The organism is Coprothermobacter sp. (assembly GCA_013824685.1).
Taxonomy (GTDB): domain Bacteria; phylum Caldisericota; class Caldisericia; order Cryosericales; family Cryosericaceae; genus Cryosericum.
The window spans coordinates 1-105,730 of the sequence record PNOG01000010.1 but is presented as its reverse complement, the minus strand read 5'-3'; the positions used below and the strand labels follow the sequence as shown (position 1 = coordinate 105,730).

Here is a 105,730-nt window from a genome sequence, read left to right as displayed (position 1 = left end):
GTACGATAGAGGAGATACTTTGATGATGCAATGACTCACACGTTCACGATGATTTGTAGATGATGCAATACGAACTTGCCGTTTGCTCGCAGGCGATGCTCATTCTGCAACCAGAAGAGGTCGCAGTTGATCCGGCGTCAGACGTATGTCTACCTTTCCCTGAATCACTCTTCCTGCGCCACCCGACCTGGCGCCAAAAGCTTCCTTCATCCGTGCACCGAAGGTCGCCAGCAAGGCCTCGCTTCCGGTCGGCACCGAGCAGACGAATTGCCCGTCAGTTCCGCTGCCGGGGTAGATGAGGACGCATAGTGGACCTGGAGCCGACGTCAACCTGGCTGCCACCATACGGGCGAGCTCGGTGGGGACCAAGTCGAGAACCATCACAGCAACACCGTGTGAGGCGATTTCGTCCAGTGCCTGGTGAGCAAGCTCATCCGCGGCCATCGCCAGCAGACCCTTGACCTGCCTGGCAGCATCATGGTCGCGCTGCTGCAACTTCACAATCGAAGCAGAGATATCGCCAAGTCCGCACGTCAGCCGCTGTTCGATGTCCCGAAGCACGACGTCGTTTCGCCTGTGGTACGCCGTCGCCGTCCGTCCCGCAACGAAATAGAGACGTGTGTTGCCACGCACCTTGTCCGTTCGTACGATGGCGAACGCACCGATCTCGCCGGTCGACGCAACATGGGTCCCGCCACATGGATTCGTGTCCAGATCCCCGATGCGAACAAGACGAAGCGGTCCACCCGCAAATTCGGGTACCTTGCGCACATCGTAGGCTGCGACGTCGGCCGCGTCCACAAACAACGTTTCGACGGGTAGACATCGCCAGATGGCTCGTTCTACGGCGTCTTCGATCTCCATTGAGACCTTGTCACTGACCGTTGTGGCCTCGATCTCGATGCTGGCCTCCTCTTCGGTCATGTGAAATGACAGCGTCCGAATACCCCTCTCATCCAGCAACCTGCTCAGAATGTGCTGAGCCGAATGCAGTTGCGTGTGACGTCCCCGTCTCTCGGCGTCGACGACGCAGAACAGATGCTGACCAACGTCGGCAGAGAATCCCGGAGGTAGGAGGACATACGGACCCGCGTCATCCTGCTGGGCGTCAAGGATGGTCGTCCCACCGACCGTTCCTCCGTCAGCGAGCTGTCCGCCACACTCCGGATAGAAGTATGTTTTCTCGAATCGGACGACAAGGCCGCGCTCCGTCTCCGCAGCTGCAGTCACGACTCCATCGAATTGAAGCTTGCTGCCATCCTCCCAGTACCCTGTCTGCATGTCGGACTCCCCAGTGCCTATTCCGGCTTTTTCGCACGAAGCGATTTCAAGTACCCAATGATCACGTGCTCGTACCCGGCTCCAGTGGGCAGATAAATGGCCCGGTCATGCACCTCGTCAGGAAAGTACTCCTGAGCCACCCAGTTGCCAGGAAAACTGTGCGGGTATTTGTACAATGCCTGCCCGGTGCGACTGTTCTTGAGCTGAACCGGCGTATCGACGCTCTTCGTCTGCTGGGCCAGGTCCCGCGCACGACGCATGGCACCTAGCACCGAATTGTTCTTGCGGGTCCCCGCAAGATAGATGACAGCCTCTGTCAGATTGAGCATTGCTTCAGGCAACCCCACCGCGTGCACCGCATCGTACGCCGCCGCCGCCATCACAACAGCAAAGGGGTTCGCCAGGCCGATGTCCTCTGCCGCGAAGATAATCATGCGCCGAGCCACGAAGAGCGGGTCGTCTCCCGCTTCGATCATGCGCGCCATGTAGTACAGCGCAGCATCCGGATCCGAGCCACGCATCGACTTGATGAATGCTGAGGCAAGGTCATAGTGTTCCTGCTCAAAGTTCTTGGCGACTGGAACCTCTTTGAGCAGCTCATTCAGATCTGCTCCCTCGACGAGGCTTCCTGACTGGTACAACCATACCAGAGCATTGATGGCGACCCGCGCGTCTCCTGAACTGAACGCCGCGACGCGATTCAACACTGTTCCACCTATCTGCATGCCTGCTTTCTCGCAGCCGTGTGTGAGGACACGGGTGATCTCGGCCGTGGTCAGCGGCCCAAATCGCAGCATGAAGATCCTCGAGCGCAAAGCAGGCGACAATGCAGCGTAGGGACTCTCCGTCGTCAGGCCGACAAATGTCATCAGCCGGTTTTCCAGCATGGGTAGAAGGAAGTCCTGCTGAACCCGATTGAACCGGTGAACTTCGTCTACGACCAGAACGAAGGGACGCCCTGCATAGCGAGCCACAATCTGACGCAACTCAGGCAGGCCCGCTGAGACGGCAGTCACGTATTCCATCTCCTCGCCCAACTGTGCAGCTACCAGCCGCGCGAACGTCGTCTTCCCACACCCCGGAGGGCCCCAGATGATCGCACTGAACGGTACACGATCACTGACGAACTTCCGAAGCGGTGTACCGGGCCCTGCAACCGCAACCTGACCCACGAACTCGTCCAAGCTCGACGGTTCAAACCCCTGGAACATGCGCTGCGTATCTTCCATATTTGAGGTTATAGCACCGCAGAGCGGTCAACGCAACGCGCAGGTTCGAGCCTGTGCCACATGCTCCCTCTCCAATCGCGCATTGCATCATCAGGAATCGAAGCGGCCTGGGTTGGCAGCTCAGGCGATTGGCACTATAATTTCAATGTTGCAAGCTCGCAAACCAACAAAGGAGAAACCGATGCACCCTATAGCTCTTGTCATTGGAAACCTCACTGTTCGCTGGTATGGTGTCATGATCGCTGTCTCGATCGCCATCAGCATCACCGTCGTGTACATCGAGTCACGACGCCAGGGCATCAACACTGATGATGTGCTGGACCTGGCCATCGTTGCCGTTATCGGCGGCATTCTGGGCGCTCGCATCGGCTGGATTCTGACATCTCCCGACGTCCTGTGGTATCTCGCTCACCCCCTCCGCATCCTTGCGATCTGGGAAGGGGGCCTCTCGTATTTTGGAGGCATCCTTGGCGGTGTCATCGCTGCACACTTCATGGTTCGGCGTCGGCGGATGGGATTCTGGCGGATGGCCGATATCGTCGCTCCCCTGCTTGCCCTCTCCTTTGGAATCGGCAAGGTCGGCTGCTGGCTCAATGGCTGCTGCAACGGAACAGCGACGACATCATGGCTTGGAGTCATCTTCACCAACCCCTTGTCCGAGTGCGATCTGCTCGGTCAGAGTATCTGGCCGGCTCAGCTCTTCAACTCCGCGTCCGGCTTTCTCGTCTTTGCCGTTCTGTTCTGGGTCGTCCGAAAGCGTAGACGCTATGATGGCCAAGTCTTCATCTGGTATCTGTACCTTTACGGCGCCACCGGCTTCGTCGTAGAGTTCTTCCGCTACATTCCCGTCCACGTGCTCCGCTTGACCCCAAACCAGTGGACGGACATCACGATCATCCTCGTGGGAATCATCGCCTCACTGATCCTCAGACGCCGGCCGCCATTCCATCCCGTGCCCCCTGAACAGCCGGAAGCACTCGATGCGACGGCACCGGATGGCACAGGGTCTGACGGTTGACACGACTCTCCACAATGCATTGCTTTTCAACGCTAACAAAGTGGGTACACTATGACCATGACTAAAACACAATCGCAACACACGCAACACACCACCCTACACCACGACATCATCCGCATTACTCCCCTTGGAGGTCTCGGGGAGATTGGCAAGAACATGACCGTCTATGAGGTCAACGACGATGCAGTAATTGTCGATGCGGGGTTCAAGTTCCCCGAATACGATATGCAGGGCATCGACTATGTCATTCCAAACATGGACTACCTTGACCAGATCAAGGACAAGATCCGTGGCATTCTCATCACACATTCGCACATGGACCACATCGGAGCTCTCGGCTACACGCTGGAGCACGTCCGCGCACCCATCTATGCCAGCAAGTTCGCCCTCGGCATTATCGAGGACGTCATCCCCGGCCGGATGAAGCCCTACGAAACCAAAGCAGTCCAAGCGGGCGACCGCATCAAGATAGGCAACATGGACGTCGAGTTCGTTCGCGTTACCCATTCGGTCCCCGAGAGCATGGCCATTGCCATACGCACGAGCGAGGGAATCATTCTTCACACCGGCGATTACAAGATCGATCAGACTCCCGTCGACGACAAGCCCATTGATCTTCAAAAATTCAGCGCCCTGGGGCGCGAGGGAATACTCCTGCTTCTGTCCGACTCGACGAACGCCGAAGAATCGGGCTTCGCAGGTTCGGAACGCGACCTGCGGTCCACATTCGACGGCATTGTGCGCGAATCGAAGGGCCGCATCATCTTCAGCACGTTCTCCAGCAACATCCACCGGATTCAGCAGATCATGGACGCAGTTGTCCCTCAGGGTCGCAAGGTCTTTGTGGACGGTCGGAGCATTATCAGCTCTGTCAAGGTGGCCCGCAAGGTCAAGATCATGGATATGCCTGAGAACATGTTCGTCCAGCAGGATGAGATGGGGAACGTCCCCAAGGACAAGATGCTCATTGTCACGACCGGAACTCAGGGCGAGCCCATGAGCGGCCTGTCACGTCTTGCTCGCGGCGAACACGATTTCGTGAAGATCACGAAAGGCGACACCGTCGTGCTGTCTGCAGATCCGATTCCGGGCAATGAGGAGATGGTAGCTCGCACGGTCGACAACCTGTTCCGCCGAGGTGCCAACGTATTCTACCGCCGAGAGGATAAGGTCCACGTGTCGGGTCATGGCGCTCAGGGAGACCTCAAGCTCATGCTCTCGCTGACACGCCCCAAGTTCTTCGTGCCGATTCACGGCGAGTATCGCCATCTTCTGTGGAACAAGCGACTTGCCGAGAGCGTCGGTATCCCGGGCACGCACATCTTCATCCTCGAAAACGGCCAGTGCTTCACAGTAGACAGCGAACACCTGACTGCGCTCAAACGCATACCCGCCGAAGGACTCCTGATCGATGGTCTCGCCTTGGGACTACCCGATAGCCCTATTCTCACTGACCGTGCCCGCCTGGCCAAAGATGGCATTCTGGTCTTAGTCGTAAGCATTGACACGATGACAGGAAAGATCCTTGCTGGTCCGGAAATCGTGACGAAGGGCGTCGTGACTGACGACGACGCAATCCTGACGGACCTGACTCGCGAGATGAAGGCCTTCATGGTGACCCATCGCAACAAGGATATACGCGCGACGCCTGATTTGCAGCTTGACTTACGCAAATTCTCGGCTAAATATATATACGACAAGACGCGCCGGCGGCCCATCGTCATCCCGGTCATTCTGGAGCGTTAGTCTCAAGCCTTCAGGCGGGGGTGGCGAAATGGCAGACGCGCTAGGTTCAGGTCCTAGTGATCGCAAGGTCGTGAGGGTTCAACTCCCTCTCCCCGCACCATTCGGCGAGAAGACATACTGTCTCTTGTGATGTTGAAACACTTCTTGGACATAATGGGCCCCGAAAGGGGCCCTTCTGATTTGCCGCTCGTTCCGGCTTCGTTGCTATCAGGGCAGTGCTGTCTATAATGGGAGTCACTATGAAAAATGACCGTCGCTCGCGTTTCTTCTACGTTGTAGCCCTCGCCGTGGCTCTTGCCGTCGTGGCCATGCCGTCGGCCCGAGGCGCCACAGTCACTGAGGTTGTCGTCGACAAATCATTCCACATCACGGTCCTCAGAACTACAGGTGGCACTCTCGCGTTCCCGGATGCGACCGGAACCACTGGCGAAAGTGCCACGCCCGTCGGCAGGTACAAGGTGACTGAGAAGCAAGCCGACCCTAACTGGTACTGGGAAGGCAAGGTGTACGCCCCATACCTTCGTGATAAGACGAACGGCCTGGGGGTTCGCTGGATCGGCATTTCGCTCCCTACCTATGGGCTGCACGGAACGAACGACCCGTTCAGCATCGGCAAGGACGTATCGCACGGATGCGTACGCCATCAGAACGCCGATGTGACGAAGGCCTTCTCAATGATCCCGACAGGGACTCCTGTCAGGATCATTGAAACTCCAATCCCTCAGCGGACCGAGGGGATGGTCACCGACTTTCTGGAACTGTACGATCTTCTCACAGTCATGGGGGGCTCCCGCTAAGAGCTGAAATCATTCGACGTCAATGAAGGAGGCGGGAGGCTGCACGCTCGACAACGAGCGAGTCTCCACTGCAATGGAAAAACTGTCGAAGCATCAGATAATCGTCCTGATCATCGCTGTTCTCGCCCTGGGAATGGGCGCCGGGCTGTTCGTCGGCTCGCGCCTCATCAAACCGACGCCCAACCCGCTCCCGCAGATTGTCGAAGACTCTTCGAGCGCGGAAATTACGCCCACGACCCCGGTTTCCATCAAGGTGTATGTGACTGGTGCTGTCCTCCATCCAGATGTCTATACCCTGCCGGAGGGATCCATCGTCCGCGACGCGCTGGCAGCCGCCGGAGGAGCTGCGAACGACGCAGATCTCATTGCGGTCAACCTGGCAGCCCGCCTCGAGGACGGTGAACAAGTCACTGTCCCTGTCAAGTCACCGGACGGCTCCGTCACCGTTGTGTCTCCCACGTCACCACCATCGAACACTCATGCACGCATTAGTATCAACCACGGAACACTGGCCGATCTCGATACGCTTCCCGGTATTGGACCAGCGAAAGCGCAGGCGATCCTGGACTACCGGGCACAGCACGGCCCGTTCAAGCGACTTGAAGACCTTCAGAACGTCACGGGCATCGGCACCAAGACCTACGAAGACCTGAAATTCCTCATCACCCTCTAGCCGCCGTGATACGACTGCGACTCGTCACGCTCGTAGCCCTGACGGTCGTAGCCGGAGCTTTGTCGGCCGGAACGACACGAGTTGCGGCAATACTCACCTTTGCTGTGTTGGCTGGTCTGGGCGCAGGTTATCTCGCACAGACTCGGCACCTGCGAGTCAATCTCATCCGCGTCATGCTCGCACTCTCTCTCTTCTGGCCATCATTTGCCCTGGCAAGTCGAGTTGTTCAGTCTTCTGCCTCGGGGCAACTCCCCCTGGATACCTCAATTGTCACAGGCATAGCTCGTACGCCTTCTGTAGCGCGAAGCACCGGAGGCGCAATGTTTGAGCTGTCGGCAGTGACGGCCAACGGCATTCCCATCGGCCACCCGGTGACCGTCCAGGTACAGATGCCTGATCGTCGCACTGGGCCGACATTTGGTCAACAGGTACGTGTCTTGGGGAAGATGGGCACGGCCAGTCCCGCTCTCAACCCGGGAGAGGATCGTCCCGGTCCGCCACCCGCCGGACTGTTTCTCGCACGAGACATCCAGACTCTCCCCAGCCACTCTCTTGCGTCATGGTGGGGTCGGTTGACGGGACACGCACGAGACCTCGTCGAACTCCGCGCCCGCCCGCTGTTGAGCTACAAGGCGTTCGGATTCCTCGAAGAACTCCTTCTTCATCGCAGACTCTTTGGAACAGTCGACCGCCATCTCTTCTCCATCACTGGTACCAGCCATCTGCTCGCCATTTCCGGACTTCACCTCTCACTCGTTTTCGCCGTGATGTCGATGCTCCTTGGTCTGATGTTCTCCGAGAGAAGTACCGGCAGGACGCTGGCTCCTCTCGTTGCCACCTTCGTCTACCTGGCATTCATCGACTTCCCCCTCAGTGCCGACCGAGCGTTCGTGATGCTGTACGTTCTCGCAGTAACTCGCATGTCCGGCGGACACGTGGGCAGACTCGCATCGCTCTCCTGGGCCGCACTCATTCTCACAGCAGTCGATCCTGCCTCCGTTTTCGACATCGGACTGCAGCTGTCGTTTGCCTCGATCGCCGGCCTGTGCTTCATCGGCGAACCTCTGTCCCATCTCGTTCGAGTCAGTGGTCGCCTCGCCCGGGGACTCCTGTCATCTCTCTGTTCGACGACCGGAGCGTCTCTGCCCGCAGCAGCGCTTGCCGTGTCGACATTCCATGTCCTTGCTCCGATTGCTCTTCTGGCAAACGTTGTGGCCATTCCCGCGGTCTCACTGCTTCTGATAGGCCTCCTGGCTTGGTCGGTGCTCCTCCTCACGATTCCGTCGCTCGCGGCACTGCTGGCACCCATCCTCAACGGCGCCTCGAGTATCCTGTTTGGCTGTCTTGAACTGCTCGGGCGCCTCCCCGGGTCACACCGGAACGTCCCTGCACCTTCACCGTTCCTGCTCCTTTCCCTGGGGATTCTGTTCGGGGTCGTCATCCTCTCGGTAGACAACCGGCCGAGACTCGGTCAGCGGCGCCATGCGGGAGTCCCCGTGGCTGCAGCAGCCATCCTGGTCTCACTCGTATGGGCGTTCGGTGCCGTCCCATTCGACACGCGCGTGACCCTTCCTGTCGTCGAACAGGGCACCGTCATCCTCGTCCGCACCCAGGGCATCGGCACGTGGCTCTGTCTGTTCGACACCGACGGCAAAGCCGCCAACCGGGCAGCCCGTGCACTCGCAGCACTCGGCGTTAACACACTGGACGTCGTCGTGGTCGCAGGGTCCCCTGCAGACCTCCCAGACCAGCTGGATGCACTGTTCGGACTACTGGCACCGAGCCACGTGTACCTTCCCTCTGAATACGTCCAAACCCCCATTCCTGGACTCGACACTCGCTTCCAATCGACTATCGCCTCACTCGACACCAGCGAGATGGTCACTGTCGAGACGCGTAGCGCGACCATCCGGGCAGGAAACGCCAGTCAGTCTGGCCCCTCGTTGGCACTCGTCACAGCCGCTCTCGTCGGAACGGTAGGCCCCGCGGCATCGCTTCCTGCCAACTCTCCCGGATTCGCGTATGATACTGTTACCGGGATGATTCAGATTCTCACGACAGATGCGGCATCGAGCCTTTCTCTCAAACAGACGGGCTGCATCTCCGTGTTTACGCGCGGCTCACGCTGCTGGGTTGCGCAGGACCCCAGACGTTGATACAATGAGCACATGACGAACCGCGTAGTGCTTGTCGATGGGAGTTCGATTCTGTACCGAGCATTTTTCGCCATGCCCCACCTCAGTACCGCCACCGGCATCCCTACCGGAGCGATTCTGGGGACCACGACGATGCTGCTCTCCATCATCGAAGAGCTTCAACCACAGTACATGGGCGTCTTCTTCGATCGAAAGGCAGCGACCTATCGCCACGAGATGTTCGAAGAGTACAAGGCCAACCGGGAGACCATGCCCGACGAACTCGTCAGCCAGCTCGTCAACCTCAAGCAACTCATCCGTTCGCTGGGCATCGTGACGCGCGAAAAGGACGGATTCGAAGCGGACGATTTCATCGGCATCTACAGCAAGGTCGCTGACCAGGCAGAGATCCCCTGCATCATCTATTCCGGGGACAACGACCTGCTCCAGTTGACAGACGACAACACGTCAGTACGCATTACGGTCAAGGGAGTCAAGGAGATCAGAGAGTATACTCCTGCGGCAATCCTCGAGGAGTTCGGCCTCACAGCCCCCCAACTGATCGATGTCAAAGCCCTCAAGGGAGATTCGTCCGACAACATCCCCGGCGTACAGGGCATCGGCGAGAAGACCGCACTGAAACTGGTCCAGGAGTTCGGTTCAGTGGAGGCATTGCTCGAGAACGGCGGCCCCGAACGCTACAGGACCCTGCTCGCCGAGAACCGGGATATCATCCTGCGCAACCGCTCGCTGGTCACGATCCAGATGAGTCTGGACGAACCGACCAGCCTCGCTGACCTGGTCCGTAACGCCCCAGATACTGAGCAGACTGCCCAGCTGTTCCAGACGCTGTCGTTTGTGGCACTGAGCCGGCGCGCATCGAAGATTCTCGGCATGCCATCACTCGCTGTGGCGCCGATACCTGTCCATCGCGACGACCTTTTCGACGCCGGCGCTCGCCCCGCAGCGCTCGCTCCGGTTCCCCTACAGGCGACGAACGTAGTCTTCGATGCCCGAACGGCCCTAGCCGTCGTGCCTGATCTCGAAGGGCAGGGGTTCACGGTGGCCCGCCGAACAAAGGACAACGTTTCGTCGACCCACATCGACGCCATGTTCGGCTCGCCTCCCCAGGCCCTCCATTCAGACAGTACGTCCATGACGTATGTCTACGACTACAAGAGACTCTGTCACACCCTCGCACCGTTCGGCCTGGGCGCTCCTGCCCCCATCCGTGACATCATGCTTGCGCAGTACCTGCTGGATCCTGACCAGAAAGCCTGGGGCCTTGACCGCATCGGCGACGCATGGGGACTGACTGGAGACACCTCCACTGCCGAGGGATTGGCCGACCTTGTCTATCGTGTCTCCTACCCCATCGACACGGCTCTCGAGGAATCACAGCTCACAGGCACCCTGAACGACATGGAGATTCCGTTTGCAGCGGTGCTCGCGGACATGGAGATGGCAGGTATACGCACAGATACTGCCTACCTGCGAACCTTCGGAGCGAAGCTCGGCCTTCGTATTGCTGAACTGGAACGCCGGACGTACGAGCTCGTCGGCACGCACGATTACAGCCTTCAGTCTCCCAAACAGCTGGGCGTGCTCCTCTTCGATGTGCTGGGACTTGCACCGACCAAGAGAACCAAGACAGGTCTAAGCACCGACGTCGAATCCCTGGAGGCAATCCAGAACGAACATCCAGCGATTCCGCTTATCCTGGAGCTCCGTCAGTTGACCAAGATCAAGGGAACCTATACGGATTCGCTGGTCCGATATGTCGCGCCGGACGGGAAGATTCACCCTACGTTCCTCCAGACCGGCACGTCGACGGGACGCATCAGCTGCATCGACCCCAACCTGCAGAACATCCCTGCCAGAACCGAGGTTGGGCGCGAAATCAGACAGGCGTTCATACCCAGCCACGACGGTTGGGTGCTCGTCTCGGCAGACTACTCCCAGATCGATCTGAGGATGCTTGCGCATCTTTCGGCGGACGCAAACCTCTGCCATGCATTTGCTCAGGGAGAGGACATTCACCTGCACACGGCTTCGCAGGTCTTCGACGTTCCAGAATCATCTGTGACTCCCGAGATGCGGAAACGCGCCAAGACTATCAATTTCGGCATCATCTACGGCATCTCGCCATATGGTCTCTCACGGCAGCTCGGCATCACTGGCGAAGAGGCTCGCCAGTACATCGAACGCTACCTGGAGCGGTTTCCCGGCATCCGGGACTACCGTGACCGGGTGGTCGAGGCGGCCCAGCACGATGGCTACGTGAAGACGATTCTTGGACATTTGCGGAGAGTCCCGCACATCAACAGTCGCAACAACGTGGAGCGGCAGGAAGCTATTCGGCAGGGATTCAATGCCATTGTACAAGGGAGCTCCGCCGACGTCATCAAAATGGCCATGATATCTCTGAACAAGGACCTTCAGCCGCTCAAGGCGCGCATGGTACTTCAGGTACATGACGAAATCGTCGTCGACACACCGTCCGACGAACTTGAGCTTGTCCGCGGGATGATGCAGGAGTCCATGGAATCGGCGATCCACCTTTCGATCCCCCTGGTGACTCACCTTTCTGCCGGCCCGAATCTGCGCGACCTCGAATGAGTATCAACATTGGGCTCACCGGCAACATTGCCTCCGGCAAGAGCATGATCTCCGGCATGTTGCGGGAGCACGGTGCAGCGGTGCTCGACGCGGACCTGGTAGGAAAGAGCGTCCTTGCCGAAAACGTCGAAGGAGCGCTTGAGCAGGTGCGAGCTGCCTTTGGGGATTGCATCTTCGATGGAAACCAGCTCAACCGTCACCTCCTCGGCAATCTGGTCTTCGGACACCCCGATCTCCTCACAACGCTCAACGATATCATGATGCCCATCATGACGAGACTGGTCGCCAACGAGATCATGGTGCTTCACCGAACGTCAACCGTCGTGGTCCTTGACGCAGCAATTCTGATCGAAGCCGGCTGGCAGAACCTGGTCGACGAGATCTGGGTTGTGAAAACATCGAAGGGCGAACAACTGGAGCGCCTCATGACGCGCGACCATCTTTCGCGCGACGAAGCCGTCAGCCGAATTGAGGCACAGATGCCTCTGGCTCAGAAACTGGCGTATGCCGACGTTGTCATCGACAACACGATGGATGTCGAGCAGACCCGAAAACAGGTGGAGATGCTTTGGAAAACGCGCATACAGAACCGCTGAGCTACTCGAGAATATCGACGTACAACGAATGTCCCAGGAAATTCGAGCTCAGGTACATTCAGAAGATCGAGGAACCATCTCACTGGTATTTCAGCTATGGCAAGAGTATCCACACGGTCCTCGAGAGATTGCTGTCATGTCACCTGGGAGAAGACGGGCAGCTGTACAGAGATGATGCAGCCCTCTTCCCCACCTCTCTCTCCCAGCTTCTGAACGAGAACTGGCTGACGGAGGGATATGCCGACCCCGGTGATGAAGACAGTAAACACCGTCAGGCCCTGCGCGTACTTACGGCATTCTTCCCGGTTTTCCAGTCCACGTGGCAACAGATGCTGTACGTGGAACACCTCATCAACACGGAGATTGATGGTATTCCGTTTACAGGTATCGTCGACCGAATCGACCAAGTCAATGACCATGTGCTGCGGATCGTCGACTACAAGTCGGCGAGACCGAGAGTAGCGTCGGCATTGACATCTCATCGGTTCCAGGTGGCGCTGTACGCTGCGGCACTAGGTCAGCTGAAAGAGTTTCGGGGCAAGCGGTTCATCCTTCAGACGTACTACCTCCGCGAGAACGTCAAGGCAGAGATGGACGAAGGGGCAGAAAACTGTATTGCCAAGTCTCGAGAGGTTCTGGCAACAACCGCTCGCAGGATTCTTCAGGGCGATTTTCGCGGAAAACGCGGCAGCAAGTGCTTCTCCTGTGACTACAGAGACATCTGCTCCGTGTTCCGCAGCATCTAGTCCCCACCCGTTTGCAGAACCGCAACGACCCCTGCCCCGCAAAACGCGGACAGGGGTCGTTGCACGTCTGTCTCAACCAGCCGTTAGATCTTCGACTTCAGCAAGTCTCCCAGGCGATGGACCCCTTCAGTGATATGCTCTGGATCCACGGCCGAGAAGTTCAACCGCATATGGCAAGTGTCGTCCCGATGAGGGTAGAAGGCAATGCCCACAACATACGCAACCTTGGCATTGATCGCCTCCCGGAACATCGCCGCGGTGTCGATACTGTCCGGTGCCTTCACCCATACGAACAGACCGCCTTGAGGGTCAGTCCAGCTGCTGCCGACCGGGAAATACTGTTCAAGAGCGGAGATCATTGCATTCTTCTTCCTGGGATACTCGCGCCGAACAACGTCAACGTAGTCGTCCAGCCACCCGCGGCTGACAAACTCATACGCTATGTATTGAGTCATGGCCGGAGAGCAAAGGTCAGCTGCCTGTTTTCCAACGATGATCTTGCTCATGATGTCTTCGCGGGCGACGATCCACCCCAGACGAAGCCCGGGGAAACTGATCTTCGAGAACGTGCGCAGCCCTACGACACGATCCTTGCCATCCAACGCCAGCAGTGAGGGAATTGGCTCACCCTCAAAGCGTATTTCCCCGTATGGATCGTCTTCGATAATCAGCAGATCATACGCGTGGGCCAGCTCGATCAACTTCGTGCGGCGCTTCAGCGTCATGGTGACGCCGGCAGGGTTGTGGAAGTTGGGCACCGTATAGACGAACTTTGGGCGGATGTTCGCCTTCTGCAGCTCCTTGAGCCTGTCCTCAAGAATGCCCATCTGCATGCCATCCTTGTCCAGCGGAACCGTGCAGAACTTGGCCTGCATGCTTCCAAAAGCCTGGATTGCTCCGAGATAAGATGGCTCTTCCACAATGATGGTGTCGCCAGGATTCACGAAGACCTGTGCCATCAGACTGAGACCCTGCTGTGAGGCGGTGGAGATGATGACGTTGTCCAGATCGATGCCTTGGACACCCTCGTTCTCCATGCGATCCATGAGCAAAACACGCAACTTCTTGATGCCCTCCGTAGACCCATACTGGAGAGCCTTCTTGCCGTATTCCCTGAGCGCAAACGTGCTTGCCTCGATCACTCGATCGATGGGAAAGAACCGATCGTCTGGCATGCCTCCAGCCAATGAGATGATTTCCGGACTGTCGACGAGTTTGAGGAGCTCCCGAATCTCGGTTGGTCTAAAACCCAGCGCCCGTTCTGAGAACAACTCTTCTGCGTTCAACGACATCGATTTGCCTCCGCATTGTGGTGACATTTTTTGGCAAGTGTCCGTTGCACAGAACATACGAGACTACTTACCAATGAAGTATACCCCTATTGGGCATAACAAGAAGCCCGCCGTGAAGGCGGGCGTCGGTCATCAATTGGAATGGTGAAACTGATCTAGAGGCCGATTTCTGCGGCGATCCCCTTCATGGAACTCAGGCCGATGGCAACGAACTTGTACAGATCGAGTCCCATGTCCTGACAGGCAAGCATCTGATCGCGGTTTGCTCCAGCGGCAAAACGCTTCTCCTTGAAGCGAACCATGACAAAGTCCGTATCAATGGGCGCAAGCTTCTTCTCTGGTCGAATGAGAGCACACGCGACAATGAAGCCGGATAATGGGTCCGCCGCGTACAACGCCTTGTCCATCATGCTCTTGCGCGGCAGGCCATGCAGCGAGTTGTGGACGCGCACCGCATAGCAAATGTCCTCAGACACTCCCATCAGATGCAGCTGCTCTGATCCAACAATGCTGTGCAGGTTTGGCTTGTCCTTGGTCTCGCCATAGTCGATGTCATGCACGAGGCCGGCCAGGCCCCATTTCTCGACGTCCTCATGGAGATGCGCTGCAAGGCCACGCATAATGGCCTCGACAGCGAGCATATGGTTGATCAGGTTTTGCGACGGCGTCCTCTCAACGATGACCTGATACAGTTCCTCACGGTCCATGGACTATGCTTCGGGCCCAGGAACGGACGGCTCGTCTGGAGCCGCATTGTCGCCGGTCGTCCCGGACTGCTCAACATCCAAAGGCAATCCGGTGGTCAGCTCCTCAGGACTCGTCTCCTCGGGACCCAGAGTAAGTACCATTCTCTCTGCACGAGTCTTCCTGACTGCAAACCAGGCGGTCAGCCCCAGCGTCAGGACAAACGCGTAGTTCAGAGCAGTGAACAGGATGACGAGAGCCATGTTCAGCCATGTAGGTATCTGGAACTCGGGGTGCGATGCCGCGTAGTTACTGACATAGAAGGAAATGAAGCTGCTCAACAGCCACTGCATGGTATAATATGCAGCCACCAGAGCCGTTGTAAGCAGGAGGAACAGACTCACCTTCCCTTCCTGAGAGCGCCTGTAGGAGACTGCCAGCATAAGCCCTCCTATCGACAGAACCACGTATCCGAGGCTGAAGAAGAAGTCGACAGTGAAAATCGCGCTGAATGGAATCATGATGCACCGCCTTTGTTGTTGGATGTCTTCGAGGCTGCCTTTCTTGTGGGAGCCTTTGCTTTGTCGGTCTTCTTCGTGGCGGTCCCCTTCTTCTCTGTCTTTGTTATGGAGGACACTGCCTTGGTTGTCTTCGTTGTGGAGGCTCCTGCCTTTGTTGCGTGACCGGGTGTCCGCCTCCCCGTCCGCGGTCCCTTGTTCAGGAACTCGAACTCCACTCTGCCCTTGTCCCCGAGTTTCAGATAGGCTGAGAACGGCTTGTTGTACTTTGATACAAAGTCCTCGATCAGATCTGTCTTGCCTTTCTCGAGCAGATTACGGGCCATGTCACGGTCAATGGTCTTGCCCGCGTAGACTCGCTTCATTTGAAAGCGGCAGTCAGTTGCAGCACACCGGTAGTGCTCAGTGGTCTCTACCACTGAACCCTGACACACAGGGCAGCGACCCAATGGCTCCTCATTCACGACAGGTTCGGTCGCCGCAGAACTGCCACCCGATCCCTCAGCAAACTCCCACTCCAGCTTGTTGTCGGGCCTGAGTAGGAGTCGCGCACTGAACTTGAACCCGCGCCTGCTCACGAATCCGTCGAGCATGTCCGTCCTCTTGTCGGTCATAAGCTGCAAGGCCTCTTCGCGACTGATAGAACGTCTGAGAATCATCTTCGGAATGCTGAACTTGCAGTCCGTCTTCTTGCGGCCGTGGTGTTCGCAGACATACGATGCCGGACGCTCAAGCACGTTGCCGCCGCAGATGGGGCACACACCCAGTGGTTCCGCCGACTCGATGCCGATCTGCGTGGGAGCTTCGTACCCCTTGATCTTCTCGATCATCTGCCGTGTGAATCCCTCGATACGCTCCAGGAATTCCACGTTGTCCAATGACCCCTTCTCTATCTTGCGCAGACTCATTTCCCAGTCACCGGTAAGGTCTGGGGCCACAAGATCCGACAACTGGATCGCCTCAAGGAGGTCGATCAGGTCAACACCACGCCTTGTGGCGACCAGGCTCCGCGCTTTCCGCTCGACAACGCCGGTCCGGATAAGCTTCTCAATGATCTCCGCACGTGTGGCAGGAGTCCCCAGGCCACGCTCTTTCATTGCCTCAGCCAGTTCCTCGTCATCGACCAGCTTGCCCGCCGTCTCCATGGCAGCGATAATCGACGCGTCCGTGAACCGTGGCGGAGCCTTGGTCAGCTTGCGTTCGCTCTCAACCCTGAACGCCTGGACGCTCAGCTTCTCCTTGAGGTCCGGCAAGTCCTTGCTGTCAGCCTCACGTGGGGCGACCTCCAGCCATCCAGAGGTCTTGACGACTCTTCCGTCACTGCCGAATGTTTCGCCTTCAACGACAGTCTCGACGCGAGTGAGCATCAGAACAGCTTCAGGGTAGAACTGTTCGAGGAACCGTCGTACAACCAGGTCATAGACCACGCTCTCGTCATGAGAGAGACTGCTTCGGTCCAGCCGCGTGCCAGTCGGAATGATGGCGTAGTGATCGCTGACTTTCTCGTCGTTGAACACGAAGGACCGCATCTTCCAGCCCTCGCGCTGCACGTGTTGCACGTACGGCGCGTATTCCCCAATCCCCAGGTCGCCAAGTACCGTGACAACTTCCTTGCGAAGCGCTTTGGGCAGATACTTGCTGTCGGTTCTCGGGTACGTGATGGCGCGCTTCGCTTCGTAAAGAGACTGTGCTGCCTTCAGTGTACGGCTCGCACTCAAGCCGTTCAGGCCATTTGCCTCGCGCTGCAGCAGTCCAAGATCATACAGATAGGGTACCTGCATCCGGTTTTCTTTCTGGGCAACCGACGCGACCACCCCTCTGTGCCCTGAGCACTTCGTGGCAATGGCTTCAGCGGCTGCCTGGTCGGCGAGTCTGCTCTCGGATCCCCGATGCCATAGTCCTGCATAGGTCGGCTCACCATGCGGCACGACCTTGAACTGGGCATCGACCTCGAAATAGGGCACGGGAATGAATGCCTGGACTTCCTTCTCACGCTTCGCGATGAGTGCCAGAACTGGTGTCTGCACACGCCCCACCGTAACAAGCGAGCCGTTGCGCCTCGTCAGCCCCCGGGTAGCGTTGATGCCAACCAGCCAGTCTGCCTCAGAACGCGCCAGTGCCGCCCTCCCCAGGTCATCATATGCAGATTCGGGACGGATGTGCTTGAATCCATCACGGATACTCTCGTCAGTGTAGGAGGACAGCCACAGGCGTGACGAAGGCTTTGTTCCTCCCGCCTGCACATAGATGTTGCGGAAAATCAACTCACCCTCGCGACCTGCATCGCAGGCGTTGATGACTTCGTCCACTTCTTTGGAGGCGATGAGCTTCTTGAGTGCGTTGAAACGCTCCTCGGCTCCCTCAAGAACGGAGAACTTGAACGCCTCAGGGATGATCGGCAGGTAGGACAACAACCATTGTTTGTACTTCTTGTCGTAGTCTTCGGGCTCTGCCAATCCAACAAGGTGGCCCACCGCCCACGATACTATGTAGTGTTCGCCTTCGTAATACTCACGGCTCTTCTTGCAGTGGTCGATGACAGCTGCAAGTTGCTCCGCCACACTCGGCTTCTCTGCTATGACGAGCTTCTTCACGACTACTCCTTGGATGCCACGACAGTAACGGCCCTCATTATACACGCAAAAGACCCCGGGCAAGTGTCCGGGGCTTCTCAGTCCACAAGGTCCAGTCGACAGCTACGTCGATCCCGGGTCGACAACTCCAGAAGCGATAGATTTGCTGTCAACAACAGAGCTTCGTGAGAGCAGATGAACGGCGTGAGATTGCCGCGAGGGGTTGAAAAGACATCAAGTCTGGTGCGCCCGACAGGATTTGAACCTGTAATCTACGGCTCCGGAGGCCATCGCCTTATCCAGTTGGGCCACGGGCGCGCACGTCGGCAAGTATAGCAGAAAGGCCGACCCTGTACAAGGTCGGCCTTTGGCTCAGCGCCTCACAAAACGGGTCTCAGAGCTCAGCTATTCCACTGTCACGCTTTTTGCCAGATTCCGTGGCTGGTCCACGTCCAGACCCTTGCCATCTGCCGTGTAGTACGCCAGAAGCTGGAGCGGCAATGAATAGACGACCGGGGAGAACAACTCTTCGACCGACGGCATCGGGATGAAGTCCGTGGCGATGTCCTGTGCTCTCTTGTCCTTCTTGTCGGCCAAGACCACGAGGGGTGAATCGCGCGCGATGGACTCCTGCAGATTCGAGTAGATCTTCTCGTACAGCGCCCCCTGGGGAAGGATGCCCACCACGGGAACATCCTGGTCCAGCAAGGCGATCGGGCCATGCTTGAGTTCTCCTGCGGCGTATCCCTCAGCGTGGATGTAGCTGATCTCCTTCATCTTGAGCGCGCCCTCCAATGCAATGGGGTAGTTGACGCCGCGCCCAACATAGATCATGTCGTGGACTTTGTAGAACTTGCGAGCGATCGTCTCCATGATGCCAGCATAGTCGAGGACCTGCTCACACTTCTGGCTGAGACTGGACAACTGCGACGCATAGTGTGCCGATGTCTCCGGATCGAGCGTACCGTTGCGCTGTCCGAAATTGAGAGCTATGAGATAGAAAGCGATGAGCTGGGCCATGAACGACTTCGTGGCTGCAACGCCGATCTCGAGACCCGCCTGAGTAACGAACGTCACATCTGACTCGCGCGAAACGGTGCTCTCCGGTCGATTTGTAATGGCCACAACCCTGGCACCAAGGTTCCGTTGAAGCCGAAGCGCAGCGAGCGTGTCAATCGTTTCTCCTGACTGCGTGACAGCAATCCCCATCGTCCCTGGACGAACAATGGGTCGCTGGTAGCGATATTCACTACTAAAGCTCACCTCGGTGGGGATGCGTGCCAATTCTTCCAGAAGGTACTTGCCTACGCGCGCGGCATGGTACGACGTCCCCGCCGCCACAATCGAGATACGGTCGGGAACGGGCTGGCTTTGGAACTCCTCGAGCTCGACGTGTCCACTGTCGATATCGATGCGGCCGTACAGTGTATCTCTGATGACGACCGGCTGTTCATTGATTTCCTTCAACATGAAATGCTTGTAGCCTTGCTTCTCTGCGGCGGAGGCACTCCACTGAACGGTCATGGGCGTCCGATCGAGAGGGCGCCCGTCATCAAGCGAGAAGAAGGCATATCCCCTGTCATTGATTTCGACGACATCCCCATCGTGCAACGGGATGATCCGGTGCGTGTATTCCAGGAGTGCCGGGGTATCTGAACCGAGAATCATCTCCCCATCGCCAACCCCGAGTACCAGGGGAGACAACTTGCGGATTGCCACGATACGACCAGGGAACACTTTGGCCAGAACGAGGAACGCGAAGGCTCCATCAAGCTGCAACGCAGTCTTCCGCGCTGCCTCGAGCAGGTCTGCGCCCGCGTCGATCTGCTCCTCGATAAGATGAGAGATAACCTCGGTGTCGGTCTCGGACACGAAGATGTGCCCCTTCCGGATCAGATCATCTCGGAGTACCTGGTAATTCTCGATGATACCGTTGTGGATGACAGCGATCGCGCCCTTGCAGTCCACGTGCGGATGAGCATTCCTGTCCTCAACCTTGCCGTGGGTCGCCCATCGTGTGTGTCCCATTCCGGTGGTGGCTGTATACTCGTTCCCCTTGATGGCCTCCTCGAGAGCCTTGAGCTTGCCACGCTTCTTGACGACGACCAGCTCCCCCTGCTCCAGAATGGCCATCCCCGCCGAGTCGTACCCTCGATACTCGAGCTTGCGTAGGCCCTCAATGATGACGGGAACTACCTTACGCGGTCCAACGTATCCGATGATCCCACACATGTCACTCCTCTCCTTGCTGACCAGCTGACAACAGGACACGCTTCAGCCGGTCTGCCAGCGCCATCAGACGCTCAGTATCCTTACCCTCCAGAAAAATGCGCACCAGGGGTTCTGTCCCAGAAGGCCGCACGACAAGTCTGGCAGCATTGCCCAGCTCGATGCGCGCCGCTTCGACCGCAGCCATGAACTCTGGGCGTGAAGCAATGGACGTGTCTTTCACCCTGACATTCTCGGCAATCTGAGGATAGAGCTCGACCTCGTCGACAATTGCGGACAGGTCGCGCCCGGTCCTGGCAAGATATCCCAGCACTGCCAGGGTGGTCGCCAGGCCATCGCCCGTCACGTTCTGGTACATGTTGATGATGTGTCCCGACTCCTCGCCGCCTAGCACGAACCCACCCTCGTTCAGGCGGTCCAGAATGTAGCGGTCTCCAACGCTTGTCCGTTCGAGCCTGACCCCATGAGATTCCAGTGCCTTCTCCAGACCAAGGTTGGTCAGAACTGTTCCGACGACCGTGTTTCCGGTGAGCCGGCCCTCTCCAGCCAATCCCAGAGCCAGAATGTACAGCATGACGTCCCCGGAAACGCGGCGCCCGTTGTGGTCGACCATGATGACCCGGTCGCCGTCGCCGTCGTGGGCAACGCCCAGATCCGCCTTCTCGGCCACCACCCTCGCGCCCACGGCGCCAGGATGTGTGGACCCACAGTCCTTGTTGATAAGCTTGCCGTCCTGGTCCGTATTCATCTCGATCACCTGCGCACCGAGCTGTCGCAGCAACGTCGGTGTCGTATAGCTTGTTGCCCCGTGAGCACCGTCCACCACGATCGTGATCCCCTTGAGTGAGAGCCCTGGATTATTCTGCCGCACCAAGGCCATGTATTCCTCGCGCGCATTCTCGACTCTATGGGCGCCACCCACTTCGTCGCCATGCACTCTTGAAGGATTGCCGAGTTCGACGAGACCAAGGTTCCCTTCGATCGCCTCCTCGTCCGCGTCTGCCAACTTATGACCGCCAGGGCCGAAGAACTTGATCCCGTTGTACTCCGGAGGATTGTGTGACGCAGAGATCATGGCACCCGCCATGTACCTTGTCTCGCGAGCCAGAATGAGCGCGAGTCCCGGTGTCGGCAGTACGCCCAGGTAGTCTACGGACACCCCCGCCTCCATGAAGCCGGCACCAAGCGCCGCGGCAAGCATCTCCGACGAGACACGTGGGTCCCATGCGATAGCAATGGTGCGTTTTGTCTGCTGGGCAGAGTGTCCGTCGAAGTAGATCGATGCAGCCGCTCCCAGAGATAAGGCAAGCTTGGACGTGATTTGGGTGTTCACGACACCCCGCACGCCGTCCGTTCCGAAGAGATTCCTCTTAGCCATGCTTTAACTATAGGTCGCTTGAGTCTGCACGCAAGATTCATACTTCTGGTTCGACGTAAGGCCTCTCCTGGAGACGCTCTCTCACGGGTGCGGAGAGGGCATGCAGAGAGCCGAGGCCCTGGAGCCTCGGCCCATCGTACGGTGGTCTGTCGTTTCCGTCAGTTCTGCGGTGGCAGACTCTTGCGCGAATGGCGCTTCACGAGTCTGAGGACAATCCATGCCAGTGCCCAGATGAGAAGCCCATAGAAAGCAATGAAGACAGCTGAGCCGCCGAACCACGTCCAGAAGGCAGCCAGTCCGTGTCCAAACCGGGCGAGGGATTGGGCAAACGCCGATCCAAAACCTCGAGGCGCAACGAACGCTTCGGTCGTCTGTACGAGCTGAGCGGTGACCGTGGCAAGCGACGTCGCATTGTCCATGTAGCGCTGCTGCCCCTCGTACTGCTCGATCTGCGTGCGAACCGAACGCAGCTGTTCCTGAACTGCAAGCATGTCCTTGATGTTCGTGGCTTTCTTCAGGAACCCTACCAGCTGCTCTTCTTCTGCTCGAAGGACCTTGAGTCGCGCCTCGATGTCGATGTACTGTGATGTGACATCGTCCGAACCACTGCTGCGGCTCGTAACGGTGCCGAGTCCCACAAGCCCGTTCATGAGCTCAGTAACTCTGGCCGCAGGCACACGCAGCACCGCGGTCGCGAGCACCCGGGTGTCCGACTTCTGAAGCGATGACTGTGCCACGAAGCCGCCGTACTTGGCAACGAGGATCTCACAGTCGCTCAAGGCCTTCTCCGCGTCGACGACGTCAAGGCTGAGGCTGGCGTTGAAAATGATCTTGCGGTCTGTCGCCAGCTGATCGACTGACGTGGTTGAGGGTGGGGCCGAAGAATCCGTGCCAGTGGCACCTTCGGAGTTGCCCTTGCCCATGACACCATCCGACGTCGCCAAGTCGCGCTCCGGCGAGACACTGGTGCGCTTCGCGCATCCGCTCACCCCTATGGCCACCATAGCGACGACGAGAATCAGCACAAGAAACCGACGTACTCGCACAGACTGAATCATAGGTGCCTCCCTATTGCCGAATGGGCGCATGAGCGCCAAGTGTTCATGGAATGATGCAGATGAACAACGATGGGGCGCCCAGGCTGGTTGTCCAGAACTCGGGTGAGAATCCCGCGACCGTACGAAGACCTGAGGGCTCCTGTCCGCTGAACCCATGAAGCGCCATTAGAGCGACGAATCCCCGGACCTCATCGGGCTCCAGCGTCAAGGCGACCTCGCGTCCTTGGACAGCAGCGTCGAGTTCAAGAGCAATGTCAGCATGCCTGGCTCTCAGCCACGTTGCCAGGAGCTGTCTGCGCGCGACATTGCCCTCAAGGACGACGCGAAAGGACGGCACCCGGCACGCAGTGGCAAGAGTCTTGATGTTGTCAGAGCCGACAAGCTCATTGGGTGGGGTGTCCTGAGCACGAATCTCCGTGTTCGGAGGCATGAATGCTCCCTTGGATGTCGCAAGCGGCAGCCTGCGCGGCAAGACGGCACCACCAACGTACAGCACAACTACGATGGCGACCGCCATGACGGGTGAGAATCCGAGCCACAGGCCCTGAAGCAAGCGGCGGCGCGAGCGGCGCGAGCCGATGACGGCAGTCACGGAACTTGCCAGTGAGCGATCCATCGGCGCAAACAGCACCGATACTTCGCCGCGCAATTCCGCCGACAGCTCAAGAGGCTGTTCGTTGTCGCCCATGATCTCGTTGTCCTTTCTCATGTCATGTGTCATCACTTGTCACCATTCATAAGACGCGCTCAACGTCCCAAGGTTCCCGAAAGGAGTTTACGCAGTTCACCGCGGGCACGAAAGATTCTGCTCTTGACAGTCCCTACGGGTACTCCGAGCCGGACAGCGGCTTCTTCATAGCTCAGGCCGTCCAGGTCGACGAGGGCAAAAGCCGCTCTGAACACAGGATCGACCTTCTGCAGGGCGGCTCGAAGAGCGGACTTGACCTCTTCCACATCTGGACCATCGCTGGCAGTCTGCGGCGCCTCGACCGTCAGCAGGTCGGCTTGAGCGTTGCCGGAACTCACAGGGTGCTGGGACCGCTTGCGCGCAGCGTCGATGCCGGCATTGGTGGCAATGCGATAAAGGTACGACGACAGCCGGGACTGTCCCCGGAACTTGGAGAGACTTCCATACAACTTCAGGAAGGCCTCCTGCGTCACGTCATAGGCCAGATCGCGGTCGAAGGTCACCCGAACGGCCACCGAGAATACGAATCCCTCGTAGTAGCGCACGATGGTCTCGTACAGCTCGGTCCGCCCAGCCACGACCTCGTCGATAGTCTGTGCGAGCTTCGGCATGTCATCCATGCAGCCATTATACAAATCTGGGCCACTCTGCATAGGAGCCGATGCCAGCCTGCCGACGTGTGAGCGCCAGTTTGACAGCTCTCGGCCCGCACGTATAATAGGCACGTGCCGAAGTGGCGGAACTGGCAGACGCAGCAGACTCAAAATCTGCCGGGGTAACACCCGTGTGGGTTCAATTCCCTCCTTCGGCACCATCTCGGTGGCACCTTCCCTGCACATCCCCCTTGACAACAATTGCGTGATTCACTATACTCATATTATTAGTAGTTCTAACTTTTGGAGGCAGGCAGTGACGGAAGACAGACACGAATCACAGGGTTCATCGTATGACCTCAACAGGTTGCGCATCTACAATATCCTCATGGCTCTTCTGCACCTCGGCCAGGCAGTTCTCATCATCATCTTTGGCTGGGGAAAAGGTCTGACAGTCCCCATCACGACGAACTACCTCAAGGCGGGCGGGCCAGGAGGAATGCCCGTCCCTACTCCGGCAACCCTTGGCACCTTCCGTCTTGGTCCGGCAATTGCGGTGTTCTTGCTGCTGTCGGCAATCGCCCACTTCGTGACCATCCTGCCCGGCGTGTTTGAATGGTACAAGGCAAACCTGCGGCGTGGCATCAACTACATCCGATGGTACGAATATGCGTTGAGCTCGTCCGTCATGATCGTCATCATCGCCGAGCTGTCCGGCATGTATGACCTTTCCAGCGCCATCATGCTGTTCAGTCTGAACGCTGCAATGAACCTGTTCGGGCTCATGATGGAACTACATAATCAAACGACCGCCCGGACTAACTGGACATCGTTCATCTTCGGTTCCATCATCGGCCTCGTTCCCTGGGTCGTCATCTGTATGTACTTCTTCAGTGCTGCCGCCAGCGCGACGGGGACAATCCCGACCTTCGTCTACTACATCCTTGGAACCATCTTCGTCTTCTTCAACTGCTTCGCCATCAACATGGTCCTGCAGTACCGGAAGGTCGGGAAGTGGCGTGACTACATCTTCGGCGAGAGGGTGTACGTCCTGCTCTCGCTAGTCGCCAAGTCCGCTCTCGCCTGGCAGATCTTCTTCGGTGCCGTAGCGCGCAACTGAGTCAGCCAAGCGCACCTGCAACGCAGAAAACGCCCAGGCATCAGCTTGGGCGTTCCTGCTTCCAGCCTCACATGAGGTCTCAATCCGGTATACGTCCTCGCTTCACCAAGTCGTCTGCGACATAGCTCAGACCAATCTCACGCAGCCTCTGGGCTGTCGGCAGTCCGTTCTGGTCCCAGTGATACGCCTGGTAGTACCCGTCAAGGAGCTGGTCCACCATCTCCTGCGTCACTTTGGTACCAGCGGTCGGCCCATCGGGCATCTCCTCATACATTTTGGCCGGCGGTTGGTCATAGGCACGTCCAAACCCATCCACCTCTCGGGTCCAGAACGCTCGCGTCAGGTTCCACACCTTCTCGCTGAAGGCGAACAGCCCCTCCGTCGTGTAGTGCTGTCCGGTGACCAGGTTCAGGGCCGTGACGTAGTCTTCCCAGTCGACCTTTATCTCGAGCCACGGGAAGCGGCAGACGCCCAGCACTTCCATGAGAGGACGCAGGTGCTGCAAATCATAAACCACCTGCCCCTTCCCTTCAGTGGTGCCGCGCCCCATGGTGATGTCCTGCACAATGGCCCACGCACGCGTGTGCTGCGCTCCGATATCTGAGGTCATGTATGCGAGCATCATGGCCGGCGCAGCATGCGTATCGTAGGCGGAATAGTCCAGTCCCTTTACCTGCACAACATATTTCTCGGTATCCTTGCCGATGATGCGCGCAGCAGCAAGAGCTCCTTCTGCAAACGTCGCTCCGATCCCCTGTCGAGAAGCGATAAGCCTCAGGAATGAGCGTGCCGCATGCACGTTTCCCCAGGTCATCTCCAAGCCACCGAAATCTTCCTTTGTCAGGATTCCCCGTTGATACAGTTCCATGGCAAAAGCTACCGCCGATCCAGAAGAGATAGAGTCCATGCCAAGATTGTCGACATCGGCGTTCAGCACGGCGATTTCCTCAATGCTGTCCATGCCGAGGTTGGAGCCCATCAGGCCGATCGTTTCGTACTCGGGGCCTTCGACGTAGACATCGTACTTCTTCGAATATGTGTAGGTGGAACAGCCCAGAGGACACGCATAGCAGCCCTTGTCGCGCACATATATCTGCTCTCGCATGTACTTGCCATTGATGCGGTCCTTCTTGGGATACTGCGCATGTTGGAAGTTGTTGACAGGGATGACGCCGACGCTGTCACACCAGTCCGTGACATCCGTCGTGCCATATTTGGAGAAGGTCGGGAAGTACGCCTTGTTCTTCATGTAGTCGATGACAGAGGTCGTGTGCTTCTGCAGACCCTCGATGTTGGCGACCGGGATTGGTGTTGTTCCACGCACGGCGATCGCCTTGAGCTTCTTCGACCCCAGGACCGCCGCGGTTCCCCCTCGGCCTGCCTGACGTCCCACGTCATGTGTGATGCATGCGAACTTCACCAGATTCTCGCCGGCAGTGCCAATGGTCGCAATCTGGAAGTCCTCCCCGAGATCGTGCTTCAGAGCGTACTCGGTGTCGACGGAGCCCTTTCCCCAATAGCCGGAGGCGTCACGTATCTCGACCTTTTCGTCGTCGATCCAGAGGTACACCGGGGTCTCTGAGGCACCCTCGACAATGATCATGTCCAAGCCTGCGTACTTGAGCTCCGCCATGATCAGGCCGCCCATATTGCTGTCGATGTAGCCTCCCGTCAGCGGAGACTTGGTGCCCCAGACGATCTTGGCACTGGAAGGCCACAACGTGCCCGAGAGAGGCCCCGTCGCCACAAACACTTTGTTTGCAGGACTGAGCGGATCCACACCTGCAGGAAGCTCATCGTACATATACTTGGCGATCCATGCACGACCGCCGAGCCAATCGTGAGCCAATTCGGGCGTCACGGGCTCTCGCCTGACCGACCTGGTGGTCAGGTCGACACGCAGAATTGAGCCACCATAGCCATTGATCATTGGTCTTCCTCCCAGATCAGAGCTTGCGCTGCACAGTTTGCCACACAGGCTCCGCAAAGATTGCACATGTAGGGATGCAGACTTGCGGGTGACCTGAAGATCGCTTGCTGTGGGCAGCTGTCCACGCATGCCCCGCAGTCGATGCACGTGGACTCGTCGATCACATAGGCCCCGTTTGCATCGACAGAAATTGCCTCAACTGGACACACAGGCTGACAGACGCCACACTGGTTGCAGAGATGAACCTCAAAATAGCCCTCCGGGAAACGAGGCACGATCCCAATGCGAGCAGACTTGTGCGTGTTGAGCTTGAAGTTTTGAGCCGAGCACGTGAGCTGACACAAACGGCATCCTGTGCACCTCTCGGGCCTTACGACGATGTGCTTCATGCGACCTCCTATTCTGTCATGGCAACGTGATCCGCCTCGATTATAGCAAGATGCTGTAGCAATGAAAGCAAGCGGGCTACGCGTTGATTACGGCCTCAATGGCGGTACAATGGGAAGGAACGAGCGGAGGTTGCTCATGCGAACACTTATTGCAGACATCGCTTTCCTGATGACAGGCAATGTACTTCGGCAGGAACTCAGGGATGCATATGTTGTTGTCGACGACAACGTCATCACGGCCATTGGCACTGGGGCACCAGTCCTCAATAGCCCTGCGGACCGCGTCATCTCGGGTACACACATGCTGATGATGCCGGGTTTCGTCAACACCCACCATCACCTCTACCAGACGTTATTTCGGAACGTTCCCCAAGTCGAACATGCCAAGCTGTTCGACTGGCTGACGTTCCTCTATGAACACTGGAAGTACATCGACGAGGAGGCCGTCTACACAAGTGCTCAGGTTGGCATCTGTGAGATGCTGAAGACTGGTGTAACGACGACTACCGACCATCTCTATCTGTATCCATACGGCAACAATGCGATCATCGACGCTGAGATACGCGCAGCTCGCGACGTCGGCGTGCGGTTTCATCCCACGCGCGGCAGTATGTCGCTGAGCAAGAAGGATGGGGGACTCCCTCCGGACAGTATGGTACAGACGGATGAGGAGATTCTGGTGGAGTCCGAACGCGTCATCCACCAGTACCACGACCGCGGTCGGTATGCGATGACCCGCATAGCTCTTGCCCCGTGCTCCCCGTTCTCGGTCACCACGAACCTGATGAAGCAGACGGCGGCTCTGGCAGAGAGAGAGGATGTGCTCATCCATACTCATCTAGCCGAAACGCAGGATGAAGAAGAATTCTGTCTGCAGACGTTTGGTTTCCGTCCAATCGACTACATGGAGGAGGTCAACTGGCTCACGCCTCGCTCCTGGTTTGCCCATATCGTCTGGGCGTCCGATGCCGACATCCGCAAGCTGTCCGAGCACGAGTGCGGCATGGCCCATTGCCCGGCCAGCAACATGCGCCTCGGCTCCGGCATCGCTCCCGTGACTGTCATGAAGCAGACAAACATGCGCATCGGCATCGGCGTTGACGGCAGTGCCAGCAACGACACCAATTCGTTCATCGGTGAGGTGCGCCTGGCGACACTGCTCCAGCGCGTGAAATACGGAGCCGACGCACTGACATCGCGCGAGGCTCTGGCCATGGCCAGCATGGGCGGCGCCCACGTCTTGCGCATGGACTCGGACATCGGCAGCATCGAGGTCGGGAAAGCGGCCGATCTGATCATGTGGGATCTCGACACGCTCGAGTTCGCCGGCGGCCTGCACGACCCCTTCACAGCACCGGTCATGTGTGACGCCAAGCAGGTCAGTCTCAACATGGTCAACGGCAAGGTTCTCATCGAGAACGGCCAGTTCACGAGCATTGACGTCCGGGCTCTGGTGGCCAGACAGAATACGATAGCAGCGCACCTCATGGCGCGGTAGTACGACGCCGCAGACGAAGTCCAGCCGGCAGTTCATCTGGAGGTAGGGGCATGAAGACTCTTCAGGAGTTTCTGAACTATGCGAGAGAACGCGAGATTGCCCAGGTCGACCTGAAATTCACGGACCTGTTCGGCGGCCTGCATCATGTGACGGTTCCCCTGTCCCGTGTTGACGAGGGGTTCCTGACTCAGGGGGTGGCATTCGACGGTTCCAGTATTCCCGGATTCGCGTCGGTTGAGCGTAGCGACATGCTCCTGCGTCTGGACCTGTCGACGGCGTTCGTGGACCCATTTGCCAAAGTCCCTACTGTCGCGGTCTTCTGTGACATCCTTGAGCCCCACACCCATCGACGCTTTGCTCTCGACCCTCGGTTTATCGCGGAACAGGCTGAGGCCTTGCTGAAGTCTAAAGGATATGCCGATGCGGCCTGGTTTGCCCCCGAGTTCGAGTTCTACGTCTTCCAGACTGTGGATTTCAAGTCCTCCGAAGCCACCTCGTTCTTCTCGATCGAGAGCGCAGAGACTGGGAGTACCGTATCGCTCGACAACTCACAGCTCCAGGGCTACGCGATCCGCCACGGGCGAGGATACCATGCAGAGCAACCACTTGACCGGCTCTTCGACTATCGAAGCACGCTCGTTCAGATGCTGGAAAACGTCGGGGTAACCATCCGCTATCACCATCATGAGGCTGGGGAGACCGGCCAGATCGAGCTTGAGGTCATGCCTTGTACGCCGCGCGCTATGGGCGACGCGTCGCAGAAGATCAAGTACTTCGCCAAGAACCTTGCCCGCCAGATGGGAATGACCGCAACTTTCATGCCCAAACCAATTGCCGGCCAGGCCGGAACAGGAATGCACTTCCATCAGTATCTGACCAAGAAGGGGCAACCCACCTTCTACGAGAAGGGTGGAGAACCCTATGACCTCTCGCCCCTCGCCGTTCACTACATTGGCGGCATTCTCAGCAATGCGTCGGCCCTTCTCGGCATCACAAACCCATCTACGATAAGCTACAAGAGGCTCGTTCCAGGCTTCGAGGCCCCCATCCGGGCGTTCTTCTCGCTGGGCAACCGCACCGCGGCGGTTCGCATCCCCATCTATGCGGATACGGCGGCAGAAAAGCGCATCGAGTTCCGTCCCCCGGATGCCACAACCAACGTCTACCTCGCCATTAGCGCAATGCTTCTTGCCGGACTCGACGGCATCGAGAACAAAACAGACCCGACAGTACTTCACCTCGGTCCATACACCGGGGACATTGAAAAACTGCCCGAGAAGACTGTCCGCAGGATTCCGGTGCTTCCGACCTCGCTTTCCGAGGCGTTCGCAGCCCTGAGACGTGGCAGCGACTTCCTGACACGAGACGGCGTTTTCCCTCCTACATTTGTAGAAGCGTTCTGCTCCTACAAGGAGAAGAACGAAGCAGAAGCACTCCGCCGCCTGCCTCATCCCAAGGAATTCGAGCTCTATTACGACTGCTGAGGGAGCTGGATGCATATAAGGCTGAAACTGCATGCCATTGTCGCCGATCAGGTCGGAGACCTGCACGATGTGCAGGTGCCGACCGGAACAGATGTTGCCGGCCTGCTTGCAGCATTGGGCATCGACCGCGACCGTGCAGGCTTCGTGCTTGTCAACGGACAGCGGATGCCCTACGACACCGAACTGCACGAGGAAGATACGGTCTTCATCATCCCGTTCCTGGGAGGCGGCTGACCGCCCTCGTCCTTTCCATCAATTGCGATGCCCCCGGAGTTGATCTTCGGGGGCATCTGTTCGTATGTGGACGTCAGGGCCGCTACATGTCCTTAATGATGATGTTGCCCATGATGTCCGCGGCGTCCGCAATCCTGTCGGCAGCATTGCTGATATGCCTCAGCACCTCCCGCATCTTGAACATATACTTGAAATCCTGTCCGGAGAACAGTGATGCCAGCGCCTCGTGATACGTCTCTTCAATCTCGTTCTCCACGGACTTGGCCGTCACAATACTGTTGTTCGATACCTGCTTGTTGCGGAAAAGCTCCTCTACTGCTCCTTTGAGATAGCTGACGCCACGCATCAGCTTCTCGACCATCTTCGTCAGGTAGAAGTCGGGATAGACCTGATAGATGATCATCTCGTCCACCGTATTGAGAGCATAGTCCAGGATGTTGTCCAGGACATTGCTCAAGTTGAACAGGTCCTGTCGTTCGAGTGGTGTGACCAGACTACTATTGATAGCGCTGATAAGCTCCCGGCGAGCCTTGTCGCCCGATTCTTCGGTCTTCTTCAGCCTAAGGCGCATGTTGTGTCTCTTCTCCCCCGCATCCTGGACGTCGGACGCGATCCCAAGGAACTCATAGAGGACTTTCATGCCCTCATGCGCCAGTGTCGCCTGTTCCACCAGGAGTGTCTGGAACTCGTTGCCCTTCTTGAACATCTGATCCCATATACGCATGACAGAAACTCCTTTCAGCTCAGCGGAACAAACGCAGTAGAGCTGCAGTAATAACCCATGACAGACCGATGGAAGCAGGTATGGTTACGACCCAGCCAAGCACGAGATGTGTCACGACGTTCCACCGCACACACCCAGGACGCTCACCAGCACCGGTTCCGACCAGCGCCATGTTCAATGACTCAGTGCTGCTGACGGGTATGCCAAGTCGAGCGAAAACGAGAGTAAGAGCTGCGGTCACTCCCTGCGCAAGGAAAACTGTCTTCGGGCTCGATTTCATGAGTCGAAACCCGCTGGTCTGAGCGAACCCGCCGCCCAGGAAGAGCGTGCCCACGATGAACACGATGCCAAGCAGCGTCGTATGTGCGATAGTCGCCTGCCTCGACACCCGGCCGAGAACTACGGAGGCCATGTACAGGAGACTCAGGGTCTTGGCGGCATCATTGGCTCCATACCCCAACACAAGCCCGACCGAGGAGAACACCTGGAGCAACTTGAACAGACGATTGGCCCGCGGCGTCGCCCGGGAGCCGACGACGTTGACCACCTTGACGAGCACATAGCCGAGCACAAAACCTGCCAGGATAGCCAAGATCATCCCGCCGAGGATCTGGATGACGTATTGCCGATGAAGGCTGCCACTCAAGTCGGCCGCCAGCGCAGAGCCCACCAGCGCGCCAACGAACGTGTACGAGATGCTGACGGGAGACCGCAACCGTTGTGCAAGCCACACCCACAGCACCGTTGCAGCGACCGTCCCGTAGAGCATCTCCATCCGGATCGAAGAGAGGGGCACGATACGATTGCCGAGCGTCGTGACAACAGCCGTTCCAATGACAAGAGGCGCGACGACAATAGAGACGAACAGGAGAAGGATTGCCCACGCTGGACGTATAATGTTGGTCGCCACGATCGACCCAAGTAGCGTTCCTCCGTCGTTGGCACCCATGAGCAGCTGCAGAGAAAGCGCAGCCAGGACGAAGCCATAGTAAGCGAGGGTCACGTCACTTCTGTCCCTTCATCGTGGAGTTCAACGTCATTTCCTTGTCTGCGACGCTGCAAAGCACCGGGACGTCGGGCGCGCTGGCATCAGACGTTCGCATCCTTGTGAGCCGTGCCTGGGAGCGTCAGGTCTGGCCCTGTCGCAAGACCTTCGGCGTCCGCGACCGGCAGCACGAATAGAACTCCCGTATTCGGACGGGCAAAATCCCCGAAGACCTGTCGCGCAAGTCTGCGCACGCTCGTCAGGACTTCTCCGCCCTGGACAAGAGAGAGGATGACGACGTTGTCCGTGAGGTCGATGCTTGCACTGAGAATCTGTTCGATCGACGTAAAAATGGTCTCGCGGTCACGCAGGATCCTGCCCATTCCTCGACCCTCGATAACCGTCGCTCCGCGCACACCGACTGTCGGGAGCAACTTCAGGAAATCGTAGGTCTTGTCCTCCTGTCTTGTGATGATCACCAGAAGATACATGGGCGTACTCTCCACAACAATAAACTACTGCATACATCATAGCGACTCGGGAGATACGAGGCAAGTGTTCCAACGTCGAAACGGGCCCCGGCTGATGCCGGGGCCCGCGGTTCTCGCACAAAAATGTCACTCAGCGACTTGCGGCACGGTCCTGTTCGATCAGCAGCTTGATGGCCTCGACCCCGGTTGATATGAGTCTGTCCAGCATCAGATGATGGGGCTCGTTTCCACCCTCTGCAAACTGGCTGTCGACGATGAGCATGACGCCTCCGGCACGCTTGTGAAGAATGCTCGATACCACAAACACCGTGGCTGCCTCCATCTCCGAGCACACTGCCCCGCCAGCGATCCACGCCTTGCGACGTGCGTTCAACTGCTCTGCAAGTGGCTGGCGATCAGGCTCAACCTCGCCGTAGAACGAGTCTTTCGACTGAGACACACCCAGGTGGAAGGTAAGATGCAGTTGTTCCGCAGCCGCTCTGAGTGCCAGAGTCACGTCGATGTTGGCCACTGCCGGGAATTCGATGGGCATGTACTGTCTGGTCGTCCCTTCGTCGCGGATCGCGGCCGTAACGATCGCCAGATCTCCGATGCCGATACCGGGCTGCATTGCTCCCGACGTTCCGACCCGTATGAAGGTCTCCGCACCAATCATCGCGAGTTCTTCGACTGCAATCGCGGTCGAAGGGCCTCCGATTCCGGTCGACGTCACAGAGACTTTCTCGCCCAGGAGCGTTCCCGTGTATGTGACATACTCCCTGTTCTGCGCAACCTTCACCGGATTGTCGAACCACTTGGCGATGACTTCACAGCGACCGGGATCGCCGGGCAACAGGACATACCTGCCAACATCGCCCTGCTTCAACCGGATGTGATACTTGACCTCATCATTGAACAACGTGTGTGCCATGTGCAAGCCTCCGTTACCTCCGCAGCAGTCCGCCCTAGTGCAATCCCTGCAGCAATATCTTGATCCCAATGCCAATAAGGACAAGGCCCCCCAGAATCTCAGCCTTGTCCTTGACCAGCTTTCCGATGCCGCCACCCAGGAGAGTTCCTGCCAGCGAGAACGTGAATGTCACAAGCCCGATAAGCAGGGCCGGCCACCAGATCGACACTCGCAGGACCGACAGACTCAGCCCAACCGCCAACGCATCGATACTTGTGGCTATCGCAAGGACAAGCATGTCGCGCGTGCTGCGCCTCTCTTCCCGGCACTCGTCCTCATGTTCTCTACCACGCACGGCTTCGACAAGCATCTTGCCGCCAACGAAAACGAGGAGACCGAACGCAACCCAGTGGCTGAAGTCCTGGATAAGGTCTCTGAGCGCGAGGCCCCCAAACCAGCCCAGCACGGGCATGAGCACCTGAAACCCACCAAACCACCAGCCTGGCCGCAACGCATCGCGCAGAGTCAACCGCTTTATGCGGCACCCGTTCGCCACGGAAACAGCGAACGCGTCCATCGAAAGCCCCACCGCTATAGCAAAAACAGTCCAGAAACCCATACAACCTCCACGACAACTGTGGCATCACAGGCAACACCAGAAACAACGATGATCACCGCTGGACAAGCGCAGAGCATCGTGCAGAAGAGTATACCGGCAAGAGCCTGCTTTACAAGCCGGAACATTGATTTAGACTGAGGCTGCGAGTGCGAGCGGATCGCTGACAACGGATTCAGACGTCGAGGTACGGTCGGGAGGATCCTGATGAACATCTGGCTCAAGTACGGGGCTTTGGTCGTGGCATCGTACCTGTGGGGCTCTGTCTGCTGGGGCCTCGTCCTCAGCTTCCTGGTCAAGCACGAGGATATTCGACTAAAGGACAACCCCGGCCTTTCGGGAAGCGTCCGTCAGTACGGTTGGGGCTACGGCCTCACTGTCGGCCTGCTCGACGTCATGAAGGGCTATGTGCTCAGCCTCTTTCTACGTTCCATGTCACTCCCCTCATGGGTCCCCATTGTCTCGTTCATGGCCGTCATCGTCGGGCACAACTGGCCAGTCTTCTTCCAGTTCAGAGGTGGAGGCGGTGTCGCAACAACTCTGGGAATTCTGCTGCAGGGGTATCTGGTAGCGGTCCTGTGGGCACTCCCCTTTGCGGCCGTCGCCGGCGTCATCTGGAAGCTTGTCCCCCGTATCAAGGCCAAGGTGCACTTCGCTCCGTTCATTGCGGCAGTCGGGGCCGTCCCTGCCGCCATCTGGATTGTTCTCCACAAACCATGGTACCCAGACTACGTCATCGTCGTCGCCCTTGCAGCCTCAGTCCTCATCAAGGGCAATCAGTTCCACGTCCAGGCGCAACGAATCCGCAACTATGCGTATGGCATGCGCGACCGCATCATGGACCACTATCGAGACGACCATCTTCCGCCAACGACCTAGTGTCGGCAGCAGATCCTCGAGAGAAGTCAGGGCCCCGGAAGGGGCACTCATCAGCAGCACCTCCTTCGGTCTTTTCTTCGGTAAGCGAATTATAGTTGCACAACGGAAAACTGCAAGGATGCATCATCCTCACGTGGAGTGACGAGCAAAAACGCATATACTGGGCGCATGGTTGCAGCCCGCCGAGGAGGAACCAGTGAACACTACTGATGTGGCACTACTTGTCATCGATATGCAGCAGGACTTCCTGTCTCCGGCATCGCCACTGTTTGTCGCGGGAGGGCCCGCCATGATACCGGGTCTGCAGCGAGCACTGAAAGCAGCTCGGTCCGCCAACGAGTCGATCATCCATGTGATCCGCCGGCATCGGGCCACGGGCATAGACGTCGACCAAAGCCGGCGAGTACTCTTCGCAGAGATGGGAGGGTTTCTGGTTGCCGGAACGCCTGGCGCAGAGGAATTGCCTCAGCTTGCGCCCGCCCCCTGGGATTTCACCGTCGTCAAGACCCGATGGTCAGCATTCTTCGCGACCGACCTTGACGCGCTCCTGCGCCGGCTTGGCACCCATAGATTGATCCTCACTGGTGTGCAGACCCCCAACTGCATACGAGCGACAGCAAACGACGCTCTCTCGCTGGACTATGCAACAACCGTACTCTCGGATGCCACGGCGTCCCAGACGGACGAGATCCAGTTGTCCAATCTCAGAGACATGGCCGCCATGGGAGTGGAGGTCATGACTGTCTCACAATACGAGCAATCGCTTGGCCTCTAGGGACAGTGCTCGCTGGGGTTGCTGACCCGTGCCGGCTGGGCCACCGAGGACAACAATCACGTCGTATTCAGTCCCTGTGTGATCGTTCCTCTCGCTACCGCAGGTAGTCGATCGGATGGGAAGTGCCATCCAGGAGAACGGTGGTTTCGGCCGGCGTCGTTCGTGCGACGACCTTTCCCTTGCTCAGGACGAATCGAGCCACGGACTGCCGCCGCAAGGCATCCAGCTCGTCAAGAGCATCCAGGATGACCAGGTCTGCCGGCTTTCCGGCTTCGATGCTGTAGGAATCCTGAACGTGCAGCGTACGAGCTCCAGCATCCGTTACCATGTGAAACACGGACCGCATCTCTTCCCGCCCGGTCATCTGGGCGACATGCACTGCCATATGCGCCACGTCCAGCATGCTCCCAGTCCCCATGGGATACCAGGGGTCGAGGATGTCGTCATGACCAAGGCTGACATTGATGCCCATGGCCGCCATTTCCTTGACCCGCGTCAGACCGCGTCGCTTGGGATACGTGTCGAAACGTCCCTGCAGGTGGATGTTCACCAAGGGGTTGGCGACGAAGTTGATGCCGCTCCTTACGCAGAATCTCAGGAGTTTCGATGCATACGCCCCGTTGTAGCTGTGCATGGCGGTTGTGTGGCTTGCGGTAACCCGGTCACGCATCCCCGTACGCAGAGCCAAAGCCGACATGCCCTCGACGAAGCGAGATTGCTCATCGTCGATCTCGTCACAGTGCACATCGATCAGCTTGCCATACTTCTCAGCCAGCGCAAAGATGATCTTCAGAGACTCGACACCATCCTCACGTGTCAGTTCATAGTGAGGGATCCCTCCGACAGCATCTGCACCAAGGCGGAGGGCCTCTTCGAGCAGCGCTGCTCCGCCCTCGAACCCAAGAATGCCGTCCTGCGGGAACGCCACCAGCTGAATGTCGACGAATGGCGCCATGACGCGCCTGACCTCGATCAGCGCCCGGAGAGCAGTCAGCTTCGGATCACAGATGTCCACATGCGATCGGATGTGCAGGATGCCATGCGAAACCTGCCACTCGATCGCCTTCGTGGCACGACGCATGACGTCCTCCTCGGTCAGCAGCACCTTCCGTTCGGACCAGCGTTCGATCCCCTCGAACAGCGTACCGCTCTCGTTCCATCTGGGCTCGCCCGCCGTGAGCGTCGTATCGAGGTGGACGTGCGACTCGACAAATGGAGGCGTCACGAAGCATCCGGCAGCATCGATGGTTTCACGGGCATCCGCACGCAACCCGGGCTGAACGCCCTCAAACAGACCGTCTTGGACGCCGATGTCGATCAGCGGCCCACCTGCACACAACCTCGCGTTGCGAACAATCAGATCAAGCATCATTTCCTCCCTCCGGCCGTAGCCGCCGCCATGCGCGGGTCATTGCTGATGATGGTCTCGACCCCTGAGGCCGCAAAATGACGCACGAGCACGCCCAGGTCAACAGGCCATGGCGCAAGCGCCAGACCAGCCTCATGTACTTCACGGATGAGCCCGGCAAGGGTGTTGAGAGCGTACGGATGGATCGCGTTGGCGCCTTGCTCACGAGCAGCTGCGACCACATCTGGAGCCTTGATCAGCCACGGTGCGTACAGCAGTCCAGTCCGCGCGTTGGCATCCAGCTTCCGGATGATCCCCATGCTCTGAACATTGAACGAAGAGTAGACGACCTGCAACGAGTACTGGCGTGCCAGTTCCAGCAGGCGTTCCTCCATCCCCTCGTATGCGATCTCCGAATTCTTGAGTTCGATGTTGAGCGTCGCCCGCGTCCCGTCGAAGACCTCGAAGACCTCCCGCATTGTAGGAATCGGCTCATGGTGCGGTGGTCCGGAAAACCGAACGCCAGCGTCGAGTTTGCGGAGCTCCTGCAGGGTAAGATCCTTCACCCAGCCACGGCCGTCTGTGGTCCGGTCGACCTTCTCGTCATGGATGACGACCAATTCTCCGTCCTTTGTCATCTGAACATCGCATTCGGCACCGTCGACACCATGGTCCAGATCGTCGCGTACAAGCGCGAACGAAGCCACCGTGTTCTCGGGAGCCAGTCGAGGCTCCCCCCTGTGTCCGAGTACCAGCATGACCAGGCCTCCTCATTCATGATCCAGAACAGCTCGACCGGCATACAATGCACGCCGGAGGCTACCCAATGATAGTCCGAAACAGGAGACAGACAACGCCCGCGCACTGCAAGGAGAGGGTCGAAAAGCTCAGAAACGGCCCCGAGACCGGACTTCGGTACGGACTTCGTTGACAACGGTCGCCATCTCCATATGCTGAGAGTACCCGAGAACACGAGGCATGAAGCCGTTTTCGTCGAGAGAGAAAGGGAGGTTATCATGGGAACGTTCATATCACTCAAGACGGCAATCCCTGGACCGAAATCCATCGAGCTTGCCAAGAGGGAGGCCAAGGTCGTCGCTGCACCGATGTGCGACGCTCTGTCGCCTGCCTGGATCGCTGAGGGACATGGGGCACTGGTAACCGACGTCGACGGCAACACCTTCATCGACCTTACCGGCGGCTGGGGCTGCATGGCGGTCGGCCACTCGCATCCTCGCGTTACCGCGGCCATCAAGGACCAGGTGGAGCACTTCCTGCACACGGACTTCACGTCAGTCCCGTACGAACCGTACCTCACCGTTTGTGAGAAGCTTGCCAAGCTCACCCCTGGTGACTTCGAGAAATCGGTAGCTCTGTTCAACAACGGCGCCGAGGCTATCGAGAACGCTGTCAAGATTGCGCGTCACGTCACGGGCCGCACCGGCGTCGTCGTGTTCGACCGTGCCTTCCACGGACGCACGCTCCTCACGATGACCATGACCCATAAGGCGAAGCCCTATAAGGGCGGCTTTGGCCCCTTCGCGTCAGACGTCTATCGCATGCCGTTTGTCACGCCCTACCATCCCTCCATCCGTGTTGACGAGTGGGAGAAGCTGCTGATGACCTACGTCGACCCTTCAACGGTCGCCTGCTTTGTCGTCGAACCCGTTCAGGGTGAGGGTGGATTCCGCGTCCCGACTGATGGTTTCCTCGAGATGCTGCGCGAGGTCTCAAAGAAGTACGGCATCCTTCTCGTCGCCGACGAAATCCAGGCCGGCGTCGGCCGTACCGGCAAGTTCTTTTCCATCGAGAACTGGAACGTCATCCCCGACATCATCTGCACAGCCAAATCCTTGGCAGCCGGCATGCCGCTGTCAGCAGTCATCGCCCGGAAAGACATCATGGACAAGCTGCCCGGCAGCAGCCTCGGTGGCACCTACATCGGCAATCCTGTTGCATGCCGCGCGGCCAGCGAAGTCATCGACATCATCGAGGACGAGCACCTGCTCGACCGCGCTGTCACTCTTGGAAAGCTCATTCGCAGCCACTGGGATGCGTGGAAGGAAAAGTATGAGATCATCGGTGATGTCCGTGGCATAGGTGCCATGCAGGCCCTCGAGTTTGTCAAGGACCGCACCACCCGGGAACCCGCGACGCATCTGAACGGCCAGATCATCAAGGAATGTCTCCACCACGGCGTATTCGTGGCCGGTTCGGGCATCTATGGCAACTGCATCCGTATGCTGGTCTCGCTCGAGATCAGCGACGAGCAGCTGACAGAAGCCTTCGGCGTCATGGAAACAGCTGTCGCTCACGCCAACGAATCGCGCTAATCCACCAGATCTAGTTGTATCAGCATTGAAGGAAGCCGGGGCAACCGCCCCGGCTTCTCACGTGCAGAGCTGTCACGCTTCCTGAGCTCACTTCTTGCGGCTGTCCGTCTCGATGATGATAGTGACTGGGCCGTCGCCCACCAGGCTGACCTCCATGTGCGCCCCGAAAACCCCGTTCTGAACGTCGAATCCCCGGCTTCGCAGTCCCGTGGATACGTCCCGATAGACCTCATCGGCATACGCCCCCGCCGCCGCACCGGTGAAACTGGGCCTGTTGCCGCGAGCCACGTCTCCGTAGAGCGTGAACTGACTGACGACGAGAAAAGACCCGTTGATATCTGCCACCGAGCGGTTCATCAGACCGTCTGCGTCTGCGAAGATGCGCAGGCCGCTTAACTTGCGCACCATGAACGCAGTGTCATCGGGGCCGTCGTCGGGAGCTACCCCCAACAGCACCAGCAACCCTGCTCCAATATGCCCAACCTGCTTGCCATCCACGGCGACCGACGCACTGCTCACCCGTTGTACCACTGCCCGCATGTCTCACCTCTCAGACGTCTTCAGTCAGGCACTCATACTAGCACGACCAGCCTGCAACGCGAATCATGCCGTCTCCGGTTGACACTCAGGGCCTTCCCGCTATACTTTCACTGTTCGTTTCCAAGACGTGGGGATATAGCTCAGCTGGGAGAGCGCCTGCATGGCATGCAGGAGGTCGGGGGTTCGAGCCCCCCTATCTCCACCACCGCATCAATGCTCCATTTCCAACAATGCCTTAGGACTCCACCGACTCCCCTCGGTACGCGGATCAAGTCGAATACGTTGTTCTTGGTCTGGATGAACAGAATCCGACGAGTGCCAAAAGATGTACATGCCGTGCCAGCGTTTTCGGTAATGACGATGATCTCTTTCTGACTGGACAAGTGGCAAGCATTCGTCCAAAACAGGGGCATAACACTAACTCGGATCTGCACCGAGACGCTAGGTACCTATGGTGAATTCTTTGCTTCTGGCTCCTGCGCCACGGTCTGAATCGTATACGCTCGCACATCTGTTATCCATGCGACCATGACGGGATCTACGAGGTGCCATTCCTTGCCATACTCAATCAGTTCCAGAACCTTGAGTGCCTCCATGGCATTCTCCACGCCAGAAGCCGACAAATGATATCGTTGCAGGTATTCATGAGCGTGGGGTTGTGCGGTTGGCTCAAGAGCGATGCTGGTCAACAGGCGCCGCCGTACAGGAGGGAGTTGTGTCCACGTTGCCTCGAACGAATCCTTGCTCTCATCCAGGAGCAAGTTCCACGCCCTCTCAACAGTCTCCTCACCACAGATAGTATCTGTCATACTCCATGCAAGTGATGCGAGCCGCTGGACGTAGATGGGATACCCGGCAGTACGATCGTAGATGACAGAGGCCAGGGCAGAGGAGCACGTCTTGCCTGTCTCGGAGAACTTCCGAACGATATAAGGAACGAAATCGGCGCTGCTGATCTTGTCGAGCGTCATGGAGACAGAGCTGCCATAGAAGGGCCGGTTCTTGCCAAACATGTCAAGCAACAGTTGCCGGCGGCTGCCTACGTAGACGAACGAGACGTTCTTCTGCATCTGAATATGCTCACGCAGTGTTCCCTCGATCCTTTTGGATTCCGGAAGCGTGCTGATCTCCTGAAATTCGTCGAACACGCAGCAGGCCTTCCGGTTGTTCTTCTGAACGTAGCTGAAGAGGCTCTCCATGACATCATCAAGTCCCGCTGCGGGCGATGTCCCTGGCGTCATGGTGGCGGAGATGCTCATCTCATTCTGATGTACAGTGAACGTCACTGTGAAACTCTTGAACAAGTTTGCAAGACGTTTCTGAAAGTTGCCTGAGGATGCTGCTCCGCGACCAATGCCGGCGATGACCGCTTTTGCCAATTTCGTAACAAAGTCCTGCTCAGAGAGAACTGAGAAGAAGTCGGCATAGACCGTCAAGAAGTCCTGCTCATGAAGGAACTCAAGAGCGTGACAGACAAGAGACGTCTTCCCGTAGCGACGAGGAGAGCTGAGAACGACGCTCTGTCCACCCTGAGTGAGACGCTCTAGTTCTGCAAGCTCCCGAGTCCTATCACAAAAGTCGGGGCCGTCGGCAACGGTGGTGATGAACGGGTTCCTAGTCTTTGAGCTTCTCTGCATGGCCAATTCCTCCACTACGCTGTAGGCGTTACCATGTTACCGTTACGGTGTTACCGTTACGGTGTTACCGTTACGGTGTTACCGTTACGGTGTTACCGTTACGGTGTTACCGTCATGCCACAAGTCTAGCAACAACGACGGTTTGTGCAAACAACGGCGGGCGCATGTACTTGTGCAAACACGAATACTCCAATCTCATCCAGCAGATCGCGCTCCGGATGTGAGGCGACCGATCCTCGCTGTCAGGTACTCAAGTACGCTGACTGGCTCGACGAGCTTCACGGCGCTTGGGGTCGTTTCCGACTCATGGTGTTCGAGTCTTGTGTCTTCGAGCAGTCTGGATGCACCCGGACGCCGTTTTGCGATGTCGCCACAACGGTTCAAGCCCCTATCTCTACCACACGACCACCATGACCCCTCTTTCTGGCTTCGGGACTGACTTCAGACCGAGGCACCTCACACTCGAGGACGAGACATGGCAGCTGCTCCTGCAGATGAGCCCTCCCACCATCGGGAGACTCCTTGCTGGAGAGCGGACGAGGTACCGTCTCCATGGGATCTGTCATACCCGGAGTACTCCCTTGGGTGGCAGGATCCCCATACAGACCTGCATGGACCCTCCCCTGAGCATCCCCGGGGTCTTGGCCGTGGACCTGGTGGGACATGACGGAGGACAGGCGGTGGGAGACTTCGGCTGGACCCTGACCGTCACCGACTGCACCACCTGGTGAACACGGACAGCACTACCCGTCGCCGTCATCATTGCTGGAATGATCATCAGGACCATTGCGATATCACAGTGAATCCCACATACTATGGACACACCGTTTCAAGAAGAATGCCGGATACCTCCTATCGGCAAAGGAAGTGTGTATGCATATCGCGCGCATCTGGGCTGATGAATCAGGTGAGTCCCATTATCAGGATATCGAGATGAGCCTTGCCCCATCCGGTCCTTTGGGATGGATGTCCACACCCCTTCCCGTGACGTCAATGATTCTTCGTGAGAACGGTCCAGCCTACGATTTCGATTGGCATGTCGCTCCTCGAAGACAGTACATCGTCCTGCTGGCGGGCTTTGTAGAAATCCAAGCATCTGACGGAGAATCCAGGACATTCGGACCTGGGGATATCGTTCTGGTAGAGGATATCACCGGCAAGGGACACAAGTCCCGGTCCCCCGACGGTAAGCCTAGGAGATCGATTTTTCTCCCGTTGCCTTAGCGACCGAATCCCGTTACTCCTTTCGGCATCATGGCGCAATGGTGGCATCTGGTTCATGCCGACGTGCTGCCGGGTCGGACCGGCAGAAACCCACAGGCCTTTTGGTTATCCAGTTGTCGATGGGTTTCTTGTTTCGCATGGCCCACCATACATCCTCGAACCTCATGGGCATGTGCGTCAGATCCGCTCCGACAGCGGCCTGAATGGCGTTTCCCAACGCAGGTGCCACAGAAATCATGGAATGCTCCCCAATCCCTCTCGCGCCATAGGGTCCGTCCAACTGAGGAGTCTCGACCACAATGGTTTCAATCTCCTCGGGCAAGTCCTTTGCGGTGGGGATCTTGTTGTCCGTGAAAGAGGTGTTCAGGAGATGACCCTGTTTGTCATAGATGTACCCTTCGCACATAGCCGTGCCCAATCCCTGGATCATTCCTCCTATGGCCTGGCCTCGGACCATCCCGGGGTTGATCGCCTTGCCCACGTCAAAAGCGGAGGCAACCTTCAGCACCTTGTACTCCCCGGTCACACCGTCGACCTCAACAATGATGCCGTGTGCTCCGTAGGTCCAGTTTAAGGCGGGATTCCCCTGTCCGGTCTCCTTGTCGAGGTTGGACAATCCCTGGGCGATATACTGCCCCACTCCGATCAAGGGTCCGCCGATACCCCTCCCCTCCGGGTAGGAATACCCTACGGAGAGTTTGGCCCACGTAACCATCTCGGAAGAGTCGTGCGAGACGTAGATCCTGTCGGCATCATGGGACAAGTCCTCCGGGCAGGCACACAACACCTGAGCAGCCAGCTCGTATGCCTTCTTCAGGAGGTCCTCGCAGGCCAGGATGCAGGCATTGCCGGTCATGAAGAGACCCTTGGATGCCACTGTCTGCCAGTCGTAGGGATCCCGGTCCGTGTCCTTCTCCACAGTCACCTTGACTTGATCCAGCCGGAAGCCCAATCGTTCGGCCACGACTTGAGCGATGGCCGTGGTCGATCCCTGTCCGATCTCCATCAATCCGACGTTGACGATGACGGTTCCGTCGGAGTTCATCTTGATGACCGCCGCAGTCGCAGTGTATGGAGGCATGGCTGGAGCCTTGTGCAACGCTGCGACACCCTTGCCTATCCTGCGGCCGGTCCTGCGTTCCCGCTCCTTCTCCTCCTCCGTCAGTTTTCCGTAATTGATGGCCTTTGCGACCTCACTGATGCACGTGAGTGCATCGCCGGTATGGTCCGTGATCTTCTCGCCGGTCAGGCTGACGGATCCAGGGCGCAGAGCGTTCTTCAGCCTGAACTCCAGAGGATCCATACCGATGGCCCGGGCAACGAGATCCATATGACGCTCCACTCCCCAATGAAATTCAACATGACCGAATCCGCGATACGCGGTGCCGTAGGGTTTGTTGGTATACACCGTGTACGCATCGACCCATGCATTGGGGATTTCGTATGGACCTGCGGCTGAATACCCCGATGCCCGGGTCACATTGACCGCATAATCTGCGTAGGCACCGGCATCCCAATACATCCACATCCGTTGGGCCAGGATCTTGCCTTCAGCCGAAACGCCTGTCTTGATCCTATAGGTAAGCGCGCTCCGGCATGGCAGAAGGGTGAACTCCTCTTCCCGGCTTGCCTGCAGCTTGACCGGCCGTCCTCCGGCTTTCCTGGAGAGGCACGCCACCAGGGGCTCAAGGTGGATTCCTGCCTTCCCGCCGAACCCACCTCCCACATGGGGAACCAGCACACGCACCTTGTTCAAGGGAAGCTTGAAGGCATAGCAGAAAAGGCTCCGCACGGTGAAAGGAGACTGCGCGCTGGACCAGACGGTGACGTTGTCGTTCTTCCCCCATTGGGCGATGGCCACATGAGTCTCCATGGGCACATGCTGGACCGAGGGATTGTCATATTCCCGTTCGATGATCCACGCGGATTCGTCAAATCCCTTTTCCACGTCTCCCTTTCGCGTTTTTGAAAGGTTGGCTATGTTGGTTCCGGGCACAGGAGTAAACACTGCCTTGACACAATCGTATGTTCCCAGATCCGGATGAACGAGCGGAGCTCCTTCCTTCAACGCATCCATGTGGCTGAGCACCGGATCCAGGACCTCGTATTCGACATCGATGAGGTCCACGGCTTTCCGTGCGATCTCCAATGTATCCGCCGCTACAGCTGCGACAGCCTCACCGTAGTGTCGCACCTCGCCTTTCGCCAGAATGTTTTTGTCCACGATGTACAGACCGAGTCGGTAGTTCAGTTCTGCCCCCGTGAGTACTGCCTGCACTCCTGTCAGGGCTGCAGCCTTGGAGATATCGATATGCTTGATTCTCGCTCGTGCGTGAGGACTCCTCTTCACCTGTGCATACAGCATTCCAGGCAACAACACGTCGCTGACATACATCGCCGAACCCGTGAGCTTCTCAATCGCCTCGGAACGCAGAGTCGATTTCCCGATATGGGTGAACCGAGTTGAATCGCTAGTTCCCTGCATGTTCCAGCCCCTCCTTTCTCGTGAGCTGGCCGGTGGCATCCAGCACCGCCTCGATGATCTGCTGATATCCTGTGCAACGGCATAAATTGCCCTCCAGGCCTTCCTTGATCTGTTCCACCGTGGGTTTCGGATGATTGTGGATAAGCTCCTTGGCGGACATGAGCATACCGGGGGTGCAAAAACCGCATTGCACCGCATGGTTCCGATCAAAGGCTTCCTGTAGTTCGGACAGCATGCCGTCCGCAGCTTCTCCTTCGATGGTCTCGATGACCGCACCATCGGCCTCCACTGCGAGAACCATGCATGAATTGACGGTCTTGCCGTTCATGTACACGGTACAAGCGCCGCATTCACCCGCGCCGCACCCCTCTTTGGTGCCGGTCAGGCCAAGGTCTTCACGTATGAACCGCAGCAACGTGCGGTTTTCCTCAACGTCCCGCTCATACGCCTGACTATTGACTGTCAGCTTGACGTTCATCCACGCACCTCCGCCAACAAGCGCCGTACGAACATGCCGACCATGAACTCCCGGTATTCCTTCGTGCATCTGATGTCGCTGATAGGGTGGATCATGTTCATCGTGATCTTCACCGCTTCATCGACATGGATGTCCGGCGGCAATCCCTCCGTCACCACAGGGGTGGGTGCGGCCGAGCTGACAGCGATCCGCACATGTCCGTCCACGATAGCCACCGCTACGCCGACGATTCCCAAATCGTGCCCGTTGACCCGCTTCAGCTTCCTGTACTTGCCCACAGCTCCTTTGCTTTGCACCGGAACGATGATTCGTTCGACGAGCTCATCCGGCGCGAGAGCTGTTTCTTTGACACCGATGAAGAATTCCTCAAGAGGAACAGCCCTGGTCCCACGGCTGGAGGCAATCATCACCTGCGCGCCCAGACACAAGAGTCCCGGTGCCATGTCGGAACAGGGCGAGGCGTTCACGACATTCCCTATCACGGTCGCTCGATTGCGGATCTGGTAGGATGCCAGATCGTGTCCGCATTCCTGGAGAAGCGGAAAATGGTCCCGGACCGACGCATCACAGAGCACATCGTTGATGGTCACCGCCGGTCGCAAGACCAGACCTTCACTGTCGCTCCAGGTTATGCCGGAGTACTCCGCGATCTTCTTGATGTCGATAACCATGTCGGGCGTCGCCACACCGCTGCGGATATTGACCAGCAGGTCGGTGCCTCCAGCAAGAATCTTCGCATGCGCGTGATCCGTCGTGAGAAGATCCAACAGTTCCTTCTGGCTCCCCGGCGCGACGTACGAGAATCGATGCAGCATATACCCCCCTTTCACACCACCGATGGCGCGTTTGGCTCAAGGCCAAACAGAAAACCAGTAGCGGCATCGTAACCAGAGCTATGGCCCAGGCGGCCAAGAACTATGAGCGCTTCCATGCATCGATTCATGCGAACCGGTTCTTCGCTGGTGAAGGCTCTGGCCAAACCGACAAGAGCGCGGGAGAAAAGCCGACGTTGGGCCATGAGTAGAAACGAGAGAGAAACCGCCCCGGTTCGTGGAACATCCCCTCCCGCCTGCTCAAGCAGTTGTTTCAGCCATTCCTCTACAAAACTCAAGGGAACATGACGTGGTGTATCCTTTGGCACGTTCGTTCGGACATACGCCGCCAGGGAGAATCCACAGAGGAAATCGTCTCCTGCAGGTGTAAGCCCCGGCCCTAGACCCACAAGGTTCATAGCCGCATCAACCGCTGTCGCTGTCCCACGGGAAGAGGTGGCAAAGGCATCAGCCAATGCCAGAACCCCGGTTCTGAACCGCCTCACGAACATCCCGCCATCACAACGATGGGGCGACAAGTCTTCCCATCGGAGCGCAGCGCCAGCCACTTCCTGGAGAACCGACAACTGTCTGCCACAAGCGACCACCGCATCCAAGTCCCATACGAGCCCATTTGGAGGTGTCTCCTCCGATGGATCTGTCCGGTGTGCCCCTGTGAAGGAAATCGAGAGCCCACCGTCGAAAACCAGCGTCGTGTGATCGGCATACGCTGCAACACCCTTTTTCAGCCCCAGCGTGTCAAACTGAACAGCATCGCCGTTCGCATATCGAACAGTCGCTGCCATGGGGGGCGCCAATGCTTCATCGGACAGCAGAGTGAAGAGACGCCCGCCTAGCTCATCAATCAGATTCACCGCGGAGGGATAGACAGAGTGTACGGTGCAACGGAAAGGAGGTTCCGGGAACGCGGTCCTCATCGTGAGAACCACCGGCACGCGATCCTCGGATACGACGGTGTGCATGGACGGAGCCTCCCCTATGGCAGTATCCACTCCGCTCATGGTCGGCCCAGGCATGACAGGATCTCCTCGTCAGCACCTATTCTTTGAAGACGAATACATTCACCGGGTTGCCAGGCCGTTCGTCCGACTCCTTGACCGTGGCATTCAGTTTCATGCCAGTCTTCGGGTCTTTTACCTCCAGTTGTCCCGATGCCCTCAGTCCGTTTTCGAACTGCACAATCCCAAACAACAGGTACTTCTTGGTGTATCCTTCCGGCAAATTCCACACCCGAGTCCAGGTCAGGAGTTCGCAGGATCCCTCCAATTCAAAGGCTTCCCATCCTTTCCCAGTCACTGGATCCCGTCGTGCGGAGCACTTCCCACAGACCATGGGGGCTGGATAGTACACTGTTCCACAGGTGAGGCACCTGTAGGCCATGATTGTTGGTGCTTTGGCATCATACAAACCAAAATCTATCATGTTCTCAGCCCTCACCCTTTGCGCAGATAAGCGCGACCACGTTGTTGCCGAATCCTCCGAAATTGACGGACATGCCGTACTTCGGATTCTTCACCTGTCGCCCTTCCTCTGCCTCTCCGCGAAGCTGCCTGACAAGTTCCACCGCCTGTGAGACGCCGGTCGCGCCCACGGGATGACCTTTGGCCTTAAGGCCTCCCGAAGTGTTGATCGGAAGCCGCCCATCAATGTCGGTCTCCCCCCTGCGAACCGCCAGAAAACTCTTTCCCCGCTCAAAGAATCCAACTTCCTCGCTAATGGCCAATTCCAGGATGGAGAAGGCGTCATGGAGTTCTGCAAAAGAGATATCCTTTGGTCCCACACCTGCCATCCTGTAGGCTTTTTCCGCAGCCAACCTGACCGCCTCGAGTCTCAGGGGATCCTTGCGGTTATGCACGCAATGCGTGTCCGTGGCACTGGCGACTCCTGCGATACGAACAGGCCTCTTCTTGAAGTCCCTCGCCTTCGGGGAATCCATGTTCACCAACAGCAGCGCCGCCGCCCCATCGGAGACTGGACAGGTAGAATACATGCGCAAGGGTTCCGCTATGTAGTTGTTCACCACCGCCGCGTCGGGTCCATCAGCGATGGCCTCGATGGTACAGGGAAGCTGGATGTGCGCGTACGTGTTCCTGGCCCCGTTCCTGTGGTTCTTCACCGCCAGCAAGGCGAGGTCCCGTTCCGTCAGACCGTACTTCTCCATGTACAGCCGTGTGAACATGCCTCCGAACGCGGGAAGGGTCAGCCCCATGTTGTATTCCGCTTCGGTGTGGAGCATGGTAGCCACTACGTCGGTGGCGTTCCAGCCGCTCACCTTCCGCATGACCTCCCCGCCAACCACCAGGACGATATCAGCCATCTCAGAAGCGACGGCCATATAGCCGATCTTGATGGCGCTGGCCCCGGATGCCGGCCCGTTCTCCACCAACTCGGCGGGTACCGGCTCCATGTCCATGCGACTGACCACGGAAGACGCCACAGCCGATTGATGACAGAACAGCCCGGAGGCCATATTGCCGACGATGACCTGATCGACCTCCCGCCTCCGTTCAAGGAACTCGGCATCCTGGAGGGCGTCGGTGGCCGCATAGGCCATGACGTCCGCCAAGTCATACTCGGACGAGTTGCCAAACCGTGTATGCCCGATCCCGACAATACCAACGTTGGCGGGCATATGCTACCTCTTGAAACCTGGAATCTGGGGATACTCGCTGGGCATGATGAGTTTCTCGGCCGATTTGAGGTCCTGTTCAGGAACAGGGCGCGTGCCGGTGCATTTGATGTCCCTCACGGCTTCCCAGAGTTTGCGCGTGAGCACATACGTGGGGACGCCACCCAATTCGTGACGGACTTCGGGGAACTGCGACGAACGATCCTCAAGCTGGTACTCGATCATCCAGCGCTTGAATCCGTTCGGGCTCTCTGCGACGATATGGACTTCCTCCTCTCCCAAGTCATCGAGATGGTGCTCCATTTTTGCGGCGAAGAGTTGGGCTCCGACGCGGAGGCCGCGCTTGATGGTCAGCGTATGCAGGCTCATACCGAGCTTACTGCTGACGTGGCGGCTCGTCACGATACCCGCGATGACACCGTTGACCGCACCGACAATCACGAATTCGTTGGCCACCCGATAGCGGTACCAGCCTAGCAGTTCGGCATACATCCGGACGGCGACGATGTCATAGAAATCCGTTGGGACACCGATGAGAGGATAAATGGTCCCAAGCAGTGTACCGGTCTCCTCACGTCTGGCCTCCCGGACGACCATCTTCTCCCCTGAAGCAAGGGTGATGACCTTGGGTGGATAGGGTTTGAGCGGAATCTCCGGGGGTCTGAGTTTCTTCTCCATCTCGTCAATGGCCATGTACTCTCTCCTTTTGCGCTATGCCTCGAGGCGTAGCATCACACACATCAAGCACCTTCACGGGCATAACGATTCGTTGTACGCCCATCACGAGATCATTCACTTGCTGCGGGCTTCCTCGTGAAGCCAAGCGTTCCGGGCACCGGCCACGTCGCCGAAGCGTGTCAGTTCAGCTTTCGCCTTTTTCTTCATGAGTTCCTCATAGCGTTCATCCTCCACGTGGGCAACGATGCGCGCGATGGAGGACTCGCCGTCCACGAATCGCCAGGGGTAACAGCCGATGACAGCCCGCTGGTTAAGCAGAAGGTCGATATCACCGCCGACACACTCGGCATGGATCAGCCCATGATTGAACATCTCAATGTGCATGAGCTGGTACTTGTCCTCAGTGAAGACTTCCTCCAGGGTCTTCCCGTATTTCTCCTTGAAATGCGCGTCACATTCCTTGGCCTGCCTGGGCATCCATTCCCGGATTTTGGTGTTCATGGGATGGTCGGCACTGCCGCAATCCACCCCGATCCAGCGGAGCTTCTTCTTCTTGGCCCATTCGGCGAACTCCCGGTCAGGACCCGGATGCTTGGTCATGTAACGGATCTCGTCTGCCGTCGGCTGATCCCAGCCATAGTGGTGAAATCCCGTGTGAATGATGAGGATATCCCCTTCACGCACCTCCACCCGGTCTTCTACCATATTGGAGGTGTACACATCGTAGTCGGCACAGATGTCGGACAGGTCCACGATGGCTCCCTCGTGCACCAGGAAATCCATGTCCAGACTGGCGATATCTTTGCCTGGCGTGTAGAAATGTATCTCACCGTCAAGGTGAGTACCGACATGGTTCGAATGGGTCACCACCTGTGCGTTCGCTCCATTCGGAGCCAGGCGCTTGAAATACTGGACCTGCAAGGGGATGTATGTTGGCCATGGTGGAGTCCCGATACCCAGCGGAATCGTCAAATCGATAACCTTCATCGTATCCCTCCCGAATGTGGTGTGTCATACATCGCGTCTGCGACGCGTGGCATCAATTGCAATACTCCTCTGCGAAAGCTGCCAGTGCATCCCGAAAACAATTTTCCGGGGGTTTCACCAAACCGGCCCCCACCATGCCAATACCAGGCTTCCTGTGGGCGATGCCGGTGTTGATCACCGGAAGAATGCCCTTTTCCACGACTTTCCGTACGTCAATAGCCGTCGGAGTGCCCCGGAAGTCCAGAGCCGGAATTCGGTACTCCTCGTTTTCGGCCAGGGTTATCTCGTACATCCGCTTGGTGTAGGCGATCGCGTCAGCCGGAACTCCACCAACGAATTTCACAATGGCCGGTGATGCGGCCATGGCGAAAGCGCCGATTCCGGAGGTTTCAGTGATGACCGAATCACCAATGTCCGGAGCTGCGTCCTGCGGACCGAAACCTGGCAGGTACAAACCCTCCACCATGGAGGCGGGACCGGTGAACCAGCGGTTGTTCAACCCTGAGAGCCGGATACCGAACTCAGTGCCGTTGCGGGCCATCGCAGTGATGACCGTGCTTCCCTCGATTCCTGCGGCTGCGTCCATAATGCACTTTGCACCAGCCATGGACAGGTTAAGGAAGAAATGGTCGTTCCCATGCATGAACAACAACACTTCGGAGAGCGCCTCTTTCTTCTCGTCCAGCATGACCAGATGTGGAGCCAGTTCCCGTATGAGCAGCGATGTCCCCGCCCTGTTGCGATTGTGCCCCTCATCGCCCATCTGCAAGGCCTGCACGACAAGGCTTCGCAAATCTATGGGGCCGTGCCGTTCGATCGTCTTGCTCAAGATGGGGGCAAGAACCGACTCCATCCAGCGGAGCCGATCAAGCACTTCGCTGGAGAACGCCCCGTATCGAAGCACCTTTCCCAATCCCTCATTCAGGGTGGCATACGCCCTGTTCCCATGGGTCTCGTTTCTGACGATCCAGACTGGCATCCGGCTCGTCATGACGCCGGCCATGGGACCCACCGCCGAATGGTGGTGGCAGGGTTCAAACGATATCTTTCCCGAGTCGGCCAACTTCTCGGCCTCCTCTGGTGAGGCAGCCAGTCCTTCGTACATGAGTCCACCGATGACTGCTCCACGCATTGGGCCGCACATGCGGTCCCAAGTCACCGGGGGACCTGCGTGAAGAATCAGATTGGAACGCATGCCTGGAACGACGTCCTTGGCTATGCCGATTCCTTCGATAACCGGCCTTCCTTTCAGGATACGCCGTACTGCCTGTGCATTGGCACCATCGATATCCATCCGGCACGAGTGCTCCAACCGATCCAACACTTCAATCATGTGGATGTCGCCGCCAGCCGGCGGAGCCCAGTCGACTTGGACCACCGCGGCACCACACGCACGCAGATTGGACGCAAATGATTCCAGGCCCAGATTGGCCACTATCGGACCCTTTGAAAACAGGGAGAGGATATGATGAAGACCGGCGGTGGCCGTGCTATATGGCACGGTAGTGGCCGGAGCTTGTGTGGGAAGGGCCTCGGACCCCGTTGCGGCCGCTTTGGAGGACAGACCGGTCTGCTTCTCCATGATCCGTACCGCCAGCATGGAAGCTTGATAGTTGGAAGGCATCACCACGACCCCTGCCCGCTCAAGCTTTGCGACCTGTGCATTGAGCCCTTGAACGTCCCCTGGGGTTCCCGTTACAGATGCGATCACCGATAGATATCCACCACGGGTGCGGGCCGCTTTCTTGGCTTCTACCAATGAGGGGATCATGGCCCCAGCGGGATCCGGATGGGAGCCATATCCCAGCACACAATCCACCAGCATCACAGCAATCTCAGGATCTTCTTGTTCCGCGTCGATGCGGTCTGTGCGGGTGCTGGGCTCAATCATTGGATGGGGTCGCCTTACAGTGAACACGTCGTCCCCCAGATCCACCACGGTATGTCCTATCGATTTTCTTGGATTCGACAGCATGAATGCGGGATCGGTTTGGTTGTTTGAATACACCGCCCCAGTCAAACGATGGAGAAGGAACAGTGCCTCATCAGCCAACGTGCCACCCGTATAGTACCCCCGGATGAACTTCTGGCCTCTCTCCATGTCTCTCGTTTCTTTCTCCACCAGGGTGTCGATTTCCGCCTTGTTCCTGTCAAAAGGCCAAGCGGAATCCTTCCGGGAGACTTCTCCGGAATCTCCCGCGAGTCGCACGGCGAGACGAGCTGTCTCCTCAAGGTTCGATGCCCAACGGATGTTGCCTGTGGTGTCACCCTCGGGAGTTTTCCATCCTATGAAATGTACCACGGCAGGCTTCCCCGTTCTTTCCAGCGCCGCGATAACCTGTGCCACCAACGAAGGTGCTGGAGGCTTGGAGACGACGACTATTACACTGGTGTCGTCGTCGGCGCCGAGGGCATCGATTCCCGCCAACATGGTGGCGCCGCCAACCTTCTCGTTCTTCAGGTCCCTTCCACCGGTGCCGATGGCCTGGCTGACTCCGCTGCCAAAACGATCGATAAGGCAGGCCACTTCCTGTAGCCCGCTACCGGAGGCAGCTACGATGCCCACGGGGCCGTGGGAAACCACGTTCGCGAAACAGATGGGTTTGCCGCTGATGATGGCGGTGCCACAGTCGGGGCCCATCACCAGAAGACCCTTTTCCCTTGCGAGATTCTTCAGAGCGATTTCTTCATCCAGGGATACATTATCGGAAAAGAGCATGACATGCAGACCCTTGTTCAAGGCCTTTCGGGCTTCCCGAGCCGCGTATACCCCGGGAAGAGAAATCACAGCGATATTCACATCGGGAAGGATATCAAGGACTCCATCAATCGAACGTGGAGCGGCTTCAGAGACACCTGATGCTGACCTCTTCTTCTTTCCGGCTAGTAGATCCTTGGCGGCGGCGACGACGGTTTCGAAGGCCGATTCGGTTTCGCACTCCAGTGCGATGACCAGGTCAGCGGAACCAGCTTCTCCCAGCTCATCGGTGGAGAACCCCTGGTCACGCAGGAGATCGATATTCATGGGGGTTCCCATCACCACGGTGGCTGACACCACATCAGCACGTCTCTCGAGGTCCCTGCTCATCAGCATCAGGAACACGGAATCTACATAGGCATCCTTTCGGATCAAGGCCTTCTTCATCGTACCCGTCTCCTCTGATTCAAACCGCATCTGCGGGAATGATCGAATCCTGTACATGATGATTGTATACAAGTCACGGGAAATTCCTAACTACCGCATCGACTCAGCTAAACTGTACGTGAAATGTCTCCGTAAACTCATGAGAAAAAGTACGTGAACGATGACAGAATACGCTGGTCCTTGGGATGAGAAAGGAGCAGCGGGAATGGAGCTCACGATGCAAGAATACAAGAAGGTCACGATGGTAGAGGAACAGGCACATCTGAACGCAGGGCAGCCAAAAAACGACGTCAATTTGAGAAAGAGGCGCTCTCCTCGTGGAGGCGCTCTCCGAATGCTTCTTCGATCTCTGGTATTGAGACTGCAGCCGAGTATAATTGCAGTAGTTTATGAGTCTGGAGCCTTCCTCAGGAGTTCGATTATCAGTGATCGTAGGAGGCTATTGTGGCAAGAGCAGTGGCAATCAATGGCAGCCCCCAAATGGAGAAGGGCAATACGGCCTTGGTTCTGGCTTCGTTCATCCAAGGCATGATGGACGCTGGATCTGAAGTCGAGCTACTCTATGCGAGCCGTCTGAAGGTCAAGCCATGCACCTGTGGGGAGATGTATTGCTGGAACGATGGCCCTGGAGAATGCTGTATCCAGGATGACATGCAATTGCTCTATCCAAAGCTGAAGGCCGCCGATGTCCTCATCCTGGCGACCCCGGTCTATGTTCCTTTGCCGGGTGACATGCAGAACGTCGTGAACAGGCTCATGCCTCTCATCGAGCCAAAGTTGGAGAGGCGCCAAGGGCGTACGCGAGCCAGGTTTCGTGAGGACGTCGGCATCCAGAAGATCGTGCTTGTCGCGACAAGCGGGTGGTGGGAGGTCGAGAACTGCGACACCGTCGTGCGCATCGTCAAGGAGCTAGCTGAAGATGCAAGCACCGAGTTCGCGGGAGCAGTTCTGAGGCCTCATGCGGATGCGATGAGGGCCGGTGGCAAGGTTACTCGGGATGGTCAGGCCGTGCTGGATGCGGTGAGAAGAGCTGGCAATGAACTCATCAAAGAAGGCCGAATGGACCAGGAAACCCTGAAGACGATCAGTCGTCCTCTCATTTCAGAGGAAGAGCCGTGAAGTAGATACAGTCAACCGTTTCTGCCATGACGTGCCGCGTCTTGGGCAATTCGTACAGCGTTGTTGTACTGCAAAGCGTAACGGGAGTCTGTTTGGTGGACAGTTAGGCGGCTTTCCATCGGTTGCAGGCAGACGGAGGTTTCCGGCGATTCTGCACGGCCCACGTACCGCGCGAACGATGTATGCGAAATCCTGGTGACCACTGGGAGACCGGACCCGGAGCAACGCGTCTGCAAGAGCGTCCACTACGGCGCCCTCGAGTTCGGCTGAGGGGTGTTCGGCAGCGTGGTTCATCGCCCCTATCTCCACCACCGCATCAATACTACGTTTTCAGTACTTCTCTCGAACCCCACCGACTCCCCTCGCCCAGTCGCGACGTCAGCGAGCCTTTCAGACTCGTTGGTCTCTGAGCATGATGCTGCTGTGTGGCTGGTTCAAGCCTGTCGATGGCCCTCGAGCTCACGTCGCGGAACACTCTACGCCATCGCTCATCATGCTTGCTTCCGATGCACCACTCCTGTCACGAGAAGCCACAAACGGAGCCCGGAGCTAGTCGACCGTAACTGCCCCCCTCACCCACCCCGCGTGGATCGAGTCGGATGTGCAGTTACAGGTTTGGGCCTACGGTTCGAACCTGAAACAAGGAGAATAGAGAAGCGTCTTCCAGAGATGGAAGGCGCTTGTGACAATATGGTACAATTACATGGTAAGAGTTTGCATTTCGGGCACATCAAGTTCACAATCTTCTACCTACTCTGCGGGCTTGCGGCAACTTTTGCACAGTTGGCATTTAGCATCGGGGGCGATTGCAGGGGTGCTCGGCGCTTACATTTTGCTGTTCCCACAGGGAAAGGTCAGAGTATTACAGGGCCAACAAGTAATTCAAGTGCCCGCGCTGATAGTCATTGGGCTCTGGATCGTTCTGCAGTTCTTTAGCGGCATCGGCTCAATTGCCAAGACAGCGGACACGGGCGGCGTAGCTTACATGGCGCACATCGGCGGATTTGTCGCAGGGTTTGTGCTGACCTTTTTGTTTCGTGGGAGTCGCGGGACGCAGGCGACTGGCTGAATCGCCACGATGGTAGATCATCATTGACGAATCGAGCATGCTTGTGGGGATTGCGTCGACACCGTCTGCGTGGCGTACATGCCGTAATTGCAGCTATGGATTTGCTGTACATCTGTAGGTGACGCACCCGACACAACATGCAGCGGACGGGTGGGGCCACGCCCCTGCCCCAACGGATTCAGCCACGGCGGCGGATTTGGCATCTGGCCGCCTTTTCTGCCAAGTCCCGTGCCCGCCGCTAGCGCAAACCAACCGTTGGGCCGCTATACTGCATGCGAATGGAGGACCAATCAGAGACACTCCTCCTCCGTCCCCCAGCTGCAGCAATCGGTGTTGCTCTGGACTGGCCCGGAAGGTTGAGTATTCGTGCGGTTCAGCTAGGATTATGTCAGATGTTGTTCTCATCGATGCTTGCTCAGATCGGTCGCTTCTCGCCTTCGCAAGGAGATAGAAGCTGCAACGGTGCTCTGCGTGCGGAATACATCGCCATGCCGATGTAAACGTCTCTCGTTGGATGACCAGCGCGAGTGCCGCTCATGGCGACTACAGAAGAGGTCAGGCTCATAGGAGGAGGGAACGAAGATGGACCCAGATTCCCCGCAACTCGATCGGCAAGCTGTTCTGTCCACACCGCAAATCCCCTTCCCCCAACGCCTTCGGGAACTCTCACGGGCATCAGGCTCCGTCTCCCGGTACATGTTCGCCACCGGCATTCTGCAGATCCTCAGATCCTCCTCGTGGTCGGCATTCCTACAGGCATCATTACCCTTCTCCTCTGGGGTCGTCTGAGGCGGTTCCTGCGGTCACTCGACCACTACTTCGCGGCTGGGAGTCAGCAGACGTTGGACGATTTCGTCTCGTCGCTGTGCGAGTTCATGAGACTGGAGCGCGTCCTCTTATTCATGTGCTCCGTCGCGGCCGTAGGCATCGCCATCGTGGTCGCCGTGTTCTTCAGGTTCCTGAGGGTAGTCCCTCTCACTGCCCCGTAGATCCCACGGGCTCCCACGCTGAAATCGTCTGCCACAGACGACCAGTGAAAGGAGGACGACACGCTTCTCCCCGGCCAGGGGATGCACAACAAGGCAGCTCTCAGCTATGCAGGAAACCTGTTGCCTCTATACTGACCGTATCTCAGGGTCCCGCGGGACCCTGAAGCGGAGGGACCGATATGGATAACGAAACGAGGGACAAGCTGGGGCTCGAGGGCACAAGCACAAGAATCGCTGGAGAAGTTTCAGGACCTGCGTCGGGGGAAGCGCTTCGCGAAGAGTCTGTCCCTCTCCACAGTCGTATCTGGGTATCAGCAGCTGACGGCGGAACAGCTATCCTCTGCTCGATCGCCGAAGGCGCAGCGCTGACCTACTACTTCACGCGCGTCATGGGACTGGCCCCACGACTTGCCTCCATCGTATGGCTGCTCTTCGGCATCTGGAATGCGTTCAACGACCCACTGTTTGGGTACATCAGTGACCGCACCAGGAGCCGACTCGGCCGCCGTATTCCCTACATCCGGTATGGGGCACCCCTGTACGCAGCAGCTTTCGCAATCTTCTGGATTGTCGTGCCTGGGTTCAAAAGCAACCAGACCGCACTGTTCATCCAGATGCTGATCGGCATGTTCCTGTTCGATACCCTCTATACGGCCATTGCAACTGCCGTCTACATCATGCCGTATGAAATGGCAGTCTCCAACAAAGCACGAAGCAGCATTTTTATCTGGAAAATCGGCTTCAGCCTCATTTCCACCGCCTTCCCCATCGCCATCGGGCTCATCCAGCCGGGACCCGGCCAGGATGCAACACCCTACCGACTCATCATGATCGGTCTTGGCATCCTCATGGCGGCGGTGATCTATGCCAGCACCTTCTTCTACAAGGAGAACCACTTCCAGCAGGAAGAGGAACAGTTCAATTTCTGGAAGTCTCTGGGTGCCTGCTTCCGCAACAAGTCCTTTGTTGTGTTCGAGTCTATCAGTTTCACCGTCATCTATGTCCAGAATCAGCTCATGCAGGGTATTTACTACTACTATGACGAAGTGAGCATGGGCGTCGCAAAGAGCACGGGGACCGCCCTCACCCTTGGCTCGCTCTTTGTCGGGGCAGTCCTGGGCCTGCTGCTGTTCCTCAACCGTCGCGACGTCTGGGGTGTCAAACGCTGTGTGCGCGCGTTTGCTTTCATGTTCGGCATCGGGTGCGTCGTCGGTCTCCTGTTCCCTCACCAGCTCATTCCGATGATGATCGCCTTTCTGTTGATCGGTGTGGGCTTTGCCGGTGGCATGTACCTCATTCCACTGATGAATGGTGATGTCATCGACGCAGATGAGCACACGACAGGGCTGCGGCGCGAAGGCATGTATGCCGGCGTCAACAGCTTCGTCACCAAGCCCGCCATGAGCCTGGCGCAAGCTGTCTTCCTCGGATTCCTGTCACGCGCAAGCTATGACCAGTCACTCGCAAAGGGCATGCAGAGTATCTCGGCTGAAGCCGGCATCGTGCGAGCATGGTTTCTCATGCCTGCGGTACTTCTGCTCGCCTGTGCAGTCATCCTTCGCTGGTATCCTCTTGATGGCCCCAGCTGGGAACAGATCAAGGCTCATCTCACCGTCGTACACGGAGAGAAGGAGAGGAAGTACCTGGCCGAACACGGCCTGAAGTAAGGAAACAGGAACTCTCCAGGCGTACCCTTCTTGATTGTCACTGTGATTATCACCCTGCTCCTCGTCGGAGCGGGGGGTATTTCTCGGGACTGGTCGCATAGCTTGCGGAGGCCCGACGCCCGATTCTGCGCTATACTTGTCTACTGAGTCTCTGACTCGTAGGAACTGAGAATCAAAGGAGTGCGACTATGATCAGCCGAACGAAACGCATGCGTTTGTGGACGTACCTCCTGGACGCACCTGTCGTCGCTGTTCTGACTTTTGTGTTTTTCTTTCTGATAGACGAGCCGAATCAGAACCTTGGAGCATGTCTCACCGGCATTATATGCATCGGCCTCATCCCGCTGAGCGCGTGGTTCCACATGGTGCGCCACCCTGGTGACTACAAGGGCGAACGAAAGGTGGCCTTCGTCCTGAGCATTGCGGGCTACATGATCGGAACCATCGTCATGCTTGTCTTCTTCCGCGAAGCGCGTCTCTTCCTGGCGCTGATGCTGTCCTACATGTTCACGGTCGTCGGTCTCGTGATCATCAACCTTCTGCACTACAAAGCCTCGGGGCATGCAGCCGGCGTGTCAGGTCCCGCGACGGCCATCACCATCAGGTATGGCTGGCCAGGTGCGATCTCCTATCTCCTGCTCGTCCTTGTCGCCGTAGCCAAGATCAACATCAAGGAGCACACACTGGGACAGCTTTGCACGGGAGCCGGCATCACGATAGCTTCTACCCTGACCGCCTTTGCGATCACGGGCATGCTGCGCTTCTAGTTTCGGACTCCTGCGGGAGCAAGCTCTTTCAGTGTTGCCGCGCGGGCTACTTCACGTCACGAAACATGCTGGTATACTTGCATGGATTGCCTGCAAGAACGGTCGCCCCTGTCAGACTCCTCGATGTGACGGCGCCCTATGGGACAAAAGGAGAGGGGAATGAACTACGACTTTGAACGCGAGCTTGAACGACACAACACGGGTTGCGTCAAGTGGGATCAGAGCTGTGCCGTCTTTGGGAGCGAGGACGTCCTGCCGATGTGGGTGGCAGACATGGATTTCCCCATACCGAAACCGGTCACGGAAGCACTGATACGGCGTGCCCAGCACGAGTGCTACGGCTACTCATGTCCGAGTCCGTCCGTCCTGGAGGCCGTCACGCAGCGCCTGTGGCGCAACTACCAGTGGAAAGTCGATCCTGAGTGGCTGTTGTTCACACCCGGCGTCGTGCCCGCTCTTCATGCTGCAGTGCGCGCGTTCACGATCCCCGGGGATGAGGTCGTTCTTCAGAGCCCGGTTTACTACCCGTTCTGGTCAGCCGTCCGCGAGAATGGCTGTCAAGTCGCCAACAACGAACTGCACTGGAACGGCCGCGAATACGTGATGGACCTCGATGGGCTGAAAGGCATTTTCCAGCCACGCATGTCCGGCATGTCGACGTGCCCATCACCGACAAAGATGATCATCCTGTGCAGCCCGCACAATCCCGTAGGCCGCGTCTGGTCGCGGGACGAACTCATAGCCGTTGGCGAGATCGCCCTGGCCAACGATGCGATCGTCGTGTCAGACGAAATACACTGTGAGCTGCTACTAAACGGCTCGCGCCATGTCCCGTTTGCATCCCTGAGCCCTGAACTCGAGCAGAACAGCATCGTGTGCATGGCACCGTCAAAGACATTCAATCTTGCGGGCCTGGCCACCAGCTTCATCATCGTTCCCAACCCCAAGATGCGCGCGGCGCTGCAACGTCGCATCAACGGAGCCGTGGGCATGGTCACACCATTTGGATACACTGCCCTGGAAGCGTCGTTCCGTGAGGGTGATGACTGGCTCACCCAGGTGCTGCACTACATAGAGGGTAACGTGACATATGTCCGACTGTTCGTCCAGGACCACATGCCGCAGATCAAGGTCATGCCCATTGAGGGAACGTATCTGATGTGGCTGGACTTCCGCCCACTTGGCATGGACGTCCATCAGCTCTCGGACTTCTTGCGCGAGAAGGCCAGAGTCGGTCTCGACGAAGGGTACGTCTTTGGTCCTGGCGGCGAAGGCTTCGCACGCATGAACATCGCATGCCCACGCTCGACGGTGCAGGAGGGACTGACCCGTATCGCCGATGCCATACGAACACTGGAGCAGCATTGATGCGCCTGTCTGGACCTGAAAGCGATGAACTGGGCTGCACGACGATTGTCGTCGGCCGGTCTGCATCGCAGTCGGGTTGCCTTGTCGTCGGTCACAATGAAGATGACGCGCACCGGCTGGTCGTGCGTCACCACATCGTCAAGGCCGGTGAACATCCTGCCGCTACGCGGCTGAGAGACGGAACGCTGCTGTACCGCGAGCCACACACCTCTCTGGAACTTCCTGTGCCCGAGGACACCCTGGCCTACGACTGGACAGAGCTGGTCGGACAGGACTTCGCAGACAGCTTTCTCAACAGCGAGGGGGTCAGTATTTGCTGCGACAGCGCCGCAGGCACACGTGAACAGCAGCCTGAGCTGGAGCGGGGTGGCATCGGCCACTTCCTGCCACAACTGGTCGCCGAACAGGCCCGCTCCGCCCGTGAGGGCGTCCTGATGGCGGGCCAGCTTGTCGAGGCATACGGCTACTGCGATGCTCGTATCATCACGATCGCGGACCAGCATGAGGCGTGGGTCCTTCAGATCCCCGGGGGTCACGAGTGGCTGGCGGAACGCGTCCCCGACGATGCGGTCGTCGTCCTGCCAAACTATCTCATCTCCCGTCAGGTCGACTTGGCGAATATAGACCGGTTTCTTGCGTCGGCGGACCTGGAGACCCATGCCATACAGCGCGGGTGGTACGATCCCACTGGAACAGAGCCTTTCGATTTCAAGGGAGCTTACGGACCGCCCGAGATCAATGATTCTCCATTGAGCACCAGCCGACAGCAGACCGGGCTCTTCCTGCTCACGGGGCAAGAATTCCCGCTGGACAACATGCCATTTTCATGCGTGCCACAGCACCCCGTGACCCTTGGTGATGTCATGGCGTGCCTGCGCTGCGTCGCCCCCCACGGACAGTCCACCCGGCAGGCTCTGGGAATGAGCGGCAGCTTCCACAAGAACGTGGCTCAGACCACCATGCGCCCGATTTCGGTCTGGACCACACAGGAATCCTCTGTAACCGAACTGAGGAACCAAGCCCCCGGACCGCAGTCCGTGACTGTCTGGCGAGCCTCCGGGATTCCCGACGAGCTTCCCTACACGCCGTGGTATCCACTGGCTATGATGGCAACAGCTCCTGGATACCCAGATCCCTACGCCACAGGAGACCCTGACCACCTCGACATGAGCTCCGCATTCTGGACGTTCCGCCTCTTTGTGACCGCGGTCGACAGCGACTATGCCAGGCGCATCGCCGAAGTCCAGGCGGCCTTCCTGCTACTGGAAGCACAGGCCATCGCAGTAGATAAGCTCCTTCAGAACATGCGTGTGGACACAGACACCTCTGGCGAAACCATCGCCAGGCTGCTCACGGCGTGCGGAGAAGGGCTGGGGATGGAAGCGCTGAGTATCTGCAGAGAGCTGCTTCGGCAGTGGCAGACGAAATCCGAGCAGACCCCATTCAGGGAATGACCGCTCTCGCCTACCTACCTATTGCCTCACGAGTAAACCTACTCGAACGGGGAGTCGTTGCCTCACATCAGAATCACCTCGAAACCGGGTGAAGTTGCCAGTTGTTGCCTTTCCTCGGAGTGATGTGGGGCCGGTCCTTGTTCTTCGTGAGGACAAGGTCCCGCAGGCGCCGTTCATCTGCAAGGATCGTATCATGGAGAGCGACGGGGTCAGGGTGCCACTCCTGAGCCCTGAGCGCCTCCTTTGTTTGCTCCGTGATACAGGGGGACGCCAGGACACGCTCATACGGAGAGCAGGGTGCGTCATACGAGCGGGTCACCTTGGCTCCCTGCCGTGTCTTCTGGGTGAGCTGCATCACCGGCAGGAAGAAGTTGGTGAACAGCCGGAGTGAGCGATAGATGGTGTTCATGAGCAGGACCTCTTCCTCGGTGTCATACCGGGGGTACCAGACCGTCTTGCGGACGATGCTCCAGTTCTTCTGCTCCACGAAGCAACTGTCATGCTTCCTGTATGGACGTGACCGTGCCTTGGTGATGTGCTCCTGATGACAGTAACGGATCAGGTGGTTGTTCATGAACTCGCTCCCGTTATCCGAATGGATGCCCAGGAGTGGGAACAGGAGGTCGCTGCGTATGCCTCTCAGTGCAGCAACAATATGCTCCTGACTCTTGTTCCGCACTGCCCTGGTCTCGGTCCACCCTGTCGCCACGTCGGTGACGTCCAGGGTGCAGGCATACTCTCCGCTGGCAACACTGCCTTCATGGGTCACCAAGTCCACAGCGACGAACCCTGGCCGGGGAGGGTCCTACTGGGCAGCAGTCTGGACAGGGACCTGCCGCAGGAGGAGCATGCCGGGACGAGGGCGATGGACGGGACCCCTTCCCTGCGCCCCCCTCGCTCGCAGGGTGCTGCGTGCGTACGAACGGTTGAGATGTGTCAGGTCCACGAACTCATCCAGGATCCTCGACTTCTCCTTCTTCGTTGCATGGGCGTACTTTGCTCGCAGCTCTTCCATCACCGCTCGTCGTTGCTTCATGGTCAACCCCATCTCTTCACCTCTCCTCTGCTCACCCTCTTCCATGGTTCCTCCTTAGTCACCTGGATTGGAGTAGATTCATTCGTGAGGCAACGATGCAATTTGGAGTAGATAATAGGTGAGACAATACGCCTTCTATACTATTCGCTGGCGGACAGTACACTGGCAGAGGAACCGCCGGCAATGGTGGCAGAGCAACCAGAGGAGGAACCGTGGCCATGAATGCAGAGATACGTATCGGCACATGCGGATACTCGTTCCCTGACTGGAAAGGCGTCGTCTACCCGCCCGACCTGCGCCCCTCGCTGTACCTTGTCCACTACGCCCGCACGCTCGGCTTCAACGCGGTCGAGCTGGACAGCAGCTTCTACCACATGCCCACCATTCCCTTGATCGAGGCTCTCTTCCAGAAGACACCACCTGGCTTTCTGTTCACCGTCAAGGCACACCGAAGCATGACGCACGAAGTATGGAACGCGATGAGGCCGGTCGCTCCGGGACGCCCAGCGTTTCCTGATCTGGCTTCGGGACTCAAGAGCGCCGCCCTCCTGGCGCCCGCGTTCATGGCGTTCTGGGAAGCAGTGACGCCGATGGCTGACGCAGGCCGTCTGGGAACTGTTGTCCTCCAGTATCCGCCGTGGTTCCGGGACACTCCGGAAAACCGGAGGTTTCTCCTGACGACCCGCGATATGCTGCCCCGATTGCCTCTTTCTATCGAGTTCCGCGACCGAAGCTGGCACAACGGAGACTCACTGGCGTTCCTCAGACAGGAACACCTTGGCTACGTCGCCGTCGACGAGCCACAGCTGCGCAATCTCCTGCCTCTGGTCCCGGCCGTCACCAGCGACGTCGCCTATCTCCGGCTGCACGGACGCAATTCGAACTGGTTCGGCGCGAGCCGCGACGAACGGTACGACTACCTCTACTCGAAAGAGGAGCTGGAGCAGATGCTTCCGTCCATTCGCGCCATGGCTGCAAGCGCACCGCTGATGTTCGTCATGACCAACAACTGCCACCGGGGTCAGGCGGTGCAGAACGCACGAGACCTGCAGGCAATGCTGTTCCCACAACAGAACCGGACGTAGCCATCACGCCACACCATCTATACATCAGAGACCGGAGCCGCAGCGCTTCGACTCCTTGAGGCCGTCGAGACGAGTCCTGCCGAACTGAGAAGCCCCCGCCTTGCAGGCGGGGGCTCAGCGTATTCCTGAACGAAGCGCGCCTAGTACACGCCCAGGACGACGTCCGCGATGTTGTCGGCGTGGTCTGAGACGCGCTCGAGGTTCGTGAACAGGTCCACGACGACGACACCGACCTGTGGGTCCAGCTCATGCGCGTTCAGCCGGGAGATATTGCGGGACATGCACTCCTTCGTCATCACGTCGCAGCGATCTTCCATGTCCTTCACGCGGTGGGCGCGTTCGACATCATAGTCCCGAAGGGCGTCCATGGCCTCGTCAAGCGTCTTCAGGACGTGAGCAAACTCCGTCTTGAGGTCATCCTGGGTACCGTTGGTGAACTTCAGCCGCTTGTCGTCCTTGATCTGGATGAGTTCGACGAGGTTGGTCGCATGGTCGCCGACGCGTTCGATGTCGTTGACTGCATGCATCAGGGCCATGACACGCGTGCCCTGTGCTTCCGAGAGATCGTGTTCGGTGATCTTGGTGAGATAACCCGTGATCTCCTTCTGCATAGAGTTCACCAGTTCCTCGTTGCCCAGCACGTTCTCGAGGAGATTCATACGGTTCTCGAAGAGGGCGATCCTGCAGTTGTCTACCATCTCATAGGCAACATGGCCCATGCGGTAGAGTTCCTGGGTCGCCTGCGAGAGGGCCACGGACGGCGTTACAAGTACCCGATCGTCGATGAACTGGACGATCCGGGTTTCGACCTCCTTCTCCTTGGACGGCAGAAGACGCACGACCAGCTTCTCGAACGGATTGATGAAGATCAGCGCGACGATGGTCATGAGGACGTTGAACATCGTGTGCGCGTTGGCCACCTGGTGGGGAAGCGTCGATGCCGTGAGTTCCACGAGGTTGGCAAAGGGCTTGAGGAATGGGAACATGATGGCCGTGCCCATGCAGTTGAAGAGGAAGTGCGTGAGTGCCGCTCGCTTGCTGGTGACGTTAGCACCGAGACTCGCCAACCCCGCGGTCAAGGTCGTTCCAATGTTAGCCCCCAGGATCAGGGCGATAGCCGACGGCAGCGTAATCATGCCTTTCATCGCCAGGGCGACGACCAGGCTGGTGGTCACCGACGAACTCTGGATGAGCGCTGTGAACACGGCTCCGGCTCCGGCGCCCAGGATGGGGATATTGCCAAACCGTACCAGGAAGTCGATGAAGCCCTGACTGTCCTTGAGCGGCGCGAGAGTGTCCGCCATGAAATACAGGCCGAAGAACAGGATGCCGAAACCGAGGATGGCCTCGCCGACAGCCTTGCTGGTCTTGCGCTTGACGAAGAACTCCATCATGACGCCGACGACCATGAAGAGCCATACCAGCTTGTCCAGTTTGAGCACGATGATCTGGGCTGTGATGGTCGTCCCGACGTTGGCGCCGAAAATGACTCCCATGGCCTGCCTCAGCGTCATCAGTCCAGCATTGGCGAACCCGACGACCATGACGGTGGTGGCTCCACTGCTTTGGATGATGCCGGTGACCAGCATGCCCACCAGGACTCCGCGGATTGGTTTGTTGGTAAGAGCCTGCAGGATACGTCTGAGAGAATCCCCGGCCGCTTTCTGAAGGCCGTCCCCAAGGAGTTTCATACCATACAGGAAGAAGGACAGCCCAATGACGAGATTCATGGCTAACGAGACGTACTGGCCACGCATTCGTGCCTCCGAGAATCAGTTTTCGGGTCGGTCTGGTATCTTGCCGCCTGTTTATTCTACAGCATTAAGCAAGCTCGTCAAAAAACGTACCCGGGAAGACCGCGCCATCACGTGTGACTAGCGGATCGGTCGATGCTGCTCCCAGTTCCAGGCTGTCCGGACAATAGCCTCGAGGTCGGCCAGCTGAGGTGCCCACCCCAGTTCTCTGCATGCACGAAGATTGCCGGCAACGAGCACTGCAGGGTCCCCCACGCGCCGGCCCGCCTCAAGAATCGGTATGTTGTGGCCCACGATCCGTTGGGCAGTCTCGATAATCTTCCTCACCGAAAATCCTTCACCGTTTCCCAGATTATAGGTGGCCTCCGTCTGCCGCTCGAGTGACTCCAAGGCGAGAACATGGGCATCTGCAAGATCACTCACGTGGACGTAGTCCCGGATGCAGGTGCCGTCAGCCGTCGGGTAGTCGCTCCCGAACACACTCACCGACGAGCTCCGGCCGGCTGCAGCCTGGAGCACAAGAGGTATCAGATGCGTCTCCGGATCATGGTCTTCGCCGATCCCGCCATCGGGGTCGGCTCCGGCGGCATTGAAATACCTCAGCGAGACCGAACGCAACCCGTATGCCGCCGCGTAGTCATGCAGGATTCCCTCGATGACGAGCTTGGTGCGCCCATAGACGTTTGTCGGTGCCAACGTGCTGTCCTCGTCTATGGGAACGCTGGCCGGCTCTCCATAGACGGCGGCAGAGCTGGAGAAGACGATGCGGTCAACCCCAGTTGCACGCATGGCGTCGAGAAGATGCAGCGTACCAGTCACATTGTTCGTGTAGTAGGCGCGAGGCTCAATCATCGATTCGCCGACAAGACTGAAGGCTGCAAAGTGTATGATGCTTGTCACGTGGAACTGCCGGATGGTCATCGCGACGTGGGCCGTGTCGGCGATGTCACCGACAATAAGTGGAACGTCCTGTGGAACGGCCCAGCGATGCCCTTTGGACAGGTTGTCGAACACGGCGACTCGGTAGCCATTTCGTACGAGCCTGCGTACAGTGTGCGATCCAATGTAGCCAGCGCCACCGGTCACGAGAACTGTTCCACTCATCATCCCCTCCACCTCTTCAGCACATACTGGATTATGTAGCAAGTATAGTCTGTACGGAGTGCATGAACAAGCAGACAGCATCGCCCGTCCTGTACCAATGGAGGCGTTAGCCTATACTGCAAGACGTAAGGCCAGTGCTGCGGCACTGTAGCGAAACAGGAGGACTACGATGGCGGAACTACGATGGAACCCACTTCTGCGCACATGGACGATGATAGCGGGCAACAGGCAGGCACGACCCAACCTGCGTGCTGACGGCTGTCCCTTCTGCCCTGGATCGGGCAACGTTCCGTCCACCTACGACGTTCTCGCATACGACAATGACTTCCCGGCACTGACGGCGGATCCCGACGAACCCGACGCAGTCGGATCAGAGCTCTCGCCGGTTGCTCCCAACTACGGCAAGTGCGAGGTGATCTTGTACTCTCCACAGCACGATGTCAGTCTCCACGACCTGAGTGTCGCTCATCTGATCCGGCTTGTGGAACTCTGGACCGAGAGGCAGAAGATTCTCTCTGGTGACCCTCGCATCAAGTATATCTTCCCCTTCGAGAATCGTGGCGAGGAAGTCGGCGTCACGATGAGACACCCCCATGGGCAGATCTACGCCTATCCATTCGTCCCATTGAAGATCCGAACGGAACTGGATAGCGCACGCGCCTGGCATGACCAGCATGGAAGCTGCCTGTTCTGTGACCTCACCCGCAGCGAGGCGTCGGATCGCCGACGTGTCATCTTGTCGAACGAGAGTTTTGTGGCATACATCCCCTCGTTCACTGACTATCCCTACGGAGTGTTCGTCACAAGCCGCGCTCACAGGGGATCCTTCACCGACTTCACTTCTTCGGAACGGACCGAGCTCGCTCGCATGCTCAAGACGCTTACTGGAGGATTCGACCTCTTGTTCGCCCGGCGCTTCCCCTACATGATGTGCATCCATCAGACACCGGTGAACAGCCCGGAAGATGCCGGCTGCGAGGAGTCGTACCACTTTCACATCGAGTTCTACCCTCCACTCCGCAACGAGACAACCGTGAAATACTACGCCTCCTCAGAGATGGGCGCTTGGGCAGCATGCAATACCCTGCGCGTGGAGGATACTGCACCAGCTCTTGCGGCTGCATGCAGAAGATTTGCTCAGACCGAGGAGAAAGCGTAGACATGCCTCTATCCGTTGCCGATGAATTCGTGCATCTGTACGGTCCCGGGGACCTTGAGGTCCGAGGATTCTTCGCTCCCGGCAGAGTAAACCTCATTGGGGAACACATCGACTACAACGGCGGTCTAGTCATGCCCGTAGCAGTCACGCTGGGGATTGCGGCAGCCTGCCGACTTCGATCCGACCATCTCGTCAGACTCCGCTCATCGGACGACCCGCTGGCCGTCGAGATCGACTTGGATCGGCCCATCGAACCCGACCCTGCCCGTGGCTGGGGAAACTATCCCGCGGGGGTCCTCCATGAACTCCTTCTTCAGGGAGTCGATCTGAGGGGGACCGATGTCCTCTTCACCACGACACTTCCGCAGGGAGCAGGGCTCTCGTCTTCCGCTGCCATGGAAGTACTGACCGCGTTTTCCTTTCTCGCACTTGCGGAGGCTCCCACGGACGACCTCAAGGCCATCGCCCTGCTCTGCCAGAAGGTAGAGAACCAGTTTGCCGGGGTCAACTGCGGCATCATGGATCAGTTCGCCGTCGCACTCGGCAAAAAAGACTGTGCCCTGCTGCTCGACTGCGAATCACAGGACTACCACTATGTGCCTGTTGCCCTGGGGGCACACGCTCTCGTCATCATGAACACGTCCAGGCAGCGGCGACTGACCGACTCCAAGTACAATGAACGCAGAGCCGAGTGCGATGCCGTTCTCCACCTTCTCGGAACAGACGCGCCCCGAAACGGCCTTGTCCACGCCCAATGGAGGGACGTCCTGGCCCACGTTTCAGACCCAGTTCTGCAGCGAAGAGCGCGTCATGTCATCTCCGAGCAGGCACGTGTGGAACAAGCCTCTCGCGTGCTGGCGGCCGGCGATCTGGTCACATTCGGGAGACTGCTCACGGAGTCTCACGCATCGCTAAGGGATGACTACGAAGTGACCGGATCGTATCTCGACGTGATCGTAAGTGCGGCACTTCAGGCCCCAGGATGTCTGGGAGCCCGCATGATGGGCGCCGGTTTCGGAGGCTGTGCAATCGCACTCGTCGAGCAGGAACGAATTCCCGACTTTGTGGCTTCGGTTCGATCCGCGTACCTCGGGGCGACTGGCCTGGAACCTGCATTCTATGCGACACACACGGCTGATGGGGCCCACGAAACAACCGGGGAGGCATAGGATGAAAAATGTGAAGGGCAAACTGACCTATCGTCGCGAAGGGGTCGTCATGACCCTGAATTTCGATCTGATTGATCAAGCGGAAAACGATGATCTCGTCATTGCGCCGACGACAGGAGCGACCGTCCCCGGCGAACGCTGGACCGTCACCGTGACGCCTCGCACCACAGTGACGCTGCTCGCGGCCGAACTGCGAGTCCCCGTTCCTGTTCCACCATACAGCCGCATCTTCGTGAATGGCTACCAGACGTGGACAGAATCTCGTGAGCTGGGGCCCCGGGATCGCATCCCCTCGCTCAACAGGCTGGCCCGCTCACGGTGTTCCATGTACGGCGACTACGAGTTCGTCACGAACCCCGGATTTCCGGGGCGTTTCCATGGCTGGACCTATGGATACGTTCGGACCAAGTCCGATCTTCTGACCCTGTTTGGTTCGCTGGCCGAACAGACAGGGTTCACCCTGGTGACGGTCGCCGCCTCCGCAGGAAGGGTCACGCTCCAGAAGGAATGCGGCGGGGTCACGCCTGCTAGCCCATATGTTCTGTACGACGTGTACGTAGGAACGGGAACGGACCGGGAGACGTTTGGCTGCTATTTCGACCTCCTTGGCCTCCGACCTCTCCGGACGCCACCTCTGACCGGATGGACAAGCTGGTACAACTACTACACGGGCATCACGCAGGAGATCATCCAGCACAACCTCGACGCTTTGGGCGAACACAAGGTCCCTCTCGATGTCTTCCAGATCGACGACGGGTGGCAACATGCCGTCGGCGACTGGCTGACAGCCAACGCCAAGTTCCCGGACGGGATGGGGACCATGGCCGATGCAATCCACAGACGCGGCTACAAGGCCGGCTTGTGGGTGACGCCCTTCATCGCCGAGGAGAGATCTGACCTGCTGCGCAATCATCCCGACTGGTTCCTGACAGATGACCACGGAAAGCCCGTCAAGGCCGGCTACAACCCAAGCTGGAGCGGTTTCTTCTACTCGCTTGACGTGGCGAACCCGACCGTCCGCTCCTATCTCCGCGATGTCTTCGACCTGATCCTGCACGCCTGGCACTTCGACCTGGTCAAGCTCGACTTCTTGTACGCCGCCTGCCGCAAAGCCCCCGAGGGCAAGACACGAGGCCAGGTCATGTCCGAATCCATGCAGTTCCTGCGCGACATCATCGGGGATAACCTCATCCTGGGATGTGGCGTTCCACTTGGCCCTGCATTCGGACAGGTCGACTTCTGCCGAATCGGTGGAGACGTCGCCCTGAAATGGGAGGACCGCCTGCTCTCAACGATTCACTACCGCGAGCGGGTATCGACAGTCTGCGCGCTGCGCAACGCTATCGGCCGAAGACATCTGAACGGAATGGCCTTCTGGAACGATCCGGACGTCACCATCCTTCGCGACACCGGAAACAGTTTGACCGAGGCGCAGCGTCGCACCCTGTTCCTGGTGAACCAGGCGATGGGGGGCCTCGTCTTCACGTCAGACGACATCTCCTCCTATACGGACGCACAACTCAGGCAGTATCTTTCCCAGTTTCCGTTCTCTGCGAAGGCCGCCCTCGAGGCTAGACCATTCGGCGAGGCATGGCGCCTGACCTTGAGCGCAGAGAACGCCACCTACGTCGTGGCTGCCAACCTGGGTTCCCGACCTGCCACGATAGACCTAGATCCTGGTATCTATTACTGCAACGGGCGCCTGGTCGACGGACAAGAGTCTCTGCAGCTCCTTCCCTTCGATTCGACCTGTCTCCGGAAGGCGAATGGAGACAACATTGAACTCCTCGGAACGACGACCCACCTGTTCCCGGGACTCGATATCGCGCACTTCGAGTGCCACGAAACATCCATCGAACTTCGGCGGTTCGACACCGCCCAACTCGAAGGCGAAGCACTGATCGGCATCCCCGACACATCCGCTCGATGGACCGTGAACGGCGAGGCTGTGGCTCCAGAGCGGCAAGGCATTCACACAGTCTTGCGAGTGCCCATGGCGCGAGTTGCGCGACCGGTCGATTCAGGCATACTGCTGAGAGCGGCATCACGAGACAAGGAGGTATGACCATGAAACCATTTGCACTGCCGGAGAGTTTCCTGCTGGGCACGGCGACAGCTTCACTGCAGATCGAGGGTGGTGATCGCAACAACAGCTGGTATCGCTGGGTCCAGACCGGTCATGTCAAGGATGGCACCAGCTGTATCGTAGCTGACGACCACTGGAACCGGGTGACTGAAGACATTGCACTCATGAAGCAGCTCCATCAGCAGACCTATCGGATGAGTCTCGAGTGGAGCCGCATCGAGCCGGCACGGGGCCAGTTCGACAAGGATGCTGTCAGCCACTATCGTCTCGAGATACAGCAACTCGTGAACGCCGGAATCAGGCCTCTTGTCACGCTGCACCATTTCTCGAACCCACTGTGGCTCGAAGACGCGGGTGCCTGGGTCAACCCGGACGTCGTCGACCTTTTTGAGCGGTACACCGCGTATGTCGTCGAGAACCTTGGCGACCTCGTGAGTGACTGGTGCACCATCAACGAGCCGAACGTCTACCTCGCGGCGGGATACGTCATGGGCAGATGGCCGCCGAGCGACATCAGCATCACCAAATACTTCCGGGGCGCCCGCAACATGATCATGGCACACATCAAGTCCTATCGCAAGATTCATCAGGTGCGTGACTCCAATGGCTACAATGATACGATGGTTGGCGTCGCCAATCACCTCAGGCTGTTCGATTCCAAGCATGGCAACGGTCGTGAACGGTGGGCGGCGGGCATGTATGAACGACTCTTCCAGGAGCTCTTTGTCACAGGGATGTGCGAGGGAAGGCTCCTCTCGCCGCTGGGCAGGGGGTACCCTCTCGGCGAAGGTCGGTACTTCGATTTCCTCGGTATCAACTACTACACGCGCGATATCGTCGATTGCTCCGACAAGTCCACGAACCCACTGGGCAGGCTTGAGGTACGCGAAGACAGCCAGAAGAACGACCTTGGGTGGGAGCTGTACCCTGAGGGACTGTATCGTGTGTGCAAGAAGTACTGGGACCGCTACCATAGCCCCATCTTCATCACCGAGAATGGCACGGCCGATGCCAAGGACGCCTTCCGGACGAGGTACATCTACGACCATCTTCTCCAGGTGAGCCGCCTGATCGAGGACGGTATCGATGTACAGCGCTACTATCACTGGTCCCTGATGGACAATTTCGAGTGGGCCGAGGGCCTGAGTGCGAGATTCGGCATCGTCGCAGTGGACTACGCCACGCTCGAGAGGACGGTACGCACCAGCGGATGGTTCTATGCTGACATCGCGAGACATCGCGGCGTTACGGAGAAGATGATCCAGCAGTATCTGAGCTGAACACCGCACATTCACAAGCGCCACGCCGGGATCAAACCCGGCGCTTTTCGTTTTCCTCAACACAGCCCTTGCCTCCAGAATCCTGTGTCGCGAGTGACTTTCTTCCCGGATTTCCTATACTACGATGAAGAGAATATAAGGGAGAAAACGATGCTGGACACATACCAAAGCCGACTGAGCAGCAGACCCCAAAGGGGTGTAACGCTCTCAGGATGCTTCCACCTCTGTTGCAGGGACCGACCGGGCTGCAGACCCCGAAGGGGTCTATAGATATGCCCCCCCTCCTTGCCGTCTGTTTCGTGTGGCACTTTCACCAGCCACAGTATCAGGATCTCACGTCGGGAACGGCGCTGCTTCCGTGGACTCGGCTTCACTGCGCACGCAACTACACGATGATGCTCCACCTGCTCGAAGAGCAGCCCGCAGCGCACGTCACAATCAACATGACGCCGGTCCTGGCTGCCCAGCTCGATGCCTATGCCAACGACAAGTGCACCGACGAGTGGCTGGAGCTATCTGCGAGGCGAGTCGACGAGCTCGACATGGACCAGCGTGCACGGCTTGTCGCGATGTTCTTCGACGTCAACCAGCAACGCGTTATCGAACAAGACTCCCGTTACCGCCAACTGTCCCTGCGAAGGTCTGAGCCAATCAAGATTTGGTCGGAACAGGAGCTGCGGGACCTTCAATGCCTGTTCACGCGGGCGTGGACGTGCTCCAGCGAACTCAGGGAAAGGCCAGGGGGAGCAACTCTTCTGGGCAAAGCCCGGGACTTCACCGAAGAGGACCGTGCAACGCTGGTTCACGCTCAACGTGACCTGGTCCGGGACTTCCTCCCGAGATTGGCAGGACTCTGCCGGTCGGGGCAGGTTGAAGTGGCTACATCGCCCTATGCGCACCCGATTCTTCCGCTGCTTATCGATACGGACACTGCTGCCGTGGTCCAGGACACTCCCCTGCCACACCCAGCGTTTCGCCACCCCGAAGACGCGCTGCACCAACTGCAACTCGGAAAGCAGTATGTCGAGCAGCTCTTAGGGCTGCCGATCTCAGGGTGCTGGCCTTCCGAGGGCAGCGTGTCGCCGCAGGCAGTTGCCGAGATCGCGCGCGCCGGCTTCTCATGGACGGCCACCGATGAGGATATCCTGCTACGAGAGCTCCCTGGAGAACCCCGGTCAGTGCTGTACTGCCCCTACCGGGTGCAGACGACCGCTGGGGATATTTCGATGATCTTCCGCGACCGCGCGCTCTCAGATGCCATCGGCTTCAAGTACGCATCAATGACCACAGATGACGCAGTGTCGGAGTTCATAGAGCACGTGCGCACAGTAAGGGACAGCCTCGACCGGCCCGGAATGTTGTCGATCATCATGGATGGCGAGAACGCATGGGAGTTCTACCCCGGAGGCGGGGTTCCGTTTCTCCGGGCTCTCTACACAGCGCTTGCCAGTGAATCCGACGTACGGCTCATGACGGTAAGCGACGCACTGAAGGGCGTATCGGCATCAGATATGCCTGCCTTCCGCCCGGGTTCGTGGATCGACGGCAACTTCCGCGTCTGGATCGGTGAAGAAGAAGACAATGAAGCATGGGGGTACCTCCGGGCGACCCGGGAGGACTGGGGACGATTTGACCCAGCTGAACAGGAACGCTCATGCATGTCCCTGCTTGCAGCCGAAGGGTCTGACTGGAACTGGTGGTATGGTCGTGAGCGCACAGCCGAGACGTCAGTTCAGTTCGATGATCTCTATCGGAGGCACTTGACGAACGTCTACACGCAGGCTGGTCGTCCAGTCCCGGATCAGCTCCTCGAACCAGTTCTGGACAGCGAGCCACTGACAGTTGCCGTCGAACCCGCCGGTCTCATGAATCCGCGGATCGACGGAGGACCAGCGACGTATCTCGATTGGGCATCTGGACGCTGTTTCCGGCCGGACAGCGGAGGAGGTGCGATGAACTCCGGAGCCCCCGCCGTAGCGTCGCTGCGCATCGGGTACAGCCTATCCGCGATGTATCTTCTGGTACAGTTGACGCCCGAGATGGCAGCCACCGAGGACCTGAGGGTCGAAGTACGTCTGTCTTCACAGGTGGGACCGAGCCGCTTCGTCGTCCAACGAGAGGGCGGCATGGTCACAGGGTGGACAGAGCCTCCTGGCGATACCGACTGGGCCCTGCAGAAAACCCTGCAAGTCAAGCTTCCCTTCACGACAATCAGAGCTCAACGAGGCGAACGTGTCACCTTCACCGTCCTGGTCTCCGGCGGAGGACGCCTGGTTGCAACCATTCCTGTCAGGGGAGTAATGTCGATGACACTCCCTGACATGGACTACGAACTCCAGCACTGGGAGGTGTGATATGAAGAAGCTGTGTCTGTGCATTCATAATCACCAGCCGGTGGGCAATTTCGACAGCGTGTTCCGAGAGGCCATCAACCGCGCCTATCTGCCATTCCTCGAAACGCTGACTGACTTCCCGTGTATCAAGGTCTCTCTTCACACCTCGGGGCCACTCCTGGAGTTCATCGAACGGAATCATCTGTACGCATACCTGGACCTCATGCGGAAGCTAGTCGCGCGAGGTCAATTGGAGCTGGTCGGTGGAGGCTTCTACGAACCCATCCTGCAACTGCTGCCGGAGAACGACCGCATTTCGCAGATCCAGCTCATGAGTGACGAACTTCTGAGACTCTTTGGACAACGACCCACCGGCCTGTGGCTGACCGAACGAGCGTGGGAGCCACACCTTGCACGTTCCCTGGCCTTGGCTGGAGTCCAATGGACCCTGCTTGACGACAATGGATTCGAGAAGACAGGGCTCCACGGAACAGACCTGTTTCATGTCTACGTCACCGAGGAAGAAGGGCACACGATCAAGGTGTTCCCTATCCTCAAGGAGCTGCGCTACAAGATTCCGTGGGCGGAGCCTGACGAGACCCTGCGCTTCATCCGTCAGAGTCCCAACGATGCAGAAGTGTTCGTGTATGGAGACGACGGTGAGAAGTTCGGCATGTGGCCGGGCACTTATGATCACGTCCATGTCGGCGGATGGCTGCGACGACTCTTTCAGGCGCTGACAGATGCGGACGACGTCGTCACCGTGACGGTCGGCGAAGCTGCGTCTTCTTTGCAGCCACGGGAGCGCGTCTACCTGCCGGCCTGCTCGTACGCCGAGATGGAGGAATGGTCACTGGGAGCGTCGCGGCAGAAGGCGTTCGCAGACCTGCACGAGAAGATCAGTCCGGAGGACCGTTCGTTCCTCAGCGGAGGCACATTTCGCAACTTTCTGGCCCGATACCCGGAGGCCAACCGCATGCACAAACGCATGCTGTTCGTCGGCAGTGAGGTGGGCGAGGCGGGCGGGGAAGCCCGCACGCACTACCTTCGAAGCCAGTGCAATTGCGCATATTGGCACGGTATCTTCGGAGGGCTGTACCTTCCACACCTTCGCGACGCCGTCTACGCCGAGCTCCTCACAGCCGAACGGCTGATGCCGGAGCGACGCCTGGGTGCGTGGCTGCAGGACACGGACGCTGACGGGCGGCCTGAGGTCGTCATGGCAACCGAGGACCAGGTGTTCTTCCTGCACGCCTGCGGCGGTCGCCTGGTCCTGTGGGACGACCTGCGGCAGGCGTGGTCCTGGAGCAATGTCATGACAAGATACCACGAGGCCTACCATGACCGGATGCTCGAAGCCACGTCGCGGAGTGAAGCGCAGGGAGCATCTAACATCCACGAGACTCTGTGCCTCAAGGACCCTGATGCCCTTGGCGCACTTCAATTCGACGATCACATGCGGGTCAGCTTCATCGATCGCTTCGGTCCGTCACTCGATGCCGCCACAGGCGATGAACCTGCGATGGAAGAGTACTCTGCAGAACTCGGCCAGACCTGGGCGCGGTTCGAGGCGCCCGGGCTGATTGTCAAGACATTCGCGCCGACTAAGGGCGGGCTCCGTGTCGATTTCGAGATCGAGGCACTGCAGGACTGGTACGTATGTGAGCTGAACCTGGCACTGTGGTGGGAAGACAGAGAACGCTCGTTTGTGGCGGACTCCTTCAGCATCGGAACCGAATCTCATCCTCTCTCGGTACGGACCAGCTGCCCTGTTCATGTGGAACTGTCTCCGATAAGGACGGTCTCGAATTCAGAGAGCGGCATCGAAACTGTCTACCAGGGAATGACAGTGTCCATTGCGCTTGACCTGCAAACGTCACGGCACCTGACCCTTGATATTGGAGGCTGACATGAATGGTCGCTTTGTCCTGGTTCTGCATTCGCATCTGCCCTACGTCCTTGGCAAGGGACGCTGGCCTTTCGGCGAAGAGTGGTTGCACGAGATCGTATTGGACACGTACCTTCCCCTGCTGGAGGGGCTGGAATGCCTTGCACGCGACGATATACCCGCCTCAATCGCAGTCGGCATCACTCCCATTCTCATGGAACAGCTCAAGTCCCCCGCATTTGTCGACAGCTTCCGCATGTGGGTCGACACAAAACGCAAGGCACTGGAACGGGACGTCTCACGCCTGCCGGATACGCCAGAGGCTCACGGCCTCAACACGTTCTACCGTGAAGAACTGGACCAGCGTCTTCGACAGTTCGACGCGCTGGGCGGTGATCTGGTGGGGGCCTTCGCCAGCTTGCAGGAGCGGGGACGCCTGGAGGTGCTGACCTCCTGTGCCACGCATGGCTACATGCCACTATTCAGCAACGACGAATCAAGGCGCCTGCAGATCCGGGCGGGAGCGGCGACGTATGAGCACTGGATGGGCCGAAAGCCCGTGGGCTTCTGGTTGCCGGAATGCGGCTATCTCCCTGGCGTCGAGCGCCTCCTCGCCGAGCAAGGATTGCGCTACTTCATTGCGGATGCACCCGCGTTCGATGCCGGCACTGCACAGCAGTACGCTGGCGGGCACATTCCCGCTGCAACGAGCGCTGAGGCTCCATGGACACCATGGGACATCGGCGCAGGCGTCGCAGTCTTCCTGCGTAACCCCGCAACGAGCAAGCAGGTCTGGTCACGTGACCTCGGCTATCCGGGAGACGGCGTCTATCGCGAGTTCCACAAGCGGTGCGAAGGCTCGGGGTGGCAGTACTGGCGCATTACGAGCAAACAGACTGATCTGGGAGCAAAGGAGCTCTACAGCCCGGACGAAGCGCGCAAGCGCGCTGCAGAACATGCCGCGCATTTCGCTTCACTGGTCAGGGACCTCGCGGCGCAACGACAGAGGCTCACTGGCGACCCGGGTGTAGTCGTAGCAGCCTACGATACCGAACTCTTCGGACACTGGTGGTATGAGGGGCCGGGATGGATGGCCGCCGTGCTCCGCGACTTGGCCACGCAGGAATCCGTCTCGGCAGTCACCCCGACAACAGTCCTGGCCGAGCGCGATCTGCCCCTCGGGCGACTGCGCGAATCCAGCTGGGGTACCGGGGGTGGACACGATACGTGGATGAACTCTGAGACCTCCTGGATCTGGGACATGATCCACAGCGATCAACGCCGATTCGTCAGGCTTCTTCCAAACCTCAATGGCTCTGCCGGCGACACACTGCTGCGAGAGGTCCTGCTCGAGGAGAGTTCTGACTGGCCTTTCCTCATCACGACAGGTCAGGCTCGTTCGTACGGGATGTCGAGGTTCCTGGAACATCATCGCAAGGTTCGAGACCTGCTCGCAGCAGCAGAAGGAGAGCCATACCACACCTCTGAACAGGAACGGCCAGTAGACCACGTTTTTGAGCATCTTCATCTTGAAGACCTGAGGCGGATGTGATGCCCGAGCTGCGCAAAGACCCGATCATTGGACGGTGGGTCATCATTGCCACAGAACGCGCACTGCGCCCAGGCAACTTCAAGACAGACAAGGAGGACCGTCTTGCCGATCTGTCCAAGTGTCCATTCGAACCTGGGAACGAGGCAAGTACGCCGCCGGAGATCCTCTCATACCGCAGGGCCGACTCCAGGCCCAATGAGCCGGGATGGTGGGTGCGCGTCGTCCCCAACAAGTTCCCGGCGCTGAAAATCGAAGGTACGATGGACAAACGCGGTGAGGGCATGTACGACATGATGAACGGCATCGGCGCGCATGAGATCGTCATCGAGACTCCCAACCATGACGAGGAAATGGCACTGATGCCTGAGATACAGATCAAAGAAGTGCTGTGGGCCTGGCACGACCGCATCATCGACCTCGCCCGCGACAAGCGGTTCAAGTATGCCATGGTGTTCAAGAATAAGGGCGCGCGGGCTGGTGCGTCTCTGCAGCACCCCCACTCCCAGATCATTGCCCTCCCCATCGTGCCCTTGAGTGTCCAGGAAGAACTGACTGGCGCTCTGCAATACTATGAGTACAAAGACCGATGCGTTTTCTGTGACCTCATTCAGCAAGAGCTTTCCGACCGCAAGCGTGTCATCGAGGACAGTGAACGGTTCATCAGTGTCGTACCATTTGCCCAGCGCTTCCCTTTTGAGACGTGGATCTTGCCCAAGCAGCACGAAAGCGACTATGCGCGGACAACCCGGAACGACGTTCTGGAACTCGCGGGTCTTCTGAAATGTACCCTGCAGCGGCTGCGCGGAGCACTTGACGACCCGCCCTTCAACCTGGTCCTCCACATGGCACCTCTCAACACGGAGAGTCTTCCCCATTACCACTGGCATTTTGAAATCATGCCTCGCGTCACGCACACTGCTGGATTCGAGAGGGGGACCGGGTTCTACATCAACCCGACGATACCAGAGGAGACTGCGCAGTTCCTGCGTGAGGTACAGCTGTGAAAGTCTTCTTTGTAGCCTCGGAAGCACTTCCCTATGCCAAGACGGGCGGTCTCGGAGACGTCACGGGCAGCCTTCCTGCAGCTCTGCATGTCCTCGGGGCGGACACGTTCCTGATTCTGCCGTTCTATCGCACCATCATGGCAAAACACCTGCCACTGGAGCAGGTCATGACTGGCACATTGACGATGGGCGGCAGGGCCCTGCCCTACACGGTCCTCCGCCACCAGCAGACGTACTTCATCGCTCAGAACGAGTTCTTCGAACGTGATGGCCTCTACAATACGCGCGAGGGTGACTATCCAGACAACTGGCTGCGGTTCGCCTTCTTTGCGCGTGCAGCACTCGAGACCATCATCGCACTTGGCGGCGCTGACGTCATCCACGTGCACGACTGGCAAGCCGCGCTGCTGCCCGTCTATCTGCACATCCTCTATCCGGAGCGCCGGGAGAAGACGCTGCTGACGATCCACAACATCGCCTACCAGGGGCTCTTCTCCCCCGAGATCCTGCCTGATATCGGACTGCCGAGTTCAGTCTTCAGCGTCCATAGCCTCGAGTTCTACGGCAAGGTGAATTACCTCAAAGGGGGCATCGTCTGGGCCGACGAAATCAATACCGTCTCTCCGACGTATGCCCGCGAAATCCAGACCGATGAGTACGGTTTCGGGCTTCACGGCATTCTCGCCACGCGGCGTGAGCACCTGAGTGGCATTCTCAATGGTATCGACTGTTCCTACTGGGATCCGTCCGCGGATGGAGCACTACCGCATATGTACAGCCCCTCATCGCTTGCTGGAAAGCTGCAGGACAAGGAGAGTCTGTTGCAGGAAACTGGACTCGCGACAGAGCCCGACCGTCCCTTGTTCGTCATGGTGTCACGACTGGTTGCTCAGAAGGGAGTCGATCTCATGCTGGGCACATTCGACCACATGATGTCGCTTCCCATGAACCTGATGATCCTTGGCACGGGCGACACAGAAATCGAGACAGCTCTGACGGCGAAGGCTGCCGCTTATCCCGGACGTTTCGTGCTGAACCAGAGGTTCGACGAAGGTCTGGCACACCGCATGTATGCCGGATCGGATTTCTTCCTCATGCCCTCGAGGTTCGAGCCGTGCGGCCTGTCGCAGATGATTGCGCTCCGCTATGGCAGTGTCCCTGTCGTACGGCGAACGGGCGGCTTGAAGGACACCGTTCAGGATGTCCATCCCAAGACAGGGACCGGGAACGGCATCAGCTTCGACGATGCGACGCCATCCGAGTTCCTTGACGCAGTGAGGCGCGCCGTACGGCTGTACGCCGATCGCGACACATTCCGACGTATCCAGGCCATTGGCATGGCCTGCGACTTCTCATGGCAGGCTAGCGCGCGCGACTATCTCGCACTGTACCATTCCATGGAGGTGCCCTCATGAAAGCAGTCATCCTGGCAGGAGGTTTTGGTACCCGCTTACGCCCATTGACCATCAATCTTCCAAAACCGATGGTTCCATTCGCCAACCGCCCCATGATGCTGCACATCATACGACTGCTCAAGAAGCACGGGTTCGATGACCTCGTTGTCATCCTGTATCACCAGCCCGATGCCATACGCAGCTACTTCGGTGATGGCAGCGATTTCGGTGTAAAGATCGACTATGTCACCAGTCAAGAGGACCTGGGGACCGCCGGAGCCGTTGGGCTCGCGCGAGCCAGCCTGCAGGAGACGTTCCTGGTCATTGCCGCCGACATCGTCACTGACATCGACCTCACGAAGGCAGTTCAGTATCATCGCGAACACAAGGCAGCTGCGACAATCACGTTGTCGCGAGTGGAGAACCCTCTGGAGTATGGCATTGTTATCACTGACCCCGAAGGGCGTATTGTACGTTTCCTCGAGAAACCATCTTGGGGAGAGGTGTTCTCTGACACTGTGAACACCGGGATCTATGTCCTGGAGCCTTCCGTGTGGAATGACATTCCTGAGGACAAGGAGGCCGACTTCTCCAAGAACCTGTTCCCCACCCTGCTGGCGCACAATCAGCCGCTGTTCGGGTACATCGCTCCTGGCTACTGGCGCGATGTCGGCAACATCCGCGAGTACAAACACGCGCACGGAGACGTGCTGAAAGGAAAGGTCGACCTTGAACCCCAAGGCGAACGTATCGGCCGCATCGGCAGTGATGTCTGGGTCGGCGAAGGAAGCAAGATTTCGAGCTTCAAGGGATTCGATGGGTCGGTCCTCATCGGCAAGGACACAACTGTCGGCGAAGCACACGTGCGCAGCTCCTTCATCGGCGACCACGCCGTTGTGCAGAGTGGAGCGGACATCGACAACTCAGTCCTGTGGGACGGCGTCGTCGTAGAGTCAGGAGCCCATATCTTCAACTCGATCGTGGGCAAGAACGTCCATGTCGGCAAGGATGTCCTTCTCGAGGGCGACAACACTGTGGCTGACGATTGCATTATTGGACAAGGATCAGTCCTCAAGTCCCAGGTCCAGATCTGGCCGGGCAAGACGGTCGAACCAGGTTCCACGGTCACGAGCAACGTCGTCTGGGGCAAGGCTTGGTCAAGAGCTCTGTTTGGATCCTATGGCATCGTCGGCGTCAACAACGTCGAAGTCACTCCGGAGATGTGTGCCAAACTGGGCTGCGCCTATGGCACGTTCCTTGGCAAGGGTTCGGTCGTTTTCACTGCGCGCGACGACCACCAGTCTTCACGCATGCTCAAACGTTCGGTCATCGGGGGCCTCATGAGCGCCGGCGTACGCGTCATGGACCTTCAGGCAGCCCCAGTGCCCCTGGCACGATTCGCCGTCAAGTCGTTCGCGGGAAGTGGTGGCGTTCACGTCCTGCGCTCACCCTTCGACCGCCGGCTCACGACGATACGATTCTATGACCGATCAGGGTTCGATCTTTCCACCACGCAGGAAGGAGCCATCGAGCGTCTTTTCTTCCGGGAAGAATTTGCCCGCGCCGACGTCGAAGAGGTGGGGACCATCGATATTCCGCCTCGTGTGGTAGAGTCATATCGTGACTACTTCCTGAGCTCTCTGGATGTAGCCGCCATCCAGTCGTCTGGCATCCGGTTCGTCGTCGACTACTCGTATGGCACTCCCGTCCAGCTCTTTCCTGCCATTGCAGGAGAGTTCGGCCTCGAGATCATTTCACTGAACGCCTACGCTGACGGGCGCAGGGCAGTGAGGACGGCGTCCGATTTCCGAGACGCCAAGCGAAAGCTGTCTTCCATGGTCAAGTCGCTTGGAACATCGTTCGGCGTGATCCTGGACGCCTCCGGCGAGAAAGTCTTCATCGTGGACCGGAGTGGTGAGATCCTTTCAGATACTCGTACCACAGCACTCATAATTGGCTCCGTGCATCGGTCCGGGGTCCTGAACTCGGTAACCCTTCCCATTACGGCATCGATCGAGCTGGAACGGTACGTCAGGGACCAGGGTGTCGATGTGCACTGGTGCTCGACTCTGCCACGCAACATCATCCGCGAGGCGACAAACACCGACGCCGGCGCGGACATCCTGGGAGGCTTCATCTTCTCCCGCGCTCTCCCCTTCTATGACGGTATGCTGTCCATCGGTTTTCTCCTTGAGACGCTTGCCAAGACAGGGGAAGACCTCGTCACGCTGAAGCAGGAGACACCGGTCCGGGATCCCACTCACATCGAATTGCCATGCCCGTGGGAGTCGAAGGGAACGATCATGCGCCGCATGAGCGAGCTCCATCGTGACACAGCGGAGTTCGTTGAAGGGGTCAAGGAACGCGAGGAAGACGGGTATACCCTCGTGCTGCCTGACAAGGACCGACCGGTCCTGCACATCTATTCCAGCTATACGACCGACGAACGTGAACACGACCGACTGGCCAACGTAGAGAAACAAATCCGTTCCTGGATGCAATAGCCGAAGTCTCATTGCCGGAAGAGGCATCGGGACGACGCCATGGAAGAGGGCAACAGCTTCAGGCCGGACAACGCAGGGTCAGACTGTTGGCTTCAACCTGTGCAGTGGTACTATGATGCCTGAAGGTTCAGATTCGATAGCAATCACGGACTTCGTGGGGGCGGCCGAGGACCACTACGCTCGCTGGTAGTCGATTCATGGTTGAGCACAACGACTCAGAGTAAATGTCCCGGGGATATGGTGTCCGGGGCGTTTGTTCTCGACCAAATGTCAGACGCCTACAATCCCGCTTTCGATGCCCTGACCAGCGTAGAGAGACCGATGCGAATGCTCTGCTCCTCGGCCGTCTTGAACAGGCCCTCGGCACTCTTCGGCTTGATTGCGTCTTTCGTGACACTACCGTCAACAGCAAAGAGCGCAGACGTGCGGACGCCACGGAACTGACCGACGATGAAGAGGCACCCGCTTTCCATTTCGATCGCCTTGACCCCCGACTGCATCATCAGGCTCATCTTGTCTTTGTCGTAATTGCGGTAGAATGCGTCACTGCTGATGACGACTCCATGCTTCGCCATCGGAACGATATCCCGGGCTGCTTCCATGGTGACGCGAAGGAGGTCGGCATCCGGCACTGCCGGGAATGACAGTGGGAGGTACTGGGGAGACGTTCCATCGTCGCGGATACTCCCTGTGGCAACGACAATGTCGCCGGCGTCGACGTCCGACGCGACTCCGCCGGCCGAACCCACCCTGAGCAGCACGCGTGCGCCAAGGTTGCACAGTTCCTCCACGACGATCGCTGTCGATGGAGCCCCCATGCCCGTCGTGGCAACCGACAGCCGTTCACCCTCATACGTCCCTGTGAACACAAGCAAATACCGGTACTCATTGACCAAACGAGCACCCTGGAGCAGCTTCGACACCTGCTCGGCTCGCTGGGGATTGCCAACCAGCATGACATGCTGAGCAAGATCCTCAGCTTCGAACCTCATATGAAACTGTGCCATGGAATCTACCTCCCTGGGATACTACAGCATGCCACGAGCCAGCCGCGCCGTTCGCTCCGCCAGGGCGTGGATCGAAAGTCGTTCCTTGCCTGGAACATATGTTTCGAGCAGATCGCCGATGGGGTCCGCCCATGCGGCGGGGACTCCACTCATCGCACCCAGGACCGTTCCGACAAGACCGGCATTGCAGTCAATGTCGAGCCCGCCGCGGGCCAGCAGGGCAAATGATTCCGTGATGTCCCGTTCACCATACCAGAGTGATATGACGTCCGCCGCCATGTTCGGGTAGGCATGGATCCAGTTGTACTGCTCAAACCGCTGTTCAGCCCACGCAAGCACTGAAGAGACATCTGATTCCCGCGTGACCATGTCCAGACACTCGTGCAAAACGAAGGCGTATTCACTCCCCCGAGGAACATATCCCGCCGCTTCGACCGCAACGACACGCGGATCGTCGCGGACATAGGCGAGGGCCGTGAGCGCTGCCGCATACATGCCCCCATACACGCCGTTTGCCGCGTGGGACACGACCCCGTCGAGATGGGCAAGCCTTACCGCCTCCAATGGACGCCCGGGCGCCAGCATCCCGCAAATCATCCCGCGCATCTGAACACCAATCCAGTCCGAATATGGGTTGCGGTAGTTACCCGACTCGGGCGGCATGAGACCGGCACGCAAGTTCTGGAGAGCAACCCACTCTGCCGACCAGCCGAAGGGTACCTGCCGCAGCCACTCCTCGGCAATGTCCTGCGACGTGAGGCCGCGTCCATGTAACTCGAAGGCGTCAAGGAGCGTCAGCTCGTAGACAACGTCGTCATTCATCGTCTCAGGATCTGTCACGTAGGAACGAACGTCGCCATAGACCTCTGAGATGCGTTGGCCTGTGTATCCCTCGATAGCAGTTCCAAATGCACCACCCGCAAGCTGGCCGACCCATCCTGCCAACGTTTTCTCCTCGACGCCATCCGGCTGCTCCTCCTGTGGCGTGTGAGCCGCCGGCAGACGAGAGAGGACATCATCCCACGGGGCAGGGTGCTCGAACCCGAGGTAAGAGCACAAGGGATCCTGCGGCGCGGCAAACAGTGCGTCAAGGTAGTGAGCCGTGAGTACCCGAAGCGCAGGAGCATCTCCACTGCGTGCCAGGTGCAAGCCTTCTGGGATAAGCGATACCGCCACACTCTCGTCGAAGCCCCGATTCTCCATCGACTGGGCTGCCTCGCGATAGAGGCATTCCGGAGCGCCTGATCCCGGCACAGAACTCTCCCACAACATGAGCATCACCTCATCCTGCCCTTTCTCGGCAGCGGTCTGCTCACACCAGCTGCTTGGATGCAGGCGCCGATCCAGCGGAACGGCAGAACGCCGTATGTCACGTTCCGCTTGCCATGCCTTGATTCTCATGCCTGCCTCCTCTTGCGGACGGAATACAGATACAGGGAAACGAGTGTCGCGACGTAGGGGATCATGGCCGTGAACTGGGTAGGAATCCGACCGCCCTGCAGGAAAACCGTCAGGCCGTCGAAGAACCCAAACAGCAGAGAGATGACGCCAATGCCCCAGGGGTTCCCGCTGACCAGAATGACGGCCGCCAGCGAGATCCAGCCGCGCCCTGCCGACATGTTTTCGGAAAACAGCCGCACTGACCCGAGCGAGAGATACGCGCCTGCCAGACCGCAGCATACGGCACACACGATGAGCGACCAGACACGTATCGTCGATGCCTGGACGCCACTCGAATTGAGGCATGCAGCGTTGTAGCCTGCGCCACGGAGCCGCAGTCCGAAACGAGTCCGGAAGATGACGAACGCAGACAGCACAGTCACCAGAACTGCCACATAGATAATGAGGTTGTACCCGCTGAGCAGCCTGCCCAGAAAGGGGATGCCGTCAATCAGCGGCAGTCTTACGGCAGGAATCGCGCGGATCCCGGCATCGGTGAAGGCTCCCTTGACGTGAAAGATGTCGCGCAGCAAGAATGTCGTCAGACCCACCGCAAACAGGTTCAGCGCTATGCCTGTCAAGAACTCATCCGTATGGAGTCTCACGGCAAACACAATGAAGATGCCGGCCATGACCAGCGCCCCGGCTACCGCGCATAGAATGCCCAGGACCCAGCTGTGCAGGAAGAACGACCCGAGAACCGCGCAGAACGCGCCAACCAGCATCATTCCTTCCATGGCAATGTTGAAGATACCGGCATAGAAGGTGAACGTCCCGCCGATGGCTGCAAGAAGGATCGGGGTGGCTCCGACGAGCATGGCCGAGACAAGTCCGAACAGGACGTTCACTCGCGACTCTCCCTTAGTTTTCGCCTGGTCGCCAGCCGGTCGAACACCAGGTTCAGTGAAACCCTCCCCGCGACGACGACCAGCACAATGACTGCCTGTAGCACGTCAATGAACTCCGAGGGTACGGCAGTGACGAGTTCCATGCCTATGGCGCCCTGCTGCAGCGCGCTGAACAGCAACCCATAGAGGAACGTCCCCGAAATGCCATTGTTGGCTACGACTGCAATCATGATGCCATCCCACGCATAGTTCGCACCCAGCCCCTTCACAAAACGATGGGGCCCACCCATGATCATCAGCCCCCCCGCAAGTCCAGCGAGAGCCCCGGTGACCAGCATGACGCGAACATAGTTGGCATCTACCTTGCATCCCCCGATCCGTGCAAACAGAGAGTTCTGCCCGGTCATGCGCCATTCGTAGCCACTGCGGCCCCTGCTCATGACCAGCCAGCAGACAACTGCTGCAAGAACCATGAACAGGACGCTCGTGCTCAGGCCTCCCAGATCCGGCAGCCACGCCGCGGTATTGATCGGCCTGGTCATGGGACTCGAAGCAGACGGGTCAAACAGTGGGTACGTAATGACCCACAGCGCGAAGTAGTCCGCGATGAAGTTGAGCATGAGGGTGACAATAAACTCATCCATGGCAAAAGCACGTTTGAGCAGTGCTGCAAGACCCGACCACAACGCCCCACCCAGAAGAGATGCCAGAATGCAGAGTGGAATAAGGAATGCCGAGGGCAGATGGACGAATAATCCGACCAGTGTTGCCCCCAGGGCCCCCATGACGAGCTGACCCGGCTGTCCAAGGTTCACGGGCCCAGAGGCAAACGCGATCGAAGCCGAGAGCCCGGTCAGAACAAGAGGTACGGCTCGCGTCCAGGTGGCAGTGAATCCCGACCCACTGAACAACGAGTACTGGAGCAGTGCACCATAGGTCGCAAACGGATTGAACCCCTGAAGCGCCAGCACAAGCGCTCCAATGGCGAACGCCGCCAGGACGCCAAGAATCCCGCTAAGAGCCTGTTTCCGCATGTACAGCTTCCTTTCCCCCGAGCATGTAGTACCCCACTTCCTCACGACTTGTTTCATCCGTGGCAAGGTCTGCGACCACTGCGCCTTGGCACATGACGACGATGCGGTCGGCCACCATGAATAGTTCGTCGAGGTCGGCCGATACCAGCAGGACAGCCCGTTTCTTGCTCCGCAGGTCCAAAAGCAGCTGATGGACATACTCGATGGAACCGACGTCCAGGCCTCGCGTCGGCTGGTCCATGAGGACGAATGGCGTTTCCAGCAGTAGTTCACGACCGAGAATCACCTTCTGCTGGTTGCCGCCCGACAATGAGCTGAACGCATCCGACGAGTGCCCCATGCTGACGGCAAACTGGTCTCGGATCTGATCGACAAACTCGGCTGCATGCCGGTAGTTGAGTCCGAGTCCCCTCCAGGTGCGGAACCGTGGATCAAGGATGTGATGTGTCATAATCGCATCCTCCAGGATGGATGCCGCCACACTTGCGCCCATCTTCCCCCGGTCCTGGGGAACGAACGCCATCAGCATCCGTCTGGTCAGGATGTCGGCATGCGCGATGTCCTTCCCCTTTACCTCCAGCGTTCCTGATGTCATCGGGGCAAGACCCATGATTGCATTCACCAACTCGAACTGACCATTCCCCTCGACGCCGGCCACCCCTACGATCTCGCCGGCACGCACTTCGACGGTCGCGTCATGCAGTCTTGCGCAGTGCTCGGGGTCGCGGCAATTCAGCCCTCGCGCACGGAAGACGATCTCTCCGGGTTCCTGAGGCTGGCGCCGCGACGTGAACAGGACCTCTCTGCCCACCATCTGTCGAGCCAGATCCTCTTTCGTGAGTTCGGATGCAGCGGACGTACCGACGACCTTGCCACGCCGCATGACAGTCACGCGATCGCTCAAGGTCAGGACCTCGTCCAGCCGGTGCGAAATGAAGATGATCGTGTGTCCTTTGTCCCTGAGACGTGCCAATTCGGCGAACAGCTGAGGGATTTCCTGGGGTGTCAGAACCGCTGTCGGCTCGTCCAGAACAAGCACGGAGACATTCCGGTAGAGCAGTTTGAGGATTTCGACCTTTTGGCGTGCAGCTACCGAGATATCCCCTACCAGAGCGTCAGGTTCCAAGTTGAACTGAAACTCCTCGATCTTCTGGCGCACTGCTTCACGCGCCCTGTCAGCATCGATTGTCCCGAAAGCGCGGACAGGCTCGGCGCCCAGGACGATGTTCTGCCATACCGTGTACTCTGGAATGAGCAGGATCTCCTGGTGCACCATACCTATCCCGGCGGAAATCGCTTCACGTGGCGTCCTGAATTCGACCCTGGCACCCCTGAAGAAAATGTTCCCTGCGTCTCGGCGCTCGAGGCCATAGAACACCTTCATGAGTGTGCTCTTCCCGGCTCCGTTCTCTCCGACCAGCGCGTGGATCTCGCCGGATTCGAACGATACCGACACGTCAGAGAGTGCGACGGTGTCCGGAGGAAACACCTTGGTGATGTGCTGCAGGTCGATCAGGACGTCACGTGCCACGAACAGTCTGTCCTACTGGTACTTGGTGACGGCGAGCGTGCCGTCGATGATCTGCTGACGGACTTCGCCGATGCGATCGAGAATGCTCTGCGGAAGAACTTGCACCGTCGCCTCGGTTGCCAGATCGACAGTTCCAGTCTTCAGCCCATACTTCACGACTTGCCCCGGCTTGTAGGTACCATCCTTGATCGTCTTGTAGACGTCTTCGATGGTCGCGCCCACGTCCTTGATGTCCGACGCGATGACGTAGCCGGGCTCGATATCGTTCTGATTCGTGTCGACGCCGATTGCGTACAGGCCACGCTCCTTGGCTGCCTGCAACACGCCCAGACCCGTGGCGGCGGCAACCTGGAACACAACATCGCACTTCTTGTCATAGAGGCTGAGAGCGGCCTGCTTGCCTTTGGCCGGGTCGTCCCAGATACCGGCGAGCACGACGCGCTCGACCTTGATGGCCTTGTCGATGTAGTGGACGCCATCCTCATAGGCCTTCACAAAAGCCATCACGACGGGATCATCCGCTGCGGCGACCACGCCGACGACCTTGTCGGCGTTGATATTCTTGATGCTCATGTCTGTGGTCGTAAGACCGGCACAGACGCCCGCCAGGAACGCACTCTCTTCTTCGACATATTTGATGGACGTTATCGTGCTCTTGCTGTTCTGCACAATCGTGTCAATGTTGACGAAGATCTTGTCCGGGTACTTGTCGGCCATCGCCTTCAGAGCATCCTCGAACGCATAGGAAATGACGAACACGACATCGCTGTACTGTGTGGCTGCTTCGAGGCCGGGTTCGTACTTGCCTGCGTCGAAGTTGCACTCAATCGTCCTTGTCTCCACACCATACTGTGCCTTGATGTTGTCGATCCCTTTCTGGCCGGAATCGTAGAACGCATTGTCGCCAAGAGCTCCATTGATAAGGTAGACGAGCTTGTCGGTCTTGGGACCAGTCACTGTCGGCTTGCAGCCGGCAAATGACAGGCTAATCATCATAAGTGCGAGCAGCGTACACAGCATTCTCTTCATGTTTACTCTTCTCCTTTGTCCTTCAGATGTGCTGCTTTGGGAGGTGGTCTCCCCTGTGCAGCCTTGCCTCAAGAAACGCAGTGACTTCCACTTCATCCGGCATCGATTGCTGAGCACCCGGCCGCGTTACCGTAAGCGCTCCCGCCGCCATCCCCCGGCAGAGTGCCGTGTCGGGGTCAAACCCCAGGTCCAGCGACGCGGCAAATGCTCCCTGGAAAGAATCACCCGCAGCCGTCGTATCGACCGGTACCACCGAAAACGCGGGCACCTCGGGGCTCTCGAATGCGCCAACCGCAAATACACCCTTTTCTCCCCGCTTCACGACGACGGTCCGTGCGCCCAGGCCAAGCAGGACTGCTGCGGCCTCTTTGAGACCGGTTGTTCCGGCAAGCGCTCGGGCCTCACCCTCGTTCGGCATGAGGTAGTCCACATCGGCGAATACTCCTGGCGTCAATGTGAGGGACTCCCAGGGCGAAGGATCGAGGATGACGGTAGCTCCTCTCAGGTGCGCCATATGAGCAGCCTCCCGAACAACCGCAAACGGGATTTCGCACTGCAGCAGAAGAACGACCCCGGGCTGCAGCAAACCCTCCAGCGTCTCGAGTTCGGCAGCGCCGACGGCACCGTTGGCACCCGGGACGACCACAATGCGATTCTCGCCGCCTCTTTCTACCAAAATGCACGCAACCCCCGTCGGCAAGACCGGATCCACCATGACGCGGCCAACGTCCACTCCGTAGGCCGACAACCCATTCATCACGTCCCGCCCAAAGGCGTCTGATCCCACCCGCCCAACCAGCACAGTCTCCGCTTTCAGCCGGGCAGCCTGTACCGCCTGGTTCGCACCTTTACCACCCGGGTTCGTAAGCCATCCAGTAGAGACAATGGTCTCACCCTGGTCCGGCGCACGGTCGCAGCGGACAACGAGATCCATGTTGATGCTACCGAATGATATGACCATGACTACAACGCCCTTGCCGAAGAAGGCTGCACAGAAGCATTCCGGAGAGCCGTCGAATCCCGGACTACAAGCTCCGTCGGGAGAACCACCAGCTGCTGTGACGCATGACCGCGTCTCATGTCGAGGATCGCTCTCACTGCCAGTCGTCCCATCTCATAGGTGGGTTGTCGCACCGTCGTGAGCGACGGACTGAAGATCCTCGCAAACGCGATGTCGTCAAAACCAGTCACCGATATCCTCTCCGGCACCGGGATACCCAATTCGGCAAGTCTCGCCAGAGCGCCAAATGCACACAAGTCATTGGCACAGACAATACCCGTCGTTCCGTCCATCATGGGCCAGGCCTGCTTCATGGCTCCGTAGCCGTCGTCGATCCCAAAACCCGCACGCACGACATCAAAGTCGATATCGTGAAGGCGGCACTGGTCACGAAACCCTCGGAGCCTGTCCTCAGCTGTAGAGATCATTGGAGAGCCCGAAAGATAGAGCAGCTTGCGGTGCCCCAGCCCCGCCAGGTAGTCGACCACAGCCTTGCTCCCACCGTAGTTGTCGGCATTCACCTGTGAAACCAGGGAACCGGAGAGTCTACGGTCCATGACAACAACGGGAACATCTGCCGCCAGCTCTGCCACATACGCATCTCTTCGGGAAGCGCTGGCCACGATGATTCCTGCCACAGTCAGATCATGCAGAGAATGCAGGTACTGTTTCTCCTTGGCCACATGACCGTCGCTATTGCAGACGATGAGGTTCAGGCCATGCTTGCGTGCTTCATCCTCCACGCCGCGCACGATAGCTGGAAAGAATGGGTTGGTAATGTCAGGAACCACAAGACCAATGAGATCGGATTGGCCAAGGACCATAGCGCGTGCAATACGATTGGGCTTGTAGTCCAACTCCCTGGCCATCTTCAGAATGCGCTCACGCAGCTCCGATCGCACCATCTCCGGCTTCGAGAACGCCCGCGACACTGTGCTTGTAGAGACACCGAGCTTCCGCGCGATTTCCCTCATGGCTACTCCACCCTCGGCAACCAGATGCCTGTCTGGTTCTGGTACTTTCCCTTCTTGTCCTTATAGGAGATGCCGCACAGATCGTCGGCTCCCATGAAGAGAACCTGGGCAATCCCCTCGTTGGCATAGACTTTGACGGGGAGCGGCGTCGTGTTACTGATCTCGATGGTCACGAAGCCTTCCCATTCGGGCTCAAGCGGCGTCACGTTGACGATGATGCCCGCTCGAGCATATGTGCTCTTGCCAATGACAAGACACAAGACATCCCGGGGAATCCGGAAGTACTCGAGACTGCGTGCGAGCGCGAAGGAGTTCGGCGGGATGATGCAGGAGTCTCCCTTCATGTCCACGAAGCTTTGCCCGGTGAACGCCTTCGGATCGACGATGGCATTGAAGACATTGGTGAAGACCTTGAATTCGTCCGCCACACGCATGTCGTATCCATAAGACGACACCCCATACGAGACGACGCCCTTGGGACAGTCTGCTGCGAACGGTTCGATCATGCCATCCAGTGCATGAGCCGCGATCCACACATCAGACTTGATTCCCATTTCCCGCCTCCAAGTCCCGATTTTCGCCTGCAAACGCTATCATTGTGTCCAGAAGCACGCAGCCGTCAAGGTTGACTACCGGCAAGCCTCTCATGGGGCAGCACCAGTGCCGGCATTTCACAGGTCGACCTACCTGTGATTACTTCGGGCCTCCCGCATGCACCACGACCGACCACCCACCCACGTTCCTGGCCACCGCTCTCGCGGCAATCACATCACTCATTGTAGGTATCAGGGAGGTCGTTCTCGAACATCACCGTGTCACCGGATGTCAGCAGACTTCGCATAAGCACCGTGACCTCCTCGAGGGAACGAGCCGTGAGGATGCTCGTCTCCAGGAAACCAGCCGACAGCAGTCCTTCGCGCACCGGCCGAGTCTTCTTCGGGCCCACAAGGACCACTGTGTCAGCCGCTCCAGCCGCCTGCCTGCCTGCCTCGATGTTCGTGGCGTCCTCCGCACCACCCAGCGATACCAGCCCGGGGGTAACGAGGATTCGTCGCGAAGGAAAAGCGGCCAGGACCTCCATCGCCGTGGCAAACCCGGCAGGATTCGAGTTGAAGGCATCATCGATGATGCGCACGCCGCCGGGGCCAGCCATCAACTGTAGCCGATGAGGAGGCGCCTGCAGTGTTGCGACACCATCCTGAATGGCGTTCCAGGATACACCCAGTTCACGCGCCACTGTGACCGCAAGCAAGATGTTCTCGACGTTATGCCGGCCGAGCAGCATCGTGTGGCACGCGAATCGCTCATCTTGACGCGTCACGATATCGAAGGACAGACCGTCGGCGCCCATCACGATGTTCTCGGCATGCAAGTCGGATGACAACGATCCGCCTGCGCTTGCTCTCAGGAGTCTCTTCCCGTGCACACTCTCGACATCTGCCAGGACAGGGTCATCGCCATTCAGGATGACCGTTGGTCCACTCCCGGGCATGCTGACGAATCCCTGAAGGACACGCCGGATGACTGCCTCGGAGCCAAACTCCTCGAGGTGCTGCAGACCGACCGACGTCACGATCGAAATGCTACAGGGGACCAGACTGAGAAGATGCTCAAATCCACCCCTTTCGTTCTCGGCCAGCTCCACCACGAACACCTCGTGTTCAGGGCCGAGCTGTCCGCGAATGACCCGGCAGATGCCCATGGCGGTGTTGTAGCTCTCCGGCGTCATCAGAACACGATAACGTGACTCGAGCAGGTGCGCCGTGAAGAATTTGGTGCTCGTCTTGCCATAGCTTCCGGTGATGCCGACAACAGTTGGATTGAACCCGGCAAGGGTCCTGCGGGCATCTCTCACGTACCAGTCTCGTATCGACGCCTCCACAGGCTCCATGATCGTGCGGCTGGCAACCAGAATAACAGGGGCCAGCATCGGCAGAAGCCAGGCTATCGCAAGAGCGAGTCTTGCCTGTCCAGCAAGCGGTACCAAGCACATCCCTGTACTGAGGATCGCAGTACAAACCAGCAGGCGTCGCGCGCGCGGAGTCATGACAAGAGCCTTCTTCACTGGACTCCGTGCCCCGAGACGGCGTTCCCACAGGAGTCCCCCCAGGCCAACAGCTATCGACAGGCTGCAAGCGATGGCGGTCGACGATGCCGATAGAGGGTGTAGGAACAACACAACGGCCCCAAGGAGGCCAAGGAGGTCAAGCATGGGGTTGGCAGCCAGCCGGTCGATGTGGACGAGAACCCAGCGGACGAAGCGCCGAGGATCGTATTCCTCGAGCTGCAGCATGTGAAGAAGATAGACGAGTCTTGCCAAGGCAAGAGCGAGGGCAGTACCGACGGCCAGGACCGAAAGGAGCGCGGCCAAACCTCTCATCCTGTCGCTCCTTCTCGCGTTCCATGGAGGAATGCGCCGACCACGGCATTCACAAATGCCGGGCTGTCCAGGTAGCTAAAGTGACCCGCACCTGCAACGGCAATAAGCCGCGACCCCCTGATCAGCCGTTCCATCTTCCGTCCATCGGCCATGGGCGTTTCGGTGTCCCTTTCCCCCCACAGAAGCAGCGTCGGTGCACTGACAGCCTTCAAGTATACGGTGAGGTCGAGATTGACGGTCCTCACCATGGATGCCCTCATCACGCCGGTCATCGCCTTGTAGTCGGCACTTCCGAATCGCATGGCAAGGCGCTCCTGCAGCGCGGGCCCCCGAGCCCCAAGAATCGGAAGGCGCAGGACTGTCTTGGCGACCTTGTAGAAGAGCTGCCGTGCGTGCCGCCTAAGCGTTGTCGGCGGTTTGATGCCGGCGGCATCGATGAGGACGAGAGCCTGGACGGATTCAGGAACGTGCGCTGCGAGCCATATGGCAATGCGGCCGCCAAACGAGTGTCCGACGTAGGTCGCGCGCGTAATTCCAAGAGACGTCACTGCCCTCTCGACGAAGGCAGCGTATTCGGACGCCCCCCACGGAACCGGAGGAGGACTGCTGCCACCGAAACCGGGAAGGTCGAAAGCAAGAACCCGGTACTTGTCCCGCAGTCCCAGGATGAGCGGTGTCATACTGGCCGCCTGGCCGCCCCAGCCGTGCAACAGCACAACGGGGTCTCCAGACCCTTCGTCTACATAAGCGAGCGTGATGCCGTCGACGAGCGTACTGGCCACGAGGCTCCGTCAGACGCTCTTGCTTCCGGACTTGCCCTTTGAACCCAGCTTCAGCAGGTCTGACACGTCGTAACTGACGACGTTCGACCTGCGATCTTCGAATGCCGCACAGGCTAGATCGATCAACTTCGTCAGCAGGTCTCGGTACTGCATGCCGACAGCTTCCCACAGGTAGAACGACAGGGCACCCGGAATCGTGTTGATCTCGTTGACGTAGACGACTCCCGATCCATCGATCAGGAAATCGACCCGCGCGACGCCCCGGCAATCAAGCGTTGTGAATGCACGGCATGCCAGATCCTGCACCCGACGGGTGAGATCGTCGCCGAGATTCGCCGGAACTCTCCGCGCCTCTGCCTTCTGGACGGCATGATCCGGTTCGGCCGTAGCCTTGTACCCCACCTTGTACTTGGCGTCATAGTCAAGAAATGTGTGAGAGCTGAAGACTTCTTCGCACGCCGACGGCATCGGCTCGTCGTTGCCCAGGACAGCGCAGTTTATCTCGCGATGGTCGGTAACAGCCTGCTCTACCAGCAGCTTGCGGTCGAAGTGACTGGCAACCTCCAGTGCGTATCGCAGTGTGTCCTGATCCGTCGCACGAGTGATCCCCACGCTGGAGCCCAGGTTCGCTGGTTTCACGAACATGGGGAATTGCAGTCGCTGCTCGGCCGCACGAAGGCAGTCGTCCGGCGAAGCACGCCATGTGCGCCTGCCGAAACTGACGTACGGAACCACAGGGATTCCGGCAGCCGCAAACAGCTGTTTCTGGAACACCTTGTCCATGCCCAGTGCAGACCCGGTCACACCTGCACTCGTGTAGGGGATCCCCAGCAGTTCGAACATGCCTTGCATCGTCCCGTCTTCACCGTTGGTGCCGTGATTGCACAGCAATCCGACGTCGATGGCCAGTGGTTCCGCATCCATTCCACGACCCATGAAGCCTTTGCGCGGGGCCTGCATCACGAAGGTCGACTTTCCGGCGAACGGCTGCAGCTGCACGCGCTGTGCCTTGGCCGGAAGACCGACCATGTCACGGAACGCATCCATTGTCTTCAGGACTCCACCCGTGAACCAGACGCCCTCCTTGGATACGTACAGCGGGACGACCTCGAACCGCGCCTCGTCCAGAGAATTCATCGCCTGGACGGCGGTAATGATGGAGACCTCGTGCTCCACTGAGCGCGAACCGAAGACAACGCCGACTCTCTTCTTCATTGATGGCTCCTTGCACCGGCACCGCAGGGCAGATGCACCCTGGACAGCCCGCGAATTGCTGATTTCATGCATATTTAGTTTATTCCCTTTAACCCGGTTTGCAACGGACCGAACGAGGAAAACCACGCCGTCCGCGCGCTCCGATGGCGTTTGACCGAACCGATTTGACAGAGACGCGCGCCGTTATATATTGGAATACGAACAATTGTCTGTGAAAGGATAGATCAGATGAACTACAGGTCATTCGGAAGGCTCGACTGGAAGCCATCTGCACTCGGATTTGGTACCAAAAAAAGTGAAGGCTCTTCCGCTGACAGCTGCATCCGCTGTGGAGCATGCGAGGAAAAGTGCCCACAGCATATTGCCATTTGCGACCAGTTGGCCGACGTCGCTGAGCTACTTGGCTGATTCTTCCCGAGACTGTCGTCCTGAACGGCAATGCCGGCAGTACCCGTACAAGACAAGGCTGTGATCAGTGACCTCAAAACCCAGCTCTTCGGCCGCGCTGTCGACAGAATCATCTACAGGGCAGCTCCTGATCGGCAACATGCGACGACACCCGAGGCAGACCATGTAGTGCCGATGAACATGTCCCGTCAGCTCAAAGAATGCATGGCCGTCATTGCTCAACAAGGTCCGCTCCACACTCCCACGACTGAGGAGTTCATCCAAGGTACGATAGACCGTGGACAGCGCTAAGCCCGGCAGGGCTCCATTCGCCCGTTCGAGAATGTCTTCGGCTGTCAGTGGAATGCCGGCTTCACCCAGAACCTGAAGAATGACGCGACGATCCCTGGTCATCCGGAATCCCTTCAGTTGTCCGGGCATCTGACTCCCACCCGTCTCGTGCCTGCCGGCTGATCCCATAACATCACTTCCCTGACAGGAACTGTATGAGGATGCCGGAAGCAATACTGATACCGAGCAGCCAGGAAATGACCTTCAGAGTATTCTTTGTATCGTGGTTCTCACGAAAGAGGACAACGAGTCCCAGCCCACCCGCAGCCCCCAGACCAGCTACGGTCGATCCAAAGCTGATGGTGCCGGCGATGTACAGCTCGGTGATCGCCACGCTGGCAGCACAATTCGGTATGAGCCCTATGAGTGCTGCCAGAACAGGCTGGAAGATCGTGTGACTCAGGAATAGACGCGACAGGTCCTCCTGCCCGACGCGATTGATCAGCAACCCAATGATGAGTGACGTAACCAGAACAAACAGGACAATCTGAGCAGTCCGCTTCGTCGCAGACCACAGGATTTCCTTCCAGTCAATCTTGCCGGTCTCCTCACACGTACATGATGCACGAGTGCCATCGCAGGTACAGCTCTCCTCACCAATCCTCACTGCCTCCTGCTGGGCTTTCTGGTGGTCCCGACATTCCTGCACGCGTCTGCGATTTTCGGTGCGCATCAGTGCGTCAACAAGATATCCCCCCGCGACAGCAACCAGAACCTTGACACCGACAAGAGGAAGCACTATGTATGCCTTATCCGGCTTCGACAGTAGGATAGGCAGCGCTTCGTCAGACGTAGCAAGGTACACAGCGACGATCGTGCCCATCGTAAGAAGTCGTTGCGTATACAATGCGCTTGCCATGACCGAGAAACCACACTGAGGGATGGCACCCCCCGCCGCTGCGACAAGAGGCCCAACGTGCCCCGCTCTTTCGACCGCATCGACGATTCGCTGTTGCCACCTCGCCTCGACGTATTCCAGCACGAGGTAGACCCCAAACAGAATTGGCGCCATGTTGAGCGTATCCTTGAGAGCATCCAGAATGACATTCACCACAGACCAACCACCTCTCTACATGCAAATGATTTGCAACAAGATCACCATCAGTATAGGCGAGAGAGTGCAACGTCAACTTGCAAACCGTGATTTCGACCATTCATCCGCTGGTCTGTACGATTGAACGGTTTCGGATACAATGGACATTGTCGCTCCTAAGGCGGCGAAACGAGGGGCTCATGACGGAAAGCGAACAACTTGTACAGACAACGATCAGGTCAGGAGGCGCGACACTCTGTGCGGCCGATGGCGGGGCACTCGTATGCCGGCTGACCGGCAGAGGGATCAGCACACTTCTCCTGGCGGTTGAGAAGGAATGTAACGCCAGTCACGGTCCCCTGGACTGGGGCGACAAACTGGTGGGACGGGCGGCTGCGCTCCTGTTCACTCTGGTGCACGCGCGGTCGGTATTTGCCCTGACGATGAGCATAGGTGCGCAGGACTTCCTGCACACGGCGGGCATTCCATTCGTGTGTGATGCTGTCATCCTCGATGTGCTCGACCAGACAGGCATGGGGCCATGTCCGATGGAGGCGGCGGTTAGCGATGTCGATGAACCGCTTGCCGCACTGGAAGCGCTCAAACAAGTAAGTCAGGCACTATCAGATGCAGAGCGCAACAATGCGTCCAAAAAGGGGAGCACATGAACAACCTGGTATGTCGTTTCCTGCACTACACGTCATTCGATACGCAGTCGGACGAGAATTCGGTCACGTTTCCCAGCACCGAGAAGCAGTTTGCTCTTGCCCATGAGCTGGACGAAGAGCTGCAATCGCTTGGCCTGACGGACTCTTCTGTCGATCCGAATGGCTACGTCACGGCCACTCTTCCGGCCAACTGTGAGCATCCGGAGACGGTCCCAGTCATCGCATTTCTCGCACACATGGATACGTCCCCCGACGCCTCGGGCATGGCCGTGAAGCCACGTATCATCACTGCCTATGATGGGGGCGACATCTCCCTGAACGCGGATAGAAACATTGTTCTGAGCCCAACCGCCTTCCCGGACATGCTGTTACACAGGGGCGAGGACTTCATTGTGGCAGATGGCACGACTCTGCTGGGGGCCGACGACAAGGCAGGCATTGCAGAGATCATGACTGCTGTCGAGTACCTGCTGGCACACCCCGAGGTGAAGCACGGTGCCATCAAGATCGGATTTACGCCGGATGAGGAAGTCGGACAGGGTGTCGATCGGTTCGACGTGGCGAAGTTCGGGGCGACGTACGCATACACCCTCGACGGAGACGAACTTGGCAGTCTCGAGTACGAAAACTTCAATGCCGCCTGGGCAGAATTTGAGATCGTTGGGAAAAGCATCCACCCTGGTGCCGCAAAAGGCATCATGAAGAATGCGGCTCTCATTGCGGCAGAACTGACGACACTCTTCCCCTCCGACGAAACGCCTCGATCAACTGAGAAGTATGAGGGTTTCTTCCATCTGACCGGCATCCATGGCGTGTGCGAGAAAGCCGAAGCCAAGTACATCGTCCGAGATCACGACAAACTCCATTTCGAGCAGCGCAAGAGCATGGTGCATGCTGTCTGCGACTTCCTGAACGCCAAGTATGGAGAGGATACCGTCACGGTTCATGTGCGCGATTCCTACTACAACATGCGCGAGGTTATCGAGCAAAACATGATTCTCGTCGATATCGCCCGCAGTGTCATGGAGAAGCTGGGCATTGCGCCCCTCGTGAAGCCCGTTCGTGGTGGGACTGATGGCGCACGGCTCAGCTACATGGGCCTTCCCTGCCCCAACCTGTTCACCGGCGGCCGCAACTACCACGGTCCACTCGAGTACATCGTCATCCAATCCATGGAGAAAGCGGTGCAGGTCATCGTGGGCATTGCTGAAGCGTTCGCAAGTCGATCAGCGATTGCGCCGTGACCTGGGCAACATCGTCATGATGCGAAAGGGGCGCCTTGTCAGGCGCCCCTTTCGCATGCTATCTCCTGAACCTGGATCAGATACTCTTGCCGCGCAACGCTGCCAGAACTCTGTCCGGCGTGTACGGCGTACGGTGAAGGCGAATCCCCGTCGCATCAAGGATTGCGTTGCCGATCGCAGGGATGGGACCGTTGATGCAAATCTCGGCCACCGATTTGGCACCCCATGGCCCAGTCGGCTCGTAAGTGTCGACGAGAATAACCTCGGTCGGCGGCATGTCGCGGCGAGACAGAATCTTGTAGTCGAACAGCGAAGAATTGGTCATGTTGCCGTGGGACCCAAAGTGGTACTCCTCGGTCAGCGCAAATCCTATGCCATTTGCTATCGCGCCCATGATCTGTCCGCGTACCAGGTCGGGGTTGATAGATACACCACAGTCGACAGCAGCCACATACTTGAGAACCTCGACCTTTCCCGTGAGCTCGTCCACTTCGATCTCCACAAAGTGTGCCGCAAAGGGTGGCGGAGAGTACGGGGACACGAACGACTGTGTCGCTGCAATCTGATGCTGATTGACTTCGTAGAAGGCACGGTAGGCAACGTCAGACACGGGGACTCTCTTTCCGCTCAGTACAGACACCACGTTTCCATCCTCCATACGATAGAAGGACAGGATAGGGTCCGGCTGATCATTGTCCCACTCAACCTTGGGCTCGGCCGTGACGAGATTGGCGTCGAGGTCCTCGTGAAGCATCTCCGCCGCAACGGCAAAGACCTGGTTCCGAACCGCCTTGGCCGCCTTGACGACGGCTCCACCCGAGACGAACGTGGTCGAGGAGGCATAGGCCCCGACATCGAACGGCGTCAGGTCAGTGTCGCTGGAGAGAGCGCTGATCTTGTCCATCGTGACCCCCAGGACTTCGGCCGCCATCTGCGACAGGATCGTGTCGGAACCAGTACCGATGTCCGTCGCGCCCATGGTCAAGAAGTAGCTCCCGTCCTCGTTGAGCTTGATGGAAGCGGAAGCCATATCGATGAGCGGGATACCGGAGCCCTGCATATGCATCGACATGCCGACGCCACGGACCTTGTGACCGTTACGCGTGCGTTTGCCGCGCTTCTCCGTCCAGCCGATTGCCTCGGCCCCGAGGTCGACAAGGGTCGGTAATGAACTGCTCTTGATCGTCTGGGCAACTCCCTGACGGCCCTCGCCGAGAGCCTCGAAGATCGGCGAACCTTCTCCGACTCTGATCATGTTCATCTTGCGCAACTCTATGGGGTCCATGCCCAGCTTAGCTGCCAAGTCGTCGATCGTAGTTTCGAGCGCGGCGTATCCCTGAGTCGCCCCATACCCTCGGTATGCCCCCGGCACGGGAAGATTAGTGTAGACTGCATCCCCAAAGAACCGAACGTCAGACGCCTTGTTGTACAGCGGCAGGGTCTTGCTGCCGGTGTTGGACATGACCGTAAGGCTGTGACTGCCGTAGGCGCCGGTATTGCTGAGAACGTACATCTTGAGAGCCCTGAAGTGACCCTGCTTGTCACAACCGATGCTCATGTCGATCTTCATCGGGTGACGAGTCCTGGCGGAGACGAACTCCTCTTTGCGCGTCAGCTCGATCTCACACGGCAGTCCTGTTCTGATGGTTGCACACGCCACGAGGTCGTCAATGAGGATCTCCTGCTTGGTGCCAAAACCGCCGCCGATCCGAGGCTTGACGACACGCAGCTTGCTCATAGGAAGGCCAAGGACCCTCGAGACGATACGCCGTACGTGCCAGGGGACCTGTGTGCTCGAAACGATCACGATCTTCCCCAACTCATCGGTATAGGCGAATGCCGTGTGCGTCTCCATCGGGGTGTGCTGAGCATAGTGCGTCTGGAAGGTCTCAGAGATGATCACCTCGGATTCCGCCAATGCCTTCTCGACGTCTCCAACGTTGATATCGACATGCGCCGCAACATTGTGCGCAGCGTCATAGGCACCCTTCGGGTCCTCCGGATGCACGATCGGAGCTCCCGGCTTCATCGCATTATCGGCGTCAAGAACAGCAGGTTCTTCCTTGAAGCTCACCTTGATAAACCTGAGCGCCTGTTCCGCAATATCTTTGGAGTCCGCAAAGACAGCAGCCACACGGTCACCCACGAAACGCACGCGCTCCGTGAACATCTGGTTGTCGTAGGGCGAAGGCTCTGGCCAACCTTGTCCAGCTGTCGTGTAGAACGTACGCGGCGTGTTCTTCCAGGTCAGCACAAGACGGACACCAGGCAGTGCCTCTGCAGCGCTGGTATCGATCGCGTCAATAAGTCCGTTCGCTATCGGACTCGTCAGGATCTTCCCATGCAGACGGTTCGGAAAACTGTGTGCCGCGATATCGTCCGTGTACATCGGGGCTCCGCTGACCAGAGCATAGCCGTCAACCTTGTCGACGGACTTGCCGACCACATGCGTCGCCGGATACGACCCTTCGGTCAGGTGACGGAAACCCTTTCTCTCGATGCTCATTTCTTGTTCCCCTTCCGAAGCTGCGCAGCGGCATCGAGGACTGCCTCAACCTGCTGTTCATACCCAGTGCAGCGACAGTAGTTGCTGTCCATCGCCAACCGGATCTCTTCTTCGGTAGGATCAGGGTTTTCGTCCAGCAGCGCCTTGGCAGACGTGATGGCACCAGGCGCGCAGTATCCACACTGGGCGGCACCATTCTTCACAAAGGCGTCCTGGAGGACGTGGGGGTGGGCCTGATCCCCTATGCCGCGTACGGTCGTCACGGCGTGTCCGTCAGCTTTGGCAGCCAGTGCCAGGCATGAAGCGACAGGCCGGCCATCCAGCAGCACAGTACAAGCACCACAGTCTCCAGTATGACAGCTGCCCTTTACCTCGAGGTAGCCCTCGCGCCGCAAGACGTCGAGCAGGACCTCGTCAGGCTGAACATCAAAGGAACGTTCAACGGTATTCACCGTTATCGAGATAGTCATTGTGCCACTCCTGTCATGTGCTCTTCCAGGTTTACGATAGCCGCCCGCACCAGCTCACGCCGGAACTCGCCCGTCGCACGAAGGTCAGTGCCGACCTCAACGAGGTCAGGAGCCATCTCCGCCACTCTCGCGAACGTCTCATGCGACAACGACTTTCCGACAAGTTCTTCAGAGAGCCGAGGGTAGAGAGCTGCATGGCTCGGACGCCCGGCGAAGACCAGGTTGGCCGCCGCAATGACCTTGCCATCACTGCTGACAAGCGCTGAGAAGTGCAGCGTCGAAATATCCTGCAGCGTACGGGTGAACCGCCAGAGGAATCCCCTCGAGCCGGCATTCCCTGCCGGCAGCAGGACCCCCTTGATGATCACTCCCGGCTGCTTCGCTTCAATGTAGCCGGCGAGAGGCATAATACGCTCAGCACCGTCAAACAGTCGCACCTGTGCGCCCAGGGCAACGAGATGGGGCACGACGTCGTTCCACGGCTGGTTGCGCCCAATGGCTCCGCCGACAGTGATCATGTCCCGCAGGTTATTGTGAGCGATACGGCCCGCCCACCAGGCGAGGGAACCCCCAGCGTACTGCCTGATCTCTGCGTTGCGACTGATCGTCGTGAGTGTGGTCTGAGAACCGATTTCGATTCCTTCCCGAGCTGCTGTTATGTAGTCCAGACCGCAGCGCGACAGGTCGATCAGGGTCGTGATTTCCGGGTTCCGGCGAAGGACCAGCTCCACGCCACCACCAACATACGCGGCGGCGGAACCGAGCTGCTTCGCTTTGGTGAACGCATCCTCCAGAGATGTCGCATGATAGTACTCAGTGATTCTGCCCATCAGGGCCTCCTTGCAAACAACACTGAAAATCACACGTATCATACCTTCGTGGCTCCCAAAATGCAACATCCAAGCAGGCTGAGAACCCACGCCAGCCTCTGGCATCCAAGGGCAACCGACCTATACTGGGCTCAGCCTTGGGAGGTGGCCAGTGATGATGACAACCATTTGGAAATACGATCGCAGCGGCACTGCGGTCAGGTGCGAGGACGAGGTCACCGAGGAACGCGCACTAACCATCTATGTGAACGGCACGCTGGCAGTGCGCCTTGCGAGTTCGGGCGAATTGGTCGATGCAGCCGCGATCGGCCACGCTGTGTCTGAGGGCTGGGCTCGACCCGCCCAGATCCTAGCCGTCACCGTTGAAGAACGCTCGGCGTTTCTTACGATCTCCCCCGATGCTCCCGGGCCGGACGCACCAACATCGATCGACATCGACTGCATTTCGGGAGACGTCCTGCCTGAAGATATCGCCCTCTCACCTGGATTCACCGTGTGCGTCTCACGCCTTCAGGATCTGGCCGAGGACATGCAGCGGAGCGCTCTTCACTGGAAGACCACCGGAGGCGTCCATGCAGCTCTTATCGCACAGGGAGAGCATGTCTTCAGCTGCGAAGACATTAGCCGTCACACGGCACTCGACAAGGTCATCGGACATGCTCTGATGCACTCCTGGAATCTCAGAGAGACAGTCTTGATGGGAACGGGACGCATTCCAGCCCAGGCAGTTGCCCAGGCTGCTCGTGCCGGGATACCAGTATTGGCCTCGAGGAGTGCCACGACGGCTCAGGCAATTGCTCTTGCGGAAAGGGTTGGCGTCACCGTCGTCGCCTTTGTGCGAGCCGGACGTATGAATGTCTACTCACACCCAGAACGAGTAGTACCCTAGGAGTGCCCCTACTCGCTGTGTGACGCGGCATCGATCTGGGCCTGCTCCTCCACCGCGCCCGAAGATGGCTTCGACTTCGGTCTTCAGCCCAACGATGCCGTACACCGGGTTACGTACACGATGCTGTGTGTCAACAGAAAGACAATG

Annotated in this window: 90 protein-coding genes, 4 tRNA genes and 1 pseudogene; 42 read left to right on the top strand and 53 right to left on the bottom strand. The window is 58.3% G+C overall.

What is annotated here, in order from left to right; genetic code table 11:
- Positions 1-99 precede the first annotated feature (99 nt).
- Both C0398_03880 and C0398_03875 read right to left on the bottom strand, forming a co-directional pair.
- Entirely contained in the window at positions 100-1,281 is a 1,182-nt protein-coding gene (locus C0398_03880; GenBank protein MBA4365130.1) for a hypothetical protein, read from the bottom strand.
- Between the two features lie 17 nt (positions 1,282-1,298).
- On the bottom strand, positions 1,299-2,510 hold the full coding sequence (locus C0398_03875; GenBank protein MBA4365129.1) for a hypothetical protein: 1,212 nt from the start codon (positions 2,508-2,510) through the stop codon (positions 1,299-1,301).
- On the opposite strand from C0398_03875, the gene lgt reads away from it, so the two are divergent.
- The 9 genes from lgt to C0398_03830 all read left to right on the top strand — a co-directional run bounded on the left by lgt (position 2,491) and on the right by C0398_03830 (position 12,840).
- Positions 2,491-3,528, top strand: coding sequence for a prolipoprotein diacylglyceryl transferase (gene lgt, locus C0398_03870; GenBank protein MBA4365128.1), 1,038 nt, complete (start codon positions 2,491-2,493; stop codon positions 3,526-3,528). The genes C0398_03875 and lgt overlap by 20 nt on opposite strands.
- 51 nt (positions 3,529-3,579) lie before the next feature.
- Positions 3,580-5,274 (top strand): ribonuclease J, encoded by a 1,695-nt coding sequence (locus C0398_03865; GenBank protein MBA4365127.1) that lies wholly within the window; start codon positions 3,580-3,582, stop codon positions 5,272-5,274.
- A 14-nt stretch (positions 5,275-5,288) separates the two neighbouring features.
- Positions 5,289-5,374 (top strand) — tRNA-Leu (locus tag C0398_03860).
- Positions 5,375-5,582: 208 nt separating this feature from the next.
- Positions 5,583-6,071, top strand: coding sequence for a hypothetical protein (locus tag C0398_03855; protein ID MBA4365126.1), 489 nt, complete (start codon positions 5,583-5,585; stop codon positions 6,069-6,071).
- Between the two features lie 22 nt (positions 6,072-6,093).
- Positions 6,094-6,744 (top strand): transporter, encoded by a 651-nt coding sequence (locus C0398_03850; GenBank protein MBA4365125.1) that lies wholly within the window; start codon positions 6,094-6,096, stop codon positions 6,742-6,744.
- A 5-nt stretch (positions 6,745-6,749) separates the two neighbouring features.
- Positions 6,750-8,900: a hypothetical protein gene (locus C0398_03845; GenBank protein MBA4365124.1), complete on the top strand. Its 2,151-nt coding sequence runs from the start codon at positions 6,750-6,752 to the stop codon at positions 8,898-8,900.
- A 12-nt stretch (positions 8,901-8,912) separates the two neighbouring features.
- The gene (locus C0398_03840) at positions 8,913-11,498 is read left to right on the top strand and encodes a DNA polymerase I (protein ID MBA4365123.1); all 2,586 of its coding nucleotides are present in this window, start codon (positions 8,913-8,915) and stop codon (positions 11,496-11,498) included.
- Positions 11,495-12,094 (top strand): dephospho-CoA kinase, encoded by a 600-nt coding sequence (locus tag C0398_03835; GenBank protein MBA4365122.1) that lies wholly within the window; start codon positions 11,495-11,497, stop codon positions 12,092-12,094. The genes C0398_03840 and C0398_03835 overlap by 4 nt, the downstream gene beginning before the upstream one ends.
- Positions 12,067-12,840 carry a hypothetical protein gene (locus tag C0398_03830; protein ID MBA4365121.1) on the top strand — a complete coding sequence of 258 codons (774 nt, stop codon included), beginning with the start codon at positions 12,067-12,069 and terminating at the stop codon, positions 12,838-12,840. The genes C0398_03835 and C0398_03830 overlap by 28 nt, the downstream gene beginning before the upstream one ends.
- An 83-nt stretch (positions 12,841-12,923) precedes the next feature.
- On the opposite strand, the gene C0398_03825 is transcribed toward C0398_03830, so the two are convergent.
- From C0398_03825 to C0398_03780, 10 genes are all read right to left on the bottom strand, one after another.
- The gene (locus tag C0398_03825; protein MBA4365120.1) at positions 12,924-14,159 is read right to left on the bottom strand and encodes an aminotransferase; all 1,236 of its coding nucleotides are present in this window, start codon (positions 14,157-14,159) and stop codon (positions 12,924-12,926) included.
- Positions 14,160-14,287: 128 nt separating this feature from the next.
- On the bottom strand, positions 14,288-14,839 hold the full coding sequence (locus tag C0398_03820; protein MBA4365119.1) for a phosphohydrolase: 552 nt from the start codon (positions 14,837-14,839) through the stop codon (positions 14,288-14,290).
- A 3-nt stretch (positions 14,840-14,842) separates the two neighbouring features.
- Positions 14,843-15,337 (bottom strand): hypothetical protein, encoded by a 495-nt coding sequence (locus C0398_03815; GenBank protein ID MBA4365118.1) that lies wholly within the window; start codon positions 15,335-15,337, stop codon positions 14,843-14,845.
- Positions 15,334-17,991 (bottom strand): DNA topoisomerase III, encoded by a 2,658-nt coding sequence (locus tag C0398_03810; GenBank protein ID MBA4365117.1) that lies wholly within the window; start codon positions 17,989-17,991, stop codon positions 15,334-15,336. Before C0398_03810 ends, C0398_03815 begins: the two co-directional genes overlap by 4 nt.
- Before the next feature lie 157 nt (positions 17,992-18,148).
- A tRNA-Arg gene (locus C0398_03805) sits at positions 18,149-18,225 on the bottom strand.
- Between the two features lie 87 nt (positions 18,226-18,312).
- Positions 18,313-20,139: a glutamine--fructose-6-phosphate transaminase (isomerizing) gene (glmS, locus tag C0398_03800; GenBank protein ID MBA4365116.1), complete on the bottom strand. Its 1,827-nt coding sequence runs from the start codon at positions 20,137-20,139 to the stop codon at positions 18,313-18,315.
- A 1-nt stretch (position 20,140) separates the two neighbouring features.
- On the bottom strand, positions 20,141-21,514 hold the full coding sequence (glmM, locus tag C0398_03795; GenBank protein MBA4365115.1) for a phosphoglucosamine mutase: 1,374 nt from the start codon (positions 21,512-21,514) through the stop codon (positions 20,141-20,143).
- A gap of 158 nt (positions 21,515-21,672) precedes the next feature.
- Positions 21,673-22,728: a hypothetical protein gene (locus C0398_03790; GenBank protein ID MBA4365114.1), complete on the bottom strand. Its 1,056-nt coding sequence runs from the start codon at positions 22,726-22,728 to the stop codon at positions 21,673-21,675.
- Positions 22,616-23,293, bottom strand: a complete 678-nt coding sequence (locus C0398_03785; GenBank protein MBA4365113.1) for a hypothetical protein — start codon at positions 23,291-23,293, stop codon at positions 22,616-22,618. The genes C0398_03790 and C0398_03785 overlap by 113 nt, the downstream gene beginning before the upstream one ends.
- 26 nt (positions 23,294-23,319) lie before the next feature.
- Complete coding sequence (locus C0398_03780) at positions 23,320-23,913, bottom strand: hypothetical protein (protein MBA4365112.1); 594 nt, start codon at positions 23,911-23,913, stop codon at positions 23,320-23,322.
- 74 nt (positions 23,914-23,987) lie between these two features.
- On the opposite strand from C0398_03780, the gene C0398_03775 reads away from it, so the two are divergent.
- Together C0398_03775 and C0398_03770 are read left to right on the top strand one after the other, a co-directional pair.
- Positions 23,988-24,074 (top strand) — tRNA-Leu (locus C0398_03775).
- A gap of 95 nt (positions 24,075-24,169) precedes the next feature.
- Positions 24,170-24,973, top strand: a complete 804-nt coding sequence (locus tag C0398_03770) for a hypothetical protein (GenBank protein MBA4365111.1) — start codon at positions 24,170-24,172, stop codon at positions 24,971-24,973.
- A 79-nt stretch (positions 24,974-25,052) separates the two neighbouring features.
- Here C0398_03770 and C0398_03765 read toward each other — a convergent pair whose 3' ends face one another.
- Both C0398_03765 and C0398_03760 read right to left on the bottom strand, forming a co-directional pair.
- Positions 25,053-27,032 carry an aldehyde ferredoxin oxidoreductase gene (locus C0398_03765; GenBank protein ID MBA4365110.1) on the bottom strand — a complete coding sequence of 660 codons (1,980 nt, stop codon included), beginning with the start codon at positions 27,030-27,032 and terminating at the stop codon, positions 25,053-25,055.
- The gene (locus tag C0398_03760; GenBank protein MBA4365109.1) at positions 26,900-27,292 is read right to left on the bottom strand and encodes a 4Fe-4S ferredoxin; all 393 of its coding nucleotides are present in this window, start codon (positions 27,290-27,292) and stop codon (positions 26,900-26,902) included. The genes C0398_03765 and C0398_03760 overlap by 133 nt, the downstream gene beginning before the upstream one ends.
- A gap of 136 nt (positions 27,293-27,428) precedes the next feature.
- On the opposite strand from C0398_03760, the gene C0398_03755 reads away from it, so the two are divergent.
- From C0398_03755 to C0398_03745, 3 genes are read left to right on the top strand one after another with little or no spacing between them, the layout of a single operon-like run.
- Positions 27,429-28,790 (top strand): 8-oxoguanine deaminase, encoded by a 1,362-nt coding sequence (locus C0398_03755; protein MBA4365108.1) that lies wholly within the window; start codon positions 27,429-27,431, stop codon positions 28,788-28,790.
- Positions 28,791-28,840: 50 nt separating this feature from the next.
- Complete coding sequence (glnA, locus tag C0398_03750; GenBank protein ID MBA4365107.1) at positions 28,841-30,274, top strand: type I glutamate--ammonia ligase; 1,434 nt, start codon at positions 28,841-28,843, stop codon at positions 30,272-30,274.
- A gap of 9 nt (positions 30,275-30,283) precedes the next feature.
- A complete protein-coding gene (locus C0398_03745; protein MBA4365106.1) occupies positions 30,284-30,508 on the top strand; it encodes a molybdopterin synthase sulfur carrier subunit in 225 nt (74 codons plus the stop codon).
- A gap of 82 nt (positions 30,509-30,590) precedes the next feature.
- On the opposite strand, the gene C0398_03740 is transcribed toward C0398_03745, so the two are convergent.
- The 5 genes from C0398_03740 to C0398_03720 all read right to left on the bottom strand — a co-directional run bounded on the left by C0398_03740 (position 30,591) and on the right by C0398_03720 (position 34,216).
- Positions 30,591-31,232 carry a DUF47 domain-containing protein gene (locus C0398_03740; protein MBA4365105.1) on the bottom strand — a complete coding sequence of 214 codons (642 nt, stop codon included), beginning with the start codon at positions 31,230-31,232 and terminating at the stop codon, positions 30,591-30,593.
- Positions 31,233-31,251: 19 nt separating this feature from the next.
- Positions 31,252-32,235, bottom strand: coding sequence for a hypothetical protein (locus tag C0398_03735; protein MBA4365104.1), 984 nt, complete (start codon positions 32,233-32,235; stop codon positions 31,252-31,254).
- Positions 32,236-32,321: 86 nt separating this feature from the next.
- Positions 32,322-32,708, bottom strand: coding sequence for a hypothetical protein (locus C0398_03730; protein MBA4365103.1), 387 nt, complete (start codon positions 32,706-32,708; stop codon positions 32,322-32,324).
- Between the two features lie 130 nt (positions 32,709-32,838).
- Positions 32,839-33,618, bottom strand: coding sequence for a uridine phosphorylase (gene udp, locus C0398_03725; protein ID MBA4365102.1), 780 nt, complete (start codon positions 33,616-33,618; stop codon positions 32,839-32,841).
- Between the two features lie 34 nt (positions 33,619-33,652).
- On the bottom strand, positions 33,653-34,216 hold the full coding sequence (locus C0398_03720; GenBank protein ID MBA4365101.1) for a hypothetical protein: 564 nt from the start codon (positions 34,214-34,216) through the stop codon (positions 33,653-33,655).
- Positions 34,217-34,420: 204 nt separating this feature from the next.
- On the opposite strand from C0398_03720, the gene C0398_03715 reads away from it, so the two are divergent.
- Together C0398_03715 and C0398_03710 are read left to right on the top strand one after the other, a co-directional pair.
- The gene (locus C0398_03715) at positions 34,421-35,092 is read left to right on the top strand and encodes a hypothetical protein (protein MBA4365100.1); all 672 of its coding nucleotides are present in this window, start codon (positions 34,421-34,423) and stop codon (positions 35,090-35,092) included.
- Between the two features lie 196 nt (positions 35,093-35,288).
- Positions 35,289-35,867, top strand: coding sequence for a cysteine hydrolase (locus tag C0398_03710; GenBank protein ID MBA4365099.1), 579 nt, complete (start codon positions 35,289-35,291; stop codon positions 35,865-35,867).
- Between the two features lie 94 nt (positions 35,868-35,961).
- Here the strand turns inward: C0398_03710 and C0398_03705 are convergent, their stop codons facing one another.
- Both C0398_03705 and C0398_03700 read right to left on the bottom strand, forming a co-directional pair.
- Positions 35,962-37,236 carry a cytosine deaminase gene (locus tag C0398_03705; GenBank protein ID MBA4365098.1) on the bottom strand — a complete coding sequence of 425 codons (1,275 nt, stop codon included), beginning with the start codon at positions 37,234-37,236 and terminating at the stop codon, positions 35,962-35,964.
- Complete coding sequence (locus C0398_03700; protein ID MBA4365097.1) at positions 37,236-37,973, bottom strand: hypothetical protein; 738 nt, start codon at positions 37,971-37,973, stop codon at positions 37,236-37,238. The genes C0398_03705 and C0398_03700 overlap by 1 nt, the downstream gene beginning before the upstream one ends.
- A gap of 258 nt (positions 37,974-38,231) precedes the next feature.
- Here C0398_03700 and C0398_03695 point away from each other — a divergent pair, with 258 nt between their 5' ends.
- On the top strand, positions 38,232-39,548 hold the full coding sequence (locus tag C0398_03695) for a 4-aminobutyrate--2-oxoglutarate transaminase (protein ID MBA4365096.1): 1,317 nt from the start codon (positions 38,232-38,234) through the stop codon (positions 39,546-39,548).
- 87 nt (positions 39,549-39,635) lie between these two features.
- On the opposite strand, the gene C0398_03690 is transcribed toward C0398_03695, so the two are convergent.
- Positions 39,636-40,088 carry a D-tyrosyl-tRNA(Tyr) deacylase gene (locus C0398_03690; protein MBA4365095.1) on the bottom strand — a complete coding sequence of 151 codons (453 nt, stop codon included), beginning with the start codon at positions 40,086-40,088 and terminating at the stop codon, positions 39,636-39,638.
- A 129-nt stretch (positions 40,089-40,217) separates the two neighbouring features.
- Here C0398_03690 and C0398_03685 point away from each other — a divergent pair.
- Positions 40,218-40,293 (top strand) — tRNA-Ala (locus tag C0398_03685).
- 244 nt (positions 40,294-40,537) lie between these two features.
- Here the strand turns inward: C0398_03685 and C0398_03680 are convergent.
- Positions 40,538-41,725: a hypothetical protein gene (locus C0398_03680; protein ID MBA4365094.1), complete on the bottom strand. Its 1,188-nt coding sequence runs from the start codon at positions 41,723-41,725 to the stop codon at positions 40,538-40,540.
- Between the two features lie 341 nt (positions 41,726-42,066).
- On the opposite strand from C0398_03680, the gene C0398_03675 reads away from it, so the two are divergent.
- Positions 42,067-42,456: a hypothetical protein gene (locus C0398_03675; protein ID MBA4365093.1), complete on the top strand. Its 390-nt coding sequence runs from the start codon at positions 42,067-42,069 to the stop codon at positions 42,454-42,456.
- Between the two features lie 142 nt (positions 42,457-42,598).
- Entirely contained in the window at positions 42,599-42,949 is a 351-nt protein-coding gene (locus C0398_03670; protein MBA4365092.1) for a hypothetical protein, read from the top strand.
- A 28-nt stretch (positions 42,950-42,977) separates the two neighbouring features.
- Here the strand turns inward: C0398_03670 and C0398_03665 are convergent, their stop codons facing one another.
- From C0398_03665 to C0398_03625, 9 genes are all read right to left on the bottom strand, one after another.
- Positions 42,978-45,434, bottom strand: a complete 2,457-nt coding sequence (locus C0398_03665; protein ID MBA4365091.1) for a xanthine dehydrogenase — start codon at positions 45,432-45,434, stop codon at positions 42,978-42,980.
- On the bottom strand, positions 45,421-45,912 hold the full coding sequence (locus C0398_03660; protein ID MBA4365090.1) for a (2Fe-2S)-binding protein: 492 nt from the start codon (positions 45,910-45,912) through the stop codon (positions 45,421-45,423). The genes C0398_03665 and C0398_03660 overlap by 14 nt, the downstream gene beginning before the upstream one ends.
- On the bottom strand, positions 45,909-46,727 hold the full coding sequence (locus C0398_03655) for a molybdopterin dehydrogenase (protein ID MBA4365089.1): 819 nt from the start codon (positions 46,725-46,727) through the stop codon (positions 45,909-45,911). The genes C0398_03660 and C0398_03655 overlap by 4 nt, the downstream gene beginning before the upstream one ends.
- Before the next feature lie 11 nt (positions 46,728-46,738).
- Positions 46,739-47,761, bottom strand: coding sequence for a hypothetical protein (locus tag C0398_03650; protein MBA4365088.1), 1,023 nt, complete (start codon positions 47,759-47,761; stop codon positions 46,739-46,741).
- 22 nt (positions 47,762-47,783) lie between these two features.
- The gene (locus tag C0398_03645) at positions 47,784-48,167 is read right to left on the bottom strand and encodes a DNA-binding protein (protein MBA4365087.1); all 384 of its coding nucleotides are present in this window, start codon (positions 48,165-48,167) and stop codon (positions 47,784-47,786) included.
- Between the two features lie 4 nt (positions 48,168-48,171).
- Positions 48,172-49,377: an acetyl-CoA acetyltransferase gene (locus tag C0398_03640; GenBank protein MBA4365086.1), complete on the bottom strand. Its 1,206-nt coding sequence runs from the start codon at positions 49,375-49,377 to the stop codon at positions 48,172-48,174.
- Between the two features lie 3 nt (positions 49,378-49,380).
- Complete coding sequence (locus C0398_03635; GenBank protein MBA4365085.1) at positions 49,381-50,067, bottom strand: hypothetical protein; 687 nt, start codon at positions 50,065-50,067, stop codon at positions 49,381-49,383.
- A 99-nt stretch (positions 50,068-50,166) separates the two neighbouring features.
- A complete protein-coding gene (locus tag C0398_03630; GenBank protein MBA4365084.1) occupies positions 50,167-51,039 on the bottom strand; it encodes a cyclase in 873 nt (290 codons plus the stop codon).
- Between the two features lie 52 nt (positions 51,040-51,091).
- Entirely contained in the window at positions 51,092-54,184 is a 3,093-nt protein-coding gene (locus C0398_03625) for a succinyl-CoA synthetase (GenBank protein MBA4365083.1), read from the bottom strand.
- 480 nt (positions 54,185-54,664) lie between these two features.
- Here C0398_03625 and C0398_03620 point away from each other — a divergent pair, with 480 nt between their 5' ends.
- The 7 genes and pseudogenes from C0398_03620 (at position 54,665) to C0398_03590 (ending at position 62,617) form a co-directional block, all read left to right on the top strand.
- Positions 54,665-55,303, top strand: a complete 639-nt coding sequence (locus C0398_03620) for an iron-sulfur flavoprotein (protein ID MBA4365082.1) — start codon at positions 54,665-54,667, stop codon at positions 55,301-55,303.
- 669 nt (positions 55,304-55,972) lie between these two features.
- Positions 55,973-56,372 (top strand): annotated as a pseudogene (locus C0398_03615) (hypothetical protein).
- A gap of 527 nt (positions 56,373-56,899) precedes the next feature.
- Positions 56,900-57,361, top strand: coding sequence for a hypothetical protein (locus tag C0398_03610; protein MBA4365081.1), 462 nt, complete (start codon positions 56,900-56,902; stop codon positions 57,359-57,361).
- Positions 57,362-57,540: 179 nt separating this feature from the next.
- Positions 57,541-59,028 (top strand): hypothetical protein, encoded by a 1,488-nt coding sequence (locus C0398_03605; protein MBA4365080.1) that lies wholly within the window; start codon positions 57,541-57,543, stop codon positions 59,026-59,028.
- Between the two features lie 188 nt (positions 59,029-59,216).
- Positions 59,217-59,795 carry a hypothetical protein gene (locus tag C0398_03600; GenBank protein MBA4365079.1) on the top strand — a complete coding sequence of 193 codons (579 nt, stop codon included), beginning with the start codon at positions 59,217-59,219 and terminating at the stop codon, positions 59,793-59,795.
- A 159-nt stretch (positions 59,796-59,954) separates the two neighbouring features.
- The gene (locus C0398_03595; GenBank protein MBA4365078.1) at positions 59,955-61,163 is read left to right on the top strand and encodes a cystathionine beta-lyase; all 1,209 of its coding nucleotides are present in this window, start codon (positions 59,955-59,957) and stop codon (positions 61,161-61,163) included.
- A complete protein-coding gene (locus C0398_03590; GenBank protein MBA4365077.1) occupies positions 61,091-62,617 on the top strand; it encodes a hypothetical protein in 1,527 nt (508 codons plus the stop codon). Before C0398_03595 ends, C0398_03590 begins: the two co-directional genes overlap by 73 nt.
- A 73-nt stretch (positions 62,618-62,690) precedes the next feature.
- Here C0398_03590 and C0398_03585 read toward each other — a convergent pair whose 3' ends face one another.
- Together C0398_03585 and C0398_03580 are read right to left on the bottom strand one after the other, a co-directional pair.
- Entirely contained in the window at positions 62,691-63,395 is a 705-nt protein-coding gene (locus C0398_03585) for a hypothetical protein (GenBank protein MBA4365076.1), read from the bottom strand.
- 27 nt (positions 63,396-63,422) lie between these two features.
- Positions 63,423-63,698, bottom strand: a complete 276-nt coding sequence (locus tag C0398_03580; GenBank protein ID MBA4365075.1) for a hypothetical protein — start codon at positions 63,696-63,698, stop codon at positions 63,423-63,425.
- A 167-nt stretch (positions 63,699-63,865) separates the two neighbouring features.
- On the opposite strand from C0398_03580, the gene C0398_03575 reads away from it, so the two are divergent.
- The gene (locus C0398_03575; protein ID MBA4365074.1) at positions 63,866-64,738 is read left to right on the top strand and encodes a DUF72 domain-containing protein; all 873 of its coding nucleotides are present in this window, start codon (positions 63,866-63,868) and stop codon (positions 64,736-64,738) included.
- Positions 64,739-64,878: 140 nt separating this feature from the next.
- On the opposite strand, the gene C0398_03570 is transcribed toward C0398_03575, so the two are convergent.
- On the bottom strand, positions 64,879-66,495 hold the full coding sequence (locus tag C0398_03570; GenBank protein MBA4365073.1) for a sodium:solute symporter: 1,617 nt from the start codon (positions 66,493-66,495) through the stop codon (positions 64,879-64,881).
- A gap of 117 nt (positions 66,496-66,612) precedes the next feature.
- Positions 66,613-67,596 (bottom strand): UDP-glucose 4-epimerase GalE, encoded by a 984-nt coding sequence (gene galE, locus C0398_03565; GenBank protein ID MBA4365072.1) that lies wholly within the window; start codon positions 67,594-67,596, stop codon positions 66,613-66,615.
- Positions 67,597-67,765: 169 nt separating this feature from the next.
- On the opposite strand from galE, the gene galT (C0398_03560) reads away from it, so the two are divergent.
- The 10 genes from galT (C0398_03560) to C0398_03515 all read left to right on the top strand — a co-directional run bounded on the left by galT (C0398_03560) (position 67,766) and on the right by C0398_03515 (position 83,965).
- Complete coding sequence (gene galT, locus C0398_03560) at positions 67,766-68,755, top strand: galactose-1-phosphate uridylyltransferase (protein MBA4365071.1); 990 nt, start codon at positions 67,766-67,768, stop codon at positions 68,753-68,755.
- 2 nt (positions 68,756-68,757) lie between these two features.
- Positions 68,758-69,924 (top strand): galactokinase, encoded by a 1,167-nt coding sequence (locus tag C0398_03555; GenBank protein MBA4365070.1) that lies wholly within the window; start codon positions 68,758-68,760, stop codon positions 69,922-69,924.
- Complete coding sequence (locus C0398_03550; GenBank protein ID MBA4365069.1) at positions 69,875-71,989, top strand: alpha-galactosidase; 2,115 nt, start codon at positions 69,875-69,877, stop codon at positions 71,987-71,989. The genes C0398_03555 and C0398_03550 overlap by 50 nt, the downstream gene beginning before the upstream one ends.
- 2 nt (positions 71,990-71,991) lie before the next feature.
- Positions 71,992-73,290: a glycoside hydrolase family 1 protein gene (locus C0398_03545; GenBank protein ID MBA4365068.1), complete on the top strand. Its 1,299-nt coding sequence runs from the start codon at positions 71,992-71,994 to the stop codon at positions 73,288-73,290.
- A 212-nt stretch (positions 73,291-73,502) separates the two neighbouring features.
- Complete coding sequence (locus C0398_03540; protein MBA4365067.1) at positions 73,503-75,644, top strand: hypothetical protein; 2,142 nt, start codon at positions 73,503-73,505, stop codon at positions 75,642-75,644.
- 1 nt (position 75,645) lies between these two features.
- The gene (locus tag C0398_03535; GenBank protein ID MBA4365066.1) at positions 75,646-77,532 is read left to right on the top strand and encodes a hypothetical protein; all 1,887 of its coding nucleotides are present in this window, start codon (positions 75,646-75,648) and stop codon (positions 77,530-77,532) included.
- A gap of 1 nt (position 77,533) precedes the next feature.
- A complete protein-coding gene (locus tag C0398_03530; GenBank protein MBA4365065.1) occupies positions 77,534-79,063 on the top strand; it encodes a 1,4-alpha-glucan branching protein in 1,530 nt (509 codons plus the stop codon).
- A complete protein-coding gene (galT, locus tag C0398_03525; protein MBA4365064.1) occupies positions 79,063-80,067 on the top strand; it encodes a galactose-1-phosphate uridylyltransferase in 1,005 nt (334 codons plus the stop codon). The genes C0398_03530 and galT (C0398_03525) overlap by 1 nt, the downstream gene beginning before the upstream one ends.
- A complete protein-coding gene (locus C0398_03520) occupies positions 80,064-81,482 on the top strand; it encodes a glycogen synthase GlgA (GenBank protein MBA4365063.1) in 1,419 nt (472 codons plus the stop codon). Before galT (C0398_03525) ends, C0398_03520 begins: the two co-directional genes overlap by 4 nt.
- Entirely contained in the window at positions 81,479-83,965 is a 2,487-nt protein-coding gene (locus C0398_03515; GenBank protein ID MBA4365062.1) for a nucleotidyltransferase, read from the top strand. The genes C0398_03520 and C0398_03515 overlap by 4 nt, the downstream gene beginning before the upstream one ends.
- A gap of 278 nt (positions 83,966-84,243) precedes the next feature.
- Here the strand turns inward: C0398_03515 and C0398_03510 are convergent, their stop codons facing one another.
- The 12 genes from C0398_03510 to C0398_03455 all read right to left on the bottom strand — a co-directional run bounded on the left by C0398_03510 (position 84,244) and on the right by C0398_03455 (position 97,277).
- Positions 84,244-84,972 carry a purine-nucleoside phosphorylase gene (locus C0398_03510; GenBank protein ID MBA4365061.1) on the bottom strand — a complete coding sequence of 243 codons (729 nt, stop codon included), beginning with the start codon at positions 84,970-84,972 and terminating at the stop codon, positions 84,244-84,246.
- A gap of 21 nt (positions 84,973-84,993) precedes the next feature.
- Entirely contained in the window at positions 84,994-86,373 is a 1,380-nt protein-coding gene (locus C0398_03505) for an ADP-ribosylglycohydrolase family protein (protein MBA4365060.1), read from the bottom strand.
- Positions 86,370-87,260, bottom strand: coding sequence for an ABC transporter permease (locus C0398_03500; GenBank protein MBA4365059.1), 891 nt, complete (start codon positions 87,258-87,260; stop codon positions 86,370-86,372). The genes C0398_03505 and C0398_03500 overlap by 4 nt, the downstream gene beginning before the upstream one ends.
- A complete protein-coding gene (locus C0398_03495) occupies positions 87,257-88,294 on the bottom strand; it encodes an ABC transporter permease (GenBank protein ID MBA4365058.1) in 1,038 nt (345 codons plus the stop codon). The genes C0398_03500 and C0398_03495 overlap by 4 nt, the downstream gene beginning before the upstream one ends.
- Entirely contained in the window at positions 88,275-89,831 is a 1,557-nt protein-coding gene (locus C0398_03490) for an ABC transporter ATP-binding protein (protein ID MBA4365057.1), read from the bottom strand. The genes C0398_03495 and C0398_03490 overlap by 20 nt, the downstream gene beginning before the upstream one ends.
- 6 nt (positions 89,832-89,837) lie before the next feature.
- Positions 89,838-90,854: a BMP family ABC transporter substrate-binding protein gene (locus tag C0398_03485; protein ID MBA4365056.1), complete on the bottom strand. Its 1,017-nt coding sequence runs from the start codon at positions 90,852-90,854 to the stop codon at positions 89,838-89,840.
- A 22-nt stretch (positions 90,855-90,876) separates the two neighbouring features.
- Positions 90,877-91,815 (bottom strand): ribokinase, encoded by a 939-nt coding sequence (locus C0398_03480; GenBank protein ID MBA4365055.1) that lies wholly within the window; start codon positions 91,813-91,815, stop codon positions 90,877-90,879.
- A gap of 2 nt (positions 91,816-91,817) precedes the next feature.
- Positions 91,818-92,828: a LacI family transcriptional regulator gene (locus tag C0398_03475; protein ID MBA4365054.1), complete on the bottom strand. Its 1,011-nt coding sequence runs from the start codon at positions 92,826-92,828 to the stop codon at positions 91,818-91,820.
- Positions 92,829-92,830: 2 nt separating this feature from the next.
- On the bottom strand, positions 92,831-93,382 hold the full coding sequence (locus C0398_03470; protein ID MBA4365053.1) for a dCTP deaminase: 552 nt from the start codon (positions 93,380-93,382) through the stop codon (positions 92,831-92,833).
- Positions 93,383-93,597: 215 nt separating this feature from the next.
- Positions 93,598-95,208 carry a UDP-N-acetylmuramoyl-tripeptide--D-alanyl-D-alanine ligase gene (locus tag C0398_03465; GenBank protein MBA4365052.1) on the bottom strand — a complete coding sequence of 537 codons (1,611 nt, stop codon included), beginning with the start codon at positions 95,206-95,208 and terminating at the stop codon, positions 93,598-93,600.
- Positions 95,205-95,990: an alpha/beta hydrolase gene (locus C0398_03460; GenBank protein ID MBA4365051.1), complete on the bottom strand. Its 786-nt coding sequence runs from the start codon at positions 95,988-95,990 to the stop codon at positions 95,205-95,207. The genes C0398_03465 and C0398_03460 overlap by 4 nt, the downstream gene beginning before the upstream one ends.
- Before the next feature lie 9 nt (positions 95,991-95,999).
- Positions 96,000-97,277, bottom strand: a complete 1,278-nt coding sequence (locus tag C0398_03455; GenBank protein ID MBA4365050.1) for a D-alanine--D-alanine ligase — start codon at positions 97,275-97,277, stop codon at positions 96,000-96,002.
- Positions 97,278-97,433: 156 nt separating this feature from the next.
- Between C0398_03455 and C0398_03450 the strand changes: the two genes are divergently transcribed.
- Positions 97,434-97,613: a hypothetical protein gene (locus C0398_03450; protein ID MBA4365049.1), complete on the top strand. Its 180-nt coding sequence runs from the start codon at positions 97,434-97,436 to the stop codon at positions 97,611-97,613.
- Here the strand turns inward: C0398_03450 and C0398_03445 are convergent.
- Together C0398_03445 and C0398_03440 are read right to left on the bottom strand one after the other, a co-directional pair.
- Complete coding sequence (locus tag C0398_03445; protein ID MBA4365048.1) at positions 97,602-98,072, bottom strand: hypothetical protein; 471 nt, start codon at positions 98,070-98,072, stop codon at positions 97,602-97,604. The two genes, C0398_03450 and C0398_03445, sit on opposite strands and share 12 nt — an antisense overlap.
- A 4-nt stretch (positions 98,073-98,076) precedes the next feature.
- Positions 98,077-98,997, bottom strand: coding sequence for a hypothetical protein (locus C0398_03440; protein ID MBA4365047.1), 921 nt, complete (start codon positions 98,995-98,997; stop codon positions 98,077-98,079).
- 179 nt (positions 98,998-99,176) lie between these two features.
- On the opposite strand from C0398_03440, the gene C0398_03435 reads away from it, so the two are divergent.
- Positions 99,177-99,644 carry a hypothetical protein gene (locus tag C0398_03435; protein ID MBA4365046.1) on the top strand — a complete coding sequence of 156 codons (468 nt, stop codon included), beginning with the start codon at positions 99,177-99,179 and terminating at the stop codon, positions 99,642-99,644.
- Positions 99,641-100,888 carry a peptidase T gene (gene pepT / locus C0398_03430; protein MBA4365045.1) on the top strand — a complete coding sequence of 416 codons (1,248 nt, stop codon included), beginning with the start codon at positions 99,641-99,643 and terminating at the stop codon, positions 100,886-100,888. Before C0398_03435 ends, pepT begins: the two co-directional genes overlap by 4 nt.
- Before the next feature lie 76 nt (positions 100,889-100,964).
- Here pepT and C0398_03425 read toward each other — a convergent pair whose 3' ends face one another.
- From C0398_03425 to C0398_03415, 3 genes are read right to left on the bottom strand one after another with little or no spacing between them, the layout of a single operon-like run.
- Positions 100,965-103,394, bottom strand: coding sequence for an aldehyde oxidase (locus C0398_03425; GenBank protein MBA4365044.1), 2,430 nt, complete (start codon positions 103,392-103,394; stop codon positions 100,965-100,967).
- A complete protein-coding gene (locus C0398_03420) occupies positions 103,391-103,864 on the bottom strand; it encodes a ferredoxin (protein ID MBA4365043.1) in 474 nt (157 codons plus the stop codon). The genes C0398_03425 and C0398_03420 overlap by 4 nt, the downstream gene beginning before the upstream one ends.
- The gene (locus C0398_03415; protein MBA4365042.1) at positions 103,861-104,799 is read right to left on the bottom strand and encodes a hypothetical protein; all 939 of its coding nucleotides are present in this window, start codon (positions 104,797-104,799) and stop codon (positions 103,861-103,863) included. The genes C0398_03420 and C0398_03415 overlap by 4 nt, the downstream gene beginning before the upstream one ends.
- Before the next feature lie 49 nt (positions 104,800-104,848).
- Between C0398_03415 and C0398_03410 the strand changes: the two genes are divergently transcribed.
- The gene (locus tag C0398_03410; GenBank protein ID MBA4365041.1) at positions 104,849-105,583 is read left to right on the top strand and encodes a formate dehydrogenase family accessory protein FdhD; all 735 of its coding nucleotides are present in this window, start codon (positions 104,849-104,851) and stop codon (positions 105,581-105,583) included.
- Positions 105,584-105,730: the final 147 nt, after the last annotated feature.

Coding starts and splice junctions, on each gene's coding strand:
- C0398_03880 (MBA4365130.1), bottom strand. CDS start 1,281: ATGCAGACAGGGTACTGGGAGGATGGCAGCAAGCTTCAATTCGATGGA.
- lgt (MBA4365128.1), top strand. CDS start 2,491: ATGCGCTGCGTATCTTCCATATTTGAGGTTATAGCACCGCAGAGCGGT.
- C0398_03875 (MBA4365129.1), bottom strand. CDS start 2,510: ATGGAAGATACGCAGCGCATGTTCCAGGGGTTTGAACCGTCGAGCTTG.
- C0398_03865 (MBA4365127.1), top strand. CDS start 3,580: ATGACCATGACTAAAACACAATCGCAACACACGCAACACACCACCCTA.
- C0398_03855 (MBA4365126.1), top strand. CDS start 5,583: ATGCCGTCGGCCCGAGGCGCCACAGTCACTGAGGTTGTCGTCGACAAA.
- C0398_03850 (MBA4365125.1), top strand. CDS start 6,094: ATGAAGGAGGCGGGAGGCTGCACGCTCGACAACGAGCGAGTCTCCACT.
- C0398_03840 (MBA4365123.1), top strand. CDS start 8,913: ATGACGAACCGCGTAGTGCTTGTCGATGGGAGTTCGATTCTGTACCGA.
- C0398_03835 (MBA4365122.1), top strand. CDS start 11,495: ATGAGTATCAACATTGGGCTCACCGGCAACATTGCCTCCGGCAAGAGC.
- C0398_03825 (MBA4365120.1), bottom strand. CDS start 14,159: ATGTCACCACAATGCGGAGGCAAATCGATGTCGTTGAACGCAGAAGAG.
- C0398_03820 (MBA4365119.1), bottom strand. CDS start 14,839: ATGGACCGTGAGGAACTGTATCAGGTCATCGTTGAGAGGACGCCGTCG.
- C0398_03815 (MBA4365118.1), bottom strand. CDS start 15,337: ATGATTCCATTCAGCGCGATTTTCACTGTCGACTTCTTCTTCAGCCTC.
- glmS (MBA4365116.1), bottom strand. CDS start 20,139: ATGTGTGGGATCATCGGATACGTTGGACCGCGTAAGGTAGTTCCCGTC.
- glmM (MBA4365115.1), bottom strand. CDS start 21,514: ATGGCTAAGAGGAATCTCTTCGGAACGGACGGCGTGCGGGGTGTCGTG.
- C0398_03790 (MBA4365114.1), bottom strand. CDS start 22,728: ATGGGTTCAGCGGACAGGAGCCCTCAGGTCTTCGTACGGTCGCGGGAT.
- C0398_03785 (MBA4365113.1), bottom strand. CDS start 23,293: ATGACACATGACATGAGAAAGGACAACGAGATCATGGGCGACAACGAA.
- C0398_03780 (MBA4365112.1), bottom strand. CDS start 23,913: ATGCAGAGTGGCCCAGATTTGTATAATGGCTGCATGGATGACATGCCG.
- C0398_03765 (MBA4365110.1), bottom strand. CDS start 27,032: ATGCGTGGACAGCTGCCCACAGCAAGCGATCTTCAGGTCACCCGCAAG.
- C0398_03760 (MBA4365109.1), bottom strand. CDS start 27,292: ATGAAGCACATCGTCGTAAGGCCCGAGAGGTGCACAGGATGCCGTTTG.
- C0398_03755 (MBA4365108.1), top strand. CDS start 27,429: ATGCGAACACTTATTGCAGACATCGCTTTCCTGATGACAGGCAATGTA.
- glnA (MBA4365107.1), top strand. CDS start 28,841: ATGAAGACTCTTCAGGAGTTTCTGAACTATGCGAGAGAACGCGAGATT.
- C0398_03745 (MBA4365106.1), top strand. CDS start 30,284: ATGCATATAAGGCTGAAACTGCATGCCATTGTCGCCGATCAGGTCGGA.
- C0398_03740 (MBA4365105.1), bottom strand. CDS start 31,232: ATGCGTATATGGGATCAGATGTTCAAGAAGGGCAACGAGTTCCAGACA.
- C0398_03730 (MBA4365103.1), bottom strand. CDS start 32,708: ATGTATCTTCTGGTGATCATCACAAGACAGGAGGACAAGACCTACGAT.
- udp (MBA4365102.1), bottom strand. CDS start 33,618: ATGGCACACACGTTGTTCAATGATGAGGTCAAGTATCACATCCGGTTG.
- C0398_03720 (MBA4365101.1), bottom strand. CDS start 34,216: ATGGGTTTCTGGACTGTTTTTGCTATAGCGGTGGGGCTTTCGATGGAC.
- C0398_03715 (MBA4365100.1), top strand. CDS start 34,421: ATGAACATCTGGCTCAAGTACGGGGCTTTGGTCGTGGCATCGTACCTG.
- C0398_03705 (MBA4365098.1), bottom strand. CDS start 37,236: ATGCTTGATCTGATTGTTCGCAACGCGAGGTTGTGTGCAGGTGGGCCG.
- C0398_03700 (MBA4365097.1), bottom strand. CDS start 37,973: ATGCTGGTACTCGGACACAGGGGGGAGCCTCGACTGGCTCCCGAGAAC.
- C0398_03695 (MBA4365096.1), top strand. CDS start 38,232: ATGGGAACGTTCATATCACTCAAGACGGCAATCCCTGGACCGAAATCC.
- C0398_03690 (MBA4365095.1), bottom strand. CDS start 40,088: ATGCGGGCAGTGGTACAACGGGTGAGCAGTGCGTCGGTCGCCGTGGAT.
- C0398_03680 (MBA4365094.1), bottom strand. CDS start 41,725: ATGCAGAGAAGCTCAAAGACTAGGAACCCGTTCATCACCACCGTTGCC.
- C0398_03675 (MBA4365093.1), top strand. CDS start 42,067: ATGCACCCGGACGCCGTTTTGCGATGTCGCCACAACGGTTCAAGCCCC.
- C0398_03670 (MBA4365092.1), top strand. CDS start 42,599: ATGCATATCGCGCGCATCTGGGCTGATGAATCAGGTGAGTCCCATTAT.
- C0398_03665 (MBA4365091.1), bottom strand. CDS start 45,434: ATGCAGGGAACTAGCGATTCAACTCGGTTCACCCATATCGGGAAATCG.
- C0398_03660 (MBA4365090.1), bottom strand. CDS start 45,912: ATGAACGTCAAGCTGACAGTCAATAGTCAGGCGTATGAGCGGGACGTT.
- C0398_03655 (MBA4365089.1), bottom strand. CDS start 46,727: ATGCTGCATCGATTCTCGTACGTCGCGCCGGGGAGCCAGAAGGAACTG.
- C0398_03650 (MBA4365088.1), bottom strand. CDS start 47,761: ATGCCTGGGCCGACCATGAGCGGAGTGGATACTGCCATAGGGGAGGCT.
- C0398_03645 (MBA4365087.1), bottom strand. CDS start 48,167: ATGATAGATTTTGGTTTGTATGATGCCAAAGCACCAACAATCATGGCC.
- C0398_03640 (MBA4365086.1), bottom strand. CDS start 49,377: ATGCCCGCCAACGTTGGTATTGTCGGGATCGGGCATACACGGTTTGGC.
- C0398_03635 (MBA4365085.1), bottom strand. CDS start 50,067: ATGGCCATTGACGAGATGGAGAAGAAACTCAGACCCCCGGAGATTCCG.
- C0398_03630 (MBA4365084.1), bottom strand. CDS start 51,039: ATGAAGGTTATCGATTTGACGATTCCGCTGGGTATCGGGACTCCACCA.
- C0398_03625 (MBA4365083.1), bottom strand. CDS start 54,184: ATGAAGAAGGCCTTGATCCGAAAGGATGCCTATGTAGATTCCGTGTTC.
- C0398_03620 (MBA4365082.1), top strand. CDS start 54,665: ATGGAGAAGGGCAATACGGCCTTGGTTCTGGCTTCGTTCATCCAAGGC.
- C0398_03605 (MBA4365080.1), top strand. CDS start 57,541: ATGGATAACGAAACGAGGGACAAGCTGGGGCTCGAGGGCACAAGCACA.
- C0398_03600 (MBA4365079.1), top strand. CDS start 59,217: ATGATCAGCCGAACGAAACGCATGCGTTTGTGGACGTACCTCCTGGAC.
- C0398_03595 (MBA4365078.1), top strand. CDS start 59,955: ATGAACTACGACTTTGAACGCGAGCTTGAACGACACAACACGGGTTGC.
- C0398_03590 (MBA4365077.1), top strand. CDS start 61,091: ATGCCCACGCTCGACGGTGCAGGAGGGACTGACCCGTATCGCCGATGC.
- C0398_03580 (MBA4365075.1), bottom strand. CDS start 63,698: ATGGAAGAGGGTGAGCAGAGGAGAGGTGAAGAGATGGGGTTGACCATG.
- C0398_03570 (MBA4365073.1), bottom strand. CDS start 66,495: ATGCGTGGCCAGTACGTCTCGTTAGCCATGAATCTCGTCATTGGGCTG.
- galE (MBA4365072.1), bottom strand. CDS start 67,596: ATGAGTGGAACAGTTCTCGTGACCGGTGGCGCTGGCTACATTGGATCG.
- galT (MBA4365071.1), top strand. CDS start 67,766: ATGGCGGAACTACGATGGAACCCACTTCTGCGCACATGGACGATGATA.
- C0398_03555 (MBA4365070.1), top strand. CDS start 68,758: ATGCCTCTATCCGTTGCCGATGAATTCGTGCATCTGTACGGTCCCGGG.
- C0398_03550 (MBA4365069.1), top strand. CDS start 69,875: ATGCGACACACACGGCTGATGGGGCCCACGAAACAACCGGGGAGGCAT.
- C0398_03545 (MBA4365068.1), top strand. CDS start 71,992: ATGAAACCATTTGCACTGCCGGAGAGTTTCCTGCTGGGCACGGCGACA.
- C0398_03540 (MBA4365067.1), top strand. CDS start 73,503: ATGCTTCCACCTCTGTTGCAGGGACCGACCGGGCTGCAGACCCCGAAG.
- C0398_03535 (MBA4365066.1), top strand. CDS start 75,646: ATGAAGAAGCTGTGTCTGTGCATTCATAATCACCAGCCGGTGGGCAAT.
- C0398_03530 (MBA4365065.1), top strand. CDS start 77,534: ATGAATGGTCGCTTTGTCCTGGTTCTGCATTCGCATCTGCCCTACGTC.
- galT (MBA4365064.1), top strand. CDS start 79,063: ATGCCCGAGCTGCGCAAAGACCCGATCATTGGACGGTGGGTCATCATT.
- C0398_03515 (MBA4365062.1), top strand. CDS start 81,479: ATGAAAGCAGTCATCCTGGCAGGAGGTTTTGGTACCCGCTTACGCCCA.
- C0398_03510 (MBA4365061.1), bottom strand. CDS start 84,972: ATGGCACAGTTTCATATGAGGTTCGAAGCTGAGGATCTTGCTCAGCAT.
- C0398_03505 (MBA4365060.1), bottom strand. CDS start 86,373: ATGAGAATCAAGGCATGGCAAGCGGAACGTGACATACGGCGTTCTGCC.
- C0398_03495 (MBA4365058.1), bottom strand. CDS start 88,294: ATGCGGAAACAGGCTCTTAGCGGGATTCTTGGCGTCCTGGCGGCGTTC.
- C0398_03485 (MBA4365056.1), bottom strand. CDS start 90,854: ATGAAGAGAATGCTGTGTACGCTGCTCGCACTTATGATGATTAGCCTG.
- C0398_03480 (MBA4365055.1), bottom strand. CDS start 91,815: ATGGTCATATCATTCGGTAGCATCAACATGGATCTCGTTGTCCGCTGC.
- C0398_03475 (MBA4365054.1), bottom strand. CDS start 92,828: ATGAGGGAAATCGCGCGGAAGCTCGGTGTCTCTACAAGCACAGTGTCG.
- C0398_03470 (MBA4365053.1), bottom strand. CDS start 93,382: ATGGGAATCAAGTCTGATGTGTGGATCGCGGCTCATGCACTGGATGGC.
- C0398_03465 (MBA4365052.1), bottom strand. CDS start 95,208: ATGAGAGGTTTGGCCGCGCTCCTTTCGGTCCTGGCCGTCGGTACTGCC.
- C0398_03455 (MBA4365050.1), bottom strand. CDS start 97,277: ATGCATGAAATCAGCAATTCGCGGGCTGTCCAGGGTGCATCTGCCCTG.
- C0398_03450 (MBA4365049.1), top strand. CDS start 97,434: ATGAACTACAGGTCATTCGGAAGGCTCGACTGGAAGCCATCTGCACTC.
- C0398_03445 (MBA4365048.1), bottom strand. CDS start 98,072: ATGGGATCAGCCGGCAGGCACGAGACGGGTGGGAGTCAGATGCCCGGA.
- C0398_03435 (MBA4365046.1), top strand. CDS start 99,177: ATGACGGAAAGCGAACAACTTGTACAGACAACGATCAGGTCAGGAGGC.
- pepT (MBA4365045.1), top strand. CDS start 99,641: ATGAACAACCTGGTATGTCGTTTCCTGCACTACACGTCATTCGATACG.
- C0398_03425 (MBA4365044.1), bottom strand. CDS start 103,394: ATGAGCATCGAGAGAAAGGGTTTCCGTCACCTGACCGAAGGGTCGTAT.
- C0398_03420 (MBA4365043.1), bottom strand. CDS start 103,864: ATGACTATCTCGATAACGGTGAATACCGTTGAACGTTCCTTTGATGTT.
- C0398_03415 (MBA4365042.1), bottom strand. CDS start 104,799: ATGCCAGAGGCTGGCGTGGGTTCTCAGCCTGCTTGGATGTTGCATTTT.
- C0398_03410 (MBA4365041.1), top strand. CDS start 104,849: ATGATGACAACCATTTGGAAATACGATCGCAGCGGCACTGCGGTCAGG.